Source organism: Bradyrhizobium sp. AUGA SZCCT0176, assembly GCF_018130145.1.
In the GTDB taxonomy this organism is placed as follows: domain Bacteria; phylum Pseudomonadota; class Alphaproteobacteria; order Rhizobiales; family Xanthobacteraceae; genus Bradyrhizobium.
Genome location: NZ_JAFCMB010000009.1, coordinates 57,307 through 172,649 on the forward strand (window position 1 = coordinate 57,307; position 115,343 = coordinate 172,649).

General features: G+C 62.7%; 106 protein-coding genes, 1 tRNA gene and 3 pseudogenes (2 of these 110 only partly in view). 46 read left to right on the plus strand and 64 right to left on the minus strand.

The annotated features are described in order from the left end of the window. The 5 genes from JQ600_RS21580 to JQ600_RS21600 all read right to left on the minus strand — a co-directional run. Positions 1-670, minus strand: the 5' portion of a protein-coding gene (locus tag JQ600_RS21580; RefSeq protein WP_212490087.1) for an FAD-binding oxidoreductase. Its footprint begins 470 nt before the window's first position; only the first 670 of its 1,140 coding nucleotides appear in the window; it begins with the start codon at positions 668-670; the stop codon falls past the left edge of the window. Between the two features lie 10 nt (positions 671-680). Further along, on the minus strand, positions 681-1,487 hold the full coding sequence (locus JQ600_RS21585; RefSeq protein ID WP_212268154.1) for an ABC transporter permease: 807 nt from the start codon (positions 1,485-1,487) through the stop codon (positions 681-683). After that, a complete protein-coding gene (locus JQ600_RS21590) occupies positions 1,484-2,365 on the minus strand; it encodes an ABC transporter permease (protein WP_212385937.1) in 882 nt (293 codons plus the stop codon). Before JQ600_RS21590 ends, JQ600_RS21585 begins: the two co-directional genes overlap by 4 nt. Continuing rightward, on the minus strand, positions 2,362-3,405 hold the full coding sequence (locus JQ600_RS21595) for an ABC transporter ATP-binding protein (RefSeq protein WP_212385936.1): 1,044 nt from the start codon (positions 3,403-3,405) through the stop codon (positions 2,362-2,364). The genes JQ600_RS21590 and JQ600_RS21595 overlap by 4 nt, the downstream gene beginning before the upstream one ends. A gap of 111 nt (positions 3,406-3,516) precedes the next feature. Continuing rightward, positions 3,517-4,551, minus strand: a complete 1,035-nt coding sequence (locus JQ600_RS21600) for an ABC transporter substrate-binding protein (protein WP_212385935.1) — start codon at positions 4,549-4,551, stop codon at positions 3,517-3,519. Between the two features lie 254 nt (positions 4,552-4,805). Between JQ600_RS21600 and JQ600_RS21605 the strand changes: the two genes are divergently transcribed. Continuing rightward, on the plus strand, positions 4,806-5,717 hold the full coding sequence (locus JQ600_RS21605) for a LysR substrate-binding domain-containing protein (protein WP_212268160.1): 912 nt from the start codon (positions 4,806-4,808) through the stop codon (positions 5,715-5,717). A 7-nt stretch (positions 5,718-5,724) separates the two neighbouring features. Here JQ600_RS21605 and JQ600_RS21610 read toward each other — a convergent pair whose 3' ends face one another. Then, entirely contained in the window at positions 5,725-7,257 is a 1,533-nt protein-coding gene (locus JQ600_RS21610; protein ID WP_212385934.1) for a porin, read from the minus strand. 180 nt (positions 7,258-7,437) lie between these two features. Here JQ600_RS21610 and JQ600_RS21615 point away from each other — a divergent pair, with 180 nt between their 5' ends. Continuing rightward, positions 7,438-7,692 carry a hypothetical protein gene (locus JQ600_RS21615; RefSeq protein ID WP_212385933.1) on the plus strand — a complete coding sequence of 85 codons (255 nt, stop codon included), beginning with the start codon at positions 7,438-7,440 and terminating at the stop codon, positions 7,690-7,692. 202 nt (positions 7,693-7,894) lie between these two features. Then, the gene (locus JQ600_RS21620) at positions 7,895-8,206 is read left to right on the plus strand and encodes a hypothetical protein (RefSeq protein ID WP_212385932.1); all 312 of its coding nucleotides are present in this window, start codon (positions 7,895-7,897) and stop codon (positions 8,204-8,206) included. Between the two features lie 166 nt (positions 8,207-8,372). On the opposite strand, the gene JQ600_RS21625 is transcribed toward JQ600_RS21620, so the two are convergent. The 7 genes from JQ600_RS21625 to JQ600_RS21655 form a co-directional block, all read right to left on the minus strand. Beyond that, on the minus strand, positions 8,373-9,632 hold the full coding sequence (locus JQ600_RS21625; RefSeq protein WP_249136011.1) for a TRAP transporter large permease: 1,260 nt from the start codon (positions 9,630-9,632) through the stop codon (positions 8,373-8,375). 50 nt (positions 9,633-9,682) lie between these two features. Further along, positions 9,683-10,210 (minus strand): TRAP transporter small permease, encoded by a 528-nt coding sequence (locus JQ600_RS21630; protein WP_212385931.1) that lies wholly within the window; start codon positions 10,208-10,210, stop codon positions 9,683-9,685. A gap of 36 nt (positions 10,211-10,246) precedes the next feature. Further along, on the minus strand, positions 10,247-11,185 hold the full coding sequence (dctP, locus tag JQ600_RS21635; RefSeq protein WP_312010859.1) for a TRAP transporter substrate-binding protein DctP: 939 nt from the start codon (positions 11,183-11,185) through the stop codon (positions 10,247-10,249). Positions 11,186-11,246: 61 nt separating this feature from the next. Then, positions 11,247-12,278, minus strand: a complete 1,032-nt coding sequence (locus tag JQ600_RS21640; protein ID WP_212385929.1) for an L-idonate 5-dehydrogenase — start codon at positions 12,276-12,278, stop codon at positions 11,247-11,249. Positions 12,279-12,302: 24 nt separating this feature from the next. Beyond that, entirely contained in the window at positions 12,303-13,070 is a 768-nt protein-coding gene (locus JQ600_RS21645) for an SDR family oxidoreductase (RefSeq protein ID WP_212385928.1), read from the minus strand. 205 nt (positions 13,071-13,275) lie between these two features. Next, positions 13,276-13,944 carry a glutathione S-transferase family protein gene (locus JQ600_RS21650; RefSeq protein ID WP_212385927.1) on the minus strand — a complete coding sequence of 223 codons (669 nt, stop codon included), beginning with the start codon at positions 13,942-13,944 and terminating at the stop codon, positions 13,276-13,278. A 234-nt stretch (positions 13,945-14,178) separates the two neighbouring features. Continuing rightward, positions 14,179-15,567 carry a hypothetical protein gene (locus tag JQ600_RS21655; protein WP_212385926.1) on the minus strand — a complete coding sequence of 463 codons (1,389 nt, stop codon included), beginning with the start codon at positions 15,565-15,567 and terminating at the stop codon, positions 14,179-14,181. Between the two features lie 330 nt (positions 15,568-15,897). Between JQ600_RS21655 and JQ600_RS21660 the strand changes: the two genes are divergently transcribed. Further along, the gene (locus JQ600_RS21660) at positions 15,898-18,621 is read left to right on the plus strand and encodes an AMP-binding protein (RefSeq protein ID WP_312010855.1); all 2,724 of its coding nucleotides are present in this window, start codon (positions 15,898-15,900) and stop codon (positions 18,619-18,621) included. Between the two features lie 56 nt (positions 18,622-18,677). Here the strand turns inward: JQ600_RS21660 and JQ600_RS21665 are convergent, their stop codons facing one another. Beyond that, positions 18,678-19,169, minus strand: a complete 492-nt coding sequence (locus tag JQ600_RS21665; protein WP_212268180.1) for a septal ring lytic transglycosylase RlpA family protein — start codon at positions 19,167-19,169, stop codon at positions 18,678-18,680. Between the two features lie 711 nt (positions 19,170-19,880). Between JQ600_RS21665 and JQ600_RS21670 the strand changes: the two genes are divergently transcribed. Further along, a complete protein-coding gene (locus JQ600_RS21670) occupies positions 19,881-20,153 on the plus strand; it encodes a hypothetical protein (protein ID WP_212268182.1) in 273 nt (90 codons plus the stop codon). Between the two features lie 143 nt (positions 20,154-20,296). Here the strand turns inward: JQ600_RS21670 and JQ600_RS21675 are convergent, their stop codons facing one another. From JQ600_RS21675 to JQ600_RS21770, 21 genes and pseudogenes are all read right to left on the minus strand, one after another. Then, on the minus strand, positions 20,297-21,169 hold the full coding sequence (locus JQ600_RS21675) for a DUF2066 domain-containing protein (protein ID WP_212385925.1): 873 nt from the start codon (positions 21,167-21,169) through the stop codon (positions 20,297-20,299). Between the two features lie 1,183 nt (positions 21,170-22,352). Beyond that, a pseudogene (locus JQ600_RS36940) lies at positions 22,353-22,517 on the minus strand (aldo/keto reductase); the annotation flags it as partial. A gap of 84 nt (positions 22,518-22,601) precedes the next feature. Then, entirely contained in the window at positions 22,602-23,303 is a 702-nt protein-coding gene (locus JQ600_RS21680) for an HpcH/HpaI aldolase/citrate lyase family protein (RefSeq protein ID WP_212385924.1), read from the minus strand. A gap of 21 nt (positions 23,304-23,324) precedes the next feature. Next, positions 23,325-24,122, minus strand: a pseudogene (locus JQ600_RS21685) (SDR family oxidoreductase); the annotation flags it as partial. A gap of 8 nt (positions 24,123-24,130) precedes the next feature. Then, entirely contained in the window at positions 24,131-25,807 is a 1,677-nt protein-coding gene (locus JQ600_RS21690) for a hydantoinase B/oxoprolinase family protein (RefSeq protein ID WP_212268190.1), read from the minus strand. A 12-nt stretch (positions 25,808-25,819) separates the two neighbouring features. Beyond that, positions 25,820-27,883, minus strand: coding sequence for a hydantoinase/oxoprolinase family protein (locus tag JQ600_RS21695; RefSeq protein ID WP_212385922.1), 2,064 nt, complete (start codon positions 27,881-27,883; stop codon positions 25,820-25,822). 159 nt (positions 27,884-28,042) lie between these two features. Continuing rightward, on the minus strand, positions 28,043-28,984 hold the full coding sequence (nac, locus tag JQ600_RS21700) for a nitrogen assimilation transcriptional regulator NAC (RefSeq protein WP_212385921.1): 942 nt from the start codon (positions 28,982-28,984) through the stop codon (positions 28,043-28,045). Positions 28,985-29,087: 103 nt separating this feature from the next. Continuing rightward, the gene (locus JQ600_RS21705) at positions 29,088-30,296 is read right to left on the minus strand and encodes an aspartate transaminase (protein WP_212268196.1); all 1,209 of its coding nucleotides are present in this window, start codon (positions 30,294-30,296) and stop codon (positions 29,088-29,090) included. A gap of 22 nt (positions 30,297-30,318) precedes the next feature. Continuing rightward, positions 30,319-31,059 carry an ABC transporter ATP-binding protein gene (locus JQ600_RS21710; protein ID WP_212385920.1) on the minus strand — a complete coding sequence of 247 codons (741 nt, stop codon included), beginning with the start codon at positions 31,057-31,059 and terminating at the stop codon, positions 30,319-30,321. Further along, complete coding sequence (locus JQ600_RS21715; RefSeq protein WP_212268200.1) at positions 31,052-31,822, minus strand: ABC transporter ATP-binding protein; 771 nt, start codon at positions 31,820-31,822, stop codon at positions 31,052-31,054. Before JQ600_RS21715 ends, JQ600_RS21710 begins: the two co-directional genes overlap by 8 nt. Further along, positions 31,819-32,805 (minus strand): branched-chain amino acid ABC transporter permease, encoded by a 987-nt coding sequence (locus JQ600_RS21720; RefSeq protein WP_212385919.1) that lies wholly within the window; start codon positions 32,803-32,805, stop codon positions 31,819-31,821. Before JQ600_RS21720 ends, JQ600_RS21715 begins: the two co-directional genes overlap by 4 nt. A 17-nt stretch (positions 32,806-32,822) precedes the next feature. Further along, positions 32,823-33,695 (minus strand): branched-chain amino acid ABC transporter permease, encoded by an 873-nt coding sequence (locus JQ600_RS21725; RefSeq protein ID WP_212268204.1) that lies wholly within the window; start codon positions 33,693-33,695, stop codon positions 32,823-32,825. A 22-nt stretch (positions 33,696-33,717) separates the two neighbouring features. Beyond that, a complete protein-coding gene (locus JQ600_RS21730) occupies positions 33,718-34,860 on the minus strand; it encodes an ABC transporter substrate-binding protein (protein ID WP_409363253.1) in 1,143 nt (380 codons plus the stop codon). 517 nt (positions 34,861-35,377) lie between these two features. Then, positions 35,378-35,599 carry a hypothetical protein gene (locus tag JQ600_RS21735; protein ID WP_212385918.1) on the minus strand — a complete coding sequence of 74 codons (222 nt, stop codon included), beginning with the start codon at positions 35,597-35,599 and terminating at the stop codon, positions 35,378-35,380. A 95-nt stretch (positions 35,600-35,694) separates the two neighbouring features. Further along, a complete protein-coding gene (locus JQ600_RS21740; RefSeq protein WP_212385917.1) occupies positions 35,695-36,576 on the minus strand; it encodes an alpha/beta fold hydrolase in 882 nt (293 codons plus the stop codon). A gap of 6 nt (positions 36,577-36,582) precedes the next feature. Further along, the gene (locus JQ600_RS21745; RefSeq protein ID WP_212268212.1) at positions 36,583-37,350 is read right to left on the minus strand and encodes an enoyl-CoA hydratase/isomerase family protein; all 768 of its coding nucleotides are present in this window, start codon (positions 37,348-37,350) and stop codon (positions 36,583-36,585) included. A gap of 12 nt (positions 37,351-37,362) precedes the next feature. Continuing rightward, complete coding sequence (locus JQ600_RS21750; protein ID WP_212385916.1) at positions 37,363-38,268, minus strand: amidohydrolase family protein; 906 nt, start codon at positions 38,266-38,268, stop codon at positions 37,363-37,365. Further along, complete coding sequence (locus JQ600_RS21755) at positions 38,265-38,873, minus strand: carboxymuconolactone decarboxylase family protein (protein WP_212385915.1); 609 nt, start codon at positions 38,871-38,873, stop codon at positions 38,265-38,267. Before JQ600_RS21755 ends, JQ600_RS21750 begins: the two co-directional genes overlap by 4 nt. A 24-nt stretch (positions 38,874-38,897) precedes the next feature. Then, positions 38,898-40,142, minus strand: a complete 1,245-nt coding sequence (locus JQ600_RS21760) for a CaiB/BaiF CoA-transferase family protein (RefSeq protein WP_212385914.1) — start codon at positions 40,140-40,142, stop codon at positions 38,898-38,900. Next, entirely contained in the window at positions 40,135-40,749 is a 615-nt protein-coding gene (locus JQ600_RS21765; RefSeq protein ID WP_212268219.1) for a glutathione S-transferase family protein, read from the minus strand. The genes JQ600_RS21760 and JQ600_RS21765 overlap by 8 nt, the downstream gene beginning before the upstream one ends. A 101-nt stretch (positions 40,750-40,850) precedes the next feature. Continuing rightward, positions 40,851-41,573: a GntR family transcriptional regulator gene (locus JQ600_RS21770; protein ID WP_212385913.1), complete on the minus strand. Its 723-nt coding sequence runs from the start codon at positions 41,571-41,573 to the stop codon at positions 40,851-40,853. Positions 41,574-41,706: 133 nt separating this feature from the next. On the opposite strand from JQ600_RS21770, the gene JQ600_RS21775 reads away from it, so the two are divergent. Next, positions 41,707-42,714, plus strand: coding sequence for a tripartite tricarboxylate transporter substrate binding protein (locus JQ600_RS21775; RefSeq protein WP_212490088.1), 1,008 nt, complete (start codon positions 41,707-41,709; stop codon positions 42,712-42,714). 582 nt (positions 42,715-43,296) lie between these two features. Here the strand turns inward: JQ600_RS21775 and JQ600_RS21780 are convergent. From JQ600_RS21780 to JQ600_RS21815, 8 genes are all read right to left on the minus strand, one after another. Next, positions 43,297-44,244 (minus strand): ribokinase, encoded by a 948-nt coding sequence (locus tag JQ600_RS21780; RefSeq protein ID WP_212385911.1) that lies wholly within the window; start codon positions 44,242-44,244, stop codon positions 43,297-43,299. A gap of 22 nt (positions 44,245-44,266) precedes the next feature. Next, positions 44,267-44,713 (minus strand): ribose 5-phosphate isomerase B, encoded by a 447-nt coding sequence (gene rpiB, locus JQ600_RS21785; protein ID WP_212385910.1) that lies wholly within the window; start codon positions 44,711-44,713, stop codon positions 44,267-44,269. A gap of 66 nt (positions 44,714-44,779) precedes the next feature. Further along, a complete protein-coding gene (locus JQ600_RS21790; RefSeq protein WP_212268228.1) occupies positions 44,780-45,574 on the minus strand; it encodes a transporter substrate-binding domain-containing protein in 795 nt (264 codons plus the stop codon). Between the two features lie 17 nt (positions 45,575-45,591). Next, positions 45,592-46,347 (minus strand): amino acid ABC transporter ATP-binding protein, encoded by a 756-nt coding sequence (locus tag JQ600_RS21795; protein WP_212490100.1) that lies wholly within the window; start codon positions 46,345-46,347, stop codon positions 45,592-45,594. Position 46,348: 1 nt separating this feature from the next. Then, on the minus strand, positions 46,349-47,017 hold the full coding sequence (locus tag JQ600_RS21800; protein ID WP_212268230.1) for an amino acid ABC transporter permease: 669 nt from the start codon (positions 47,015-47,017) through the stop codon (positions 46,349-46,351). Positions 47,018-47,024: 7 nt separating this feature from the next. Then, positions 47,025-47,708: an amino acid ABC transporter permease gene (locus tag JQ600_RS21805; protein ID WP_212268232.1), complete on the minus strand. Its 684-nt coding sequence runs from the start codon at positions 47,706-47,708 to the stop codon at positions 47,025-47,027. 10 nt (positions 47,709-47,718) lie between these two features. Next, on the minus strand, positions 47,719-48,657 hold the full coding sequence (locus tag JQ600_RS21810; protein WP_249133588.1) for an NAD(P)-dependent oxidoreductase: 939 nt from the start codon (positions 48,655-48,657) through the stop codon (positions 47,719-47,721). Next, on the minus strand, positions 48,654-49,394 hold the full coding sequence (locus JQ600_RS21815; RefSeq protein WP_212268236.1) for a FadR/GntR family transcriptional regulator: 741 nt from the start codon (positions 49,392-49,394) through the stop codon (positions 48,654-48,656). The genes JQ600_RS21810 and JQ600_RS21815 overlap by 4 nt, the downstream gene beginning before the upstream one ends. Positions 49,395-49,625: 231 nt before the next feature. On the opposite strand from JQ600_RS21815, the gene JQ600_RS37610 reads away from it, so the two are divergent. Beyond that, the gene (locus JQ600_RS37610) at positions 49,626-50,219 is read left to right on the plus strand and encodes an enoyl-CoA hydratase-related protein (protein ID WP_249146561.1); all 594 of its coding nucleotides are present in this window, start codon (positions 49,626-49,628) and stop codon (positions 50,217-50,219) included. 175 nt (positions 50,220-50,394) lie between these two features. Here JQ600_RS37610 and JQ600_RS21825 read toward each other — a convergent pair whose 3' ends face one another. Next, positions 50,395-50,772 carry a carboxymuconolactone decarboxylase family protein gene (locus tag JQ600_RS21825; RefSeq protein ID WP_192734580.1) on the minus strand — a complete coding sequence of 126 codons (378 nt, stop codon included), beginning with the start codon at positions 50,770-50,772 and terminating at the stop codon, positions 50,395-50,397. Between the two features lie 48 nt (positions 50,773-50,820). Continuing rightward, the gene (locus JQ600_RS37425; RefSeq protein WP_212385908.1) at positions 50,821-52,164 is read right to left on the minus strand and encodes an MmgE/PrpD family protein; all 1,344 of its coding nucleotides are present in this window, start codon (positions 52,162-52,164) and stop codon (positions 50,821-50,823) included. A 182-nt stretch (positions 52,165-52,346) separates the two neighbouring features. Here JQ600_RS37425 and JQ600_RS21835 point away from each other — a divergent pair, with 182 nt between their 5' ends. The 12 genes from JQ600_RS21835 to JQ600_RS21890 all read left to right on the plus strand — a co-directional run bounded on the left by JQ600_RS21835 (position 52,347) and on the right by JQ600_RS21890 (position 64,517). After that, complete coding sequence (locus tag JQ600_RS21835) at positions 52,347-53,240, plus strand: NAD(P)-dependent oxidoreductase (RefSeq protein ID WP_212268240.1); 894 nt, start codon at positions 52,347-52,349, stop codon at positions 53,238-53,240. A 31-nt stretch (positions 53,241-53,271) separates the two neighbouring features. After that, a complete protein-coding gene (locus JQ600_RS21840; protein WP_212490089.1) occupies positions 53,272-54,669 on the plus strand; it encodes an MmgE/PrpD family protein in 1,398 nt (465 codons plus the stop codon). A 127-nt stretch (positions 54,670-54,796) separates the two neighbouring features. Next, positions 54,797-55,735 (plus strand): branched-chain amino acid ABC transporter permease, encoded by a 939-nt coding sequence (locus tag JQ600_RS21845; RefSeq protein WP_212386004.1) that lies wholly within the window; start codon positions 54,797-54,799, stop codon positions 55,733-55,735. Continuing rightward, positions 55,732-57,516, plus strand: coding sequence for an ABC transporter permease subunit (locus tag JQ600_RS21850; protein WP_212490090.1), 1,785 nt, complete (start codon positions 55,732-55,734; stop codon positions 57,514-57,516). The genes JQ600_RS21845 and JQ600_RS21850 overlap by 4 nt, the downstream gene beginning before the upstream one ends. Continuing rightward, on the plus strand, positions 57,503-58,210 hold the full coding sequence (locus tag JQ600_RS21855) for an ABC transporter ATP-binding protein (RefSeq protein ID WP_212268244.1): 708 nt from the start codon (positions 57,503-57,505) through the stop codon (positions 58,208-58,210). Before JQ600_RS21850 ends, JQ600_RS21855 begins: the two co-directional genes overlap by 14 nt. Positions 58,211-58,239: 29 nt before the next feature. Then, positions 58,240-59,508, plus strand: a complete 1,269-nt coding sequence (locus JQ600_RS21860; RefSeq protein ID WP_212268246.1) for an ABC transporter substrate-binding protein — start codon at positions 58,240-58,242, stop codon at positions 59,506-59,508. A 37-nt stretch (positions 59,509-59,545) separates the two neighbouring features. Further along, positions 59,546-60,781 (plus strand): ABC transporter substrate-binding protein, encoded by a 1,236-nt coding sequence (locus JQ600_RS21865; protein ID WP_212385906.1) that lies wholly within the window; start codon positions 59,546-59,548, stop codon positions 60,779-60,781. An 18-nt stretch (positions 60,782-60,799) separates the two neighbouring features. Further along, the gene (locus JQ600_RS21870) at positions 60,800-61,180 is read left to right on the plus strand and encodes a carboxymuconolactone decarboxylase family protein (protein ID WP_212385905.1); all 381 of its coding nucleotides are present in this window, start codon (positions 60,800-60,802) and stop codon (positions 61,178-61,180) included. Between the two features lie 14 nt (positions 61,181-61,194). Continuing rightward, positions 61,195-61,968, plus strand: a complete 774-nt coding sequence (locus tag JQ600_RS21875; protein WP_249136012.1) for a 3-hydroxybutyrate dehydrogenase — start codon at positions 61,195-61,197, stop codon at positions 61,966-61,968. Positions 61,969-62,001: 33 nt separating this feature from the next. After that, positions 62,002-62,742, plus strand: coding sequence for an SDR family oxidoreductase (locus JQ600_RS21880; protein ID WP_212268250.1), 741 nt, complete (start codon positions 62,002-62,004; stop codon positions 62,740-62,742). A gap of 28 nt (positions 62,743-62,770) precedes the next feature. Next, a complete protein-coding gene (locus JQ600_RS21885; protein ID WP_212268252.1) occupies positions 62,771-63,487 on the plus strand; it encodes a GntR family transcriptional regulator in 717 nt (238 codons plus the stop codon). 58 nt (positions 63,488-63,545) lie between these two features. Then, positions 63,546-64,517: a tripartite tricarboxylate transporter substrate-binding protein gene (locus tag JQ600_RS21890; RefSeq protein WP_212268254.1), complete on the plus strand. Its 972-nt coding sequence runs from the start codon at positions 63,546-63,548 to the stop codon at positions 64,515-64,517. A 382-nt stretch (positions 64,518-64,899) separates the two neighbouring features. Here JQ600_RS21890 and JQ600_RS21895 read toward each other — a convergent pair whose 3' ends face one another. The 3 genes from JQ600_RS21895 to JQ600_RS21905 are packed head-to-tail and all read right to left on the minus strand — an operon-like array spanning position 64,900 to position 68,278. Continuing rightward, positions 64,900-65,772 carry an ABC transporter permease gene (locus JQ600_RS21895; protein ID WP_249136013.1) on the minus strand — a complete coding sequence of 291 codons (873 nt, stop codon included), beginning with the start codon at positions 65,770-65,772 and terminating at the stop codon, positions 64,900-64,902. Beyond that, positions 65,769-66,710, minus strand: a complete 942-nt coding sequence (locus tag JQ600_RS21900) for an ABC transporter permease (RefSeq protein WP_212268256.1) — start codon at positions 66,708-66,710, stop codon at positions 65,769-65,771. The genes JQ600_RS21895 and JQ600_RS21900 overlap by 4 nt, the downstream gene beginning before the upstream one ends. A gap of 56 nt (positions 66,711-66,766) precedes the next feature. Then, a complete protein-coding gene (locus tag JQ600_RS21905; protein WP_212385904.1) occupies positions 66,767-68,278 on the minus strand; it encodes an ABC transporter substrate-binding protein in 1,512 nt (503 codons plus the stop codon). Between the two features lie 193 nt (positions 68,279-68,471). On the opposite strand from JQ600_RS21905, the gene JQ600_RS21910 reads away from it, so the two are divergent. Genes JQ600_RS21910 through JQ600_RS21930 form a run of 5 tightly spaced genes read left to right on the plus strand, consistent with a single transcriptional unit; the run spans position 68,472 to position 74,983 of the window. Next, positions 68,472-69,680 carry an ROK family transcriptional regulator gene (locus JQ600_RS21910; protein WP_212385903.1) on the plus strand — a complete coding sequence of 403 codons (1,209 nt, stop codon included), beginning with the start codon at positions 68,472-68,474 and terminating at the stop codon, positions 69,678-69,680. Beyond that, entirely contained in the window at positions 69,677-70,453 is a 777-nt protein-coding gene (nagB, locus tag JQ600_RS21915; protein WP_212385902.1) for a glucosamine-6-phosphate deaminase, read from the plus strand. The genes JQ600_RS21910 and nagB overlap by 4 nt, the downstream gene beginning before the upstream one ends. Beyond that, positions 70,450-72,045, plus strand: coding sequence for a gamma-glutamyltransferase (gene ggt / locus JQ600_RS21920; RefSeq protein WP_212385901.1), 1,596 nt, complete (start codon positions 70,450-70,452; stop codon positions 72,043-72,045). The genes nagB and ggt overlap by 4 nt, the downstream gene beginning before the upstream one ends. 34 nt (positions 72,046-72,079) lie before the next feature. Further along, positions 72,080-73,738 carry an ABC transporter ATP-binding protein gene (locus tag JQ600_RS21925; RefSeq protein WP_212490091.1) on the plus strand — a complete coding sequence of 553 codons (1,659 nt, stop codon included), beginning with the start codon at positions 72,080-72,082 and terminating at the stop codon, positions 73,736-73,738. A 15-nt stretch (positions 73,739-73,753) separates the two neighbouring features. Beyond that, complete coding sequence (locus JQ600_RS21930; protein WP_212385899.1) at positions 73,754-74,983, plus strand: Gfo/Idh/MocA family protein; 1,230 nt, start codon at positions 73,754-73,756, stop codon at positions 74,981-74,983. Positions 74,984-75,416: 433 nt separating this feature from the next. On the opposite strand, the gene JQ600_RS21935 is transcribed toward JQ600_RS21930, so the two are convergent. Beyond that, positions 75,417-75,491 (minus strand) — tRNA-Gln (locus JQ600_RS21935). Positions 75,492-75,872: 381 nt separating this feature from the next. Between JQ600_RS21935 and JQ600_RS21940 the strand changes: the two genes are divergently transcribed. Both JQ600_RS21940 and JQ600_RS21945 read left to right on the plus strand, forming a co-directional pair. After that, positions 75,873-77,654, plus strand: a complete 1,782-nt coding sequence (locus tag JQ600_RS21940) for an acyl-CoA dehydrogenase (protein WP_212385898.1) — start codon at positions 75,873-75,875, stop codon at positions 77,652-77,654. Between the two features lie 95 nt (positions 77,655-77,749). Then, positions 77,750-78,931: a MalY/PatB family protein gene (locus tag JQ600_RS21945; RefSeq protein ID WP_212385897.1), complete on the plus strand. Its 1,182-nt coding sequence runs from the start codon at positions 77,750-77,752 to the stop codon at positions 78,929-78,931. 16 nt (positions 78,932-78,947) lie between these two features. On the opposite strand, the gene JQ600_RS21950 is transcribed toward JQ600_RS21945, so the two are convergent. The 6 genes from JQ600_RS21950 to paoA all read right to left on the minus strand — a co-directional run bounded on the left by JQ600_RS21950 (position 78,948) and on the right by paoA (position 85,802). Continuing rightward, positions 78,948-80,012: a hypothetical protein gene (locus JQ600_RS21950; RefSeq protein WP_212385896.1), complete on the minus strand. Its 1,065-nt coding sequence runs from the start codon at positions 80,010-80,012 to the stop codon at positions 78,948-78,950. A 423-nt stretch (positions 80,013-80,435) separates the two neighbouring features. Further along, complete coding sequence (locus JQ600_RS21955) at positions 80,436-81,428, minus strand: aldo/keto reductase (protein ID WP_212385895.1); 993 nt, start codon at positions 81,426-81,428, stop codon at positions 80,436-80,438. 27 nt (positions 81,429-81,455) lie between these two features. After that, positions 81,456-81,851, minus strand: a complete 396-nt coding sequence (locus tag JQ600_RS21960) for a cupin domain-containing protein (RefSeq protein WP_212385894.1) — start codon at positions 81,849-81,851, stop codon at positions 81,456-81,458. 133 nt (positions 81,852-81,984) lie between these two features. Next, a complete protein-coding gene (gene paoC, locus JQ600_RS21965) occupies positions 81,985-84,189 on the minus strand; it encodes an aldehyde oxidoreductase molybdenum-binding subunit PaoC (protein ID WP_212385893.1) in 2,205 nt (734 codons plus the stop codon). Between the two features lie 3 nt (positions 84,190-84,192). Continuing rightward, positions 84,193-85,143, minus strand: coding sequence for a xanthine dehydrogenase family protein subunit M (locus JQ600_RS21970; RefSeq protein WP_212490092.1), 951 nt, complete (start codon positions 85,141-85,143; stop codon positions 84,193-84,195). Then, positions 85,140-85,802, minus strand: coding sequence for an aldehyde dehydrogenase iron-sulfur subunit PaoA (paoA, locus tag JQ600_RS21975; protein ID WP_212263179.1), 663 nt, complete (start codon positions 85,800-85,802; stop codon positions 85,140-85,142). Before paoA ends, JQ600_RS21970 begins: the two co-directional genes overlap by 4 nt. Positions 85,803-85,992: 190 nt before the next feature. On the opposite strand from paoA, the gene JQ600_RS21980 reads away from it, so the two are divergent. The 3 genes from JQ600_RS21980 to JQ600_RS21990 all read left to right on the plus strand — a co-directional run bounded on the left by JQ600_RS21980 (position 85,993) and on the right by JQ600_RS21990 (position 89,945). Next, entirely contained in the window at positions 85,993-86,886 is an 894-nt protein-coding gene (locus JQ600_RS21980) for a LysR family transcriptional regulator (RefSeq protein WP_212263180.1), read from the plus strand. Positions 86,887-87,000: 114 nt separating this feature from the next. Further along, complete coding sequence (locus tag JQ600_RS21985; protein WP_212385891.1) at positions 87,001-89,358, plus strand: Orn/Lys/Arg decarboxylase N-terminal domain-containing protein; 2,358 nt, start codon at positions 87,001-87,003, stop codon at positions 89,356-89,358. Positions 89,359-89,387: 29 nt separating this feature from the next. Then, the gene (locus JQ600_RS21990) at positions 89,388-89,945 is read left to right on the plus strand and encodes a GNAT family N-acetyltransferase (protein WP_212385890.1); all 558 of its coding nucleotides are present in this window, start codon (positions 89,388-89,390) and stop codon (positions 89,943-89,945) included. 113 nt (positions 89,946-90,058) lie between these two features. Here JQ600_RS21990 and JQ600_RS21995 read toward each other — a convergent pair whose 3' ends face one another. Both JQ600_RS21995 and JQ600_RS22000 read right to left on the minus strand, forming a co-directional pair. Further along, positions 90,059-90,457, minus strand: coding sequence for a TfoX/Sxy family protein (locus JQ600_RS21995; RefSeq protein ID WP_212263183.1), 399 nt, complete (start codon positions 90,455-90,457; stop codon positions 90,059-90,061). Between the two features lie 9 nt (positions 90,458-90,466). Then, a complete protein-coding gene (locus JQ600_RS22000; RefSeq protein WP_212263184.1) occupies positions 90,467-91,465 on the minus strand; it encodes an aldo/keto reductase in 999 nt (332 codons plus the stop codon). Between the two features lie 168 nt (positions 91,466-91,633). Between JQ600_RS22000 and JQ600_RS22005 the strand changes: the two genes are divergently transcribed. Together JQ600_RS22005 and JQ600_RS22010 are read left to right on the plus strand one after the other, a co-directional pair. Next, positions 91,634-91,948 (plus strand): EthD family reductase, encoded by a 315-nt coding sequence (locus JQ600_RS22005; protein WP_212263185.1) that lies wholly within the window; start codon positions 91,634-91,636, stop codon positions 91,946-91,948. Positions 91,949-92,376: 428 nt separating this feature from the next. Then, the gene (locus JQ600_RS22010) at positions 92,377-93,093 is read left to right on the plus strand and encodes a type 1 glutamine amidotransferase (RefSeq protein ID WP_212385889.1); all 717 of its coding nucleotides are present in this window, start codon (positions 92,377-92,379) and stop codon (positions 93,091-93,093) included. A gap of 288 nt (positions 93,094-93,381) precedes the next feature. Here JQ600_RS22010 and JQ600_RS22015 read toward each other — a convergent pair whose 3' ends face one another. From JQ600_RS22015 to JQ600_RS22025, 3 genes are all read right to left on the minus strand, one after another. Next, the gene (locus tag JQ600_RS22015) at positions 93,382-93,570 is read right to left on the minus strand and encodes a hypothetical protein (protein ID WP_212385888.1); all 189 of its coding nucleotides are present in this window, start codon (positions 93,568-93,570) and stop codon (positions 93,382-93,384) included. Between the two features lie 19 nt (positions 93,571-93,589). Continuing rightward, on the minus strand, positions 93,590-94,288 hold the full coding sequence (locus JQ600_RS22020; RefSeq protein WP_212490093.1) for a hypothetical protein: 699 nt from the start codon (positions 94,286-94,288) through the stop codon (positions 93,590-93,592). 797 nt (positions 94,289-95,085) lie between these two features. Beyond that, positions 95,086-96,039, minus strand: a complete 954-nt coding sequence (locus JQ600_RS22025) for a ring-cleaving dioxygenase (protein ID WP_212385886.1) — start codon at positions 96,037-96,039, stop codon at positions 95,086-95,088. Positions 96,040-96,160: 121 nt separating this feature from the next. On the opposite strand from JQ600_RS22025, the gene JQ600_RS22030 reads away from it, so the two are divergent. From JQ600_RS22030 to JQ600_RS22070, 9 genes are all read left to right on the plus strand, one after another. Further along, entirely contained in the window at positions 96,161-96,922 is a 762-nt protein-coding gene (locus tag JQ600_RS22030) for a crotonase/enoyl-CoA hydratase family protein (protein ID WP_212385885.1), read from the plus strand. A 175-nt stretch (positions 96,923-97,097) separates the two neighbouring features. Continuing rightward, positions 97,098-98,762, plus strand: a complete 1,665-nt coding sequence (locus tag JQ600_RS22035; RefSeq protein ID WP_212385884.1) for a bifunctional UDP-sugar hydrolase/5'-nucleotidase — start codon at positions 97,098-97,100, stop codon at positions 98,760-98,762. A gap of 102 nt (positions 98,763-98,864) precedes the next feature. Then, on the plus strand, positions 98,865-99,791 hold the full coding sequence (locus tag JQ600_RS22040) for a histone deacetylase family protein (RefSeq protein WP_212263191.1): 927 nt from the start codon (positions 98,865-98,867) through the stop codon (positions 99,789-99,791). 78 nt (positions 99,792-99,869) lie between these two features. After that, positions 99,870-100,121 (plus strand): exodeoxyribonuclease VII small subunit, encoded by a 252-nt coding sequence (locus JQ600_RS22045; RefSeq protein WP_065730974.1) that lies wholly within the window; start codon positions 99,870-99,872, stop codon positions 100,119-100,121. A gap of 143 nt (positions 100,122-100,264) precedes the next feature. Beyond that, the gene (locus JQ600_RS22050) at positions 100,265-101,563 is read left to right on the plus strand and encodes a hypothetical protein (protein ID WP_212385883.1); all 1,299 of its coding nucleotides are present in this window, start codon (positions 100,265-100,267) and stop codon (positions 101,561-101,563) included. 331 nt (positions 101,564-101,894) lie between these two features. Continuing rightward, complete coding sequence (gene dxs, locus JQ600_RS22055) at positions 101,895-103,841, plus strand: 1-deoxy-D-xylulose-5-phosphate synthase (RefSeq protein ID WP_212385882.1); 1,947 nt, start codon at positions 101,895-101,897, stop codon at positions 103,839-103,841. A gap of 99 nt (positions 103,842-103,940) precedes the next feature. Beyond that, positions 103,941-104,504 carry a nucleoside 2-deoxyribosyltransferase gene (locus JQ600_RS22060; protein ID WP_212386001.1) on the plus strand — a complete coding sequence of 188 codons (564 nt, stop codon included), beginning with the start codon at positions 103,941-103,943 and terminating at the stop codon, positions 104,502-104,504. 26 nt (positions 104,505-104,530) lie between these two features. Beyond that, positions 104,531-105,262: a TlyA family RNA methyltransferase gene (locus JQ600_RS22065; protein WP_212386000.1), complete on the plus strand. Its 732-nt coding sequence runs from the start codon at positions 104,531-104,533 to the stop codon at positions 105,260-105,262. Further along, positions 105,255-106,505, plus strand: a complete 1,251-nt coding sequence (locus tag JQ600_RS22070) for a methyltransferase (RefSeq protein ID WP_212385881.1) — start codon at positions 105,255-105,257, stop codon at positions 106,503-106,505. Before JQ600_RS22065 ends, JQ600_RS22070 begins: the two co-directional genes overlap by 8 nt. A 16-nt stretch (positions 106,506-106,521) precedes the next feature. Here the strand turns inward: JQ600_RS22070 and JQ600_RS22075 are convergent, their stop codons facing one another. Then, entirely contained in the window at positions 106,522-107,403 is an 882-nt protein-coding gene (locus JQ600_RS22075; protein WP_212263196.1) for a DUF1194 domain-containing protein, read from the minus strand. Positions 107,404-107,661: 258 nt separating this feature from the next. Here JQ600_RS22075 and JQ600_RS22080 point away from each other — a divergent pair, with 258 nt between their 5' ends. Both JQ600_RS22080 and clpS read left to right on the plus strand, forming a co-directional pair. Further along, the gene (locus JQ600_RS22080) at positions 107,662-108,978 is read left to right on the plus strand and encodes an SEL1-like repeat protein (protein ID WP_212385880.1); all 1,317 of its coding nucleotides are present in this window, start codon (positions 107,662-107,664) and stop codon (positions 108,976-108,978) included. Between the two features lie 106 nt (positions 108,979-109,084). Continuing rightward, complete coding sequence (gene clpS / locus JQ600_RS22085) at positions 109,085-109,390, plus strand: ATP-dependent Clp protease adapter ClpS (protein ID WP_211999152.1); 306 nt, start codon at positions 109,085-109,087, stop codon at positions 109,388-109,390. A gap of 19 nt (positions 109,391-109,409) precedes the next feature. Here the strand turns inward: clpS and JQ600_RS22090 are convergent, their stop codons facing one another. Continuing rightward, positions 109,410-110,594: an adenylate/guanylate cyclase domain-containing protein gene (locus JQ600_RS22090; RefSeq protein WP_212385879.1), complete on the minus strand. Its 1,185-nt coding sequence runs from the start codon at positions 110,592-110,594 to the stop codon at positions 109,410-109,412. A 911-nt stretch (positions 110,595-111,505) separates the two neighbouring features. Between JQ600_RS22090 and JQ600_RS22095 the strand changes: the two genes are divergently transcribed. The 4 genes and pseudogenes from JQ600_RS22095 to JQ600_RS22110 all read left to right on the plus strand — a co-directional run bounded on the left by JQ600_RS22095 (position 111,506) and on the right by JQ600_RS22110 (position 113,935). Next, entirely contained in the window at positions 111,506-111,748 is a 243-nt protein-coding gene (locus JQ600_RS22095) for a transposase (RefSeq protein WP_212385878.1), read from the plus strand. Between the two features lie 5 nt (positions 111,749-111,753). Beyond that, positions 111,754-111,882 (plus strand): annotated as a pseudogene (locus tag JQ600_RS37615) (IS5/IS1182 family transposase); the annotation flags it as partial. Between the two features lie 85 nt (positions 111,883-111,967). Beyond that, on the plus strand, positions 111,968-112,501 hold the full coding sequence (locus tag JQ600_RS22105; protein WP_212385877.1) for an isoprenylcysteine carboxylmethyltransferase family protein: 534 nt from the start codon (positions 111,968-111,970) through the stop codon (positions 112,499-112,501). A gap of 435 nt (positions 112,502-112,936) precedes the next feature. After that, the gene (locus JQ600_RS22110) at positions 112,937-113,935 is read left to right on the plus strand and encodes an ABC transporter substrate-binding protein (RefSeq protein ID WP_212269674.1); all 999 of its coding nucleotides are present in this window, start codon (positions 112,937-112,939) and stop codon (positions 113,933-113,935) included. A 99-nt stretch (positions 113,936-114,034) separates the two neighbouring features. On the opposite strand, the gene aroC is transcribed toward JQ600_RS22110, so the two are convergent. Next, a complete protein-coding gene (gene aroC, locus JQ600_RS22115) occupies positions 114,035-115,123 on the minus strand; it encodes a chorismate synthase (RefSeq protein WP_212385876.1) in 1,089 nt (362 codons plus the stop codon). Positions 115,124-115,312: 189 nt separating this feature from the next. Next, positions 115,313-115,343, minus strand: partial view of a histidine phosphatase family protein gene (locus tag JQ600_RS22120; RefSeq protein WP_212385875.1) — the 3' end only. It continues 569 nt past the right edge of the window; the window shows 31 of its 600 coding nt (coding positions 570-600); its start codon lies off the right edge, out of view; the stop codon is at positions 115,313-115,315.

Here is a 115,343-nt window from a genome sequence, read left to right on the forward strand (position 1 = left end):
GGCCGACCATCGGCGCCAGCGACTGGTTGGCGTTGCCGGCGGAGAGCACGACCTTGCCGGCGCGGATCTCGCCCTGCTGCGTCGAGAGCCGGAATTCGCCGCCGCGCCGCGCGATCGCCGAGACCGGCCGCTCGGGAAAATAGTCGATGCCGAACAATTTCAGCCCAGTGTGGAAGGCGCGGAAGGTGCGCAGCGAATTGACGTGCCCGTCCCAGGGGCAGAAGCTGCCGCCGGAGACCTCCGGCCCGATCAGCGGCAGCATCTTCTTGACCTCGGAGGCCGACAGCATCTCCATCCTGTAGTCAGCCGCGCCGACCTGGTTGTGCATGCGCGTCACAAGCTGCGCGCGCTGCGCAAACTCATTCTCGCCAAGCGTCAGGTGGAAACCGCCATTCTGCTGCAGGGCGACGTCGAGCCCGGTCTGGTTCTTCAATTCGGCGGCGAGCTTGCCCCAGGTTTCGGAGGCCCGCATGGTCCAGCCGGTATAGGCCGGCATGCCGAGGCCCTTGCTCTGCACCCAGACCAGCGCGAAGTTTGCCCGCGAGGCGCGCTTGGCGATGTCGCCCTCGTCGAGGACAACGACCCGCTTTCCGAGCCGGCCAAGACCCCAGGCGATAGCGGAGCCGAGCAGTCCGCCGCCCACGACCGCGACGTCATAGTCTTTTGACATATGGGTTCTCCTAGCGCCCCGGGTCGTTCTTGCCGGCCAGCACGCGGTCGAGCCCGTAGAAGCGGTCGAGCAGGATCAGGGCGGTCATGGTGATCGCGATCACGCTGGCCGAGACTGACGTCACCAGCGGATCGATGTTGTCCTGGATGTAAAGGAACATGCGAACCGGCAGCGTCTCGGTGCCGGGTGTGGCCAGGAAGACGGTCATGGTCAGATCGTCAAAGGACTGAATAAAGGCGAGCGCCCAGCCGCTGATGACGCCCGGCAGGATCAGCGGCAGCGTCACGCGGCGGAACAGCGTCCAATCGCCGGCGCCGAGCGAGACCGCGGCCATCTCGATCGAGCGATCCATGCCGGTCGCCGCGGCCAGCGTCAGCCGCAATGCGAACGGAAACACCACCACCACATGCGCGACCAGCAATCCTGCGAAACTGCCGCCAATGCCGATCGCCGTGAAGAAGCGCAGGAAGGCGATGCCGAGCACGACATGCGGGATCATCAGCGGCGACAGGAACAACGCTGCGAGCGTGTCGCGGCCACGAAAACTGTAACGCGCGATGGCAAGCGCCGCCGGCACCGCGAACAGCACCGCCACCAGCGAGGACAGCGCACCCAACCCGAGGCTCACCCAGAACGCATGGACGAACTCGGGATAGTTCGCGATCGCCCTGAACCAGCGCAGCGAGAAACTGGTGGTCGGCAGCGACAAATAGCCCTCGGGCGTGAAAGCGACGAGGCAGACCACCAGGATCGGCGCCAGCATGACGACAACGAAGATCGTATGGAAGATCAGCGCGAGCGGGCCGTTGGTCCTCATCGGAACACCTCGGCATAGCGCCGCTCGATCAGCGCGTTGCTGCCGACGACGATCAGCACCAGCGCCACCAGCAGCAGGACCGCCACCGCCGCACCGAGCGGCCAGTTCAGCGTGTTGAGAAACTCGTCATAGGCGAGCGTCGCCGCGACCTTGAGCCGGCGGCCACCGATGATGGCGGGCGTCGCGAAAGCGCTGGCCGACAGCGAGAACACGATGATCGCGCCCGACAACACGCCCGGCATGATCTGCGGCAGCACGATGCGGCGGATGATCGTGAACGGGCCGGCGCCGAGCGACAGAGCGGCGTTCTCGATCTGCGGGTCGACGCGCTGCAGCGCGGCCCAGACCGACAGCACCATGAACGGCATCATCACATGCGCGAGTGCGATGACGATGCCGGTCTCGGTGAACATGAAGGGCAGCGGCGAGCCGATCAGTCCGAGCGACATCAGGAGCTTGTTGACCAGCCCGTTATTGCCGCCGAACAGCAGCGCCCAGCCCAGCGTGCGCGCCACCACGGAGATCAGCAACGGGCCAAGGATCACCAGCAGGAAGAAGCTCTTCCAGCGTCCGCTCATGCGGTTGAGGATGTAGGCCTCCGGCGCGCCGAGCACGGCGGTGATCAGCGTCGTCAGCAGCGCGATGCGGAACGTCCGCCAGAACATCTCGGCAAAATAGGGATCGGTGGCGACCTCGTGCCAGTTCTTCAGGATGAAGACCGGCTCGATGCCCTTGTACTGGCCCCAGTCGTGGAACGAGAGCATCACCGTCATGGCAAGCGGAATCACCAGAACGCCGACGAACAGCATCAGCGCGGGCGCGGTCAGCAGCCACGCCGTGCGCGCATCGCGCCCGTCCGTCGCAGGTGCTGCGCTCATGCGGCGCCTCCGGCGCGGCGCAGGCTCATGTCCTCCGGCCGCCAGGCGAGCCGGACGGCCTCGCCCTCCGCGGGTTGCGGCTGGCCGTCGTTCTGGCGGATCACGATCACCGCGCCGCATTCGCTCTCGCACTGGAACAGCCAGTGATTGCCCTGGAAGATGCGGGTGACGATCTTCGCCGCGAGCCCGGCGTCGCCGAAGCCGATCCTTTCCGGGCGGATGCTGACCGTCACCGGACCCGCAAGGCCGGCCGGCGCCGGCGCGCTCCAAGAGCCCGCGATCAGCTGTCCCGGCGTGGCGGTCCGGTCGATGGTCGCGGCGAAATCATTGGTCTTGCCGAGGAACTGGGACACGAAGGCGGAAGCCGGCCGCTCATAGGTTTCCTGCGGCGTTCCGATCTGCTCGATGCGGCCCTGGCTCATCACCACAATCCGGTCGGACAGCGACATCGCCTCGTTCTGGTCGTGGGTGACGAGAATCGTGGTGGTGCCGAGATTTCGCTGGATCTGGCGCAGCTCGATCTGCATCTCCTCGCGCAGCTTGGCGTCGAGGTTCGACAGCGGCTCGTCGAGCAGCAGCACGCTCGGCCGGATCACGAGCGCGCGGGCAAGCGCGACGCGTTGCTGCTGACCGCCGGACATCCGGCGCGGATAACGCTCCTCGTAGCCGGCGAGCCCGACCATGGCCAGCGTGGCGCGGACGCGCTCGCTGCACTCGGACCGCGGCACGCGCCGCATCTCGAGGCCAAAGGCGACGTTCTCGGCCGCCGTCATATGCGGGAACAGCGCATAACTCTGAAATACGATGCCGAGCCCGCGCTTCGCCGGCTGCACCACGGTCAGGTCGTGTCCCTCGAGCCGAATCGCGCCGCGCGTGGGATCGAGGAAGCCCGCGATCATCTGCAGTGTCGTGGTCTTGCCACAGCCCGACGGACCGAGGAAGGAGACGAACTCGCCCTTGCCGACGGTCAGACTGAAGTCATCGACCACAGTCTGCGCGCCGAACTGTTTTGCGACACGGTCGAGCTCAAGAAAGGACATGGATGCTTCCGGGTGCTGCTGTGGCAAAGCGCGACGATGGGCCTGCGGCGTCGCGCGGAGCCATCGCCGAAATCGTGTCCGCCGGCGCCGAGCTGTGGCTCAGCTCTTGGCTCAGCGCTCGACCTCGCGATTCCAGCGCTTGGTCCATTCCTCGCGCTTGTCGTTGATGACGGTCCAGTCGGGCGTATAGAGTTTTGCGGCGCGCTCGCCGATCGGCGCCATCTTGCCGAGCTCCGGCGGGACCACGACCGACTTCAATACCGGGCCGTAGCCGTAGTCCTTCAGCAGCACGAGCTGTATTTTCGGCTCGAGCAGCGTCTTGACGAATGCCGAGGCAAGCGGCGATGCGTTTGGCTTGGTGATCGGACAGGCGGTCGTCAGCAGCGTGGCCGCACCTTCCTTCGGATAGACGAAGTCGACGGGGAAGCCGGTGTTGGCGAAGCTCTGGACCCGGGCCGTGCCCCACACGGCCAACACGGCCTGGCCGGACTGGAACAGCTCGGTCATCTTGCCCGGCGAAGGCTCATAGGCCAGCACGTTCGGATTGACGTCAGCCTTGATGATCTTGAAGCCGGCGTCGACGTTGGCCTCGCTGCCACCGTTCATCCGGGCGAGCATCAGCAATGTGTGCAGACCATAGGTGTTGTTGATGGGCGGAATGACCAGTTGCTTCTGATATTTTGGATCCTTGAGATCGTTCCAGGAGGTCGGCGGTGCCCAGCCTTTCTCCGCGAAGATCTTGGTGTTGTACATCAGGCCGGTTGCGACCAGACCAATGCCAACCGCGCGGTCGTCCTTGAAGCGTGCGGCCTCGTAGATATCAGCGGGAAGGCCTTCGAGCTTGCCGCAGAAGCCGAGCTGGATGGCCTGGTACATCGGACCGTCATCGACGATCGCCACATCGATCTGCTGGTTGCCCTTCTGCGCCTGCAGCTTGGCGAGCGTGTCGGTCGAGTTGCCGGCGACATATTCGACCTTGACGCCGTTCGCCTTTTCGAAGGCCGGGATGACCTCGTCGCGGATCGTCTTCTCAAACGAGCCGCCGTAACCGGCGACATAGAGCGTCTTCTGCTGCGCCAGACCCGCCGTCGGGGCTAAGGCGATCGCGGCAATGCTGACGGCTCCGACAAGGGCGAGATGCTTCATATCGATTGATCTCCAATAGTCCGTTTGTGGGTAACATCCAGAGCGCATCCTTGTTCTGACCGGCTCTCGGTATCGCGGTACGACGCAACTTCGGATCCGCGTGGAAATTTGGCCTTCACCGGTCCGCTCCCGACCGGCGTCGCCCAAAAAATCAGCTACCTCCACCCTTGATGAAAAAGATCGCAATCCACGCTTTCGTCGTCCAATTAATAATGGCACCCTCTTCATGCCAGAATGTTATGGATGGAGTGAAGATGGCGCGGATCAATTCGCGGCAGGTCGAGGCCTTCCGCGCGATGATGCTGACAGGCAGCGTGACGGAAGCGGCAAAGCTGATGGCTGTGACGCAGCCGGCCGTCAGCCGGTTGCTGCGCGACTTCCAGGCGCTGCTGAAAATGGAGCTGTTCGACAAGCGCGGCACCGGACTGGTGCCGAGGGCTGCCGCGACGGCGCTCTACATGGAGGTCGAACGGTCCTTCGTCGGTCTGGAGCGGATCGCGGCGGCAGCCGAGGAAATCCGCAGCCGCCGGACCGGCACGCTGCGGATCGCGGCCCTGCCGGCGCTGTCCAACGGCTATCTGCCGAGGCTGTCCGGGCGATTCCTGATGGAGCGGCCAAACCTCAATCTGTCGTTCTTCGGCGTGATCTCACCGATCGTGGTCGACTGGGTGTTGAACAACCAGTGTGACATCGGCTTCGCCGAAGTGCCGATCGCCCATGCAGGCCTGTCGAGCGTGCGGTTGCCGGCGCCGGCCCGCGTCGCGGTTCTGCCAGCCGGACACCGGCTCGCGGCCAAGGCGACGCTGCAGCCGCGCGATTTCGAAGGTGAGACCTTCGTGTCGCTGACGGCGGGATCGACCGGCCGGCATCTGATCGACCAGGCCTTCAATCGCGACGATGTCCGCCGGGTTCTTCGGGTCGAGACCAGCCTGTCCGAGATCATGTGCGGGCTGGTGTCATCCGGGCTCGGGGTTGCGATCTGCGATCCCTTTACGGCGCAGGAGTTCGAGAGCCGCGGCGTCGTGGCGCGCCCTTTCCTGCCGCGGATCGATTTCGAATTCGCTGCGGTGTTTCCGCCACAGCGCAGTCCCTCGCCAGTGGCTTTGGACCTGGTGGAAGCCATGCGGCAGTCGCTCAGCGAGATGAGCAACCCGCCGCAAGCGTAGGCCCGTCTTACCAGTTACGCTGGGCGCGGAAGGCGAGAGACAATGTGCCCTGATCCTTGAGTTCGTACAGGGCTGCCGGCTTGACACTGACGGCCGGCAAGGCGGCGACGCCGGAATATTGCTGATCCACCAGCGTGTACATCAGCTCACCGGTGAAAGTGAGGTTCTTCACCGGGGACCAGCGCGTGTTGGCGCCGATCTGCGCGACGTTGAAGTTCGGGTTGCAGGTCGAGCCGGGCGTCAGGAAGGTGGCGACGGTGGCGCAGATATAACCTCTTGCCGTGGCATTGTAGCTGACCGACGTGTAGGAGCCGAAGAGCGCAGAATTCCACTGGTCGTTCCAGTTGTGCGTGTAGCCCGTACGAAAGCCCCACAGCTTGGTCGTCTCGATCCCATTGCCGGTCGTGAAAATGCCGTCAGAAACGCCCCCAATACTCAGCCCTTGGTAAACGCCAGCCAGGCCGCTGCTGCCATACATGGCGACGGTGGGCGCGACCAGACTCTGCCAGACGTAACGGCTGGCACCGTCCGAATAGCCAAATGAAATATCGATGTCGTCGCCCGGGCCGGTCGGCAGGTTCTTGATCGTCATGGCCAGTTGACCAGCCCAGCCCCACTTGTCGCTGGGATGACCTGAAGTTTCTGTCCCGCCGTAATAGGCCGCGTGGATGTTGTGCGCGGCTACCGAGGCCTGGAACATGCCCCAAGCCTGGTCGACGCGAAGCATGCCGACGATGTCCGGAGACCGCGTGCCGCCGAAGGCATTGGCGCCATACACGCCGCCCGCGAAGTTGGCCGCGGTGAGGGTGGACGCGTTCCACAAATTGGTCTGGTAGTAGGTGACTTGATCCTGCAACGAGATCGCACCGGTGATGCCCTGACCAAAATCCGCCGTATAGGAGAACTGGTTCACGCCTGTCGTGTCGGAGTGGCCGCCGAGCAGCGCGTCAGTGATGTTGGCGGGATAGCCGGCGAATGGTGTGTCGAACTGGGATATTGCCCTGCCGATCGTGAAGCCGGCGAACTGGATGAACGCGAGGTTGAGGGCGAACGAACCACCGGATAGACCGCCGTCAGAGGGGTTACCAACACCACCAAAGCCACCAGCCTGGGCGGCCGCAGAGTAAACGGTGCCGCCAGCGCCGGTGGAGGCATAGGTACCCGAGGTCCAGGAGAAATTCGCATCGAAGTATGTACGGAGCACACCATATTCGGTCGCGGTACGCGTATCGATGTTGAGGTTTTCGCGGGCGCGCGCGAAATAGTAGTTGCTCAGCCGGCTTTTTTGACCCGCGGCGCCACTCCAGGCCGGGGTGCCCTGAATGCCACCGCCGTTGAAGGTGACATCGGCGCGCAGGTATCCGCCGAGCTTGAAGCAGGTGTCGGTACCCGGGATGAAGTAGAAGCCATTTCCATAGAGGGAGCATATCCTGACATATTCGACCGCCTTGGCCTTGACTGGAAGATCCGCGGCCTGGGCTCCGCCCGTGGCGACGAGACATGCTACCGAGGCAAGCACTGCGCTGTTGATTGACTTCATGGTCCGCTTCCCTGCTGTTTCGGAGGGACCTCGTTCAGGCCTCGCTCCGAAACGATTCGATTATCTTAGGTCACAGATTTAGGTAACGATCCAAGCACCGGACAGTCAGCACATGTGTCTTCAGACTTCTTTCCTGGAGAGTGTTACGCGAAAGGCACAGGGACCGGCTTCCCTCATAAAATGGAAGCACTGCTCTGCGTCGTTTGGAGTGCTGCGCGCCTTGCGCTGGCGATGATCGCGGAAACCGAGCGGGCGCTGCTGGAGGCACAGATTGCAACGATGCCGGCCTCCGCTGAGACGGCCATCGAAAAAGATCAGGCCGTCGACACTACCGCTCATCGCGATGAGTGGTTGTCGTCACCGGGACTTCAGCAACCGGGATCGTTTTGGCACCTCAGGCTCTGGAAACGCTCAGGGCGGCACCACTGTTCGTAGAAGGAAAAAGCCCCAGCTCGGAGGCTTGCGAGCTGAGGCCAAGGCTTGCTGGACCAGATGCGCTGAAAGCCCAGCGGCGTGAGCATAGGCTCCGATCGCGCCCTGATCTATCATCCGTTTGATTTACCTCGGATTTTCCAAACACAGAGGATTGGAACAGAGTAAGGTTCCATACGCCGTTCTCACGCGGGAGTTATTCCGTATGCCTCGCTCCCCGTCCATCGTGCCGCATCGCGGCGATCACGACATCTATCTGGTGCTAAACGATTTTGGCAGGCTCGGACGCGCCTGGTGCGAGGCAGACGAGGAAGGCACCGACCGCGAGGCGCTGATCCGCCGTCTCCTGGAAGACCAGTTTAGCCATCCGGTGCGGATCGTCGCCTTCAATACTGCCGAGGGCTGGTCGCGCGACGTCACGGTCGATATTGCCGACGAGTTGCGTCGGCGCTTTCCTGAATTCGATGAGGTGCCGCTCTCGGTGCAGGAGTTCCTGGAAACCGCTGTCCGACGCTGAGCTGTAGCGGGACCATTGTCGTCCTCAACACTCACACCGCCGAGATCGAGGGAGCTCAGTAATCCTTCCTGAGTACCCAATCGGTCATGTCGCGTTTCGCTTAAACCGGGAGCCTGGCTATGCGACCAAAACGATCCCTTGCCGGCATCGTGCCAGGTCTCATGCGCTACAACGCCTTCGTCATCCAGGTCGCCACTCCAGGCACGAGATAGACCAGCGCGAGAACTGCTATGCTGATGACGAGGTATGGCACGACCGCCTGGAAGATATGCCCCATCGATACTTGAGGCGGCGTCACCCCCTTCATCGTCATCAGCAACAGGCCGTGGGGCGGCAGCAGCATTCCCAGTTGCATGCAGATCAGGAACAGCACCCCAAACCACACCGGGTCGATCGCAAGTGAGTTCACCAGAGGCATGAAGATGGGAAGCGTGATCAGCATCATGCTGACCTGATCGATGAAGACGCCGAGCGCGATCAGGATCAACAACATGACGATGACCAGGGCGTTGGCCGAAAGCCCGCTTTGCGTGATGATGTTGACGATTCCATTCGTGGCGCCGGAAAACGACAATATTTGAGAAAAGGTCGTTGCTCCGATGATGATGAAGAGAATCATCCCGGAAATAAGCACCGTGCCATGCAGGGATTGCCACAGAACTTTCGGCGTCAACGCTCGGTAGACGCCTGCGAGGACGATCGTCGCGAAAGCGCCGATCGCAGCAGACTCCGTCGGCGTTGCCCAGCCGGCCACCATCGCACCGACGACGAGCCCGAAGATCGAAACCAGCGGCACCACGTAAAGTACGAGGGGACTGAACCTCGCCCATCCGCTGTATTCCCTGAAATCGCTATCGGGCGCCAATTCCGGCTTGGACAATGTGCGCAGGATAATCCACCCGACGAAGAGAACCGAAAGAATGATGCCCGGCATAACTCCCCCGATGAGGAGTTTGGAGATCGAAATGCCGGAGAGACTCCCCAACAGAACGGCAAGGGCGCTCGGCGGAATCAGCATATCAACCGCGCCGATGGCCATGATGGGCCCCGTTGCCATCGTGGGATGATAGCCCCTCGACAGCATGATCGGCACCATCAGGCTGCCGAGCATCGCCGTCGTTGCGATTGTCGATCCCGAAATCGCGCTGAACACGGTTCCCGCCACCACCGCGACCACCGCAAGTCTGCCCGGGACATGCTTGATAACCCTCTCGATGCCGTCGATGACCTTGACCGCCAAACCGGTGTGAAAAAGCACTTCGCCCATCAGAACAAAGAGCGGAATCGGCGTCAGGGAGAACGTGGTGATCGAGGAGACCGAGCTGCGCACGAGCTGGGACAGGCCGGCTTCACCGGCCATAAAAAGGTAAGCTCCGATCAGATTGATGAGGAGAAACGCAAAACCGACCGGCAATCCGGCGAACATCAGGACGGTTGATCCACCAAGCAGCAACCAGGCGGCAGCTTCCCAACTCATCATGACACCGACACCTGCTCGCTGCGCGGCTGCCGAGGTCCGCCAAGGAGGCTTCGCAGCCGGAAGATTGCCTCGAGCGACAACAGCACAAACACAAACGGCAGTGGCGCCAGGCTCCACCACTCCGGATAAACCACCGTTTTGATGAGCATTGCGCTGCTGCCCGCACTTCGCCCGGTAACAACGAGGCCGTACCAGACCATCGCCACGCAACAAGCCAGCATCGCGCTGGCTGCAACCAACTCCATCAGCCAGCCGATCCGGGCCGGCACCATGTGGAGCAGGAGATCAATCCGGATATGGCGACCGCTTCGCAGCAGATACGGCGCCGACAGCAAGGTCATCAGGTAGATCGCAGACTCGGACAAGTCGCTGGCCAAAGCGAAGCCGCGCGGCATCCCTGGCACGGCCACATTGCGCAAGAACACGTCAACGCAAATGACCGACATCATCCCGAACAGTAACGCACATGCCAGGGATACCAACGCGAGGCAAAGCTTGCCAATCGACCGATCCAGCACATCCATTGACCACACTCTCGACACTGGCGGACGTCGCAAATATCAGCGATTCCCGAACAACGCTTTCAGCTTTTCAGCATGCACCGGGCTCGCCTTGCTCGCAGCCGCCCAGGCGACGCTATAGGCGGTATCGACGAAGACCTTCGCTTTGTCGCCATCCAGCTTGATCGTCTGGATGCCGGCATCCGCCTGCCGCTTTTCCTCATCGACGGCGTACTGCTTCCAGAAGCCGTTGCCGGCCTCCAGCTCCAACGCCATGCCGTTCAGGAAGTCACGCTGCTTCTCGGTAAGGCCCTTCCATTTGTCCAGATTGACGATGATGGAAACCTCCGCATCGTAAAAGCCCGGATCGACGCGAAATTTGGTGTGCTGCTGCCAGTTCAGGTCGAACAACCCGCCGATCGGCCAGCCATAGCCATCAACAACCCCTCGCTCCAGCGCCGTATAGACTTCACCTGGAGCCGTCGTGACGACATTCGCGTTAAGCGCCTGAAAGAACTCGCGATAAACTGGTGTGATCCGGATCTTGAGGCCGGTAAGGTCCGCCTTGTCGATCTTCTTGTTGAGATAGAGATGGAACGGCTGGTTCTCGACCATCCGTGCCAGGTACTGCATGTTGGCTTTCTCGTTCCACACCTTGTTGATGTAGTCGAAGGCTCCGTTCTTTCGTTGCTCAGCGACCGGCCTTTCAGCGAGCTTCAACATGTCGGCTTCGGGCATGACATTGGTGTAAAAAGCCCCCGTCGACAGGGCTATGTCGACGACACCCGTCTTCACCGCGTTGCCGACTTCAAATGTGGGAATGGCGCGCGGGCCGCCAATGAAGTTTATCTGCAGGACCCCTTTGCCGCGCTCGTTTACCGATTTCACCCACTTCAAAAGATGAGAAACGTAAAAACTGTTTTCCGGAAAGGCCGTAACGAGACGCAGCGACACTTCCTGCGCCATTGCAGAGGCCTGAAACAGGATCAGGCACGCCACCGCACCCAACAGACGTACGAGCTTCATTTTGTACTCCCCCTATTATCTTTGTCCGGTATCTTCAGAAGCTTAGCTGAACCTTCATGGATCGGCTGCGATCTCCCGCAACCTCGAAGGCGTGTATCGCCTCTTCCAGTCCAAAAACGCCGGTCAGCAGCGGCGCCAGATCCACCCGTTTCTGGTTGATGAGGTCGACGGCGAGACCGAATTCTTCATGGAAGCGGAAGGTGCCGCGCATCTCGATCTCCTTGGCCACCACCATGTTTTGCGGGATCGAAACGTCGCCGCCGAGGCCGAGCTGAACCAGGATGCCGCGCGGCTTGAGCACCTCCAGCCCCGAGCGGACCGCCCGTTCGTTGCCGGACGCCTCGAACTGGACATCGAAATAGCCCTTGTTGGCCGAATAGGCGCCGAGCTGATCGGGCGCGTCAGCGACATTGATCACCCGGTCCGCACCGAGCCCCAGCGCTTTCTGGAGCACCGCGGCCATGACGTCGGTCGCAACGATCTCCCGCGCACCGTGCAGACGCGCCGCCACGATCGCCAGGGCGCCGATCGGGCCGCATCCCGTCACCAGCACCCGCTTGCCGAGCAGCGATCCGGCACGGTTGACCGCATGCAGGACGACAGCAAACGGCTCCGCAAAAGCCGCCTCGTTGATCGAGATGCCGTCGGCGACCTTGTGGCATTGCCAGGCTTCCGCGACGAGGCGCTGGCGAAACGCACCCTGGATATGCGGCATCGGCATCGCGCTGCCGTAGAAGCGCATGTTGAGGCAATGGTTCTGCTGGCCCTTCAGGCAATAGTCGCAGGCATTGCAGGGCCGGCTCGGCGAGACCGCGACGCGGTCGCCGATCGCAAGCCCGGATACCGACGCCCCCAGCGCCTTGATGGTCCCGGCCACTTCGTGACCGAGGATCATCGGCTCGCGCACCCGCACGGTGCCGAAGCCGCCATGGTTGAAATAATGCAGATCCGATCCGCAGATGCCGCCGGCCTCGACGGCGATCTCGACCTGTCCCGCGCCGGCGGCCTCAGGTTCGCGTTCCTCGACCCGCAGATCGCGGGCGGCATGGATGACGACGGCTTTCATGGTGGAACTCCCGCAGCACGAACCTTACAGACTGGTGGTGATCCCGCCATCGACATAGAGCGTGTGCCCGTTGACAAAGGACGACGCCTTGCCGGACAGGAACACGGCGGCGCCGACCAACTCCTCGACATTGCCCCAGCGTCCGGCGGGGGTTCGCTTTTCGAGCCAGCCCGAGAATTCCGGATTGTCCACCAGCGCCTGGTTGAGCGGGGTCTTGAAGTAACCCGGCGCGAGCGCGTTGATCTGCAGGCCGTATTTGGCCCAGTCGGTGCACATGCCGCGGGTCAGGTTCTTGATCGCCCCCTTGGTTGCGGTGTAGGGCGCAATGCCCGGGCGCGCGAGCTCGCTCTGCACCGAGGCGATGTTGATGATCTTGCCCCGGCCGCGTGGGATCATGTGACGGGCGACGGCCTGGCCGACATAGAACGCGCTCGAAATGTTGGTGGCGAGCAATTGATCCCATCTCTCGACGGGAAAGTCTTCCAGCGGCGAGCGGAACTGCATGCCGGCGTTGTTGATCAGGATATCGATCGGCCCGGTATTCTGCTCGATCGCCCCGACGCCGTCCTTGGCGGCCTGCGCGTTCGTGACGTCGAATCCGGCGACCGATACCTTGTGTCCGGCGGACTTGAGTTTCGCCGCGGCCGCCTCCAGCTTGCCTGCGTCCCGACCGTTGAGGACGATCTCGGCGCCGTGTTCGGCAAGGCCCTGCGCCAGCGCAAAGCCGATGCCCTGCGACGAGCCGGTAATGAGCGCCCTTTGGCCGGTCAGTTGGAAAAGTTCAAATGCCATGTAACGACCCCTGCTGGCGTCGGGGGCAACAGCTTACCGCCCGAGCGACTCCTTGATACCGCTCAATCCAGGCCGCAGGAAGGGGGCGGAATGGTGTTGCGGGCTGGCTCGAACGCGACGAGTTCGGCTTTGTCGACGACCAAAAGCGCCTGGACCGTATCGCGGCTCATGATGCGCGTTGGCGCCTGGGGTGAACGCCGCTCGGCTATCTCACGGCTGCATCGAGCCACCCCGGCACCGGTCGCCCCTGACTCGACAGGTAACGCGCCAGCGCGGTGACAACCGGCATCACGGCGGGCCGCAAGGTCATGCGGTCGCGCCATGCAAGCAGCCTCGGTGTCTCCTGCCCCAGCACCGCTCCCATGCGTTCGCCGAACAGGGCAGCCATGTAGAACGCAATATCGGCGAAGGTGTAGTCGCCGGCGAGCCATTCGCGATCAGCCAGCAGCGCATCCATCTCCAGGTAATAGCGTGACGCATTGTCACGTGCTGCGATCGCGGCCGGGTCGTCGGGCCTGTCCTGCAATCCCATCAACCTAACGACGTGCGGGAAGTAGATTTCATCAGACCTCATCTCGAGCAGGCGTGCGGCGGCCCGCGCTGCCGGCTTGCGGGGCCACAGCGGCGGCGCCGGTTGCACGTCCTCCAGGTACTCGAAGATCTGTGTCGAGTCGAAAATCTCCACGTCACCGTCGATCAGCACCGGCACCTGCCGCTTCGGATTGACCCGCAGCACCTCGGGATGTTTCGGCTCGTAGCCGCGGTCGCGATCGTACGGCACCATGACCAGCTGGAAATCGATTGCCTTCTCGATCAGGGCAATCTGGACCTTGGCACCAAACATGCTAAGCGCTGCGGAATAGAGGATCATCATTTCCAACTTCTTGTCATTCCGGGTTTGCGACCGGGTGGGATGAACGCTTGCGCCATGGTCCAATGCATCACAGTTTGATGTCAACGCAAAACCGCAGGAGACCCGCGAAGTGACCGAAGCCTGGCCGGATCCGCGCGACAATCCCGTCGAGCATCCTTGCGGGCGATTGCCTCTCCCCTGCTTTGGTGAGAAGCCGCCGGCGCCACCGCAGATTGGCACATTTCCATCGCCGATTTACGTTCCCATTTTGAAGGCGTGAGAGCTCTTTTCCCATAAGGATCTGCTTAGCGAATACAGACACTCCGCAAAAAGCAAAGCGCCTACTCCATAGACAAACACATAGGCGACGATGAACGTGTCGATGCTCCAATGAAACAGAAACATAAGAGCGCTGATCAGCACCATCCCCGCAAGGGTAATGTTGGCGCGACGGGCGAGCGCCTCAAATTTTCCCGCGCCGACCAGCACATATGCGCACGTGTTTTGTATCAGCATGAACACGAGCATTGCACAAATTGCCATGCGCATAATAGGCGAGACTATTCCGCTATGGTTCAAAATCGTACCAAATATCCTTTCGCCGAACATGGAGACCGCGACAATGCCCACGGTCATCGGCAATAAACCCAACACGAATCCGGCCGCGGTTGCTCTTCCTAATCCGGACGCATTTTCGTTATGTAGCGCGCGCGTTTGGTGAGGGAGGACCGTCTCTGCGCCAATCAGGTAGGTCATCATCGCGAAGCGCGTCACCTTATAGAACATATCGAACGCGACAATTGCCGATCCATCCCCTGTGGCAGACAGCAAATAATACGGAAAAATGCTGATCACAAACTCAGCCGATAACAACACGACTGCCGCGCGCGCGTCCCGTAATTTGCGCCTCAGAAAAAGCAGCCCCTCGAGAAACACCCCGCTCTGCAATGCAAAGCCGTGTGGTCGGGCGAGCCAGACCAGAGCTGCTATTGACGTCACCCATATGAATAAGCTCAGCGCGCCATATGCGACAAACGAAAGGCCAAAAAGCATCGCGATCGTCACCACCAGGATCGCTACACGTCTAACCAGATCAACGCCCTCAGTCCAAACAAAGCCATCCCTGGCGTTGATGGCCATGCGAAGGGGCATACGCGGCAAAGGACAGACGGCTCCGGCGAAAATCAGGAGGTATGCGATGCCATGATGTTCGACATGAACAATGCCGGCAATGAACACCACACCCAGAATAGCGACGGCGATGGCAGCGATCGCGGTGTAGATCGTCACGCTTGCTAGCACCAGGTCGTGGTCGCCTTGATTCGCCTTACGTTTGTGAGCCTCACTCAGGTAGTGAGACCGCAGTTCAGAAAATGTCAGAACGGCAAGTCCGAGATCGCATTGCACCACAAGAGTAGCGACCGCCAGCAAGCCCGCAATAAATGCATACGACTCAAGGCCTATCGTTCGAATCAGCACATACGCCAGGACAAAACTCGATATCGCCGCAAGTGCGGTATTGAGCCCCTTCAGCACAAGAAGAGCTGGCCAGTTATGCGCGCCGCGGCCCAAGCCCGCTAGTATTGCGCTTCCCAGGCCTCGTTTGCGAATTGCTAGTGGTGGGTGAAACCAGAATAGAGACATAGCAATCATCCGCGCCCATCGGAGCCTGGCCGGCCGCACGTGGGCGAACCAGGCGAGCTATGCCTGTTTCGCCCGTATGTAAGCAACGACCGTCTGCGACCTTTTTGTAGGCGATGCCGTGCGCCTTGCAGAGCTCTATCGCCTGCCCGATACGATGCCAACGGATACAGCGCTCCAAGGCTAGAATTCACCTAGCCCTCCCGAGGTACCCACCATTGCCAATTGTCCAGTCAGCGGGGAAGTAGCTGTAATCTTTGCCACTGGCGATTGCAGTGGCTTGGTGTAGCGGCGGCACACCGCGGTCACATTCTTGTGGTCACGGAGGCTTGTGTGACGAATTTGCTCCTGGAGAACGCGAAGTCGGCTCGCGTGATCTGGTCCGAGGGAGCCTCGTCCGTCCGCGACGGCGCAGAGCCCGAGGTCCAATGCACGCTGGGCCAAGTCATCGGTCGGACTGCCAGCCGGTTCCCGGACCAGCCTGCGATCGTCTCCACCAGGTTTGCGCCGCTGACGTACCGCGATCTTCAGGACCAGTTGGACGGCATCCGCCGGCAGCTGCGTTTGGCTGGATTCGATTGCAAGGCCCGGATCGGGGTACTCATGCCGAACGGCGCGGAGGCGGTTCTCGCCATTGTGGCGGTGGCCTGCTGCAGCATCGCGGTTCCTCTTGACCCGCGACTGTCCGAGGCGGAATTCGATCAACGTCTCGACATGCTGCGCCTGGACGCGCTTCTCGCGCCGCAAGGCAGAGCCTTTGAAGCGCGTCAGGCGGCCGAGCGGAGAAGGATTGCCGTGATCGAAGCCGCTCCGATCGGACGCGGTGCACTTGGACTAAATATCGCCGTGCAGGTCTCCAGCTCCCCTGCGATCGACGCCGAGCCTGATCCGGGCTCGCCTGCCTTCATCCTGCAGACGTCGGGCACGACCGCGCAGCCAAAGCTCATTCCGTTCAGTCATAGCAATATGCTGGCGGCGGCCGCACGGCTTCAGGCCTGGTTCGGCCTCACGCCTTGGGACCGCTGCCTGAGCGTGTCGTCCCCTTACTATTCCCATGGGCTCAAAGTAACGGTCTTCACACCATTGCTGACGGGCGGCAGCATTGCTGTGCCGGCAAACAGCGCCATCCTGGCGCTCGATGAATGGCTCGATATCCTGCGGCCGACCTGGTACTCGGCGGGCCCCACGCTCCACACTGCCGTGCTGGACAAGGCAAAGAGCCTCGAGGATGCGCCGGCGGCGCACACTCTGCGGCTCGTTGTTTCGGGCGGCGCGCCACTCGCGAAGGAGGTGCAGAACGACTTGCAGCGCGTTTTGGGCGTGCCGGTGCTGGAACATTACGGCTCCAGTGAAGCTGCGCAAATCGCCGCCAATCTGCCGCCGCCCGGTCCAAACCGGCCAGGGACTTGCGGGCAACCTTGGCCTGATACGGTGGCCATTGTCGGTGAGGATGGACATCCCTTACGGGCTGGCGAGCGGGGCGAGGTCTGGGTTCGTGGCCCCACCGTGATCTCTGGCTATCTCGATGCGCCGGAACTCAATCAAGCTGCTTTCAAAGAGGGGTGGCTTCGCACCGGCGACATCGGCAGCCTCGACAAAGACGGCTTCCTGTCCCTGCACGGGCGCCTGAGCGAACTGATCAACCGCGGCGGTGAGAAGATCTCCCCCGCTGAGGTCGACTCCGCGCTGCTGCGCCATCCCGCCGTAGCCGAGGCCGCTGCTTTCGCAATCCCCCATCCACGCCTCGGCGAGGACGTCGCAGCCGCCATCGTTCGCCATCCTGGCGCGCAGGCGACACCTGCGGAGCTTCGCCAGTTCCTGCAACACGCCTTGGCCTCTTTCAAGATTCCGCGGCGCATTCTGATCCTCGACCAACTGCCAAAGGGGGCGACGGGAAAGGTTCAGCGGCGACGGCTGCGCGCGTCGCTCGACGGGCTGTCGGGCGATCAGGAGGCGATGCCCGCGCCTGCTGTGAACAAAGAGCCGTTGGATCTGGAAGCTGAATTGCTGACCCTGTGGCGGAGGCTGCTCAAGTCCGAGGCTGTGACGGTCGACGATGATTTTTTCGCCAGCGGTGGTGACTCGCTCCTGGCGATGGAAATGCTCCTCGAAGTCGAGCGGCTCATCGGGCACCCCGTACCGGAAACGATTTTGTACGGGGCAGAAACGATCCGGCAACTTGCCCCGAAAATGGCCATGCAGGCAGGCACGCCGGCGACGCCGTTCTTCCAGTTCGGTGCCGGCGGCAATCGGCCTCCCCTGTACTTCTTCAATGGGGACTTCGTCAGCGGCCACTCGTGCGTGCGGCGGGTGGTGGAACTCTTCGGGGCCGATTACCCGCTCATTTCTATCGATCCCCATGGTCTACGCGGGGAGTCGATTCCGCCGTCGATCGAGGAGATGGCCGCCGACCGCCTGCCGCTTATTTTGGAGAAGCAGAACAGCGGTCCTTTCCTCCTGGGCGGCAAATGCAACGGCGCCATGGTGGCGTTTGAAACAGCCCGCCTGCTGATGGCGGCCGGCCACAAGGTTGATAGGGTTGTGATGGTCGATCCGCCGACCGTCAGTGCCCGTCCGGCACCGCGGGCGATCCTTGGGCTGCTGAGGCCGATAGTCTCGCCTTACTGTCTGCGCTGGACCTATGAACAAATGGGGCGGCTGGAGCGGTTCTTCAAGGCGCCGACGAGCAAGCCAATGACGATCGCCAGGCTCTATGGCACTTTTTACAATAATGAGATTCCGCCGGCGTTATGGGACGCTTATTCGATCGCGATGGCGCAGTATCTTCCGGCACCGCTCCAGGTCCCTGTGACCTTTTACGCGGCCGACCACGACGGCCGGGCGTGGCGGCATCTCAGTTCTCAACTCGAAGTGATCGAGGTGCCTGGGGGACACAGTGGTTGCCTGACGATCGGCGCTGAATATCTGGTTGATCATCTGCGGCAAAGAATTGACGTTCTGGTTGACGGCGCGCCCTCTGCCGTTGAACCGCACTTTTCGCCGATCGGCTGTCACGGCGCGCAAATCGGTGGCCCCGCACTGGTCATCGAAACTTGAGGATCGGACCAGGGCGGCAGCAACGCAAATTGCGCCGTGCCAGTGCCTTGCGATGTTCAGCCAACCGGTCCGGGGATCCAATAGTCGCCGGAAAGCGGCCTGACGCTTACGCCGTAAATTACCCCGAGCTGCAGGCTTGGATCGAAATGGCGCATCGTCCGCTCATTGAGGTCAATGATGCGGCCAGGCGTCAGCGGCCCCACGTCATTTATCTTGACGATGACCTTCTTGCCTACAGCCTCAACCAGGGCATATTTCGGCCTCGCGCCATATCGGACCCCACCAAATTTCTGGCGCAGACTCGTCTTGATGGCAGCCGCCCAGACAGTGGGCTCATAGCGCTCGCCGGAGGCTGTGTTCGGGCCGCCCTCCCGCCATCCGGGCCGGAACGGATTGTACGTGGATGCTGCGCCAACGATCGCATCCCCAGAAGCGGCAATGACGACGGCGCTTGAATGAACTGCAGCCATTTCACTTCGAGCAACGGTAACAGAAATGGCAAGCAGCACTACGACGCCGCAAATTGCGGCGCTCGAGCGAAACAACATCGTAACTCCTCGATTGATTTTCTGGATCGTTCGGTTCCCGATCCCGCAAAAAATGGTCAAGCGAACGCGGATGCGTTAACGAGCTTGCACCGATTTTGCGGATTCGTGCCGACACTGGCGACGGAACCGTTGTGGGAACCAGGATGGTCCTCCCACAGGTGTCTTTCCCACCGACTAAGAAAGAAATTGCGTCAGCAGCATGACTGAATAGAGGCGCTTGGTGAGGGCGTGAGCAGGAGCACGCGTCTGGCCGATGTCGGCTCGGGTCACAAGCAGACGTTCCAGCTGATCCATGAGCAAGTCTGCTTCGGCCTCACCAGCGGACATGAGAGGCGACGGCGACACGTGATCAGGTAAGCGTCTCATCCGGATGTGAGCAAGAGAAGTCTGCCTCGGTCCGTCGAGAAGCGGTCGAGGACGAATTGAGAGGCGTCAAACAATCGGGGAATTCGTCGGCCGGATTCCACTGCCGGCCCACAGCTCAGCGGGATCGAAATTTGTCTCCGTTGAAAATCTCCTCACAACGGGCGTTTCAGCGGTTAGCTGAGTGGAGCACTCCTGTGGTCCCTGGCTGCCCTCGGGTGCCAACGTCTGCCCTGCATCGTGGGCAGGCAAGCCAATTATCAGTCGCATTGGTCTCACTTCCAGAAGCGTACAGGTTGCTGCAAACTGCATATGTAATCTCGCGATTCGTAGATGTCTTGAGGACCCATGAACGAGACCTTGATATCCGCCTGCACGATGTTTCTCATTCCAGCGACGCTCTTGTTTGGCGCTTTAGGTGTCGCGAACTCGTCCTTTCTCAAGATGCTGGTCTGCTTGCTTGGCATCGCCACGACAGGGTTATGGCTTTACCGGATATGGTGGTGGGCAAACCTGTCTTTGATTGATCGCAGAACGGCGCTCGGTCTCGCGGGCATGTTTGCGTGCGCATGGCTGGTGACATTCCTGGTGCAGTTGAAGAATGTGTTCTCGTCGCGCTGACTGGCTTCGTTCCGTGGGGTGCATCGGCTGACAGCACCTTGGCTCACGACGTCGTCGGCGAGGGTGGTGTAATCGTCTCGGTCGACAACATCCGTTATCGCGCATCGATCCGGGTCACCGCTGCCTTCCCGAATTGCGGCTCGCTATTGGTGCCCGGCAAGGATTTGCGCGGCAGCGCCGATGCCTTGCCGGAAGGCCTCGTCGAACGTGACAGCCGCAAGCTGCCATTGCTGCGACCTGCCCTGCCAATCGAGCTGCCAGTCCGAGTTCCACCGCAGCTCCTGATCGTCCCAGACGAGGCGCACGATCAGCACGACCTCTCCGCCCCGCCCGGCCACGGCTTCAGCGATCTTCGCGGGCGCGATGCCCGCAAGCGCAAGCTCATTGGCGCCGACGCCGGCGAGCGCTGCGGCATCGGGCAGCACGATGGGCATTCCCCGCTTGGCCGCGGCCGCCAGGAGGGCAGCCCGCTGCAGATCCGTCTCTTTCGAGTCGCCTGCAACCACGTATCGTCGCGCGCCCGGCTGCATCTCCACGAAGACGCCAAGCACCGGGCGGCGGGTAAGCCATGGCTTGACGCCCAGCTTGGCAAGCATGCCGTTGATGGCGGCCTCGTCGAACTCGGCCGTCAGAATGAAGGAGCGGTCGCGGGTGCCCTGCTCGTCGTTCTTCGGCTTGCCGCCCTTTTCATCGCGGTAGGAAAAGTCCCGAACCAGTTTCGCAGCATCGGCCTTGTATGGGTCGAGACGCGGGTCGCCCGCGAGCCGCAGCGTGCCGCTTACTTTGATGAGAACGTCTTCCAGGCACGATGCGAAGCCGAGGATACGGTTTACCTCGCCCTGCCCCGTCACGATGGTCTGCGCGCGATAGAGTTCTGCCGGCGGAATAGCGTTCGTCGCGTTGGCGAGCCCCGGTTGCTGTGGCGTGTCGGCGGCGACGGCGGGGAGCGCGAGCAGCACTACCGCCGCGATTGCCGCCAGAAAGCAGGGAATGGAGCGTGTCGTCGCTGGATGCATCCTCAAGGCCGAAAGCCCTCACTTGATGTTGGCGACGCAATGCTGATCGCACCCGTCTCCAGGCAAATCCTCTCCTGACTGGGTATTCTACAGGGAAACTGACGATATTGGGGGCCAGCGAGCGCTGCCTTGCAGTTTCCGATTAGAGCACGAACGTGACCAGTTGATACAGCGCATAGGCCAGTTGCACGCCCAACACGGCCAAGGCTACGATCATCAAAAAGGAGCTGAAATGCATGAGGGTTGAAACCAATATGCCCTCTTGAACTGATTGTTCTCGCAAGAAGACTTCGAACTGATCAGTACGTCATGCTGCCCTACAAACGTTTGGCAGTTCGAGAAGGAGGCTTCCGCCGCCGCGGAAGTAATGTCATTGCCGCGAACCTCTTCTTGGCCGGAGGTCGCTTGTTGGACGGAAGTTCACGCCTACGTGCCGTAGAAAATCTTCATCCCCCACACCACGACGACGACGGCCGACACCAGCGTGGCCGCCGTCAAGATACTTTCTAAGGAAGCGACTCTCATACTACTACTCCGCTTCCCAGCCCCGTTTGCGGTCTAGTTGATTCGTTCGGTCCGCCGCAATCGCGCGGGCGACTGTGTTGAGCGCTCGCATGGCAATTGTGGTTTGCGGGCCACATCATTCCCGTAGAATTACTGGCGCAGCGAGTGGGATTCGAACTCCCGGTACGGCCGGGCGGCAGTCGTGATCAAACCAGTCTCCACCGATAGTCTCCGCAAAACGGGAACATCCGACATCGGCGACTTCCACCCCAGGAGCGGCGAACAGGGAGTCTGGAGACGAAATCGAATGCGCGAAAAGCCGGGATGCCCGGCCCTATCTCGCGTTTCTTGGGAAGCCTCGCCGAACGCCGGAATCGCTGGCTGGGGCGGGAGGGTACTCAGCCCGATGGGCTCCACCATCAACCAATTGAAAACGCTACAAAAATTGGTGCGATTCTGGGGTAGTAACGGGGGGCGTCCGACAGAAATCCGCCTACGCTGTTCCTACGACGTCCTTCTTGTGGAACAGCTTTCGAGGCCTCGATAGGGTACCCCATTATAGGCGGAGCAATGAAGCCGGCAGCGGCGCCCAACCCCGTTCAAGTCGCGGGACTGCCCGCATTCTGAAACCTCCGGAGTGCAGAGCATCGGCGATGAGCGGTGCGCTGCCGCGGGAGCCCTACAATGAGAGGCCCGTCATCTTGAGCACAGCCTCGGGCCGTTCACCCTGGACTGCGATCTTCGAAAGCGCTCTTGCGATCTCCTCCAGATCTGTTGCCGTGAGCGTCACGTCGACCGTGCCGCGCTTCTCCTCCAGACGATGTAGCTTGGTGGTGTCGGGGATCGACGAAGAACCGGTAATGAGCCCCCTCTTGCACTTTGAGGGTCATATGACGGTCGTCCCATACCGACTACGAGCGTAAAAATCTCATCGCCCGAGCGATTTCTTGATACCGTTCAGTCCAAGGCGCAGGAAGGGGTCGGAATGAATATAATAGAATTGGACGCCTTTTTCGCGCCAATGCGGCAATTCGTCGGCCGTCACCAGCGTACCAGCAATCTTGCCGGCGGCGCGTATCTTGTCGACGGTGAAACCGACCTTGTCGATAACGGCCTGTGGGCGGGGTTGACCGAAGGCTGGCGCCGGCGGGTATCCCATGTTTTGCGACAGGTCGCCGGGGCCGATGAAGAACACGTCGATCCCTTCCACCGCGAGGAGTTCGTCGATATTGCCGATCGCCTCCAGCGTCTCGACCATCGAGACGACTAGCCGCTTTTCGTGATCGGCCGGACAGGCGTAGCGAACCGCATCGACGATAGCGCGGGCCTGATCCGCGGTATCGACCATAGGCACCATCAGGCCATCAGCCCCGGCATTCAGATAGCGGATTAGCAGCGAGCGCTGGTGGGAATCCGGCCGTACGATCGCGGCCCCGCCGGCACCACGTATGACCTGCGCGGCATTCCGCACATCCTCGAAACCCCACGCACCATGCTCGCAGTCGACGAAGATCGAGTCCGCGCCAAGCTCCACCAGCCGCGCCGAGAGGCTGGCCGATACATGATGGGGATTGAACATGGTGATCGCCTCACCCTTCGACAGGCGTTCGCGCAGCTTGGCTCCATTCATGGCCGTTCCTTCCGGTCTATCTCTTGGCTTGTCGGGGGTGTCGTCCGGCGCGCCGACCCAGCGCGCGGTCTCGATATCGGCTGACGTATCGCGCATGAAGGTCGGGCAGATCTGCAATTCGGGAATCATCGCGCCCTTCTGCAGGCTGGCGCAGAGCAGCACCGCCCGGGCCACGTCATACGGATCGAGCATCACGGCACGTTCGCTCTCCAGCGGCGGTCGCGCGCGATTGTCCATGATCGGCGTGTTGGTCTCGCCGGGCAGGATCGTGGTCGCGCGGATCCCCTGGTTGCGGTAGGTGTTGTGCAGGAAGGTCATGAAGTTCTTCACGCCCGCCTTCGCCGCGCCATACGCAGCACCGCCCAGCAGGTTCGGATTGAGCGCCGCGAGCGACGACACGGTGATGATCGTACCCTCGCCTTTTGCGATCATGCCCGGCAGCACCGCCTGGGTGAGGTTGAATACCGCGGTGAGGTTGACGTTGACCGTGGAATTCCATTCCTCCTCGCCGATGAAGCGGGCGTTCAACACTTTGCTGGCACTGCCGGCATTGTTCACGAGAATGTCGACAGCGCCGACAATGGCGCCGACCCACGCAACCGCTTCAAGGATCGCCGCGCGAGACTCGATATCGAGGGACCGGCTGATCGCTCGGCCGCCCTGCTTCTTGATCTCCGCTGCGACTTCCTCAAGCGGTTCGATCCGGCGGCCGGTGAGCACGACGGTCGCGCCTTCCCGCGCCAGCAGGATAGAAGCCTCCCGACCGATGCCGGTGCCGGCGCCGGTGACGAGGGCTATCTTCCCATCGATCAGACCCATGATGTCTCCTATTCGGCGGCCGCAGGCGTCGCGCGCGTGTGGCGGTAGATTTCCCGGGCCGCCTCAGGGGTAATCAGTCCCTCCGCGAGATCAAGTTCGATCAGTTCGCCGACGCGCTCGGACGTCCGGCCCCATCCGCCGCCGCCGGGCGTTTCGACCTCGAGCCGATCGCCGGTCTTCAGCACGACCTTACCTTTCGGAAATTGCGGCTGGCCATTTTTTTGCACCTTCCCGGCGCTCCCGGACTGGCCATCCACCACACCGAAGCAGGGATGCCGCACGCGCTCAGAGGCCAAATAGATGCTCATGGGGCCCTTGCCGAGATTGCGCAGGATCACGCGCTGGCCGAGCCCTCCGCGATATTTGCCGGCGCCACCCGAGTCCGCAATCAGTTCCTTGCACTCGGTCAGAACGGGCACGGCGATCTCAAACATCTCGATCGCCGTTACCTTGCAGTTCGACGGAAAACTCAGGGTGTCGAGACCGTCAATCTCCGATCGCGCGCCCTGCCCGCCATGGAAGTTCTGGACCGAGCCGTACTGCGTGCCATCGTCGCGCTGGCCGACGCAATTGGCGGCCCATATCGGCGCACCGCCGCTGTCGCCCATCACCTTGTCCGGAACCACGTTCTCCAGCGCCTTGAAAATCAGCGAGGGGATGACGTGCCCGATCAGATTGCGCGAATTGCCCGCCGTCCATGCGTTCGGATTGAGGATGGAGCCTTCCGGCGCTTCGTCGGTGATCGGGGTGATACAGCCTTCATTGTTAGGCGTGTCGGGGTCCAGCAGGCATTTCAGGGCATAGACCGAATGGGCGTAACGGTAGTTGGTCCGGCAATTGATCGAGTGCAACACCTGGTCCGACGAGCCGGCATAGTCGACGTGAATGGAATCGTCCCGCACGATCACGGCCGCCTTCAGCTTGACGTCGACATCGTAGCCGTCGAGCAGCACTTCTGCCGTGTACGTGCCGTTGGGCCATTGGCGGATCGCCTTGCGGGTCTGCGCTTCCGAACGCGAATGGATGGCGTCGGCGAGATCGTCGATCTCGTCGAGCTCGTATTCATCCAGGAATTTCAGCAGCTCGCGTCCCATGACATTATTCGCCGCCACCATCGACTCGAGATCGCCCAGCACTTCCGTCGGCAGGCGCACGGACGCGGCGATGATGTCGAGCACGTCTTGGTTCGGAACGCCGGCCTTGTGCAGCTTGACGATCGGGAAGCGAATGCCTTCCTCAAAGATGTCGCTGGCCTCCGAATGCAGCGGCCTTCCGCCGACATCAGGCAAATGCGCGATCGAGCCGGCATAGGCGACGACCTTGCCGTTCTTGAAGATCGGCGTAATCATGGTGACGTCGGGCAGATGGCCGGTGCCGATCTCGGGGTCGTTGGTGGCGAGCACGTCGCCTTCGCTGAGCGTCTCGGCTGGAAACTTCGGCAGAAAATACTTTTGTGCGGCGACCGGCAGTGACGTGATGAACACCGGGATCGACCACGTGCATTGGGCAAGCGCCCGGCCGCGGCTGTCCAGCAACACGGTCACATAATCGTGGTTCTCGCGTACGATCGGTGAGAAGGCGGTACGTCCCAAAACATTGTCGGCCTGATCGGCGATGAAGATCAGGCGATTCCACATCACCTGGAGATTGATCGGATCGTTGAAATCGGGGGTATTTTTCGACATCGCGCGCCGTCCTCAGAGAATGTTGATCACGAGATTGCCGTGCCCGTCGACATGAGCGATGCCGCTTGGACCAACGACAGCCGTGGACTCGCGCTGCTCGATGATGGCCGGGCCCTTCACCGGCTGATCGAGCGGGAGCTTGTAATGATCGTAGACGGGCGTCTCGACGTAGGCGCCCAGCTCGTTGAAGTACACCGATCGCTTGCCCTTGAGGGCGTCTGCGACCTCCGCTTGATGTGGACGGGTGACCTGATCCTTGCCGCCGCTGGAACGAAGCCGCCAGGTGATGACCTCGAGCGACGCCGCTACGGTTCGGCCAAACAGCTCGCGATAGAGCTTGGTGAAGTTGTCCATCAACTGCCGGAGAAATTCGTCCTTCGGCAAATTACGGTCAGGCAACGCAACCGTAATCTCGTGGCCCTGCCCGACATAGCGCATGTCGACGGTGTAACGGTTGGTGATCGCCGCTTTCGCGACGCCGGCAGCGCTCACGACTTCGGCTCCTTGTGCGGCCAGATCGTCAAGCAGCAGCCGCATTCCGTCAAAATCCCAATTGTCTACGCCCATCGGGAAACTGGCGGACAGATCCACGGCAACAGGCGCGATGAGGAGCCCGATTGCTGATGTGACCCCGGCACCCGTCGGGCAGATGATGCGCTTGATGCCGAGCTTGCGCGCGATCCCGTAGGCATGCACCGGACCGGCGCCGCCGAAAGCCACCATCGGCAGCGAGCGTGGATCGACGCCAAGGTCGGTCGCATGCATGGCCGCCGCCTTGCTCATGGATTCATTGACGAGGTCGTGGATACCCCAGGCGCAGCGGTCGACGCTGACGTCGAGCGCGGTTGCAAGCTTTTTCATCGCCTCCTGGGCTGCATCTTTCGAGACCTTGAACGAGCCGCCGACGAAGGATTCGACGCCCATATAACCGAGCAGGATGTCGGCGTCGGTGACGGTCGGCTCGGTGCCGCCGCGCTGGTAGGCCGCCGGACCCGGAAGCGCGCCGGCCGAGCGCGGACCGACATCGAGAAGACCAAGCGGATTCTTTGCAGCGATGGATCCGCCGCCCGCGCCGATCTCGATCATCTGGATCGACTGGATCTTGAGCGGAAAACCGGACCCTTTGCGGAAGCGCTGATAATGCGCCACTTCGAGGTCGGCGCCGACGGTGGGCTCGCCATTCGGGATCAGACAGAGCTTGGCCGTGGTGCCGCCCATGTCGAACGAAAGCACGCTCGCCTCGCCCGCTGTTCTGCCGAATTCGGCGGCAGCGACCGCACCGGCGGCGGGCCCCGACTCAATCAGACGCACCGGCAATTCGGCGGCGCGCAGGCTGGGAACCAGGCCGCCGGACGACGTCATCCACAACACCTGCCGGTCGATACCCTTGTTGGCGAATTCGCGCTGCAAATGGGCGACGTGGCCGGCCATCTGCGGCCGGGTATAGGCATTGACGACCGTCGTCGAGGCGCGATCGAACTCGCGCACTTCCGGACAAACTTCCGAGGAAAGTGATACGAAGATGTCGGGGCTCTCTTCCCGCAGCAGCGCGGCAATGCGCTGTTCGTGCTTCGGGTATTTGTAGGCGTGCAGCAGGCAGACCGCGACGGATTTGATGCCCTTGCTACGCAGCCGCCCGGCGATCTCCCGGATGGCGTCTTCCTTCAATTCGGTGACCACGGCGCCATCGGCAGTCATGCGCTCCTCGGCACCGAAACTGTTGGCGCGCGTGACCAGCGGATCGGGATATCGGAGGTTCAGGTCATAGAGATCGTAGCGGCCCTCGTTGCGGATGCGCAGCATGTCCTGGAAGCCGGCGGTCGAGATGAAACCGGTTTCCACACCCTTGCGTTCGAGAACGGCGTTGGTGACGACGGTGGTGGCGCCGAGCACCTGGAGTTTGGCCAGATCGATCACGCTGGCAAAGCGGTCGAGCAATTCCGTCGCACCCTGCACCACGGCCTCCGCCGGATTTTTCGGCGTGCTCAAAACCTTGTGCAGATGCAATTCGCCGTCGTCGTCGAGCAGGGCGAAATCGGTGAAGGTGCCCCCGGTATCAAATGCGAGCTTGGCCATTGTTTCCTCGGCGCGACGGTTCTGCAGGCAGCGCGGGAACGGTCCCGAACGACCCGATGAATCATCGAGCCCGGATCACTGGAATCCCGTTATGGTTGAGGCTACGGGATGCAACTGGCGCCAGCCAACACAAGTGCGGTCTGCCGCCATAGACTTTGGTTATGGCGCCGCCCGGATCCCCTGCGGGTGCTTGCGCATCAGTTTCTCCACCACATCGAGGAGCACCGATCGGACCGCCACTGCGGGTTCCGACAGCGGTAGATGATCGGAGGTGCAAAGCGAGACCGTGGCCTCGATCACCGGACGCACCAGGCGCCTTATATCAGCGCCGGCAAAGCTCGAGGCGCCGGCGGCGACAGAGGCAGGCAATATCGTCGAACCGAGACCGTCCATGACCGCCGCCCCCAGCGACGAGACCGACTCGATTTCGGAGGCCACGTTAGGGACGACCCGCGCCCGGGCAAGGGATTCGTCGATCAGGCGGCGCAGAAAGTGGCCCCTGCTCGGCAACAGCAGCGCAACATCGGTGAGGGACGAAAGCGGCAGCGCCTCGGTCGCCGGCTTGTCGAATGCAGTTCCCGGGGGCGATACCAAAAACAGTTCCTCCCGAAACAAGGGCCGCAACACGACCCCCTTGATCGGCTCCGAACCATAGATGATCGCCATGTCCATCTTGCCGGTCATGATCAACTCGCTCAGCACATGACCGAAGCTGTCATTGATATGGACGATGATCTGGGGATGAAGCACCCTCATCTCCTTCAGGATCGGCAAGGACAGCGCACTCGACGTCGAATAGGTCGCAAGGCCGATCGAGACCCGCCCGGCCAAGGATTTCGAGGAGTTATCGATGTCGATCTTCGCCTGCTCGATCTGCTTGAGTAGCAATTGTGCATGCCGATACAATACGAGGCCGGCCTCGGTCGGCGTGATGCCAGTGTTGCTGCGTGTCAGCAGCTTGTGTTTGAAATGGCTCTCAAGGGCTGCGACCTGCTGGGACAGCGCGGGCTGAGCGGTACGCAGGATGCTGGCGGCGCGGGATACGCTGCCGGCGTCGACGATCTTCACGAAGCTCTTCAGTTTGGTGAAATCAACGCTCATGGCCCCGCCGCTTCGATCCTGCAAGATGCAGGATAGGTCGATGACGACAGGAGAACAAGGCGCTGCCGGCCCGGGCACTGTCGGCCCGGGTACTCCCGCCGCCTCAGCGCAGGTCGGCGCACGCCTTCTCGATGCGGTCGCACGCCTCCTTGATCATCTCCATCGATGTCGCGGTCGAAAGCCGGAAATACGGCGAAAGCCCATAGGCCGCGCCGTGGACCGACGCGACCCCGCCCTTGTCGAGGAGGTAGAGGACGAAGTCGAGGTCGCTGCCGATCGCCTTGCCCTCCGGCGTGACCTTGCCGATGGCACCGGCACAGCTCGGATAGAGATAGAACGCGCCGTCCGGCACGAGGCAGCGCAGATGAGGCACAGCATTCAGGCGGGCGCAGGCATAATCGCGGCGCTCCCGGTAGAGCTTGACGCTTTCGCCGACGAAGCTCTGCTCGGCGACAAGCGCGTGTGCCGCGGCGGCCTGGCTGATCGAGGACGGACAGGACGACATCTGCGACTGCAGCTTGTTGATCGCCGCGATCAGGCCGGCGGGACCTGCGGCGTAGCCGATGCGCCAGCCGGTCATCGCGTATGATTTCGAAACACCGTTGGTAAGAAGGATGCGATCCCTGAGCGCCGGCACCACTGCCGCGATCGTCGTCATCGGCTCGTCGCGGAACCAGATCTGATCGTAGATGTCGTCGGACAGCACCATGACATGTGGATGGCGGAGCAGCACCTCGCCCAGTGCCTGGAGTTCGGCCTGATCATAGGCGGCGCCCGTCGGGTTCGAGGGCGTATTGAGGATCAACCATCGCGTTCGCGGCGTGATCGCCGCCTCCAGCGCGGCCGGGGTCAATTTGAAGCCGACGTTCTCGGAGCACGCAACGATAACAGGCTTGCCGTCGTTGGCAATCACCATGTCCGGATATGACACCCAGTACGGTGCGGGGATGATGACTTCCGCGCCCTCCTCCACGCTTGCCATCAATGCCAGGAAAAGGATCTGCTTGGCGCCGCCGCCGACACAGATTTCGCTTTCCACATAGTCAAGTCCAAGGCGGCGCTTGTAGTCGGACATGATCGCAGCGCGCAGCCCCGGTGTCCCATTGACGGCGGTATATTTGGTCTCGCCGGCGTCGATCGCCGCGTGCGCAGCGGCCTTGACGTGGTTCGGGGTGTCGAAATCCGGCTCGCCGATCGTCATATCGACGATGTCGTGCCCGGCGGCCTTCAACTCGCGCACGCGAGCCGCGGCGGCCGTGGTCGGGGAAATCTTGATGCGCGACACACGCGCGGCAGGTACGAAGATGGTCACGGTAGCTTCCTCTGAACGATGATCAGTGTTCGGCTTTGGCCTCGCCCCGCATCCGGCCCGTCAGGAAGAGCTCGCCGAGCTCATCGTGGGTGATGTCCGCAGGCCTGCCGTCCCAGATTACCTTGCCGAGACGCAGGATGACCGCGCGGTGCGCGACTTCCATTGCCTTCTTGGTATTCTGCTCGACGAGCAGGATGGTTTGCCCGCCGGCGTTGATGCGCAGCAATTCGTTGAAGACGATGGCAATGGCCGCCGGGGAAAGACCGACCGACGGTTCGTCGACGAGCAGTATCTTCGGCCGTTGCAGGACGGCCATCGCCACCTCAAGCAATTGCTGCTCGCCGCCCGACATGTTGCCGGCCAGTGTGTTGCGTCGCGCTTTCAGGATCGGAAACAGGTCATAGACATAGTCGCGGTCGGCCCTGACCCTGGCGTCGCGAAGCGTATAGGCGGCCATTTGGAGATTCTCGTCGATCGTCATGACCGGAAAATTGCAGCGGCCCTGCGGCACGAAGGCGATGCCTTCGGCGAGGATCGCCCGCGACTTGTAGCCGGCGATATTCTTGCCCTGCCATTCGATGCTGCCGTCCTTGATCGTCGTCATGCCATAGAGCGACTTCAGGAGCGTCGACTTGCCCGCGCCGTTCGGCCCCATCAGCGCGACAAATTGCCCCTGCGGCACGTCGAGGTCGACGCCGTTGAGGATATCGAGCGAACCGTAGCCGGCGCGCAGACCCTTGATCGAGAGACTGGGATCAACCACCGAGATAGGCCTCCCGCACCGCCGGGTTGCGAACGATTTCGTCGGGTGTCCCTTCGGCCAGCTTGCGCCCCTGATCGAGCACGACGATTCGTTCGCAGATGTCGGTGACGACATCGATGTTGTGCTCGATCACCAGGAAGCTGACGCCAAATTTCTCGTTGGCGAAGCGGATGCTCTCGACGACGCGCTCGATCAGCTTGGGATTGATGCCGGCCATCGGCTCGTCGAGCAGGATCAGTTTGGGCTCCGGCATCAGCATCGACGCGAACTGGATCAGCTTCTGCTGGCCTCCCGACAGTTTTCCGGCGGGCTGATGACGGACATCCCAGAGCCCGGCGATCTTGATAAATTCGCGCGCGCGTTCCCGCAACGCCTCGACACGGGCGCGCGCCATGGCACCGATTCCGAAAGTGGACCAGAGGTCCGGAAAGGTGAACATCTGGCCCGCAATGACGAGGTTTTCCTCAACGTCGAGGGCGCTGAACACCACGGTCTTTTGGAACGAGCGCAGCATGCGGCCCTCGCGGGCGATGCGGTTGAGCGACCATCCCGTGATGTCCTGACCGTCGAGTTTCACCGCACCGGCGTTCGGCTTGGAGAGACCGGTCGCACAGTCGAAAAAGGTCGACTTGCCCGAGCCGTTCGGGCCGATAAGCCCGCAGATCTCGCCGCGATTGACATGCAGACTGACGTCATCGACCGCGCGCACCGCGCCGTAGGACTTGTGCAGTCCGGAGATTTCAAGGATGGGCAGACCGGTCATTTGCGCTCCCTGAGAAAGGACCAGAAGCGATCAATCAGCGGCGCAAAGCCCTTCGGGAACCAGAACACCAGCGCCAGCAGGCAGAACCCGTAGGCGATCATCCTGACTTCAGGCGCGACGCGAAGGGCTTCGGAGAGGCCGACGAACAACAGGCTGCCGAACACGACACCCGAGATCGTTCCCGCACCGCCGCCCAGGACGATGATGAGCATCGTCGTCGAATAGTACATCTGAAACGTGAGCGGACTGACCACCGTCAGGTAATGCGCATAGACGCTCCCGCCGAGACCTGCGAAAGCCGCGCTGATCATGAACACCACCAGCTTGTAGCGCCAGGTCGGAATGCCGACGGATTCGGCCAGCGTCTCGTTCTCGCGAATGGCGACCATGTTGCGCCCGGCCGCCGACCGCACGATCAGATACGCCGCGAGCGTGGCCATCACTGCGATGACCAGCACCAGATAGTAGAAGCTCGTGGTTCCCGAGATCGTGAATGATGCCGGCCCAAGCGCGAAATAGGGTTTCGGAATGCCCGACAGCCCCATGTCACCGCGGGTGAGGCTGATCCAGTTCTTGGCGATCGCCTGCCCGATGATGACGAAGCCAAGCGTACACATCACAAAGGACGTGGCGCGCAGCCTTAGCGCCGGAATGCCAAGAGGCAGGGCGATGGCCGCGGCAAGCAACCCCGCCGCTAGGAAGTTCAGATAGAACGGCGTGCCGAAACGGACCGCCATCAGGCCGGACGTATAGGCGCCGATGCCGAAGAACGCGGCCTGCGCCAGCGATAGCAGGCCGGTATAGCCGACCAGCAAATTGAGGCCGTGGGCCGGCAACAGGAAGATCAGCGCGATGATGATCGCGTGCAGGGCATAGTTGCCGAGAAACAATGGGGCCAAACAGGCGGCTACCGCCAGCGCCGCGCCGAACGGCAACCGCAGATCGCGTCGGGGCGCCGGGAGTGAGAGATCGTTGGGCGACATCGTCTGTCCTCGAACAATCAGAAGCGGGCTTGCGCGGAGAACAGCCCGTGGGGACGCCACATCAATACGAGCATCAAGGTTGCAAAACCGACGGTGTCGCGGAACTGGAGGCCGACATAGGTTGCCACCAGGCTTTCCGCGATGCCGAGGATCATCGCCGCGAAGAACGTGCCGCGAACGTTACCCAGCCCGCCCATGATGATGACCGGCAAGGTCTTGAACGTGATGATCTCGCCCATCCCGCCATAGACGCTGACATTCACCGGCGCCGTCAGCACGCCGGACAACGCCGCCAGGCAAGCTCCGAGAATGAACGTCCGAAGCGCCACTTGGGGTACGTCGATGCCGACCACCGCGCAGCACTCGATATTCTGGGACACCGCGCGCATGGCTTTTCCCATGCGGCTGTAGGTAACCATCAATTCCAGTCCGACGAAGACCAGAATGCAGACGATGATGATCAGGACACGTTGCTCTGCCAGCGTGAAGCCAAAGATCGAGACCGGCTCGATGTAGCCGCCGGAGAAGAATTTATAGCCGCCGCCGAAGACGAGGATCACGGTGTTCTGCAGGACCAGCGCGATGCCGAGCGTCGCCAGCACTCCGGTTTCCGGCGGGGCGCCCACGATGCGCTGCATCACGAACTGGCCGACGACCACAGCTATGACCGCGGTCGCCACCACGCCAATCACGATCGCAACGGGATAAGGCAGATCGAAATATTCGATCGCGAACCAGGCACCAAAGGTGCCCAGCATGTAGTATTCGCCATGCGCGAAATTGATGGCGCGCAGCACACCGAAGATCATCGTCATTCCAACGGCGACGATGGCGTAGACGGAGCCGGAAACGATGCCGTTGACGATCTGCTCGAAGATCGCGGACACCATTTTGGTTACTCCTCTTTCGCGTTCACTTGGCGGGATACTTGATTTCGGCTGCGTAGGCTCCCTTGATGGCCGGCTTGCCGTTCTCGATCTGAAGCAGGATCATCGGCAGGCGTGCCTGGTTATGATCGTCGAAGGTCACCTCGCCCATCGCGCTATCGTACTTGATCTTCGATAGGGCGTCGCGGACCTTGGCACGGTCGGCACTGCCGGCCGCTTCGATGGCCTTGGCCAGAAGATGCACGGTTTCCCAATGCACATAAGCGTGATTGTTGGGAGTCTCGCGATATTTGGCTTTGAACTTCTCCACGAAAGCGAGGCTCTTCGGAGCGTCCCACGCCGGCAGCCACGCAGCGGCCTCTACGGCGCCTTCGAGCGCCTTCGGCGCCGCCTTGATGGTGCTTTCGGTATTGAATTCCGCATTTCCGATCAGCGGTACCTTGCCGGCCAGGCCGACTTCGATCATCTGGCGCCCGATGATCGGCGTCGTGTCCGCATTGCCGTACATGATAATCGCCTGAGCACCGGAGTCGCGGATCTTGGCGAGCACACTGCGAAAATCGACCTCGCCTTCCTTGTAATAGTCCTCCGTCAGGATCGTGCCCTTGAGCCCGGGAAGATATTTCTTCGTGAAGTCGACTGCCGCGCGCCCATAGTCGGTATCGACGGAGAGCACGGCAAACTTCGTGAAGCCTCTTTTCTCGGCAGCATATTGGATGACGATGAGGGCGCGGTTTTCATCGGTCGGATAGTTACGGAACGTCCATTTGAAACCGCCGACGCCCGCAGCATAGGTGATCTTCGGGTTGGACGAGGCGGCATTGAGCAGCAATACGCCCGCGTCCTCGGCGACGGGCTGCATGGCGAGCGTCACCGAACTCGACACGTCGCCGATGATGAAGTCGACTTTGTCCAGGTCGATCAGGCGGCGCGTGGCCGAAACGCCTTCGACCGGCGTGCCCTGGCTGTCGCCCGAATTGATCGCGATCTTGCGGCCAACAACGCCGCCGGCATTATTGATTTCCTCTATGGCCAGTTGGGCTCCGCGCAGCGAGAAGGAACCGTAGCGGGCGTTCGGCCCGCTCATGGGAGCGACGATGCCAAGGCGGATCGTTGCATCCTGGGCCCAGACATCGACCGATCCAACCCCCAGCCCGATCAAGCCCATAGCGAAGCAGAATGCCCTGCGATCAAGTTTGTGCATCATGACCTCCTCCATCCAAAACACTGGCGGCTTGCCTCACCGTAGCTCACCGTCTCGCGAACGGGCGCATCCGGTTTGTGACAATGAGACTATGGTCGCGGGCCAGACCGGGGGAACCACAACTGCAATCTGCCGCCATAGCGTTTAGTTATGGCGACCTGCATGGACGCGTGCGCATATCAATTGCATCCATCCTCGGGTTACTGAGCAACAGGTCTTGCGGACTAAAAACGCCCATGCTGCGCGCGGATCTCCGCGTTCGAGGCACTCCTGGTGGGGTGGAAGGCGATCGAACGCCCCTAGGCGCTTAGCTCATTTCGAAGGCCAAAGTAATTGGATTGCCCCCGCTTTCCATACTCCGTCCGAACCTGCGATACCCTCCCCAAATACCCTAGTTCTCGGCGATCTGCGCAAGACATCGACGCTGGTACGGTCAAGCGCTATTGCGCAGGCGCTTCCGGAAAAACGCGCGCACTTCACCTCAGCACCCCGCCGCCAGCTTCCGGAACAGGCCGTCCCTGTAGAGCAACGCATGCTGATCGAGCGAGGCTGCCGCCACGACACGGCCGATATAGATGTGATGCGTCCCGGAGACGATCGAGATTACCGATCTCGCTTTGCTGCCGGCTACAACCAATGGAATCCGCGAGAGACCACGCGAGACGACTTCCGTCGAATGCTCGATGAACTCTACTGATCGCAACCCTGCACGCCGCTATTGTCGAGACCCAGCCTCGACGCAAAGTGCGAGTTAGCGCGGGCGATGACTGCGATGTCGGTATGACGTGCCGAACAACGTCATGGCAGTTTGCGGACCCAGTCGACGATGACCTTAACGACGGCCTGCGGCTGCTCGGGGATCAATGCGTGGCTCGCGCGCGGGATGATCATGACAGTGGCGCGCCCGCCGAACTCGTCGCGGCTCTCGTACCATTTTTCTCTGGGCTTGAATGGGTCGCTATCAGGCACCAGGTCCAGTATCGGCACGGCGCCCGCCTGCCAGTATTCCGCCTGGCTGGTGGCGGCGGCAGCGACGCCCTGGCCGCGGTGGGCGGCCGGCGCCCAGCCGTTCAACCAGACCGATGCATCGTGGCCTTCCAGGAAAAAACCACGGCGCAAGGCGGCGAGACGCACGTCATCCGGTAAACGCGAGTCCGCGGCCTGCTGCACATCGTCGCGCAGGTAGTCCGGAAACGTCTTCGCGGCTGCCGCGACAAGCACGATGCCGCGCACGAGTTCGGGATGATCGGTCGCCGTCATGCGGGCTACCCAGTTTCCGTAAGCATGCCCCGCGATGACCGCGGGCCCGGCCTTTTCGCGACTGATCACGAACGCAACGTCGCGCGCGAGGTCCTGCAGACGGACGCCTTCCAACGGCCCGGTGCTGCGGCCGGCGCCACGCGGTTGCGGCCTCAGCACGCGGAACCCGGCGCCAGCGATGCCGGCGGCGACCTCGTCGAAGTCCTCGGAACCGCGTCCACGCGACGGCAACATGACGACGAGCGGACCGCTGCCCTCAGCGATCAGGTCGATGGCAACGTCGTCATAGGTGACGACCTCGCGCGTTCGCGGCGCCTGCGCCGCAGTTGACGCCGCATCGCAGACGACGAACACGAAAAAGATCGCCACAGCAAGCCGGCGCATCGGAGCATCGTCGGTTTCACGCACGGAAGCGATCATGGTCGGTCAGAACGTCGGCTTACGCTTCTCGCGGAAGGCGGCCTGCGCTTCCTTGAAATCCGCCGTGGTGGCGAGCATCGCTGTCTGCGACTGCTCGAATTTGTAACCCTCCTGCAACGGCTGGTTTTCCGTGACCAGGAACGATTTCTTGGCGGCGCGCACGGCGAGCGGGCTCTTCGACGCAATCTGGCGGGCGATTCCTTGCGCCGTCTCCATGAGTTCATCGCGCGGCACCGACATTGACGCTACGCGCATGCGCAGCAATTCCTGCCCGGTGACGCGACGCGCCGTGTAGATCATCAGGCGAGCATCCGACTCGCCGAAATGGCGGCGCACATGGGCGACGCCGCCCGCGAGCACATAATCGACCTCGGTCATCGACAGATAGGCATCGTCCGCGGCGACGATGATGTCGCAACAGAGCGCCAGCACGCAGCCGGCGCCGATGGCCCCGCCGTTGAGCGCCGCGATCACCGGCTTTTCGCACTCCATGACGCAGTTGAAGCCTTCACGCACTTTACGTCCGTGGGTCGTGTAGGCGCCCGGCACGCTCGGGTCGGGGCGGTCTTTGAGGTCGGCGCCGGCCGAAAACAGCTTGCCCTGCCCGGTGAGCACGATGGCGCGAACGTCCGGTCGCTGTCCCAAACTGTCAAAAATCCGCGTGATCTCTTCCCGGAATTTTCCATTCTGGGCATTCACCGGCGGCAGGTTGATCGTGACCGTCGCGACGTAGTCGGCGACGTCAACGAGGCAGGTTTCATAGGTCTCGGTCATCGTGGTTTCCTCTCAGTCAAGCGGGGCTGCGGCGTCGAACCCGTAGAGCCGTGCGGGATTATCGACGAGAATGCGGGTGCGAAGCGCGGCGTCGCCCGTCCAGGCGTCGAACAGATCAAGCAAATGCCCGGCATCCGGCGCGGGTGACAGGCGCACATAGGGCCAATCGGAGCCCCACAACACGCGGTCGGGATTGGCTTGGACAAGCGCGTCATGAAGCGGACGCACGTCGGCGTATTCGGGCGCAGCCGACGACACCCGGCAGATTGACAATTTGACCCAGATCCGCGCCTCGCGCAGCGCCGCGAGCAGCAGCTGAAAGCCCGGGTCGGCAACGCCGCGGGCGGGATCCGGCTTGCCCATGTGGTCGAGCACGAGAGGCACGCCGAGCGGCAGCAGGCGCGGCAACCACTCGAGATATTGGACGGTGCCGGCCCAGAGCTGGGCGTGCAGTCCGTGCTCGCGAATTCTCGGCGCCAACGCGACGAACTGATCGAAGCCGACGCTGCCGGGGTAGCGCACGCCGCCAGGAGCGTGTGCCTCGACAAAGCGCAGGCCGACGATGTCTCCGAGCTTCCAGGCAGCGAGCGTCGCGTCGCTCACCGTTGTATCGGCTGCGGCTACGGCCTTGAGCGCGCCCGCGGAGGCGGCAAGGGCATTCAGCATCGCCGACGGATCGAAGCCGTAGGGCGCCGCCTGGGTCAGGACGCCGCGCGCAAAGCCGAGTTTCGTGCGAATCTTCGCGTGCACATCGGGCGTGGCTTCGGGAAGCGCATAGACAGACGGCGCAGACGAAACGAAGCGGTCAAATGGGCCGAACACGTGGCTGTGCACATCGCACGCGCCCGGTGGAAGCGGCCGTCGCGGCGGGCTGGCGTCCGGAGCGATGATCGTTGGCGGCTGCGATGCTCCGGTCATGACTTTTCCGATCTGGAAACAAGCGCCGGCGGCAATAGCGTCAACCCGTTGCCGAGTTGTTTCAGCGGCGGCTCGACGCCGTCGGGAAGCGGGATCTCATGCGAGTTGAGCGTCATCGAGACCATCGTGTAGTAGCCCACGAGTGCGGTCAGTTCGACGACACCGCGCACGCCCCAGCGCTGCTCGACCTCGCGATAGGTGGTGACATCCGGCTCGCCCTGCTGCTGGAGCTGGCGGGCAAATTCGTAGACGATGGTTTCGTCGCGGGTTTCAAACTGCGGCGCCTTGCCTACGCGGATCGCTTCGATGGCGGCCGCGGCCAACCCAGCTTCGCCTGCCGCTCTGGCGTGCACCCACCACTCGATCTGGCTGGTCCAGCGCCGGCCAGTCACCAGAATCGCAAGCTCTTTCAGCAATGGCGGCAGGCACGTCTGGTAGCGCAGATATTCCCCGAGGCTCGACCAGCGCGCCGCAAGTTCCGGAGAGTGGATGACGGCACGCAGCGGCCCGATCAACTGTCCGCGCGGCCCAGACACGGCCGCATCGTAGACGCGACGCTGATCCGCGCTCATCTCATCGGGGGTTGGCAGAGGAATGCGCGCCATGACTTTCCTTCGCATCGCTTGATTTCAGATGATGCCGCGCGCCGCGAGCGCATGGATGGCCGCTGCGTCGAAGCCGATCTCGGCCAGGACTTCGTGCGTATGTTGGCCGAGCAATGGCGGCGCGGCGTCGAAGCTCAACGCGGCATCCTTAAAGCGCATCGGATTGACGACTTGCGGCACAGTGCCGGCACTTTGGTGAGGCAAGTGCCGCAGCATCTGCCGGTGCTTGATCTGCGGGTCGTCGAACACCTGCGGAATGGAGTTGATCGGCGCGCACGGCACGCCGGCGGCATCGAGCCGTGCGGCAAGATCGTCGCGCGAAAAATCGCGGAAACGCTCCGTCAGCAGGCCGGTCAGCATGGCGTTGTTGCGAACGCGATCGGCATTTCTGGCGAAACATGCGTCGGTCGACCACGTAGACCGCCCGATAGCTTCGCACAGCTTGGAGAACTGCCCATCGTTGCCGACCGCGAGCACGAGATGCCCGTCGGCGCAGGCAAATACGTCCTGCGGCTGGATGTTCGGATGACGGTTGCCGCCGCGTTGCGGCGTCTTTCCGCCAACCAGAAAATTCATCGCCTGATTGGCGAGGAACGCGGCCTGCACATCGAGCATCGCAAGGTCGATCGTTTCGCCTTGGCCGGTCTCGTTGCGCCGGGCGACCGCGGCAAGGATGGCGACCGCTGCGTACATGCCGGTCATGATGTCGACGACCGGCACGCCAACCTTCTGCGGGCCGCCGCCGGGCTGGCCGTCGCGTTCGCCCGTGATGCTCATCAGGCCACCCATGGCCTGAATGGCGAAATCATAGGCGGCCTGGTTGCTACGCGGCCCGTCCTGGCCGAAGCCGGTGATGGAGCAATAGATCAGCTTCGGGTGCTTCGCGCGCAGCGTCGCCGCGTCGAGGCCGTAGCGAGCAAGCGCGCCAGCCTTGAAATTCTCGATCACAATGTCGACGTCAGCAGCCAGCCGGCGCACCAACTCCTGACCCTCGGGCGCGGCCAGATCGATGGCGACCGAGCGCTTGGCCCGATTGACCGACAGGTAGTAGCCCGACTCCTTCGTGGGCTTGCCGTCACGATCTTCCAGAAACGGCGGCCCCCATGAACGCGTGTCGTCGCCGCTGCCGGGACGCTCGATCTTGATGACGTCGGCGCCGAGATCGGCAAGCATTTGCGTTGCCCACGGCGCCGCCATGATGCGACCAAGGTCCAGCACCTTGAGATGCGACAGCGGACCAGTGCGCTGCCGTTTGTCCGTTTCAGCCATCGACGATCTCCGTGGCCTTGGCGGACGGGCGCTCGCTGAACGATTGATACCATGCCGTGAGTGCCGGGTGACCGGCCCGCCAGTTGAGATCGGCAAAGCGGAAGTCGAGATACGACAGGGCACAGCCGATTGCGATGTGGCCGATGTCGAACGGCGCATCGCCAAGACGCGGCGCGAGCTGCTCGAAACGCTCGAGCGCCGCGCGCGTCTTCAGCGCAAAGCCTGCGATCCATTCCGGCGTCTGCCGGGCTTGCGGCTTGTCGCGCTCGTTCCGCCAGAGGATCAGCACGTCGAGCAAGCCGTTGGCCAAGGCGTGCCGGGTAAGGGTATTCCAGCGCTCCGGCTTTGACGCGGGAAACAACCGGCCGCCGCCCGCGAGCGCGTCGAAATATTCGCAGATCGTCAGGCTGTCGAAGATCGCCGTTCCATCGTCCAGGACCAGCGTCGGAATTTTGCCGACGGGGTTGTCCGACAGCAGCGCCTCGTTCGGCTTCGACATGGCGACGACGGTGCGCAGCAGCGTCAGCCGTTGCTCAAGCCCGAGCTCATGCGCCGCGATCATCACTTTGCGGACGAACGGGGACCGTGGGGACCAGTGCAGCTTCACGATGGGAACTCTTTTCGGTACCTAAAGCGCTAAAAGCTAGCTTTATAGCCTTTTTGATGCGCTGTCTACTGCAGACCGCACACGCGCTGCCGCGGCACGGCTCAGCGCAACTTGATATCGACCCGCACCAGGTCACCGCGATAGATGCCGTCTGCGATGAGCACGATGTAGCCTTCCTCATCGACGGCGGTACGCTGGACGAAAGCGACGGGTGCATTAAGCGGCACGCCGAGCAGTTCGGCTGTCTCGAGATCGGCACCGCCGATCGTCAATGTCTGTTGCGCATCCTTGATGACGAGGCCTGGAACGTCAGCCACCAGCTTCAGCGCCGTCTTCGACGTGAACGCGTCGGGCGGAATGCGCGGCACGAGCCGCTCGTCGATGAACACGTCCGCGAGCAGAAAGGCTTCACCGTCGCGCGAGTGCCTGCGCTGCAGCCGTTTGTAGCTCGGAGCCAACTCACCGATGCCGTGCGGCACGATCATCGGGAGCTGACCGTCGGCGGCCGACAGCACTTCGATCGTGGCGCCCTCGCGTGCACGGAGCAACCCCGCGAAATTGGTCTCCATCGTACACCACAGATGATCCTTGGGCTGGCGGCGCACGAACGTGCCCTTGGCGCGGAACCGCTCGATCAATTGCTCACTCTCGAGGATGCCGAGCGCCTGCCGGAGCGTTGCCCGTGCGACGCCCACCTCGGAAGCGAGTTCATCGACCGTCGGGATCTGCTCGCCGACTTTCCACCGTCCCGTCTCGATATGTCGGCGGAACAGGGTTGCCAGCTGGATGTAACGCGGCACGGCGCTTTGGCTGAGGGTGCTCATGACAACGTCTGCATATATGGGATTCCGGCCTGACTTGCAGTAAATAGGATAATAACCTAGCCTAACGACCTGTTACATTCAAGATCGCATTCCGCGTCATGGCGCTTGCCTGCGCAAAAAAGGAGGGGAGGCCATGGCTTCTGTAATCCGTCTCATGCTGCCAACACGTCTTGCCTGCGCCGCATCGGCCCTGGCGTTTGTTGCTGCCATGGCAGGCCCACTTCCGACGGCCGAGGCCCAGGACTTCCCGGCGAAACCGATCACGCTGATTATCCCGTTCCCGGCGGGCGGCGCGACCGACATCGCGGGGCGTGTACTCGCCGAGAGGATGGCGATCTCGCTCAAGCAGCCGATCGTTGTCGACAACCGCGCCGGCGCCGCGGGCGCCATCGGCATCAAGGCGGTCGCGACGGCGGCGCCCGACGGCTATACGCTCGGCGTCAGCGGCGTCGGCACCACGGCATTGCTTGAACCGCTCGGACGTAATCTTGGCTTCAGCCCCGGCAATGATCTCAACTATGTCGGCCATATGGGCTCGTCGGCGATGCTGATCGCCGCCAAGTCCGATCTTGGCGCGAAGTCGATGTCAGAATTGATCGCGCTGGCCAGATCGAAGCCGGAGCAGTTGACCTATGGCACATCGGGGATCGGCTCGCCCGGCCATCTCGCGATGGAATGGCTGTTGTTCGACGCCGGCGTCAAAATCATGCACTTGCCCTACAGGGGTAACGCGCCGCTGTTGAATGACCTTGTCGGCAAGCACGCCGACCTCGGTGTACTGACCATCCCCGGCACGTCGGATCAAGTGAAGGCCGGCAATATCGTTCCGATTGCCGTGACGAGTACCGTGCGCTCCGATGAACTTCCCGACGTCCCGACCACGCGTGAGGCCGGGATCAGGGATTTTGCGGCCGAGTTGTGGAATGTGCTGGTCGCACCGAAAGGCACACCTCAGCCGATCGTGGACAAGATCAGCGCCGCCCTCGCCGAGGCGATGAAGGATCCACGCGTGCACGCCCGGTTCAAAGCCAACGGCCTTGTGCCTGTGACCATGACGCCAGCCGAAACCCGCGCCTTCGTCGATACCGAACGTGCCAAGTGGGCCGATGTTGTCAGGAAATCCGGAGTGAAAGCCGATTGAGCGGGACGTCAGCTGCATTTGTGGGGACTCTCGAAAATACCCATTGCGAGGTCGGCATACTCACAAAGGATGTTGCCGATGCCGGCGACGTCTCCACTCACGGGCGAATCCACCAGCGCGATGTTCTTTGCCGCGAGAACCCCTTCAGAGGCCCGTCATCTTGAGCACAGCCTCGGGCAGGCGTTCGCCCTGGACTGCGATCTTCAAAAGCGCTGTTGCGATCGCCTACAGATCTTTTGCCGAAAGATCGCGATCAATTGATGCCGCGGCAGGTTGGGCGTGATCGTGATATCGCCGATCTCGGACGATGCGTTGCATTCGAGCTTCGTAGTCGCCTTACTCGTCGCGAACGCCTCCAGCTATCCCTCGGGCCGGGTGGAGTACGACTGACACGCTGACCGGCGACGTTCACTGCCGCTGTGCCGCGGCGAATCAACCGTGGCGCTTCACCGAGCGGCGACCAGACACCGCCTTCATCATTTGATCGACAGCCCAGATCGGGCGTTCGTTCGGCCAAAAGAAAAAAGTGGAACGTTAGCCATCGGCGCACCGGCGTCAAATCCCACGCATTGAGTGCGGGTGCTATGTCGGAGGAACTGTCGTTGGCCCCCTGGGCGGCACCTCGCGTAATGCGTCTCTCATCGGCATGCCCTGCTGCGCGCCGGCCTTGAGGCAACTCAAGCCGGCGGCCTCGCATCCGACTTCCAACGCCTTTTTGAGCGACGATTTTTCGCCAATCATGGAAGCAAAGGCGCCAACAAACGTATCGCCGGCACCGATGGTGTCGACCGGTTGGATGCTCGGCGCCGGCGCGCGAAAACGGGTATCGTCGGCCGTCACGGCTATGGCTCCCTGTGCTCCAGCTGTCACCACGCAAGTCAACCCGCCGGATCTGGCCAGCCAGCCGCAGGCGGCCTCGAAATCCGTCACGCCTGCGTCGAGCGCGGCAGCAAGGTCGAGCGCCTCGTGCTCGTTGACGATGAGGTAATCCGTCGCGTCGAGCAGACCGCGGATCGTCGCGCCTATCATCTGATCCGGGACCGGCGCCAGGTTCCAGATGACTTTGCCATTGGCCGACTTGACTTTGCACGCCAGGTGGAGGGACTCGGCGTACGGCACCTCCATCTGCAGCACCAGAACGGTGTCGGCGTTCAAGAGTGTCTCCGAGACGTCGGCGGCGCATGCCGTATTGTTAGCGCCGCTTGCCACCGTGATCGCGTTTTCTCCGTTCGGATCTACGGTGATGAACGCGCAGCCCGTCGGCTCATGGACCCTGACGATACGGCTCGTGTCGATGCCGTTGCCGGTCAGGTTCTTGAGAGCCTCATCACCAAACACGTCCTGCCCCAGCCGGCCCGCCATACGGACCTTTCCAGGACCGGCGATCCGTGCGGCGGCGACTGCCTGGTTGGCTCCCTTTCCACCGAAGTGGATTTCATAGGATGGAGCGAGCACCGTCCGGCCGGGGCCGGGAATGACCGGCACTCTGGCGACCAGATCGACATTGAGTGAGCCGAACACAAGGATCATCGCCCGCCCCCAAGCAAAAACCTCAGCCTTCCGCATCCATTTCGTGAAGCTTCTGGACGCGTCGCCGGAAATCCTCTTCCGTCGAAAACTCGGCGGCAAGAAACGAGGAGATCAGATCGTTGGCGAGCCACGGTCCGACGATCTGGGCGCCAATGCACATGACATTCACATCATCATGCTCGACGCTCTGATGGGCCGAATGGACGTCGTGACAGACCGCGGCGCGGATGCCCTTCATTTTGTTGGCCGCAATCGAGGCACCGACACCGGTACCGCACACCATGATGCCGCGCGCGACTTCGCCAGAAGTGACCTTCTTGGCCACGGCCCGCGCGATATCGGGAAAATCCACCGGCTTCTCGTCATAGGAGCCGACATCGACGACCTCGTGGCCGAGGCTGCGGATATGGTCGATGACGGCTTGCTTGAGCGGCCAGCCGGCGTGGTCGGATCCTATGACGAGGCGCATGTGATTTCCATTTCGTTGTTCTTGGGACCGTGACAGCCGCACCCGGCTGTCACGGTTGGGCTTCGTTCAACCACGCATGTCGGGCGGCAGCTCGACCCCGTGGAATTTCTTGTAGATGGCGTTGAGCTTGCCGTTTTTGACGTTTTCGGTGATCCACGCGTTGAGCTTCTCCAGGAGGCGCGGCTCACCCTTCTTCAGCCCGATGGCGAGTTCGAAGCTGGCGAGCGGGATCTTGGATTCGAAAATGCGCGCCGGATTCTTGACGCCAATCTGGTTGATGATCGTGGCCGACGAGCCGACGCAATCGACCTGGCCGGAGACGGCCGCCGTCACGCCGGTGGCATCGTCATCATAGCGCGCGATCTTCAGCTCCTTGTCCTTCATATTCGACAGCATCGTATCCTGCGTGGTGCCGCGCGAGACGCCCACGGTCTTGTCCTTAAGGTCCGGCCAGTCCTTGACGTTCAGTGACTTCAGACAACCGATATCCGATTGCAGCGTGGCGTACTTCTTCGAGAAATCGATAACCTTGGCCCGCTCAGGCGTGACCGACAGGGTGGATATGATGATATCGGCCTTGCCGGTCTGCACATTCGGGATCCGCGTCGCGCCAGTCGTCTGGATGAATTCCAGCTCGAGGCCCCAATCCTTGGCCAGCATCTCGGCAACTTCGACATCGGAGCCGGTCGGCTTCATGCTGCTGTCCATCATGCCGGACGGCGGGATCGCAAGGTCGGTCGAGATGCGGATCTTCTTGGCCTTGGTGATGTCGTCGAGCAGGTCGGCAAAAGCCGGCTGCGCTGCCAGTGCGAGAAGGCAACATGCCGAAATGGCCGCGCCCAAAAGTTTCCTGTTTTTCATCATTTGTTTTCCTCCGGTTATGATTTCAAATTGCCCGTGCCGACGAACTGCGCGAGTTCGAGGGTAGTTGGCGACGTCAGGATCGAGGCCGGCCCGGTTTCGTGAACCTTGCCGCGATGCATGAAGACGATCCGATCGGCGATGCCTTTGGCAAAACCCATTTCGTGCGTGACCATCATCATGGTCATGCCATCGGCAGCGAGCTGTTCGATTACCTTCAGGACTTCGCCTGTCAGTTCGGGATCGAGCGCCGAAGTCACCTCGTCGAACAGCATGACCTTGGGCTGCATTGCGAGTGAACGCGCGATGGCGGCACGCTGCTGCTGACCACCGGATAGCTGCTCGGGATAGGCATGAATCTTCTCTTCGAGGCCGACCTGCGCCAGCACCTTGTGCGCCAGCGCTTTCGCTTCGGACAGGCACATTCGTTTCACCGAGCAGGGCGCCAGCGTGATGTTCTGCTCGATCGTGAGGTGCGGAAACAGGTTGTAGCTCTGGAATACGATACCGACATCCTGTCGCAGAGCCCGCAGATCGACGTCTGGAAGATCAACCCTGCGCCCGCAGACGGTGATCTCGCCTCCGTCGACCTTCTCGAACCGGTCGATGCAGCGTAGCGCGGTGCTCTTGCCGGAACCCGACCGGCCGATGACGGCAAGGACCTCGCCGCGCTCGACGGTAAAGCTCACGCCATCGAGCACCTTCAGCGAGCCAAAGCTCTTCTGCACGTCGCGGAGCGACACGATGGGAGTGGAAGATGCGGGTTGCTGCATGTCAGGCCAGACTGAAGTTGGCACTGCCACGTCCCATCCGCCGCTCCAGCTTCTGGCTGAACAGGGACAGCGGGTAGCACATGGCGAAGTACACGGCGGCGATGATCGCGTAGACGATGAACGGCTCGAACAGCGAGTTGTTGACGATCTGACCCGAGCGCATCAGTTCGACGAAACCGACCACCGAGGCGAGCGAGGTGTTCTTGATGATCTGCACCATGAAGCCGACGGTGGGCGGCGTCGCAATGCGGATCGCCTGCGGCAGGATCACCTTCATCATGCGCTGGGTGCGGCTCAGCGCCAGGCCTTCCGCCGCTTCCCATTGCGGCTTTGGCACCGATTGTATCGAGCCGCGCCAGATCTCGCCGAGATAGGCGGCGACATAGAGGGTGAGCGAAGCGCTGGCGGCTGCAAGCGGGGACATCTTGAGGCCAATGGCTGCCAGTCCAAAATAGCCGAGGAACAGGATAACGAGGAGCGGCGTACCCTGAACCAGTTGCACATAGGCGGCACTGAGAAGCCGCACGGACCTCAAGGGAGAAATGCGCGCGAGTGCGATCACGAAGCCGACGATACCGCCGCCAATGAGAGCGATCAGGGAAAGCCCGATCGTCCATAGCGCGCCGTGGCCGAGGAAAAGCAGGTGGTTAGCGTTGAGATGTCCGCCCATGCTTACCTCACAACGCCGTGCCGAGCCGTCGCCGGCGCGGAAACAGGACGAGGCCGAGGCCCCAGAATCCCGCGCGCATGACCAGCGACAGCAGAATGTAAAGCACGGCGACGATGATGTAGGTCTCGAAGGCTCGATAGGTATCCGACTGGATGTAGTTGGCTACGGCCGTCAATTCCTCGGCGGATATCTGCGAGCAGACCGACGAGGCGAGCATCAGCAGAACGAACTGACTGGTCAGCGCCGGATAGACCCTTTCGACGGCGGGCAGCAGGATGATGTGCCAGTAGATCTGGAAGCGCGAGAGCGCGAGCCCTTCGGCCGCCTCGATCTGACCCCGCGGGATCGCCTCGAAACCTGCACGCATGATCTCGGCCGTGTAGGCCCCGACATTGATCGTCAGAGCAACCACCGCAACGGTGAAGGCGGACAGTTTCAGTCCGATGCTGGCAAGTCCGAAATAGACCAGGAATATCTGGACCAGCAGCGGTGTATTGCGGATGGCTTCCACATAGACTTTGCAAATGCGGGCAATCAGCCGGCTATGGTTTCCGCGGCCTACGGCCGCAAGTGTACCGATAAGAGCTCCGGAAACTGTTGCGAGGAACGCGAGTTCGAGCGTCAGAATGGCGCCGCCGAGAAAGTTCGGCCACCGTTCCAGTACCGCGGGAAAGTCGAGTTCGATATTCATTGCAACAGGATCATCCAGCGCTCTGATTGGTCATGCGGTCGTAGACACGGAACAGAGCCTGATTACCGTTCGCGCCTTCGCCGTGCGCCCGCGCGTCGACATATTGGCTGGTGACGAGCGCGGTTCCGGGCAGTGGTACGTTCAACGCCTGGGCATGCTCCTGCACCAGCCTGAGGTCCTTGAGCATCAAGTCGATCCGAAAGCCGGCGCCGACGTCGCCTCCGATCATCGCCGGACCGAGCTTGTCCAGCATCCAGGATGCGGCCGAGCCGCCCAACAGGACGCGGCGAAGCAGGTCCAGGTCGACGCCGGAGGCGCGACCCAGAGCGAGCGCTTCGCAAATCGCTTGGATGTTGATGCCGCAAATCAGCTGATTGCAGAGCTTGACCGTTTGTCCAGCGCCGGACGCGCCGACATGGGTGATGGTGGTGCCCATGGCCCCAAAGAACGGTTCAGCCTTGCCGAAGGCTTCCGCTTCGCCGCCGGCCATGATCGACAGCGCTGCATCTCTCGCGCCGAGCGGTCCGCCGGAGACGGGCGCGTCCATGAAGCTCACGCCGGCCTGCTGCAGATCCGCATGGATGCGGCGGACGGCAACCGGCGAGATCGTGCTCATGTCCACGATCAGCTTGCCGGGAGGCGGCGACTTCAGGAGCCCGTGCTCGCCATAGATCACCGCTTCGACATGCGGCGTGTCGGGCAGCATGGTGATGACGATGTCGGCGTCCCGCGCGGCGTCTGCCGGGTTCTGCGCGCGGACCGCGCCATCCTTTGCGACGTCTGCGACGGCCGCCTCGTTGAGGTCGAAGGCACGGACCGCGTGACCGGCCTTCAGAAGGTTGCGGACCATTTCCCGGCCCATCGTGCCAATGCCGATGAAGCCGACGCTTCCCTTGCCATCCCGTCCCATACGCTTACTCGTCTTCTTGTTGGTTGGAGTTGCAGTCAGCGCGATGCTTTGCGGCCTTCCTTCTCGCCGACGACGGCGCGCCTTCTGTATTCGTCGCCGATCTCAAAATGCTTGCGCAGCGTGGCATCCGCCCGCTCCGGATCGCGTGCGATGACCGCCTCGAAGATGCGCCGGTGATCGTCGATCAGGTACGTCTTCATCGAGGGGAACGACTGCACGAGTTCGCGGCGGCTTCGATGCGAGCGCGTCAAAAGGCCCGCCACCGAATTATGCAGAACCGTCAGCGTTTCCGAGCGCGATGCCAACACGATGGCGCGATGGAATTCGAAGTCGGCCATGCCGCCCGCATCGGCCTCATCGATCGTTTCCTCGATATTCGCGAGGGCGCGTTGCAAGCGTTCGAAATCGGCGATGCCGGCGCGTTCGCAGGCCAGCCTGATAGCCTGACATTCGATTGCGACGCGGGCCTGCATTACGTCATCCAGCATGTCCGCCTGCTGGGCCAGCGCAAAGGTGAAGAAGTCGTTCAGGACCGAGACGTCAGGACGCGTCACCACGGTGCCGATGCGGTCGCGTATTTCGACGATGCCGAGCATGGTTAGCGCGCGCAGGGCTTCCCGGACAAGCGGCCGGCTGACGCCGAGCTGTGTCGCGAGTTCGCGCTCGGAATCCAGGCGGTCGCCCGGCTTGAGTGATCCGACGATCAACCGGTCGCGTAGGAAGGCAAAGACCTTCTGGAAGCCCTTTTCACCCTCGGCCGCTCGCTTGAGTTCCATTCCCGCAATCTTTTGGATGTTATCTTGGTAAGACCAGTAGGATGACCAGGGTGTAGACGTCAAGCCCCTAATGGCGCGGCGGTCAGCATGAGTGGCAGTCAAATGCGGGGGAAACCGATCAACAGGTTCAGCCTTTGACCGCGGTGACCACAGCTTCAATCAAAGCCCTCGCCACCGAGATCGGCCACACCAACCATTGCTCGCGCCGTCTATCATCTCGCGATCGAGCGGCTGACCAGCATCGACGCACCTGTTGTCGCCGCGGTGCGCGGTGGCGCAGGCGGCGGGTTGGGCCTGATGTATGTCGCGGACATCGTCGTTGCGGCGCGGTTCGCACTGGGTTACGGCGCGCTCGGCCTCACCGCCGACGGCGGCAACACCTGGTTCCTACCGCGTATGGTCGGGATGCGGCGCGCGCAGGAGGCGCTCGCCTTCGGATTGGTATCGCGTCTGAGACCAAGCGACGCAGTTGAGAGCGAAGCGGCTGCCATCGTCGCCACGCTTGCCGCGGGGCCGACCCGCGCTTACGGCGCCGTCCGCCGCATGCTGCGGCAGTCATTCGAGACGGGGTTGTCAGATCTGCTCGACGCAGAGAGAATCGATCGTGGAAGCCAGCGACACCGGCGACGCGCAGGAGGGAGTCGCCGCCTTTGTCGCCAAGCGCCGCCCGCAGTTCCGAGGCGAATGAGTGGAGCGATCGGACGACAACACACATCACCACTGACCGCAGCGCCGTTCCGTTCAGCCTGCTCATATTGGATGCTGCTAGATTTCTTTGATCTCTCGGTGCACACATCGTGCACACGCCGCCGTCTAACTGATTGAAAAACCTGAACTCTCGTTCCAATCCATCATGGGCAAGTTTGAGCTATGTCCAGCATCCGTGGTCCAGTGAAATCATATTCACTCGGCGCTGAGAATGTCGCGGTATCTGAACGGCAAACCGCGACATGATCTCTTGCCCGTTATGATTGCAGATGAAACCGCCCCGAAGGCCGCGTCATTGCTCTTCTACTTCCTTGAAGGCCTCCCGCGCGTTTCGGAAGGCATCGATCCCTGACGGGATGCCACAATAGACGGCGACTTGAAGCAGGATCTCCTTGATCTCGTCCTTCGTGAGCCCGTTCACGAGGGCCCCCTTTACGTGCAGCTTCAGTTCATGGGGACGGCCCAGTGCGCCTAACATAGCTAGGTTGACGATGCTGCGGGTACGACGGTCCAGACCCGGCCGCGTCCACAGAGCACCCCAGCAAAACTCAGTCGACCATTCCGCCATCGTCCGGGTGAATTCGTCGGCGCCTGCGATGGATTTGTTGACGTAGTCCTCGCCGAGCACTTCCTTGCGAACCTTCAGGCCCTTGTCGAACAACTCAGTCATCGTTGGTTCCTTCCATTGTTTGAGAACTGTTTTTCAAGGCGGCGCGGCTCAGCCGTGCGCCCTCATCAGGCCGGAAACGTCGGCAAGCTCGTCGAGACGCCAAACACCATCGATGATGCGATCTTTATCCCAATCGGTCTCACCCAGCCGCGCACAATCGCGCAGTTTCGCTTCGATATCCCGATCCGATAACGGGTCGGCAAGACTGCCCTTCGCTGCCATCACGATCTCGCTGAGCGTCTCTCCCGACGTCAGGCGGATAATGACACGCGCAGCACCATCCGGAAGCGAGGCGTCAAGCTCCGCCCCCACCTTCTGGCGCAGCGAGACGATGTCCGGCCGAAATACCGTCGCATCCGCGAACTCGGTAACGCCGGCCGTTCCCAGCAGCAGCGCACAGGCGGCGCAGTGATGAATGCTGACCCGTGCGTCGCGCTCGTTGCGAACCGGGCGGTCGCCGCGCGCCACCAGCAGCGCCGAGCCCTGCACTGTAATGGAAGCGATATCATCGATGCGGCGGTCGAGCTTCGCCCGCAAATTGAAACAGGCGTCGATCACGGCATGAAACACGATGCCCGCCGGATAGGGCTTGTAGGTATTCTTCGCGATCTCCCAGGTCTTGCCGAGGCTGCCCGTCAATCGCCCAAGATCAGGTTCGTCTCCCATAGCGCGCGCCCAACCGAGCGGTCCCTCAATGGCCCGGGGCGATGCGGAATAGCCCTCGGCCGCAAGCAATGCTGAGAACAGGCCGTTGCGTGCCGCGTTGCCGACGCTGACATTCTTGGCGGCACTGGGGAGGTTCTCGATGATCCCGGCCGACTGGCTGGCGGCGATTCCGATCGCATTAGAAATCTGGTCCGCCGGAAGCCCAAGCAGCTTCGCGCAGGCCGTGGCCGCGCCGAACACCCCGCACGTCGAGGTGATGTGCCAGCCGCGCGCGTAATGTCCGGGAGACACCGCGTTGCCGATGCGGCATTCGACCTCCACGCCGAGAATGAATGCCGTGAGCACAGCCTGCCCCGAATATCCCCGCGCTTGCGCCAATGCCAGCACCGGCGCTGCGACGGGCGCCGCAGGATGAATGATGGTGTCCAGATGGGTATCGTCAAAATCGAGCAGATTGGCCGAAATCGCGTTGACGAACGACGCAGCCAGCGCATCGAGCCGTTCCAGACGACCGATGACCGCGGATGTCGCGGCGCCGCTGAACGGCAACAACGTGCGCAACGCGGCAGTGACGGCAGGATCATTCGCCGACCCCAGCGCGGTCGCGAAGAAGTTCAGGATCGAGCGTTTAGCCTCGTGATTTTGCGCGGCGACATCCGCCCACACCGTGCCGGCAACGAAATCGGCGAATGTCGTGCCGGCGCCTTGCGCTTCATCTTGCCGCACTGAGCGAATTCCTCGGACCTTGTTTTTCCGACCCTATTCCGGCGCGACATCCCCTGTCGACAAAAATCTTATGCTTGACAGATTGACTGACAATCTGGAAATTTGGCGAAACGCGACCGGAGAACCCTGGCGCGACAAGAACAAGAATGCGCCCGTGCTTGCGGCGCGACAGGGAGCGAACCATGGCAGCAGAAACAATCGGCTTTGTCGGAACGGGCCGCATGGGCGGACCGATGGCCGGCCGCCTGCTCGACGCCGGCCATTCGCTGTGCGTTTACGATTCGCAGGTTGAGGCGACCAATGCGCTGGTTGCGCGCGGCGCACGGCTTGCGAAATCACCTGCCGAAGTCGCATCGAGCGCCGATATCGTGCTATGCAGTCTGCCCACCCCCGATATCGTCAAGGCGGTTGCGCTGGGGCCCGATGGAATCGTTGCCGGAAACCGCGCCACGGTGCTGATCGACCTGTCCACCACGGGACCCGGCGCTGCCAAATTGATTGCCAAGGGATTCGAGCCGAGGAACCTGACCCTGGTCGATGCGCCGGTCAGCGGCGGCATCAAGGGCGCGGTGAACGGCACGCTCGCGGTAATGGTGTCCTGCCCGAAGGCGACCTACGACCGGGTTGAGCCGATCCTGAAGCATTTCGGAAAGCTGTTTTACACCGGCGACAAGCCGGGCACGGCACAGACGGCAAAACTCGCCAACAATCTGATGGCCGCGGCAGCACTGGTGATCACCTCCGAAGCGGTGGCGATGGGCGTCAAGGGCGGTGTCAATGCCAAGGTGCTGATCGATATCATCAACGCCAGCAGCGGTCGCAACAGCGCCTCCGAGGACAAATTCCCCCGCGCCGTGCTTCCCGGCACCTTCGATTTCGGATTTACCACCGGCCTCTCCTACAAGGACGTGCGACTCTGCGTCGATGAAGCCGAAGCCATGGGGGTCCCGATGGTCTGCGGCTCGGTGGTCCGGCAGATGCTCGCGATTACCAACGCCAAATATGGCGCGTCATCCGACTTCACCTCGATCGCCAAAGTGCTTGAGGAATGGGCCGGCGTCGAAATGCGCGGCTAGACCGAAGCCACCGGCGCGAGAGGCGATTGCCATGACGATCGGATCGACCGGACCAAACGAGGTTTCGTTGGCGCGAGCGCTGACGCGCACCGCGCTTGCCGTCGACCGCGGCCGTTTCGACGCTGAAGTCATCGCCAAGGCAAAAATCTGCCTGCTGGATTTTCTCTCCTGCGCCTTCGAGGCGCGCAATCACCCGTGGAGCCGCCAGGCGATCGCCATAACGCGCGAGGTCGGAGACGGCGCAACCGTCATCGGCACCCGAACCCTCGCCTCGCCCGGCGACGCGGCCTTCGCCAACGCCACTATGGGTCACGGCCTGGTGCGCGAAGACATGCACGCCGCCAGCATCTGCCATCATGGCGTGGTGATCTGGCCGATCCTGCTCGCATTGTCGGAACGAACGCCGCTATCAGGCGCGACATTCCTTACCGCGGCAATCATCGGCTATGAGACCGGCGCGCAGATCGGCCGCGCGCTCTTTACCGCCGACCTCGCCCGCCTCCACCGGCCGACCGGTCTCGTTGCGCCGCTCGGCGCAGCGTTGGCGGGAAGCTATGCCCTTGGACTTACCGAAGATGCCGCAACCAGCGCAATTGCCATTGCCGCCAACACATCGTCCGGCTTGAACGAATGGCCGCGCGCGGGCGGTTCCGAAATGTATTTCCACCCAGGCTTTGCAGCGCGTAACGCGATTGCGGCGATCGAATTGGCGGAGGCCGGCGCCCTCGCTTCGGAAACGATCCTTGAGGGCGAAGCCGGATTGTTCGCTGCCTTCCGCCGCCAGCCTGCCCCCGACGATATCCGTTTGTTCACCGGCGCCGAGCCGGAAATTATGGCCGTCTACAACAAGCCGGCTCCCGCCTGCAATTTCGCGCAAACCGCAGCCCAGGCGGCTCTGCGCGCCGCGCGCGAACTCGGATCATCGGACGACGTCGCGACCGTTGCCATTCGAGTCCCCGAAGCGGCGGCCCGCTACCCCGGCTGCGATTCGAAGGGACCCTTTCACAACGCGCTGCAGGCCAAGATGAGCATTTCCTTCAGCGTCGCCGCGGTGCTGGCGCGCGCCGCGCTCGAAGAAGAAAACTACGCTGACATCAACGATCGCAGGATACTGCGCCTGGTCGAACGGACCGAGCTGCAAAGCGCGCCTGATCTCACCGCTGCATTCCCCGCGAACCAGGGCGCTGAGGTCCTTGTTGGCCTGCGCAATGGAAAGACCATCCATCACCGCCTCGAGAATGTGATTGCCGCGACGCCGGAGCAAATCCGCGCCCGCTTTCGGCGGGCTGCTTCCGACGTCATCGGCGACAAGCGCGCGCTGTATCTGGAAGAGCTGGTGGACAGTTGCACATCGCTTCCTGTCAGCCACGTGATAGCCGCTCAGTGCCGGCTTGAACCATCCGAGCAACGGCTGCGGCCAGCTTCATGATCGATCACGACAAACGGAAAATGAGGGGCACCATGTTCAAACCGGAAATGGCCGAAACAGCCACACCGATAGCCGGCACGAAACACGGATACTCCCCTGCCGCGCGAGGTCTCCGGTGACCCAGGCGCTGGAAGGCTTCCTGCAAGCGCTGTCCGCCGGACTTTTGATCGGCGCGGTCTACGGCCTGATGTGCGTCGGGCTCGGGCTGATTTTCGGCGTCATGCGGGTGATCAATTTCGCCCAGGGCGATTTCATGATGCTCGGCATGTATGCCGCGTTCTATTTCTTCACCGCGTTCGGCGTGCAAGCCGCGTTCGGCAACACCTTCGGACCGTTCGTCGCGATCCTGCTGGCCGGCCCGGTGCTGGCCGTGTTCGGCTACTTCGTCCATCTTACGCTGATCTCGCGCGTATCAGGCATGCGCACTTCCTCGCTCGAGGGCGAGGGTCACTATGCCCAGCTCATCCTGACGCTGGGGATCGCGCTGATCCTGCAGAATGGCGGCCTGCTCGTGTTCGGCTCGGTGCTGGCCTCGATCCGGACGCCGCTGTCGAGTTCGGCGTGGGAGCTTGGACCGATGTTCTATGACGTCAGCGTCTTCATCAACAAAGCGCGCGGCATAGACGCTGTTGTCTCGCTGGTGACGATGCTGCTGCTGACGCTGATGATCACGCGGTCGCGGATCGGAAAATCGCTGCGCGCCGCCGCCGATAACCCCACCGCGGCAACCTATATGGGGATCGACGTCGACCGCGCGCACCGCATCGCCTTCGCAATCGGCACCGGCATCACCGCGATCGCGGGCGGCCTGCTCGCCACCAACTATCCCTTTCACCCGTTTGTCGGCGTCGAATACGTCATCGTGATGTATGCCGGCGTCGTGCTTGGCGGCATGGGCAGCATCATCGGCGCCTTCTGGGGCGGCATGACGATCGGCCTGGTCCAGCAGATGTCGACGCTGATCCTGCCGACGCAATTGCAGAACGCTGCGATCTTCGTCGTGTTCCTGCTGATCATCTTCTTCCGTCCGCAAGGCTTCTTCGGGCGTATGGTCGAGAGGACATGACCATGCGCGGATGGCGATCGCTGTTGCCTATCCTTGTCTTCACCGCGCTCTATGCCGCGGTGTCGCTGAGCGTGACCAATTCCTATTACCAGCTGGTGATGACGCTGGTTCCGGTCTGGGCGATCTTCGGGCTGTCGTGGAACCTGCTTAGCGGATACACCGGGCTAATCTCGTTCGGTCATGCCGCCTTCTTCGGCGTCGGCGCCTATACCGTCGTGCTCTGCCAGATCCATTTCGATCTGTCGCCGTGGGTGACGATCCCCATCGCGGCCGTTCTCGGCGGTATCGCCGGATTGCTGATCGGCTTTCCGACCTTCCGCCTGCAGGGGCACTACTTCGCATTGGCGATGCTGGCCTACCCGCTCGCCATTCTCTACGTGTTCGAATGGCTCGGCCTGCAGGAAGTCACGCTGCCAATCAAGCGCGACAATCCGATCGCCTATATGCAGTTCGCCGATCACCGTCTCTACACGTTGCTGGCGCTGGCGATGATGCTCGGCACCATCCTGCTGACACGCGCCATCGAGCGGTCGCGCTTCGGCATGGCGCTGCTTGCGATCAAACAAAACGAAGCCGCCGCGGAAGCCGCGGGGATCAACACGCTGGCCTGGAAGCTCCGTGCCGTCACGCTCAGCGGCGCCATCGCCGGAGCGGTTGGCGGGTTCTACGCTGTCGTGTTGCTGGTGGTGACCCCGCAATCTGTGTTCGGCATGCTGGTGTCGGCACAGGCGCTGACGGTCGCCATGTTCGGCGGTGTTGGAACAGTCTGGGGTCCAGTGATCGGATCGGTGATCCTGATCCCATTGGCTGAAACGCTCAATGCCGAAGCGGGTTCGCGCTTTCCCGGCATTCAAGGGGTCATTTACGGCCTTGCTATCATATGCGTCATTCTTCTCGCGCCTGAGGGCCTGTACTGGAAAGCGCGTGACTTCCTGCGAAAACGCTCGGCACTACCGGCTGCGGCGACGCAGAGCGCGCCGAATGTCCCGGTTGCGGCGCCCGTCCCCGCCGCGCCAGCGCGTGTCAAACGATCCGTCGGAACGGGCGACGTCGTCCTCGAAGTCCGCAACCTGTCGCGTTCCTTTGGCGGGCTGAAGGCCGTGCAGGATGTCACCTTCAAGCTGCGGCAAAACGAGATCCTTGGAATCATCGGTCCCAACGGCGCCGGCAAGACTACGCTGTTCAACCTGCTGAACGGATTCCTGCGGCCGGGTACCGGCGAGATTCTGCTCGGCGGACGCGAGATGTCCGGCCGCAAGCCGCACGAACTCTGCGAGGCCGGCATCGGCCGCACCTTCCAGATCATGCGTCCGTTCCTGCGCATGTCGATCTCGGACAATGTCGTGGTCGGAGCCTATGTCCGCGCCAAGACCGATGTCGAGGCAAGGAAGCTGGCAGCCGATGCGATTGCCCGCGTCGGACTGTCGGAGATCGCCGAGCGCATCGCGGGCGAACTCACGACCAAGGAATTGCGGCTGATGGAACTCGCCCGCGCGCTGGCCGGACAGCCACGTATCTTGCTGCTCGACGAGACGCTCGCGGGCCTCGGACACGACGAGGCTGACGAGGTCGTCGCGGTAATCCAGCGGCTTGCCCGCGACGGCATGACGATTGCGATCATCGAACACACGATGCAGGCGATGGTCCGCCTGGTCGACAGTTTCCTGGTGCTTGACCATGGCGCCGTAATCGTTGAGGGCGAGCCTGAAGCGGTCACCCGCGACAGCCGCGTCATCGAGGCCTATCTCGGCAAAAAATGGGTGGCCCATGCTCCGCATTGAAGGGCTTACCGCCGGCTATTCCGCGATCCCCGTGCTGAACGACGTCTCGATCAAGGTCGACGAAGGCCAGTTCGTCGCGATCGTCGGACCGAACGGCGCCGGCAAGACCACGTTGTTCAAGACGATTTCCGGCATCGTGCAGCCGAGCGCAGGAACTATCACATTCGAAGGTCATGACCTGCTGGCGATCCGGCCCGCGCAACGCGCGCATCTTGGCATCGCCCACGTACCGGAAGGCCGTCAGGTCTTTCCTTCGCTCACGGTGATGGAAAACCTCGAAATGGGCGCGATGACCGAGGCCGGCCAGCGCGACTGGAAACACAACATCGAGCGCATCTTCGAATGGCTGCCCATCCTGGCCGAGCGCCGCGGCCAATTCGCGGGCACGCTCTCGGGCGGTCAGCAGCAGATGCTGGCGATCGGCCGCGGGCTTGCAGGCTCGCCCAAACTCCTGATGCTGGATGAACCCTCGATGGGTCTTGCGCCCACCATCGCCGATTTCATCTTCGAACGGCTGATCGAAATCCGCCGGCAATCCAACCTGACGATCCTGCTGGTCGAACAGCGCGTGGCGGAGGCCCTCGAATCCGCCGACCACGGCTACGTGCTCGAAGCCGGCCGCGTCGCGCTCGAAGGCAACAACCAAACCTTGCGAGCGGACGACCGCATCCGCAAGGCCTATCTCGGCATGTAACCAACAGCAACACCATTGGGAGGACGAAAATGGGCCAGGACAAGATTGAGGACAATCTATCCGACAAGATTTCGAAGACGTCGCTGACGCGGCGAACCGTGCTCTCGGGAGCGGCCGCGATCGGCCTGTCGACTGTGGCGCGAGCGCAGCAACCTGCCGAAGTCAAGGTCGGCCTGATCGTGCCGTTGTCCGGCATCTATACCCGTCCGGGCCAGGTGATGCGCATGGGCGCCGAGATGGGCATCGAGCACATCAACGCGCAAGGCGGCATCAAATCGCTCGGCGGCGCAAAGATGAAGCTCGTCGTGATCGATTGCGGCGACACCACCGAAAAGGCCAAGAACGCAGCGCAGCGCATGGTGGCGCAGGAGCCCGATCTGGTTGCTGCGACCGGCTCCTATCTGAGCTCCTTCACGCTGGCGGTGACTGAAGTCACCGAACGCGCCGAACTACCTGTCCTGACGCTGTCTTATTCGGACCTGCTGACCGATCGCGGGTTCAAGTTCATTTTCCAGACCGCAGCGCCCGCCAGTGTGCAGTCCCAACTCGGCTTGCCCGAACTGATGAAGCTGGCCGAGACCGCTTCCGGCAAGCGACCGAAGACCGTCGCCATGCTGATGGACAACACGGCGACCTCGGTCGCAACCGCCAAGGCGCTGAAGGAGAAACTCCTCGCGCAGGAAGGCCTTCAGCTCGCGGTCGAGGAAGTGTGGACACCCCCACTTTCCGACGCCACGCCGCTGATCCAGAAGGTCAGGTCAGCCAGGCCGGACCTGTTGCTATTCATGCCGAACGCGGTCTCCGACGCAAAGCTCGGCCTGGAGAAGATCAACGAGTTCGGCCTCGGACAGGGCAAGATTCCGACTGTGTCCTTCAGCATCACCATTGCCGAGCCGGACATGCTGCAAAGCGTCACCCCGGAAGTCGTCCAGGGCATTATGACGATCGTCGCCAACTGGGGCTGCAAAGGACACGAGGACATCATCGCCGAACTCAAGGCCAAGTACAAAGAGCCCTGGGCGACGCAAAATGTCATCTCGACCTATGGCGACATGTGGCTGATGAAGGCTGCGCTTGAAAAGGCCGGGAAGGCCAACCGCCTCGCCGTCGCCGATGCGTTCCGCACTCTGGATGGCGGGCCCGCAAAATACTATCCCGGCGGTCAATTGAAGTTCGATGAAAAGGGCCGCCGTGTCGGCGCAGGCGTCGTCATCGTGCAGTGGCAGAACGGCGTACCTGTCACCGTGTTCCCGTCCGACCTCGCTCAGTCGTCTCCGTTCTGGCCAAAGAAATCCTGACTGCAACGCATCTCAAAAATTTCAGGGAGGAATAGCCATGACAAAAATTGCACAGACCGCTCTAACGCGGCGCAGCCTGCTCGCCGGTGCATCCGCCGGCCTGATCTCGACTCGCGTATGGGCGCAGCAACCGGCCGAAGTAAAGGTCGGATTGCTGGTGCCGATCTCGGGCCTCTATGCGCGCCCAGGAGCTGTGATGCGCCACGGCGCCGAGATGGGCGTGGAGCACATTAATGCGCAAGGCGGCATCAAGTCACTCGGCGGCGCCAAGCTCAAGCTGGTCGTGCTCGATTCCGGTGACACCACCGAGAAAGCCAAGAACGCCGCACAGCGCATGGTCGCCCAGGAAACCGACTTGGTGGCCGCGAGCGGCTCCTATCTGAGTTCATTCACGCTGGCGGTCACGGAGGTCACCGAGCGGGCCAATCTTCCGGTCCTCACCCTCTCCTACTCCGACCTGATTACCGATCGCGGCTTCAAATATGTGTTCCAGACCTCGGCCACCGCGGGATCGCAGGCGAAACAGGCCCTGCCCCAGATCGTGAAGCTGGCGGAAACCGCTTCCAGCAAGAAGCCCAAGACGGTCGCGATCATCACCGACAACACCGCGGCATCGGTTTCGTCGGCAAAGGCGATGCGCGACGGCCTGCTCGCCGAAAACGGGCTGCAACTGATCGTCGATGAAACCTTTACGCCGCCGCTCGCCGACGCCACCTCGCTGGTTCAAAAAATCCGGTCGACCAAACCTGACCTGCTGTTCTTCCTGCCGACGGTGATTTCCGACGCCAAGCTGCTGCTCGAGAAGATGAACGAGTTTGGCCTCGGACAAGGCAAGATTCCGACTATCTCGTTCGGCATCGCCATCGCCGAACCCGACATGCTGCAGACCGTAAGCCCGGAACTGCTGCAGGGCCTGCTGACCTGCGTCGCAAGCTGGGGCGCCAAGGGTCACGAGACGCTGATCGCCGAATTGAAGACCCGCTACAAGGAGCCCTGGATGACGCAGAACGCGATCTCCACCTATGGCGACATGTGGGTCATCAAGGACGCGCTCGAGAAAGCCGGCAAGGCAGACCGCGTTGCGGTCGCCGACGCGCTGCGCACCATGGATGCCGGTCCTTCGAAATATTACCCGCTCGGCGAAATCAAGTTCGACGAAAAGGGTCGCCGCGTCGGCGCCGGCATGACCATCGTGCAGTGGCAATCGGGCATCCCGGTCACGGTATTCCCGCCGCAGCTGGCGCTGTCCCAGCCGTTCTGGCCCAAAAACTAGCAAGGATTGGATACCGATATGGACAAGGCGACATACGATCGAGGCCTCCAGATCCGAAAGGACGTGCTGGGCAACGAATTCGTCGACAAGGCGATCGCATCGGCCGATGACTTCAATCGGCCGATGCAGGACCTCACGACGGAGTATTGCTGGGGCTATGTCTGGGGCCGCGACGGCCTCACGCACAAGACCCGCAGTTTCCTCAACCTTGCGATGCTGTGCGCGCTCAACCGGCCGCAGGAACTCAAGACCCATGTGCGGGGCGCCCTGACCAACGGCGCGACGCGCGAGGAGATGCGCGAGGTGTTCATGCAGGTTGCGATCTATTGCGGCGTGCCGGCCGGCGTGGACGCTTTCCGTAATGCCGAGGAAGTGTTTGCCGAACTGGACAAGAAGTAACGGAGCCCGAGACGATGTTGCAGGGCAAATGGGCTCTCGTGACCGGGGCGACGGCAGGCCTGGGCTTGGCCGTGGCTGAAAGCCTGGCCGGCGCGGGAGCCAACATTGTCCTGCACGACCTCAAGGAACCGGCGCAGACGCGGGACCGTCTGCGCGCGCAATTCGGCGTCGAGGTGGTCAGTGTCGCAGCCGACCTGTCGCAGCGCGCCGCCATCGAAGCTGTCATGGACGCCCTGCTCGGCCGCATCGGTGCGGTCGATATTCTGGTGAACAATGCGGTGGTACGGCACTTTTCTCCGGTCGAGAACTTTCCGCCAGAACGATGGGACGAAGCTCTCGCCGTCAATCTGTCGGCCCCGTTCCACCTGATCCGCCTCGCATTGCCCGGCATGAAGCAACGGAAATGGGGCCGCATCATCAACATGGCGTCGATCTATTCGACTCGCGCGGTCGCGGACCGCATCGACTACGTGACCACCAAGACTGCCATTGTCGGCATGACCCGCGCCGTCGCAATCGAGACCACGAAGAGCGGAATTACCTGCAACGCACTGTGTCCGGGCACGCTGCCGACGCCGGCCATTCAGGGAAAAATCGCGGGGATCGCGGCCAGCGAAGGCCGCAGCATCGACGAATCCACCAGTGACTACCTTGCGAGCCGGCAGCCGAGTGGGCGGTTTGTCGCCATGGAAGCCGTCGGCGCGATGGCGGCCTTCCTGTGCAGTCCGGCCGCACAGGACATCACGGGGGCAATGCTGCCGATCGATGGAGGCTGGTCCGTCGCATGAGCGTCACCGTCCGTCTCACCCAGGAGATCTACAGTGGCTGAAGCATCGAGCCGAAATGCCGTGGTAACCGGCGCCGCCGGTGGCATGGGTCGTGCCATTACGAAGGCGCTGCTCGAAAGCGGGCGGCGGGTCGTGCTCGCCGACCGCGATCCGGCCTCGCTTCGCGAGTTCGCCACTGAGATGGGCGACAACACATTCCCGATCGAACTCGATATTACCGACACCAAGGCCGTGGACCGCCTGCCCGACCTCATCCCGGACGCCTTCAAGCCGATCGACATCCTCGTCAATAATGCCGGCCACGACATCGGCGGCCGGACCCGGTTCGATGCCGGCGCGGCGGACGATTGGTCCGGGATCATCCAGACCAATTTGATCGGCCTGATGCGGGTGACCCGCAGCCTGCTGCCCGACATGATCAGGCGCAATTCGGGCCACATCGTCAACATCAGCTCGATCAACGCCCTACGCATCATTCCCGACATGGCCGCCTACAGCGCCAGCAAGGCGGGCGTGCACATGTTTACCGAAACGCTCCGCGGCGAGCTCGCAGAAACGGCGATTCGGGTGACCGAGATGCAGCCCGGCTTGACCCGGACCAATATCATCCTCACCCGCTATCGCGGCGACCGGGAGAAGGAAAAGGACTATTTCGACCAGTTCAAGATGGCGCTCGATCCGGCCGATATTGCCCGGTCGATCGTGTTTGCGCTGGACCAGCCGCCGCATGTTCAGATTGCGGAGATGATGATTCTGCCCGTAAATCGCTATTGAACCAATGCCGGTGCGAAGGCGGTAGACAATGGACAAACGCGGTGAATTGCAATCCACGCTCCGGATCGAGGACGTTCCGACCGTCCGGTCGATGGTCGCCCAGAAGCTGCGTGAGGCGATCATGTCCGGAAAGCTGAAGCCGGGCCAGCGCCTAGTCGAACGGGAGCTTTGCGAGATGACCGGCGTGAGCCGGCCGTCCATTCGCGAAGCGCTCCGGTTGCTGGAAGCCGATGGTCTCGTCAATACCGTCCCTCACCGCGGCCCTGTCGTCAGCACCATCAGTCTTGAGGAGGCAAAGCAGCTCTACGCGGCCCGCGCCGTGCTCGAGGGATTTGCCGGACGAGAATGCGCGCGCCTGCACGATCCTGCCGTTGTCCGCAGGATCGGGGACGCTCTCACCAAGCTGAAGGCGGCGTTCGCCGATTCCGACTTGATAACGGCCCTCGAAGCCAAGACGGAGTTTTATGCGGCGTTGATCGGCGGCTGTCAGAACGCCTTCATCGAACGGATGCTCAGGCCGCTGCACGACCGGATCACGCTGCTGCGGATTACCTCGATGTCGCAGCCCAAACGCATCAACAAGAGCCTGCGCGAGGTCACCGCGATCTGGCGCGCCATCCAGAGCGCCGATCCCGATCTCGCCGAGAAATGCTGCGTCGATCACATCAACGCGGCGGCCGTGGCCGCGCTCAGCATGATCGAGCAATCATCCGCGTCGAACGAGAAGGCGACCGCGGATGAATGACCCAACGTTATTTCGACCAAGCCGTTTCAAAGGGCCACAAGGCCGATAGGAAGCTGCCATGAAGTTTGTAAAATGCGTTCTTCTGATGCTGTTGCTGTCGCCAGTACTGCCGGCATTCGCCCAGGAATTTCCGAGCCGGCCGATCACGCTGGTCGTTCCCTTCTCGGCCGGCGGGCCCGGCGACGTCATTGCACGCCTGCTCGGGACATCGATGAGCGCGACGCTGAAGCAGTCGCTCGTCATCGAAAACGTCGTCGGCGCCGGCGGTACCCTTGGCACCAATCGCGTCGCCAAAGCCTCGCCTGACGGTTACACCCTGCTGCTGATGCATGTCGGTCAGGCCACCGCGCCGGCGCTCTACGCCAAGCTGCCGTTCGACCCCGTTGGTGACTTTGCGCCGATCGGTCTCGTCACCGACGTACCGATGATCCTGGTGGCGCGTGCGAATTTTCCCGCCAAGGACCTGAAGGAACTCGTCGCCCATGTGCGAGCCCAAGGCGACAAGGTCACCTACGGCAATGTCGGCCTCGGCTCCGCGTCACATCTGTGCGGGCTGATGTTCATGAGCGCCATCGAGGCCAAGCTCACACCGATCTACTACAAGGGTGGAGGCCCCGCGCTGAACGATATCATCGCCGGTCACATCGACGTCTATTGCGATCCGGCAACAGGGCCTACGCCGTATATTCAGGCCGGCACCATCCCGGGTTACGCCATCACCAGCAAAAAACGCGTGCCGACCCTGCCGAATGTGCCGACGTCGGCGGAAGCGGGGGTACCGAAGTTCGACGTCACGACCTGGTACGGGCTGTATGCACCACGCAATACGCCGAAACCGATCGTTGACGCTCTCGTCGACGCCCTGCAAAAGGCGCTCAAGGACCCGCCTCTGGTCACCCGCTTCGCTGAACTCAGCATGGCGCCGGTCGAGCCGGAACGCGCGACGCCAGGGGCGCTCGAAGCCCTCCTGAAGAGCGAAATCGACAGATGGGGCCGTATCATCAAGGATGCCGGCATTACGCCGCAGTAAGCTGACTCAGCTCGTAGCACGGTATTTTTCCGGATCGGAACCCGACTTGTTCAATGGTCGCATGAAGCAGAGATCAGAACACCACTGGAATATTGTTGTGCCAAACAGGAAGACGCGGTGGCGTGACAGGCCATGGCCACAACTGACGCGCGACGGCCCCAGTATGAGCGCTCGCACGCCAACTGATAAGGTTTTCTGCGAAACCTTACGAGTCTGCAAACTGCCTCCATTTTCGGTATTTCCTTATCGATCGCCAACTGCCCTATTTCTTACTCATGCTTATCGACCACGAGATGCTGTTGGGCATGAACGGCCGCTTTGCGGGGCGGGTTCAACTGATCGCTGTCCCCGCGGATTGAGGAGACAAGATCGAAACCCGCATCTAGTGCCTGGGATTGAGAGCATCATTCAGGCCGTCACCCATCAGGTTGAAGCCGATCACGAGGGCGATGATCGCGAGCCCGGGCCAGAACGCCATCCATGGCGCCTCGCTGAGAAACTGCCTGGCGACATCAAGCATGGCGCCCCATGACGGGGCCGGCGGCATCTGACCAAGCCCCAGGAAGGCAAGGCTCGCCTCGGCCAGGACCGCAATCGCCATGGTGAGCGTCGCCTGCACGATCGTCGGCGCAAGCACATTCGGCAGTACCTGTCCGGTGAGGATGGCGAGATCGCCGAGGCCTTGGGCACGGGCCGCCGCGATGTAATCCTCGGTGCCGACGACCAGTGTTTCAGCACGCGCGACACGAACGAATACCGGTACGGCGGAAATGCCGATGGCGATCATCGCATTCTGGAGACTGGGGCCCAGGAAAGCGGCCAGCGCAATCGCCAGCACCAGGAAGGGGCAAGCCAGCAGCGCATCGGCGAGACGCGAGATCACCATGTCGGCGAGGCCGCCAAAATAGCCGGCGACGAGACCAAACGGGAGGCCGATGAGCACAGCGACGGTCACGGAGACCATGCCGGCTCCAAGCGAAGCCTGCGTGCCAAAGATGACGCGGGACAGTACATCACGGCCGAGATCGTCGGTGCCGAACCAGTGAGCTGCACTGGGGGCCGCGCGTATAGCCATCCAGTCCGGCGCATTTGGATCGTAGGGCGCGATCCACGAGGCAAACACCGCAAGCACGGCAAAGAACAGAATGATCGTAGCCCCGATCACGGCGGACGGCTCGCGCAACAGGCGGCGAATCTCCGGAGAACCGCCTGCGCGCACCCGACCTGCAACCGGCGTCGTCTCAATCGAACTCATGACCTGAGCCTCGGATTGAGCAGCACATAGGCGACGTCGGCAATCAGGCTCATCAACAGGAACACGGCCGCCGTGCACAGCACCACGGCCTGGACCACGGCATAATCGCGGCTGAACACGCCATCGACGATCATCTTGCCAAAACCGGGTATGGAAAACACCTGCTCGGTCAGCACCGCGCCAGCCAGCAATTCGCCGAATTGCAACGTGCCCAGCGTCACCACCGGAATCAGCGCGTTCGGCAGCGCATGGCGCAGCACGATTGTGCGATCGCGGACACCCTTCGCGCGGGCGGTACGCACATAATCCTGCTTCATCGCCAGGATCATCGCACTGCGGACATGGCGCATCATGATGGCGGCGGTGCCGGTGCCGAGAACCAGGGCAGGCATCAGCATTGAAAGCAGGTTGCGCCCCACGCTTTCGAAAGGCGAAACAAACCCTCCGGCCGGCAGCCAGCCGAGATTCACCGAGAACACCAGGATCATCATGATCCCCAGCCAGAAATGCGGAATCGACAGGCCAGCCAGTCCGAACAGACTGGCACCGTAATCGAACGGCGTTCCGCGCCGCAGCGCCGCGAAGATTCCGATCGGCAGCCCGAGCAGGAGCGCAACCAGCATCGACAGGATCGCGAGTTCGATGGTCACCGGCAGCTTTTCAACCAGCATGGTGCCGATCGGCAGCCGGGTGCGCACCGAGGTACCGAAGTCACCCTGCACCACGCCTTTCAGCCAGACGACGTATTGCACCGGAACCGGATCATTGAAGCGATATTTCTGCCGAAGATACTCGACGACCTCCGGGTTGCGCTCTTCGCCGGCCAGCGCCAACGCCGGATCGCCGGGCAGCAGCTTCTGAAGGCCGAACACCATCATCGACACCAGCAACAATGTCGGCAGTGAGACGCCGAGCCGGCGCAGAAGCAGTGTCTTCATCTTGGCAGTCAGTTCCTCACTTGGCCGGCGCGCCGACGCGCGCCAGGCGTTGCGCGTCAGTTCGCAGGCTTGACGCCCGTAAAGCGCAGCAGCCCGTCGGGTACCATGACGATGCCGCCAACCGATTTGCGTGCCGCAAAGAACCAGTTTGGATGGTAGAGGGGAATCGACGATAGCGCCGTTAAGTAGATGTCCGTAGCCTTGACGTAGAGCGCCTTGCGTTTGGCTTCGTCGGCCTCACCGCGGGCCTCGCTCAAGATCACATCGAGATCCTTGTTGCAATATTTGTTGACGTTCTGCGAGCCGGCGCAACTGAAAAAAGCAATCAGTGTCGGATCCGGGTCGGCACGGCCACTCCAGTTGCCGATATAGGCTTCGAAATTACCATTCATATAGCGCTCGATCGCCGTAGCCGACTCCATCGGCAACAGCTTGACATCGAAGCCCGCCTCACCCGCCATCGACTGCATGATTTGCGCGACACGGGTATCGCCGGCCGTGTTCTCGTACTGGAGTTCGACGGGCACTCGGGTCATGCCGGCAGCAGCGATCATCGCCTTGGCCTTCGCCACATCGCGCGCCGGGATCTTGTGGGCGCGGTCGTAGAACGGAGACGACGGCGGGATCATCTGATTATCGGCCAGAAACTCGCCGTTGAAGGCGACGCGGTTGATGACGTTGCGATCGATCGCCAGCTCAAAAGCCTGGCGGAGCGTCGCGTTCTTGCCGAGCGGCGTGTCGGCCTTCGCTCCCGCGCCGACATTGAACATCAGATGCGCGACGGCAAGTCCCTGGCCGGAATGCAGGGCGAGGTTGGCGTCTTCACGCACGATTTTGAGGTCGGTCGGCGCGACGCGTTCGGCGAGGTCGAGATCGCCGGCCCGCACCCGCGACAGCCGCACGGTTGAGTCAGGCACATAGTGATAGACGACCTCGTCGTAGCCGATCTGTCCGGCATTCCAGTAGCCAGGATATTTCTTGACACGAATGAGGTCACGCGACTTGCGCTCGACGAACTGATACGGACCGGTGCAGACCGGCGCCGCCGCGAATTCGCCGACCTTCTCGCCGGCGGCCTTGGGCGACACCATCATGCCGGCACGGTCGCTGAGATTGGCGAGTAGCGGCACGAAGGGCTCCGACAGGTTGAACCTGACCTTGTCCGCCGCAAGCGCCTCGACGCTCGCGATCGGCGCCAGCTCGGCCTTGCGCTTGGAATCCGGCATGGTCTTCATGCGCTCTATATTGAACTTGACCGCCGCCGCATCGAACGCGGTACCATCATGAAAGGTGACGTTCTTGCGCAGGGCGAAGGTGATCGACTTGCCGTCCGGAGCCCACTCCCAGGCCTCGGCGAGCTGCGGCACGATCTTGAGCTCGGGCGAGATGTCGACAAGCTTGTCGCACAGCGCCGCGAACACAAAACGGCCGGCATAGGTGCCGCTGAGCGCCGGGTCGAGTGCATCGGGATCGTCCTGAAGGCCAACCCGCAGCGTCGCGGCCTGGGCCGAGACCAGAGCCAACGCGGTCATCGAAATTGCCGTCAACACCGTAGCTACACGCCTCATGTCGGACTCCCATGGCCTTGCCGTCGGAAGACAAAGCAAGCACGTTCGACTCTATTTGTAAATATTGCGAACAAACTACCCGGTATTTCGTAACATTCGAGAGAGAAATAGCACCTAAGCGACTTCAAAAGCCCCTTGACGCCATTCAACCAAGGATATTAGTTCGGCATCTTGACCAATTGGATTGGCCCCCATGCAAGATTTTCCATCCTCGCCCGTTGCGCGACAGCAATCCGTCCGCCTCGTGGTCGAGCGGCTGCTGCGGGATCGATCGGTGTCCCGCGCCGAAATCGCCCGCAGCACAGGCCTGTCCAAGCAGACCATCTCGGAGGTGATGCGCGAGCTTGAACGCGACGGCTGGGTGTACGAGGACGGGCAGACCCAGGGCACCGTGGGGCGAAGCGCCGTAACTTACGCGCTGCGACCAGACGCGGCCTTCGTGCTGGGCATCGACCTCGGCGGCACCAAGCTGCACGTCGCTCTTGCCGACTTGCAGGGCGTGACCGTCGCCGAGAGCATTGAAGCGACCGCGGGCGATGGCGGCGCCGCTGTTGTCGCCCAGATCGGGCGCATGACCGATGCCCTGCTTCAGCGCGCCGGCGTATCCGCGCAACGTCTGCGCGGCGGCGTGATGGGAAGTCCCGGCATCATTGAGCCGGCGTCGGGCGGCATTGTGATCGCGCCCAATATCGCCGGACTGGACAGCCTGGACGTGCGCGCCGCGCTGCACGCCCGGCTCGGCATCGACATCGCCATCGAGAACGACGTCAATCTTGCCGCAATCGGGGAGCATTGGCGTGGCAATAGCCGCAAAGCCCGCACCTTCGCCTTTATCGCTCTCGGCACCGGCATCGGCATGGGCATCTTCGCGAATGGCCATCTTATCCGCGGCGCACGTGGCGCGGCCGGCGAAATCGCCTACCTGCCGCTCGGCGGAGACCCCTATGATGCGCGTGGCCAGCGGCTCGGCACCCTGGAAACCGCCGTCGGCAGCGCCGGCATCATCGAGCGCTACACCGGACTCGGCGGCGCATCCGGCAGCACTGTGCGCGACGTCTTCGATCGGCTCGATACCGACGAGGCTGCGCGGATCACGATCGACGAGGTCGGCCGGGTCATCACGACCGCAATTCTTGCCGTGCATAGCATGCTCGATCCCGAGATCATCATCATGGGCGGCAGCATCGGCGCGCGTCCTGAATTGAAGCTCCGAATCGACGCGCATCTCGGACGCTGCACGCGCGAGCCGGTTCGGATCGAACTCAGCGCACTCGGCAATCGCGCTACCTTGATCGGCGCGATCGGCAGTGCGATCGACCACCTGCACCGCGCGCTGTTTGGCATCGGCAAGGATGCGAGTCCGCTGGCCCTGCCCTTCACAGCTTCGGATGTCGCGGCATGAGACAGCACGCGCCGCAAATCGAGATTGCGGGCAATGCCACCGCCGTCGCGGAACGCGCGGCTGCGCACATCGTTGCCCGGCTGCGCAACGAGCATGCGGTCACACTTGGTTTTGCGACCGGCGCAACGATGAGACCGGTCTATGCCCGCCTCGTCGCCGCTACACGCGCCGGAGATGTCTCATTCAGGGCGGTGACCAGCTTCAACCTCGATGAATTTGTCGGCGTTGCGCCGCAATCGCCGGGAAGCTTCCATGGCTATATGCAAGAGCATTTGTTCGGGCATGTCGACATGGAAGCCGGACGGGCGAGAATTCCCGACGGCCTGGCCGGCGACATCGCCGCCGAGGCGGCCCGCTATGAGGCAATGATTGCGGCTGCCGGTGGCATCGACCTGCTGCTGCTCGGCATCGGGGCCAACGGCCACATCGGCTTCAACGAACCGGGTTCGGATTTTGCGTCACGCACCCGCGAGATCAAGCTCGACGAAGCCACCCGCATCGCGAATGCCGGCAATTTTCCTCATCTCGCATCGGTTCCCGAGCGTGCGATCACGATGGGGATTGCGACAATCCTGGAAGCGCGCAGCATCCTGCTGATCGCCACCGGACCTGACAAGGCGGCCGCCCTCGCAGCCGCCATTGACGGCCCAATCGGGCCGGATTGTCCCGCCTCCGCGCTCCGCCTGCACGACAACGTCCATATCCTTTGCGACGAAGCGGCCGCCGCAGCGCTCGCCAACCGGCCTCACAACAACAATCGGAGAACGGCATGAGCTGGCGGCAGCGCGATTTCATGGTGCCGGGACGCTCGCTGGCGGTGGGTGACCGTGGCATGGCCGCGGCCTCTCACCCCGCTGTCACGCTCGCCGCCATCGACATCCTGCGCAGCGGCGGCAACGCGGTCGACGCCGCCATCGCCGCGATCGCGCTCCAGGGCGTCATCGATCCGCACATGACCGGCATCGGCGGCGACTGTTTTGCAATTTATGCTCCCGCCTCAGGCCAGCCTGTCGCAATCAACGGCTCAGGCAGAGCACCAGCGAAGGCCGAGCTCGGCTGGTTCCGGCAACAGGGGCTGATGTCGATCGCTGACGATTCACCTCATGCCGTTACCGTTCCGGGTGCGGTCGACGCCTGGTGCCGGCTTGCCGCCGATTACGGCTCGAAAGGACTGGACGAGATTCTGGCGCCGGCGATCCACGCGGCCGAGAACGGATTCGTGGTCCCGCCCCGCTCCGCGCTGGATTGGGCGCGCTATGCCGACCGCATCGAAAGACACCAGGCTGGCGTCCCGGTCTATCTGCCCGGCGGCGTTGCGCCTGGTATCGGCGGCAAACTCAGCCATCCGGCACTTGGCGCGACGCTGCGGCGAATCGCGCGCGAGGGTCGCGCCGCGTTCTACGAGGGCGCCGTCGCCGAAGAGATCGTGGCAACGTTGAGGGCGCTCGGCGGACTGATGCAGCTTGAAGATCTTGCAAACGCCAGATCGGAGTACGTTGCGCCGATCAGCGCCGACTATCGCGGTCATCTGGTCTGGCAATGTCCACCCAACGGACAGGGCGTCGCGGCGCTGCTGATCGCCCGCATCCTCGCCGGCTTCGACATGGCCGACCCGGCGCTCGGCGAAGCGGACCGCATTCATCTCCTTGCCGAGGCGACCAAAGCGGCCTACCGGCAACGCGACGCACTGGTCGCCGATCCGGCCTTCCATCCGCTCGATGTCGAGGCGCTGCTGTCGGACGCCTCGATCACCGCGTTGCGCGCCACCATCAGCACGAAGCGCGCCAGCGCCCCGGCGGACTTTGAGATGCCCGTCCATCGTGACACCGCCTATGTCGCGGTCGCCGATCGCGACGGCAACATGGTGTCCTTCATCAACTCGCTGTTCTTCGCCTTCGGCAGCGGCATCTACGCTCCCCGTTCGGGCGTGCTGCTGCACAATCGCGGCTCGGGCTTCCGTCTCGTGGAAGGCCATCCCAACGCCATCGCGCCGGGAAAGCGTCCCTTTCACACCATTATTCCGGGCTTGCTCGCGAAGGACAGTAAACCCGTCATGGCATTTGGCGTGATGGGCGGACAATATCAGGCCACGGGACACATGCAGATTCTGAGCGGGGTGCTCGACCGCGGCCTCGACATCCAGCAATCTTCGGACGCGCCGCGCAGCTTCGCCTTTGACGGCACGCTGTCGCTCGAACCGACGGTGTCCGGCTCGGTCGCCGACGATCTGATCGGACGCGGCCATCGTGTGACGTGGGCAGACGAGCCACTCGGCGGTTTCCAGGCGGTGCAGGTCGATGCCATCAGCGGCGTCATGTATGGCGCGTCGGACCATCGCAAGGACGGCATCGCGTTGGCGGCATGACCAGGATGGATCAAATGATGTCAGGTCGGACACCATGAGCGAGACGACGGCGGAGGCGATTCTATCGATCGAGCAGCTGACGCTGGCGCTGCCCGCCGACGCCGATCGCGCCTTTGCCGTCGAGGCGGTCTCGCTCGCGCTGTACCCGCGGCAGATCCTTTGCGTTGTCGGTGAATCCGGCTCCGGCAAGACGGTCTGCGCTTCCGCTGTGATGGGCCTGTTACCCACGGACATTCGACCGGTCGCAGGGGCGATTCGCTTCGAGGGACGCGATTTGCTGAAATTGCCGGCAGCCGAGTGGCGGACATTGCGCGGGCGGCGCATCGCCATGATCTTCCAGGAACCGATGACGGCGCTCAATCCGGTGATCAGGATCGGCGACCAGATCATGGAGGCATTCGAGGCGCATGGGCACCTCGCGCTGGCCGAACGGCGCGCCCGCACGCGCGCGCTCGCCGAGGAAGTGGGATTGCGCGATCTGGACCGGATCATCAACAGCTACCCGCATCAGCTGTCAGGCGGGCAGCGTCAGCGCGCCATGATCGCGATGGCGCTGGCGCTCGAACCATCGATCCTGGTGGCGGACGAGCCGACCACCGCACTCGACGTCACCACCCAGGCGCAGATTCTGCGGTTGATCCGTGACATCCAGCAGCGGCGGGGCATGGCCGTGCTGTTCATCACCCATGATTTCGGCGTCGTCGCCGATATTGCCGACCGCGTCGCCGTGATGGAGAAGGGGCGCGTCGTCGAGCAGGGTTCGGTCGCGGATGTGCTCGAACGTCCGCAGCATCCCTACACGCGCCGGCTGCTCGCCGCGGTGCCCGGCTTGACCCCGCCGGTGCGCCCTGTGGTCGAGGACGCGCCAGTCGCCTGCGCGGCAATCGGGCTTGCGAAGACCTATCGCAGCAACAATTGGTTCAACTCGCAGCGCGAGGTCGCGGCTGCGAAGAGCGTGAACTTCGAAATCCGGCGCGGCGAAACACTCGGCCTTGTCGGGGAATCAGGCTCGGGCAAGAGCACGATCGGCCGGCTCGTGATGCGGCTCACCGATGCCGATGCGGGCGTCGTGCGCGTCGGCGAACTGGATTTCACGCAAGCGCGCGGGGCTGGTCTGCGGGCCGCCCGCAAGCACATCCAGATGGTATTCCAGGATCCATTCACCTCGCTCAATCCGCGTCGCCGCGTCGGGCGGATCATCGCCGACGGCCCGATCGCTCATGGCGTCCCGGCGGCACAGGCCTTTGCGCGTGCCGCGGAGCTGCTGACGCTGGTTGGCCTCGACCCGAGCGCGGTGCAGCGTTTCCCGCATGAATTCTCGGGCGGGCAACGGCAGCGGATCGGCATTGCGCGCGCGCTGGCGCTCGACCCCGACGTGCTGGTGGCCGACGAGCCGGTGTCGGCGCTCGACGTCTCGGTCCAGGCCCAGGTGCTCGCGCTGCTCGAGACCTTGAAAACGCGGCTGCGGCTGGCGATGCTGTTCATCACCCATGACCTCAATGTCGCGGCCCAGGTTTGCGACCGGGTCGCGGTGATGCGGCTTGGCGAAATCGTCGAGATCAGGCCCACCGCAGATCTGCTGAGCCGGCCGGAGCATCCCTATACTCAGGCGCTGCTGGCCGCCATCCCCGGCCGGCAGCGCAAGGCACCACCCATATCACCTGACGCGCTGGGCGACGACGTACGCCATTGAAGGAGAGGTCTTGATATGCCGAAGCTCACGGAACTCCCAATGCTGCGCGTCGGCCTCATCGGCAGCGGCTTCATCGCCGCCTTCCATCTGCAATCCATGGTCGGCGTGCGCAACGTCAGCATCGGCGGCGTCTACAGCCGCTCGGTCGAGCGGCGCACGCGCATCGCCGATAAGGCGCGCAGTCTCGGCCTTGGGCAGGCGCATGTGTTCGACAGCATCGAAGCGATGGCGATGTCGGGCGAGGTCGATGCGCTCTGGCTGCTGACGCCGAACGACACCCGTCTCGACATTATGCGCGAAATCCATCGTGTGACGAAAGTCGGCGCGCCGCTGCGCGCCGTCGCCTGCGAAAAGCCGCTCGCCCGCACACTCGCCGAGGCGCGCGAAATGCTCGCGCTCGTCGAGGATGCAGGCCTGCTGCACGGTTATCTGGAGAACCAGTTGTTCTCGACAGCGGTGATGCGCGGCAAGGACATCATTTGGCGTCGCGCCGTACCGCAGGGCGGACGGCCCTATCTGGCCCGTGCGGCGGAAGAACATTCAGGCCCGCACGAGCCCTGGTTCTGGCAAGGCGAAAGGCAGGGCGGCGGCGTGCTCTCCGACATGATGTGCCATTCAGTTGAGGTTGCGCGCTTCATGCTGACCGCGCCGGGCGCGACCCGCGACAGCCTGCGGCTGGTAAGCGCAAGTGCGACGACGGCCAACCTGAAATGGACGCGGCCACGCTATGCGGCCGACCTGAAGACGCGGATGGGCATCGATTTCGCCAAACGCCCGGTCGAGGACTTCGCGCGCGGCATCCTTGCGATGGAGGATGCCGACGGCCATCAGTTGATGATCGAAGCGACGACGTCATGGGCCTATGTCGGCGCCGGCTTGCGTATCCAGCTCGAGCTGCTCGGCCCCGAATATTCGATGGAATTCTCGTCGCTCTCGACCGGTCTCAAGGTGTTTCTCTCACGCGCGGTCACCGGATCGGAGGGCGAGGATCTCGTCGAGAAGCAGAATGCCGAGCAGGGCCTGATGCCGGTGGTCGAGGACGAAGCCGGCATCTACGGCTATACCGATGAGAACCGACATATGGTGGAAGCGTTCAGGCGCGGGCTGAGCCCCGCGGAAACCTTTCATGACGGCGTCGGCGTGATGGAAATGCTGATGGGGCTCTATCGATCCGCGGAGCTCGGCCAGACGGTGCATTTCCCCGACCCCGAACTCGAACACTACGTACCGTTGGTGGCCCGCTGACGGCAGGCCAGAGGGCGAATGCGATTTCGAGAGCGCCAGCGATTCCAAGTAATGCCCAGGCCATGTAACAGATCCGTTCGGCGCCATTGGCCGCGTCGTATGCCAGCTGCTTTGACCAAGTGGGACGGACGCTTGCTGCACTGTCTATGCCGGTAATGTCTGGCCGTACGACTTCGTAAGGCAGCGCCGCCGTTCGAGATCGCTCCGCAACGAGCTAGCGTTCCACAAGTCCCGCGCAGCCCTCAGCGCACTACGTAACGTTGGTTCAGCTTGAGCGCCGCGTAGCAACTCTGCGTTCAACAAGCTGCTGGGCTTCCGATGAAAACGAAAGCAGCACATGATTTCCAAATGGCGGGCGAAAGCCATTTCCAAATGCATTCAGAGCATGCGCGAGAACAAAGCCATTTCGGTAGATAATTCAGAGTGTTGGGGCTGGCTGGGGCGGGAGGGATCGAACCTCCGAATGGCGGAATCAAAATCCGCTGCCTTACCGCTTGGCTACGCCCCAACAGGCCGGGAACACGGCAGGAAACCCGCTGCGGATTCCCTCCGGCAACGTGGGTCTATAGGGAGAGGTGAGCCATTTCAACCGGCTAGAGCATGATCCGAAAGGGCATGCCCCGCACGGGATGCGCCGTGGGCACCCGTTTTCCGGAAAGATCACGCTCAAACAAATGGATAGGCTTCGGATTCGGGCCTAAATCGGCTCCGGAAACACGACCCTCTATAATAGGCTTGACGGTTCGTCCGATGTGGACGCCCCGGGCTCGCGATGGCCTCAAACCGCCCGCCTCGCCATGCCGGCCCTCCAGTCCATCGGAGAGTTGAGAGAAGGCCGGTTTCGTGGGAAGACGGCCCCCCGCTTTCCCGACTGAGGCGAGTAACCGACATGACCTACCGCGCGCCGATCAACGACATCCTGCTCGCCCTCAACCATGGCGCCGGCCTCAAGGCCGCCGTGCAGGCCGGTCATTACGGCGATTTCGACGGCGATATTACCGCAGCCGTGCTGGAGGAAGCCGGCAAATTCGCTTCCGACGTGCTGGCGCCCTTGAACGCGGTGGGCGACGAACACGGTATCAAGCTCGCCGACAACAAGGTGACGACCGCGCCCGGCTGGCCGGATGCGTACCAGCGCTGGATCGCGGGCGGATGGAACGCGGTGTCGGGCCCGGAAGATTTCGGCGGACAGGGCCTACCGATGGCGATCAACGCCGCCTGCACCGAAATCTGGAGCGCGTCGAACATCGCGTTCGGCCTCTGCCCGCTCTTGACGCTGTCGGCGATCGAGGCGCTCGACGCCCATGGCAGCGAGGAGCTGAGAAAGATCTATCTGGAAAAACTGGTGTCGGGTGAATGGACCGGCACCATGCAGCTGACTGAACCCCAAGCGGGCTCCGACGTCGGCGCGCTGCGCACCCGCGCCGAACGCACACCTGACGGCAGCTATCGCATCAAAGGCACAAAGATCTTCATCACCTATGGCGACCACGACATGACCGATAACATCGTGCATTTCGTGCTGGCACGTTTGCCCGATGCGCCCGCGGGCACCAAAGGTATCTCGCTCTTTCTTATTCCAAAATTCCTCGTCAATGCCGACGGCTCGCTCGGCGCGCAGAACGACATCTATCCGAGCGGCGTCGAGCACAAGCTCGGCATGCATGCTTCGCCAACCTGCACCATGACGATGGGCGATAAGGGCGGCGCGATCGGTTATTTGATCGGCGAAGAAAACCGCGGCATGCTCTGCATGTTCACGATGATGAACCAGGCCCGCCTCGGCGTCGGCCTCGAGGGTGTCGGCATCGCCGACCGCGCCTATCAGCAGGCGCTGGCCTATGCGCAGGAGCGCCGCCAGGGCCGCGCCGTCGGCGCCAAGGGCGACGGGATGGACGCGATTATCGTGCATCCGGACGTCAAGCGCATGTTGCTGCAGATGCGCGCCATGACGGCAGCCGCGCGTACGATTTGCTACGCCACCGCGGTGGCGCTCGATGTCTCGGTGCGCGCCAAGGATGCCAAGGTGCGCGCCGACGCTGCTGCCCGCGGCGCGCTGCTGACGCCGATCGCAAAAGCCTTCTCCACCGATATCGGCAATGAGGTGGCCTATCTCGGCGTGCAGGTTCACGGCGGCATGGGCTTCATCGAGGAAACCGGCGCCGCCCAGCATTATCGCGACGCCCGCATCACCTCGATTTACGAGGGCACCAACGGCATCCAGTCGATCGATCTCGTCACGCGAAAACTCGCGGCCAATGGCGGAGCGTCGGTCTGGGCCCTGATCGACGAGCTGTCCGGCATCGTCAAGCAGGTGGAAGCTTCCAACGATCCGGCCTTCGGCACCACGGGGGCAAAACTGCGCGACGCGCTCGGCTCGCTCGAGCGCTCCAGCAAATGGTTGCTGGAGAAGGTCGCCTCCGCGCCGAACGACGCGCTCGCGGGTGCGACACCCTACTTGCGGCTGTTCGGCTCGACGCTCGGCGGCTGCAAGCTGGCCGGCGAGGCGCTCGCCGCCAAGAGCAATGGCGAGGCCGGCGATCCGCAGCGATACGTCACGCTGGCGAGGTTCTTTGCCGAAAACATTTCGGTGCAGGCCACCTCGCTGGAAAAGACCGTCATCGACAGCGCCGACGCCGTCAACGGCGCGGATGCCGTGTTGCTGGCATAGGGATAACCCAACACCAAACCCGACTAGAGCAGCACGTTTTTCAATCCAGGCGCATCCAGCGCCGCAAAGCTGCCAACGCAGGAGCCACTGTCCCGATGTTTGATTTCGATCGCGTTATTAATCGCCGCGGCACGCACGCGTCGAAATGGGACATGATGGCCAAGAATTCGGGGATCACCGCAGCGGACGGAATTCCGATGTGGGTCGCCGACATGGATTTTGCGGCGCCTCCCGGCGTCACGGAAGCACTATCCACGCTCGTTACCCGCGGCGTCCACGGCTATTATGCCGACACCGGCAGCTGGGCGGCAGCGCTCGCCGAATGGATGGCGCGCCGGCATGATCTCGCGATCGACCCGGCCTGGGTCAGCCCGACGCCCGGTGTCGTCTCGGGCCTCGGTCTGATCCTGCAAGCTGTCACTGAAGTGGGTGATGAGGTCGTGGTGTTTCCACCGGCCTATCATGCGTTCCGCAAGATCATTCTCGCCAATGAGCGGCGCATCGTCGACGCGCAGCTGGTCCAGCGTCAGGGCCGCTACGAGATGGACCTCGATGCGCTGGGAAAACAACTCACGCCGCGAACCAAAATCGTCTTCTTCTGCAGCCCGCACAATCCGGGCGGCACCGTGTGGTCGATCGAGGAGATCCGTGAGCTCGCCGCCTTCTGTGCCGAACGCAATCTGATTCTGGTTTCCGACGAGATCCATTGCGACCTATTGCTGGGCGACGTCAAACACACGCCGACGCTGTCAGCCGCACCCGAGATCGCCGATCGCCTGATCACCTGCCTTGCCGCGACCAAGACCTTCAATCTCGCCGGCGCCCATGTCGGCGCCTGCGTCACGTCGAACCCGGTGTTGAAGCAGCGGATCGACGCGCGGATCGCGGCAAGCGGGCTCGCCTCCTACAACGCCTTCGGCATGATCGCGACCGAGGCGGCCTGGCGAACCGGCGAGGCCTGGCTCGATGCGCTGCTGCCCTATCTCGCCGGCAACCGCGATACACTCGCCGCACGAATGGAAAAAGCCGCGCCCGGCGCACGCTCGATGCGGCTCGAAGCAACCTATCTCGCCTGGGTCGACTTCTCCGGAACCGGATTGGCGGCCGCGGACGTGGCCGCACGGGTAAAGGATCGGGCACGCATCTTCGCCAGCCCCGGCGAGCAGTTTGGGCCCGGCGGCGAAACCTGGCTGCGTTTCAACTTCGCCACGCCGCGTCCGATTCTAACCGAGGCGCTTGATCGCCTGGATGACGCCTTTCGAGACCTCCGAGCTTAGGCTGCGGACGAGGGTCCTACCGCAGCGGCATCGGCGGCCTCGGCACCGACGCCAGTTCCGGATCGCTCAGTGTTTCAGCGGTGGTTGGTGATTGCGCCTCAAGCTGTCGCGGCACGTAGGGTGCCGAAGTCGCTGACAACGGCGCGGCCGACGGCATGGCTTGCTGCCGGACCGGCCGCGGCGGCACCGGCGTCCGCGCCGGCGCTATCGCGGCGACTGGCCGCGGCGGCGGCGCCGGTTTTTTGGCTTGCGCGTTTTGCGCGGCAGATTTCTCCGAAACCATCGCCACGAGCTGCTGCTGGCTGGCCTTGAGCTGCTCGATGCTGGCCTTGAGCTGTTCGATCTCCCGGCTTGCGCTGGCAAGATCGCGCGCCATCGTCTCGAGCGATTGCGACTGATCGGGCGCGGCGGCGGCCGGCGGGGCGGCGGCGACCGGCGCGGCAGTAGTAGCCTCCGCTGCAGCAGCCTGCGCTGCGGCCGGCGCCTGGGGCGCCGGTTGAGCCGGTGAAGTATTCGACGCGTCGACATCCGCGGCAGCCAGAACCGGCTGCGCGGTGAGCCCGGTTTTTTCCGGGGCCAGCGATGATTTCCGGGCAAACAGCGGCGCCCATTCTGCGATTACCTGTTGAGCCGCCTCGGCATGGTAATGCCAGGCCATGGCGGCCCCGCCGATACAGCCCGCCAGCAGCAGCGCCGTGACGGCACGCATGGCGCGCCTCGCCATCGACGACCTCGGCCGGCGGCGGCTGTTGATCAGGGCATCTTCGACGGCGGCTGCGCGAAACGTGATTTCATCGACGGCGATTGCGCGAAACGTGGCGTCGACCGGCGGCACCGCTGCGCCGTCCCGGAAGACCGGCTCGATGTGAGGCTGCGGACCCACCGTAGGAGCGCGCACGGGATCCGGCGCCGGGCCGAAAAATTCTTCTTCCGCGGGCGCTACCTTGACGGGATCGGGCGCGACCCTGACGGGATCTGATGCGACCCTGACGGCATCGGGTACGACCCTGACGGCATCGGGTGCGACCACGAGGATATCGTGCGGATCATCGGTTGGCTTCGGTTTCTGCATCGATTGCATCGGCGCTCCGTACTCCATCCAATGTCGCCTGCGCCCCAAGAGCCTGTCCCAAGCTTTTGCCTAAGACCCTGCCCAAGATTTACCCCAAGAGCGACCGGCGGATTTGCGTGAGATCGACGACTTCCAGCCCCCAGAATTCCCCCACACGTCGTTCCCCTTACCCCATTCCGGTTTGACCAAAGCAAGGCAGTACCATGGAGAGGTTGCGGCCGAGGGAACTTGTCAGGTGACAAAGGTGCGCCAGCCTGTGCCACACCCGACTGCGCTCTCCGTCGTCATTGCGAGCCAACGGGTCGCGCGAATGCGCGCCCGATGACAGGCTCCGCGAAGCAATCCATCTCGCCGCGCGAAGGACAGATGGATTGCTGCGTCGCTGGCGCTCCTCGCAATGACGTGGATACGGACGTCGCTGAAGCCCGATTCTCAGCGGCCTACCAGCTGCTGCAGATGTTCCGGGTACCGCGCGCCCTGTACCGCCACGGCAGAGATCGCACGCTCGATCTCGCCGAGATCGCCTGATGTGAGCGTCACCGCCGCCGCGCCGATGTTCTCATCCAGCCGATGCAGCTTGGTGGTGCCGGGGATCGGAACGATCCACGGCTTCTGCGCCAGCAGCCAGGCGAGTGCGATCTGCGCCGAGGTCGCCTTTTTGCCTGCGGCGATTTTGCCGAGCAGGTCGACCAAGGCCTGGTTCGCTTTTCGCGCTTCCGGCGAGAACCGCGGCACCACGTTGCGGAAGTCTGATTTGTCGAACGTCGTGGTCTCGCTGATCGCGCCGGTGAGGAACCCCTTGCCGAGCGGGCTGAAGGGAACGAAGCCGATACCGAGTTCTTCGAGCGTCGGCACGATCACCTCTTCAGGTTCGCGCCACCACAGCGAATACTCGCTCTGAAGTGCGGCGACCGGTTGCACGGCATGGGCACGCCGGATCGTCGGCGCGGCGGCCTCGGAGAGTCCAAAGTGCCTGACCTTGCCTTCGCGGATGAGATCCTTGACCGCACCCGCCACATCCTCGATCGGCACGTTGGGATCGACGCGGTGCTGATAGAACAGATCGATGACGTTGGTCCTGAGCCGCTTCAGCGAAGCCTCCGCCACTTGCTTGATGTGCTCCGGCCGGCTGCTAAGACCGCTCTGCGCGCCCGTCTTCGGATCGATGTCGAAACCGAATTTGGTGGCGATCACGACCTGGTCGCGGACCGGCGCCAGCGCCTCGCCGACCAGTTCCTCCGACGTGAACGGTCCATACACTTCGGCGGTGTCGAAAAACGTCACACCGCGCTCGACGGCGGCGCGGATCAGCGCGATTCCCGCCTGCTTTTCGACCGCCGGGCCATAGCCGAAGCTGAGTCCCATGCAGCCGAGCCCGATCGCCGAGACTTCGAGGCCGCTCTTGCCAAGTTTACGCTTCTGCACTCTCTTCTTCTCCAATTGTTCGACAAATCATCGCGCGTACTGTTCGTCGCTGACCTTTTCCATCCAGTCGACGGTCTTGCCGTCGAGCGCTTCCTGAATCGCCAGATGCGTCATCGCCGTCGTGGGTCCCGCGCCGTGCCAGTGCTTCTCGCCGGGCGGAAACCAGACCACGTCGCCGGGCCGGATCTCCTCGATCCGCCCGCCCCAATGCTGCACCAGGCCAAAGCCGGACGTGACAATCAATGTCTGTCCGAGCGGATGGGTGTGCCAGGCGGTGCGCGCGCAGGGCTCGAAGGTGACGCTGGCGCCCACCACGCGTGCCGGTTCGGTCGCCTTGAACAGCGGATCGACGCGGACGGTACCGGTGAAATAATCTGAAGGTCCCTTGCCGGACGGCTGCGAGCCGCTTCGTTTGATGTCCATGGTACTGATCCTTCGTGGTGGTGTTACCGGCGCGTTTGCGCCAGCAACTCCCGCTCCCAGCACGGCAAGGCCGCCACCGGCTGCAAGCATGCGTCTGCGCGTGATCATCGCGGTCGGTGCGCGGGCTCGGCGCTCATGCCACTTCCGGCAGCCGGGCAAGCAGCTTGTCGAGCGTGATCGGATAATCGCGCACCCGCACACCGGTCGCGTTGTAGATCGCGTTGGCGATGGCGGCACCGACGCCGCAGATGCCGAGTTCGCCGACGCCCTTGGCCTTCATCGGCGACGACATCGGGTCGGTCTCGTCGAGGAAGATCACGTCCTGATGCGGAATGTCGGCATGCACGGGCACTTCGTAGCCGGCGAGGTCATGGTTGACGAAGAAACCGGCGCGCTTGTCGACCGCCAGTTCTTCCATCAGCGCGGCACCGGCGCCCATCGTCATCGCGCCGATCACCTGGCTGCGCGCCGATTTGGGGTTGAGGATGCGACCCGCGGCACACACCGCCAGCATTCGGCGCACCCGAATTTCGGCGGTCGCGGCATCGACGCCAACCTCGACGAAATGCGCGCCGAAGGTCGATTGCTGATACTTCTTGCCGAGGTCGCCGAATTCCATCACATCCTCGGCCACGATGCCGCTCTCGCCCGCGGCCTGCGCCAGCGGCACGCTGCGATTGCCCGAACGCACCTGCCCGTCGGCGAAATCTGCCTCGGTGGAATTGAACCCGAGCTTCTGCGCCACGGCCTCGCGCAGCTTGACGCACGCGGCATAGACGCCGGACGTCGAGCTGTTGGCGCCCCATTGCCCGCCCGATCCGGCCGAAACCGGAAAGGCCGAGTCGCCGAGGCGTACGATGATCTTGTCGAGCGGCAGGCCCATCATCTCGGCTGCGGTCTGCGCGATGATGGTGTAAGTGCCGGTGCCGATATCGGTCATGTCGGTCTCGACAACAACGACGCCGCGGTTGTCGAGCCGCACGCGCGCCGCCGATTTCATCACCGGATTGTTGCGGAAGGCAGCCGCCATGCCGATGCCGACCAGCCATCGCCCGGCGCGAACCTGCCCCGGCTGGGGATTGCGCTTGCTCCAGTCGAAGCGGTTGGCGCCGAGCCCCATGCACGCGATCAGCGGCCGGTGCGAATACGCCCGCTCCGGCTTTTCGGGATCGACCTGGGTGTCATTGAGGATGCGGAACTCGATCGGATCGAGCCCGAGCTTTTCCGCCATCTCGTCCATCGCGATCTCCAGCGCCATCATGCCGGGCGCCTCGCCTGGCGCACGCATCGCATTGCCTTCCGGCAGGTCGAGCACCGCAAGCCGCGTCGCCGTCATGCGGTTGGCGCCGGCATAGAGCAGCCGTGTCGCCTGCACCGCAGCCTCCGGCTTGCCGCCGGGCAGGTTGCCGGACCAGCCCTCATGGCCGATGGCCGTGATCTTGCCATCCCTGGTCGCGCCGATACGGATGCGCTGGATCGTGGCCGGCCGATGCACGGTGTTGTTGAACATCATCGGACGCGTCAGCGCCACCTTGACCGGCCGTCCGGCCGCGCGGGCGCCCAATGCCGCGAGCAGCGCATCGGCGCGCACGAACAGTTTGCCGCCGAACCCGCCGCCGATGAAGGGCGATATCAGGCGGACCTTGTCCTTGGGCATGCCGAGCGTCTTGGCCAGTTCGCCAACGCTCCAGTCGATCATCTGGTTTGAGGTCCACACGATCAGCTTGTCGCCATCCCAGGCGGCCATCGAGGCGTGCGGTTCCATCATCGCATGGGCGTGATCGGGCGTGGTGTAGGTCGCGTCGAGCTGAACCGGTGCCGCGGCGAATGCGCCGGCGAAATCGCCGACCGCGGTATCGGCCGGACCGCCGGTGATGCGCGCGGGCTTGCCGGAATCCTTGACCGCTGCGAGATCGTAGACGCCATCAGTCCTGACATAATCGACGCGGACCAGTTGCGCGGCGGCGCGGGCCTGCTCGAAGGTTTCCGCCACCACGAGCGCGATCGCCTGGTGATAATGCTCGATCTCGGGGCCGCCGAGCAGCGTGGCGAAGTTCAGGTTGCCCTTGGCGAGCTTGCCGGCATTGTCAGCCGTGACGATGGCAAGCACGCCGGATGCTGTCTTGGCGGCCGTCAGATCCATCGAGGCGATCCGGCCCTTGGCAATCGCTGAACCGACCACATAGCCGCAGGCCGGGTTCGCGATGTTGTCGTGCCGCTCATAGGCATAGGGCGCAGTGCCCGTGGTCTTGAACGGACCATCGATGCGGTCCGCGGGCTTGCCGATGATCTTCAACTGGTCGATCGGGTTGGTGGTCGCCGGGGTTTCGAATTTCATGGTCTATCCCCTCGCCTCTGCCAGCACCGCGCCGAGCGTCCGCTCGGCCAGCAGCAGCTTGAAGGCGTTCTCATGGGTAGGTTTGGCGTCGGCGAACAGTTTTGCCGTCACTGCTTTCGCGCCGCGCGGCAGTTCGGCCTCGGCGGCTTCGACGCGCCAGGGCTTGTGGGCGACGCCGCCGAGCGCGACGCGTCCGGAGCCGTCGCGCTGCACGATGGCCGCGACCGCGACCAGAGCGAACGCATAAGACGCGCGGTCACGCACCTTGCGATAGATCTGCTTGCCGCCAACGGGTTTCGGCAACGTCACGGCGGTGATCAGTTCGCCCGGCGCCAGTGAGGTCTCAACCTCAGGCGTATTGCCGGGCAACCGGTGGAAGTCAGCGATCGGAATGCTGCGCGCGGCGCCGTCAGGTCGAATTGTTTCCACGGTGGCGTCGAGCGCGCGCATGGCCACCGCCATGTCGCTCGGATGGGTCGCGATGCACGCTTCGCTGGCGCCGATCACGGCGTGCTGACGGCTGAGGCCGCCGATCGCCGAACAGCCGCTGCCGGGCTGACGTTTGTTGCAGGGCTGGTTGGTGTCGTAGAAATACGGGCAGCGGGTCCGCTGCAGCAGATTGCCCGCGGTCGTCGCCTTGTTGCGCAACTGGCCCGAAGCGCCGGCGAGCAACGCGCGCGACAGCACGCCGTAATCGCGCCGCACCCGTTCGTCCGCAGCAAGATCGGTGTTGCGCACCAGCGCGCCAACCCGCAGTCCGCCATCGGCGGTCGGCTCGATCTTGTCGAGCCCGAGACGGTTGACGTCGATCAGATGCGCCGGCGTCTCGATTTCGAGCTTCATCAGGTCGAGCAGGTTGGTACCACCAGCGATGAATTTGGCGCCCTGCTGGCGCGCAGCCGCGGCGGCGGCCTCGGCCGGCGAATTGGCGCGCTCATAGGTAAAGGATCTCATGCCTGCCTCCCGGCGACTTCGCTGATGGCTTCGGCGATGTTGGAATAGGCGCCGCAGCGGCAGATGTTGCCGCTCATGCGCTCGCGCAATTCGGCATTGGTGAGTTGCGGGACTGCGTTCAGATCGGCGCTGACATGGCTCGGTATGCCGGCCTTGATCTCGTCGAGCACGGCGACCGCCGAGCAGATCTGCCCGGGCGTGCAGTAGCCGCATTGATAGCCGTCATGCTTGACGAACGCCGCCTGCATCGGGTGCATATTCTCCGGCGTGCCAAGGCCCTCGATGGTGGTGACGCTCTCACCCTCGTGCATGACAGCCAGCGTCAGGCATGAATTGATCCTGCGACCGCCGACGATCACCGTGCATGCGCCGCACTGGCCGTGATCGCAGCCCTTCTTGGTGCCGGTGAAATGCAAATTCTCGCGCAAGGCATCGAGCAGCGTGGTCCTTGTATCGACCTCGAGTTCGCGCGCCTTGCCGTTCACGTTGAAGGAAACTTTCGACATCACCGGGGCTCCGGAAACCGCAGGCTTCAGGGCGATCTCGGCCTTGGCCACGAAGGTCGACGTCGTCACCCCGAGGGCCGGCGCCGTGAGAGAAGCGGCGCCGACGACCAACAGGTCGCGCCGAGAGAATCTGAAATCACCGGGGCTTCGCATGCCATCAATCCCTTTTTGCCGCTTGTCGCTCGTTTTGCGCCCGCCTCGGCCACTAACGCCGATCATGACCCGGGGTTGCGCGCAGCCGACATCGCGCAGGTCACGACCGCGTGCCTTCAGGCATTTAACGGGTGCAACGCCGCCGGATTAGGCCTAATAATCGGCATGGACTTATGAAACTGGCTCATGAATGCTCGGCAAAAACACCAACGACCTCATGGCGTTCCTGGCCGTGGCGCGAGAACGCAGTTTTACGCGGGCGGCAGCGCAGCTCGGGGTTTCGCAATCGGCGCTCAGTCACACCATTCGAGGACTGGAAGAGCGGCTCGGCTTGCGGTTGTTGACCCGCACCACCCGCAGCGTGGCAACGACCGAGGCCGGAGAGCGGCTGGTTCGGACGGTGGGCCCCAAGTTCGAGCAAATCGACTCCGAACTATCAGCGCTGACCGAGCTTCGGGAAAAACCCGCCGGTACCATCCGGATCACGGCCGGCGAGCATGCGGCCCTGGCCGTGCTCTGGCCTGCCTTGACGACGCTGCTGCCGCGTTACCCCGACATCAAGGTCGAGCTGACCATCGATTACGGCCTGACCGACATCGTCGCGGAGCGATACGACGCCGGCGTTCGCCTCGGTGAACAAGTGGCCAAGGACATGATCGCCGTGCGCATTGGACCGGACTTCTGCATGACCGTGGTCGGCTCGCCCTCGTATTTCGAACGAAAGCCGAAGCCGAAGAAGCCGCAGGATCTTACGGCGCACGACTGCATCACTGTCCGCCTGCCGACATCAGGTGGAATCTACGCCTGGGAATTCGAGAAACGCGGTCGCGAAGTCAAGGTGCGCGTCGATGGGCAGCTGGTGTTCAACAGCATCCCGCTCCGGCTGAACGCGGTGCTGGCGGGGCACGGCCTCGCCTATCTGCCCGAGGACCAGGTCAAGAAGCATCTCGCCGACGGCCGTCTGATCCGCGTGCTCGACGACTGGTGCGCGCCGTTTTCCGGCTATCACCTCTATTACCCGAGCCGCCGGCAACCCACGCCGGCGTTTGCCGTGCTGGTGGAAGCGCTGCGATACCGGGGGTGATGGCCAGCCCCTGATCGCGCGGCAGGGTTTTGCGCGGCCGGGCCGGAACCCATCTGTCATCCAGATGTCATCGAATGCACCAACAGCTTGTTGGACACACATTCGAGGGCACCGATGGACTATTTCCGACGCTTCACCTTTCTGTTCGCCGCACCGGTCTTTGATACCGACGACCTCGAAGGCCTCCGTTTCAACCAGATCATCACCGAGATCGAGCGGTCCGGCTTTGAAGTGGTCCGGGCGCGCAAGCTCGAGGATGCGGAGATCCAGGTGCAGACCGACGCCGCGATCGGCTGCATGGTGGTCGACTGGGGCAAAAAGGGCCTCGAGGGCAAGACCATGGCCCTGATCAATCTGATGCGCCGGCGCGGCCTCGATTTCCCGATCATCCTTTTGATCCGCCGCAAGCGGTTCGAGGACCTGCCGGTCGAGGTGCTGGATTTCATCGACGGCTACGTGTTCCTGTCCGAGGAAACGCCGCCCTTCATCGCCAAGAACCTGATCAGCCGCCTGAAGCAATATGCCGAAACCCTGAAGACGCCGTTCTTCGGTGCCCTCGTCGACTATGCCGAAGAGGGCAACCAGCTATGGACCTGCCCGGGCCACAATGGCGGCGTGTTCTACAGCCGCAGCCCGATCGGCCGGGTGTTCGTCGAACATCTCGGCGAAGCTGTCTTTCGCGACGACCTCGACAATTCCGTGCTCGACCTCGGCGATCTCCTCACCCATGAGGGCCCGGCGCTGAAGGCGCAAAAGGAAGCGGCGCAAATCTTCGGCGCCGAAAAGACCTATTTCGTGCTCAACGGCACCTCGACCTCCAACAAGGTGGTGCTCGGCGCGCTGGTCACCGACGGCGACCTCGTGCTGTTCGACCGCAACAACCACAAGGCGGCCCATCACGGCGCGCTGATGATGGCCGGCGGCATTCCGGTTTATATCCCGACCGTCCGCAACGCCTGGGGCTTGATCGGCCCGATGCGCTGGGACGCGATCGACGAGACGAGTTTGCGCGAACGCATCCGCAGCCATCCGCTGGTCAAGGACCCCGAGGCCTGGCGCAAGCCGCGTCCTTTCCGGGTCGCCGTGGTCGAGCAGTGCACCTATGACGGCACGATCCACAGTGCCGAGATGATCCTGAAAGCGATCGGCCGTCTCTGCGACTACATCCTGTTCGATGAGGCCTGGGCCGGCTTCATGAAGTTTCATCCGCTCTATGCCGGACGTTTCGCGATGGGACTGTCCGGTCTCGGCCCCGACGCGCCCGGCATCATCGCGACCCAGTCGACCCACAAGCAGCTGGCGAGCTTCTCGCAGGCCTCGCAGATCCACATCAAGGACCGCCACATCACCGGCCAGAAGCGCCGCATCGAACACCGGCGCTTCAACGAAAGCTTCATGCAGCACGCCTCGACCTCGCCGTTCTATCCGATCTTCGCCTCGCTCGATGTCGGCGCGCAGATGATGAAGGGCCGCTCCGGCGAGGTGCTGTGGGACGACACGATCCGGCTCGGCATCGAACTGCGCAAGAAGATGCGTGCGGTCCGCCGCGAATTCGAGGAGAAGGAAGCGCGGCCCGAACGCCGCTGGTTCTTCGAGCCGTTCGTGCCCGACCGCGTCGCGATACCAGACGTTTCCCGCGCGGGCGCCGTGCACAATGTGGCCTGGGAGACCATCTCCACCGACATGCTGGTCACCGACCCCGTTTATTGGCAGCTTTCGCCGGACGCGCGCTGGCACGGTTTTCCCGATCTGACCGCGGGCTTCGCCATGACCGACCCGAACAAGCTGACGGTGCTGACCCCCGGCTTCGACCATGCCACCGGCCGCTATGCCGACCACGGCATTCCCGCCCCCGTTGTCGCGCAGTATCTGCGCGAAAATCGCATCGTGGCGGAAAAGAACGATCTCAACTCGCTGCTGTTCCTGCTCACCCCCGGCGTCGAGGCCAGCAAGGCCGGCACGCTGATCTCGGGCCTCGTCGCGTTCAAGAAACTGCACGACGACAACGCGCTGCTGGAAGAGGTGATCCCGGAATTCCATCAGCGCCGGCCGAAGCGTTATGCCGGCGTGCGCTTACGTGATCTCTGCGCCGAGATGCACGGCTTCTTCCGCAACGCCGGCGTCAGCGCGCTGCAGGCCAAGCAATTCCTCGCCGAGCATCTGCCTGACATCGCGATGTCGCCGCGCGACGCCGCGCGCTATCTGGTTCGCAACGACGTCGACTATCTGCCGATCGACGCCATCCCCGGCCGCATTGCCACGACGCCCTTTGTGGTCTATCCGCCCGGCATCGCCACCATCGTACCGGGCGAACGGTTGACCGAGCGTGCGCAGCCGATGATCGACTATCTCAAGATGTTCGAAACCTGCTTCAACACATTCCCCGGCTTCGACGTCGAAATCCAGGGCGTCTACAAGGAAGTCGATCCGTCCGGCCGCATCCGGCTCTATACCTACGTGGTCGCCGAATGAACCGGCCAAACGAAACCGCAGGTCCGGCCATGACGAGCGACCAACCGGTGCTGGTCCGGGCCTCGCGCGATGGCGATGTCGAGGCGATGCTGGCGATCTACCGCCATCATATCCGCCGCGGCATCGAGGAAGGCGTCGACGACAGCGGCACGCCGGAGCCGGAGGATTTGCGCGACCGGCGCAAGAACCTGCGCAGCCAGCGCCTGCCGCATCTGGTGGCGACCTGCGGCGGCGAGGTGGTGGGCTACGCTTATGTCGTGCTGTTTCGCAAGCGGCCGGCCTATCGCTACGCGGTCAAGCATTCGATCTATGTGCATCGCGAGCGTCAGGGACGCGGCGTCGGACGGCTGTTGTTGCAGGAGCTGATCGATGTCTGCGCCGCGGCCGGGTTCCGGCAGATGATCGGCTATATCGATTCCGACAACACGGCCTCGCTCGCGCTGCATGAAAGGTTCGGCTTTGCCCGCGCCGGCCTGCTGCCGGGCGTCGCCTACCGCTACGGCCGCTGGGCCGACACCGTCATGGTGCAACGTTCGCTTGCCGCCGGTTCAACCGCACCGCCGCTGATTTCCAGCCCGGGGCGGTGAGCGGGCGTGCAACAAATTCCATGTCGTCCCGGCGAATGCCGGGACCCATAGCCGCCGAAGGTCATCGTGCACGAGGCTGGAGCGACATCGGCTCGGACAATAAGCATTTGTGGTTATGGGTCCCGGCGTTCGCCGGGACGACGACGGTTGGGTTTGCTTGGTACCGCCCGCCCCCGCTTCGCCGCAACCCGGTGCGCCGCCGCGAGCGCGGCTCGCGCCCAGACGATCAGCTCATCGGGTTCGTCGAACAGCCGCTCCGGCACGCGCCAGAAGGAGAGGTCGATCATGGCGCCCTTCTTCGCATAGTTGAGCGGCGGAAACGCCTCGGCTTCCTTGAATATCTCACGGTTCTGGTCATCGACCCGGAAATAGAGCGTATTCTCCGTCACCACGGCAAGCATCACGCCGTCGCAGAACACGCCGGTCTTGCCGAACATGCGCCGCATGGTGACGCGGCCCAGCGGCGCCAGCTGCTCGCTCAGGAATTCGGCATAGGTGGCGCTGGCGACCATGCTCGCCGATCACCGCGGTTCGCCGGAGAACGCCTGCCGCAATGTCGACAGCCGTTCGAGCGCCGCTTGCGGCAATGGACCTTTTTCGACCGCGGCGAATGCGCCCTCGAACTCCTGCGGCGTCGCCATGCCGACCAGGATGGTGCCCATCGCCGGGTGCGACAGCGCAAACCGCGTCGCGGCCTCGGTCAGGCTGGAAGCAAACCCCTCCTCCACCAGCGGCATCAGGCGGCGGGCGCGCTCGATATCGGCATCGTAGCTCATGCTCGATCCGATCGGCTCGGGCGCCGGGCTTGCAATCGGATGCCGCGCGGCCGAGCCCGACAAGGCGCCGCCCGCCAGCACGCGGATGCCGACGACGCCGACGCCGGCCGCCCTCGTGCGATCGAACAACCCTGCATAATCCTGCGCCGGATAATTTTTCGGCAGTTCTTCGGCGGCGGATGGATTGAGCATGTTGTAGACGATTTGCGCGCTGTCGAAGACGCCGGCATCGATCACCTGATGCAGCGCCGCGGTGTCGCCGACCGCCGAAATCCCGAGGAAACGAATCTTGCCGTGCTGACGCAGCCGCTCGAACGCCGGCACCACCTCGCCCAGCACCTGCCGCGCGCTCAGCGCCGATCCGCCGCCGGAAACGGTAATCGGATTGTGCAGGTGAAAGATGTCGACGTGCTCAAGACCCAGCCGCGTCAGGCTGCCTTCGAGCGACGTCGTGACGGCATCGGCAATGCGGCCGAACGCGTCGGGCGGTATTCGGACCTTGGTGCCGACGATCGCGTTGGCCGGCTTCAGCTTTTGCAAGACACGGCCAAGGTTCTTTTCCGATTCACCGTCGCCGTACAGCACCGCGGTGTCGAAATAATTCACGCCGACTTCGAGCGCCCGCGCCACGGCGCGCTCCTGGTCCGCAGGATCGCCGCGCACCATCACGCCGCCGACAGCGCCGCACCCAAAGCCCAGCACCGAGAGCTGCATTCCCGTGCGCCCAAAAATTCGCAATTGCATCGCTGTTCCTCCGGCTGCTCGCACAATACTCGAAATCTTCGTCCCGGGGTAATTTGCGGCTGACACAATTGTAAGTTTGCGTTTCGGAGTTGCGGGATCGGCAAAACTGACGCACAGTTTGGGCCTGTGCCGGAAATCAACCGGCGAGTATCAAACGAGGAGCACGCCATGATCAAGGTAAGCGTTATGTATCCAAACACGCCGGGGGCGCGCTTCGACCACGATTATTACCGCGACAAACACATGCCGCTCCTGAAGGCGCGCATGGGCGATGCCTGCAAGTCCTACACGGTGGACAAGGGCCTTGCGGGTGGCGCGCCCGGTGCGCCCGCGACCTATGTCGGGATGTGTCACATCTTCGCCGACTCGGTCGAGGCCTTCCAGGCCGGCTTTGGGCCTCACGCCAAGGAGATCATGGGCGACATCAAGAACTACACCGACATCGCCCCGGTCATGCAGATCAGCGAAGTCGTCGTCGGCTGACGGCGGCTGCGCAGCTTGCGTAGGGTGGGTCAGGTGACTTGTCCGCCGCAGCTCGCAGAGAGAAGGCGTAAGCCGTAACCCACCGCCGACGCGAATACGAACAGCGGTGGGTTACGCGGAGTTTGTCTCCGGGCCGCGCTTTGCACGGACCCGCCGGCAACCCACCCTAAGCATTAACCTGAATTTCGCCTGGTCAAGTCTTGAAGCGCGCGATGGTAAAGCCAATTCGGACTACCCCCAAAGAAGCGGTATCGTTCCACGATGTTTGTTGCGGAACCCCCGAAATCTCGACATCATTTTCAAACGCTGCCGGACATCGCCCCCCCTGTAAAAAACCTGGCCGCGAACCCCAAGAAGCCGCGTCGGGCCTCAGCTCTTTCCCCAAGGAGCTGAGGTCCTTTTATGTTGTGGTGCCCTGGAAAACTTTCATGCCGAAAATCACGATCATTGAAACCGGCGTCATTTCGCCTGCCAATCGCGCGCGGCACGGCTCCTTTCCGCAGATGTTCGAACGGCTGCTTGGCGAGGCGGATGCCTCGGCGAGCTTTGCGACGGTCCGGCTTGCTGACGGCGAAGCGCTGCCCGATCCCGCCAGCCTCGAAGCCATTCTGCTCACGGGATCGCCAGCCGGTGTCTACGACGATCTCGACTGGATCGCACCGCTCGAGCGCTTTGTACGCGCGGCATATGAGGCGAGAGTTCCAATGGCCGGAATCTGCTTCGGCCATCAATTGATCGCGCAGGCGCTCGGCGGAACGGTGCGCAAATCGGAAAAGGGCTGGGGCATCGGGCGCCACGTCTATGACGTCGTGCCCGGCAACGGCGTGATCGAAGGCGATAGGCTAGCCATTCCCGCCTCGCATCAGGACCAGGTCATCGCGCCGCCCACGGGGGCAACAACCATATTTCATTCGCCGTTTACGCCGCACGCGGGCCTTCTCTATGCGAACGGCGTAACGCTATCGGTGCAGCCGCATCCCGAATTCACCACGGCCTTTGCGCATGTCTGTTGCGAAAAAGCCGGTCAGAACAACGCTCCCGAACCGCTGGTCACGGCGGCCAAGGCTTCGCTCGAGCAGCCGCTCGACAGCCCCGACCTCGGCCGCGCCATCGCGCGTTTTCTGGCGAGGCCGCGCACAGCGTGATCGATTGTGGTGCTATGTATCCCCACCAGGACCGCCCACCGAGTTGTCGGGATTGCCGTCTGCATTCGGCTTCACCTTCGTCCCCTGACGAACGGCGAAGGCGATAAATCCCACCAGCGCGCACAACGCCAGCAGGGGTCCCAACCAGTTCGGCATCATCGTCCTCCGCCTCGTTTTGCACCAGGCACTCACACGACGCATATTTCGTGCCCGTAGAGCGCCGCGAAACCCACCAGACCCAAGACCTATGGGCTTCGCTTGGTGAGGATTACCGCATCGTTGGACGCGCTATTGGGCATATGGGTTCAACTTAGGAAGCCCCTGTTTCCAATTGACCCATTCCTCAGCGTCCCGCAGCGACACAAAATCCGCGATCGGAATGTCCGCAATGTCGGCGCGACGCTCCGTCACACGCCAGCCGCCCTCCGCCAGACGCTCCAGGATGAGGGATTCAACTGGTAACCCAACCTTGCTCATACTTGACCTCGCTATCGCATCACCCATCCTGCGCCAGCCGCCGAACTCGTCCAACGACGTGGTAAGCCCAAAGACGCACTGCCCGCAGCTTCATCGCGAACCCGAAGACCCAGTCGGGCGCTCCCAGATAGCGCAACATTTCCATCTGCCCCTCGGCCTCGCGTTGCGCAAAGCTCGCATCGGAATAGTGGTCATGGTCGACTGCACACCATTCCAATCTGCGTGCAACTTCCTCCTGCAACGCCTCGCCTTGCGGCAGTTTGGCAATGAAGTTGCGTTCTCTGCGAATGCAAATCGCTTCAATCCGGACGCGCTTCTTCTCCTCGTACATGACGCCCCACTGCTCCAGCCTTGCATGGGTTGCCTCATGGACAATCGTCGATGCGATCCATTCGATCGTCGTTGCTTCCTGGAGGAGATAGCGCTCGTCAAACACGCACGCCTTCAGCGACCGCTCGTAGTGTGCAATATCACCTGGCAGTAACCGCACCCATATTCGCTGCAAATTATTGATGACGCGGGCGTGGTGTAGAGGAGCATGGTTCTTGATCAGCTGGAGCGCTTCCTCGATACGGCGCAAGCCGGAGTGAGGCCTGCCTTCCATCGTTCCCACCCAAAGCCCGTCAATGTTTCGGCTTGTCGAGGACCATAGTTCCAGCCTGTCGATGACAGCAGGCTTTCTGTCCTGCAAATCCCGCCGCTTCTTCCGTTGCTCCAAGCGTCGACCTTCTTCGGGGCTCCACCGCATTGGCCGATTCATAGGCGAAGCTCTCTTTCCGACTAATGAGAGGCTTGATTCAAATCGTATCGAATATCGGTTCCTGTCGGTAGACTTTCGACTACCCACTTTGCCCGACGGGCAAATCACTTCCGATTTACGGAAATTATGTCAAGCCCCGAAATAAAAAATATTTCGCTTTTCCAAAAGGACAAATCAGGTGCATATCCTTGCCCATCCCGTCCCACTCAGAGGGGCGTCGGCCGTCGTCATGACGAGGGGCGGGTCGCGGTGGACGCTGACGTTGCGATTGACGGTCGCAGCTGAAGCGTACGGCGAAAGCGTGTGGTCCTGGCGCCCGTAACGGCGTCAAGTCTTTCGGGAGCTGACGCTTCCGAGGGGCGACGGTGGCAATAGAGGCCGTCTCACCGGGGAGAGCGCGTTATAAGCCGTAAAGCCATTGCGCAGGGAATGTCGGATGTTCTCCGCTGCCCTGTATGCTCATGTGCAGCATTCTTATGCACAATCGCACATGAGACCGCGGGTGCAGCGCGCATCCGGCATTCCCTGCGCCCTCTGAATTGAGAGGGTGAAGAATTTTCAATAGCTCGGGCGCAATGCGTCGCGGGAACGCGAAACTATATCCGCGTCGTCCCGGCGAAGGCCGGGACCCATAGCCACAGGAAGAAGTTTTGCGAATGGTCTCTGTTACCGTAACTTCACCGAGAGATCACGCGGTATGGGTCCCGGCCTTCGCCGGGACGACGATGGTTGAAACACCGTCCCCGAAAACCACCCTACCCGATCGGCTTCAGCCCCGCCTCGATCGCCGCGCGGCGCGGTTCGAGGAACGGCGGCAGCGCCAGCCTCTCGCCGAGCGTCTCCATCGGCTCGTCGGTCGCAAAGCCGGGGCCGTCGGTTGCGATCTCGAACAGGATGCCGTTGGGCTCGCGAAAATAAAGGCTGCGAAAATAAAACCGGTCGACCTCACCGCTGTTGGGCACCCGCAAATCCGTCAGCCGCTGCGTCCAGGCGTGATACTGCGTCTCGTCGGGCGTGCGGAACGCGACGTGGTGCACGCCGCCCGCGCCTTGGCGCGCCATCGGCGACGCCTTGTCCTCGAGTACATGCAGTTCGGCGGCGGGATTGCGCTCGTCCTTTGCCTCGCCCATCGCGAACACGTGAATTTGCGCGCCGTGCGCGGCGTAGTCGCGCACGCGGCGCATGTTCATGACCTCGGTCAGCACGAACGCGGTGCGGGGCAGATCGTGCACGGTGAGCACGATCGGGCCGAGGCCGCGGATCTGATGCTCCGCCGGAACCGTACTGCGCTCCCAGGGCGAGGAAGCGCCCGCCCCGCCGTCATCGATCAATACCAGGCGCTGCCCTTCGCCATCCTCGAACGGCAGCGTCAGCCGGCCGTCTACTTCGATCACATCCCCGGTCACGCCGCCCGCCGCCTTCAGGCGGTCGCGCCAGAACCCGAGCGTCTTTTCACCGGCGACCCGCAGGCCGGTGCGCGAGATCGAATTGGTGCCGCGCCGCTCCGGCGCCGCCGGAAAATCGAAGAAGGTAAGGTCCGTGCCGGGATTGGCTTTGCCGTCGGCATAGAACAGATGGTAGGCGCTGACGTCGTCCTGGTTGACCGTCTTCTTGACCAGCCGCATGCCGAGCAGGCCGGTGTAGAAGGCCAGATTGTCGCGCGGCTTCGCCGAGATCGCGGTCAAATGGTGAATTCCGGTAAGCTGCATGGCATCATCCTTATCGCGAGAAAAACAGGTGCGGCGATTTGGGTCTTCTGCGGGATCATGTAGGATATAGTGTGATTATTCGCCAGCGGCCCTGTCGCCGGCCTGTTCAGGGACAATTTCCATGACCGAACACCTCATAGTGTCTGACGAAGACGCGACGCGCGTGATCACGATGCGGCGGCCCGAAAAGAAGAACGCGATCACCCAGGACATGTATCGCGCGATGAGCGATGCGATCGACAAGGCGCAGGACAATCCGGCCATCCGCTGCATCATCATCACCGGCGGCTCCGGCGTGTTCACCGCCGGCAACGACCTGGAGGATTTCCTGAAAGACGGCACCTCCAATGCCGATGTGCCGCGCGCCTCCAACGCCGCAAAGTTTCTGTATTCGCTGGCGCACAACACCAAGCCGATCATCGCCGCCGTCGACGGCATCGCGATCGGCATCGGCACCACCATGCTGTTCCATTGCGACCACGTGCTCGCCAGCAATACCGCAACGTTCTCGACGCCGTTCATCAATCTCGGGCTGGTGCCGGAGGGCGCCTCCAGCCTGTTGTTGCCGCGCGCCATGGGCCACCAGCGCGCATTCGCGATGCTGGTGATGGGACGCAAATTCACCGCCGACGATGCGCACGCCGCCGGCTTCGTCAACGTGGTGGTGGCGCCGGGGCATACCGAGGCCGAAGCGCGCAAGGTGGCGCGCGAAATCTGCGCGCTGCCGGCCGAAGCGGTGGCGATCTCGCGCAAGCTGCTAAAACTGCCGCCGGAAGACCTGACCCGCCGGATCGACCAGGAAGGCCATCTGTTCGGCGAACGGATGCGCTCCAAGGAAGCGATATCAGCGTTCAAGGCCTTCATGGAACGCAAGAAGGGGTAGCCGGCAAGGCGTGATACTCACCCGCCGTCATTGCGAGCGCAGCGACTTGTCCGCCGTAGCTCAACGAGCGAAGGCGGAAGCAATCCATCGCGCCGCATGAAGAAAGAATGGATTGCTTCGTCGCTACGCTCCCTTGTACAAACGCATCGCGTTTGTTGCAGGCAATGACGGTGCCATGAGAATTCTCTTCAATCCTATTCTTGCCTTGGCGATCACGGCCGCGCTTGCCACATCATCGCACGCCCAGACCCCCGCCCCCATCGATCTGCGCATCCTCGCGATCAATGATTTTCACGGCTATCTCCGGCCGCCGCAGCTCGGGATCCGGATCGCCGATCCCGAGGACAAGACCAAAAAGACCTTCGTCGCCGCCGGCGGCGCCGAACACATGGCAACATTGGTCAAGGAATTGCGCGACGGCCACAAGAACTCGATTTTCGTCGCGGCCGGCGATCTGATCGGCGCCAGTCCGTTCCTGTCGGCGATGTTCCATGACGAGCCCACCATCGAGGCGCTGTCGATGATGGGGCTGGATATTTCCTCGGTCGGCAATCACGAGTTCGACGAGGGCAAGGCCGAATTGCTGCGCATGCAGAACGGCGGCTGCCATCCCATCGACAAGTGCCAGGGACCGCATCCCTTCCTCGGCGCGAAATTCCGCTATCTCGCCGCCAGCACCTTCGAGAAGGCGACCGGAAAAACCGTGCTTCCCGCCTATGAAATCAAAACGTTCGAGGGCATTCCGGTGGCCTTCATCGGCCTGACCCTGAAGGGCACGCCCAACGTCATCTCGCCGGAGAGCGCCGCCGGCCTCGAATTCCGCGACGAGGCCGAGACGGTGAATGCGCTGATCCCCGAACTGAAGGCGCGCGGCGTCGAGGCCATCGTGGTGCTGATCCATGAAGGCGGCCTGCCGACCGGCGACTACAATGAGTGCCCGGGCATATCAGGCCCGATCGTCGATATCGTCAGGAAGTTCGACCGAGCGGTCGACATCGTCGTCTCCGGCCACACCCATCAGGCTTATGTCTGCGAGATCGACGGCAGGCTGGTCACGTCAGGCGACAAATACGGCACCATCGTTACCGCCATCGACGTCAAGCTCGATCCCGTCAGCCGCGACATCGTCAGTGCCAGGGCCAACAACACCATCGTCCGCACCGAGACCTACGCCAGGAATCCTGAGCAGACCGCACTGATCGAAGCCTATGACCGGGTGGCAGCGCCGATAGCCAACCGTCCGGCGGGCTCGATCACGGAAACGCTGTCGCGCGTGCCCAACAATGCCGGCGAGAGCCCGCTCGGCGATGTCATCGCCGACGCGCAGCTGGCGGCGACCAGCGCGCCTGCGAACGGCGGCGCGGTGATGGCGTTCACTAATCCCGGCGGCGTGCGCATCGACATCACGCGCAAGGAAGATGGCGCGGTGACCTATGCCGATCTGTTCGCGAGCCAGCCGTTCCGCAATCAACTGGTGACGCTGACGCTGACCGGAAAGCAGATCAAGGACATGCTGGAGCAGCAATGGTTCGATCCAAAACGGCCGCGGATCCTGCAGGTCTCGAAGGGCTTCAGCTACGCCTGGGACAACACCAGGCCGGACGGCGAGCGCATTCTCCCTGAGCGGATGGCGCTGAACGGCGCGCCGATCGAACCCGCCGGGAACTATCGCGTGACCGTCAACAATTTCCTCGCCGTCGGCGGCGACGGCTTTACGATCCTGACGCAAGGAACCGCCCCGCGAATCGGCGTCTACGACATCGACGCGTTGAACAGCTATTTCCTGGCCAACAGTCCGGTCGCCCCCGGTGCCGTCAATCGCATCGCCCGAATCAACTGAGCCAGCCCACCGCCGCGCGGGGTGGAACCATGGCCCCTTTCCGAGCGGCCGCCGAGCGCCTAGATTGTGCGTTCGCGGCCCGCCCGCACGCCAGGATTTCGCATGACGCTGTTACTGACGCATTCCGCCTGTCTCGACCATCTGACGCCGCCGGGACATCCCGAGCGTCCCGACCGGCTGCGCGCGGTCGCCGAGGTGCTCGGCGAGGATCGCTTCAAGGCGCTGGCGCGCGGCGAAGCGCCGGAAGGCAGTCTCGATTCCGTGACGCTGTGCCATGGCGAGCATTATGTCGGCGAGCTCCGCCACATCGCGCCCACCAGCGGCCTGATCTATATCGACGGCGACACCTCGATGTCGCCGGGCACCTGGGAAGCCGTCATGCGCGGCGTCGGCGGCGCGGTGGCCGCGACCGACGCGGTCATGTCCGGCGCCCATCACAACGCGTTCGTCGCAGTCCGCCCGCCCGGCCATCATGCTGAAGTGAGCAAGCCGATGGGCTTCTGCTTCTTCGACAATGCCGCAATCGCCGCACGCCATGCCCAGCGCAAATACGGCATCGCGCGCGCGGCGGTGGTCGATTTCGACGTCCATCACGGCAACGGCACGCAGGATATTTTCTGGTCCGATCCGACCGTGATGTATTGCTCGACGCACCAGATGCCGCTGTTTCCCGGCACCGGTGCCTCCGGCGAGCGCGGCGAGCACGACACCATCGTCAACGCGCCGCTGGCGTCGGAGGACGGCAGCGTCAAGTTCCGCATGGCGTTCGAAAACCTGATCCTGCCGCAGCTGCAGAAATTCAGCCCCGAACTCATCATCATCTCGGCCGGCTTCGACGCGCATTTCCGCGATCCCCTGGCCTCGCTCAACGTGAAGGCGGAGGATTTCGGCTGGGTCACGCGCAAGCTGATGGATGTCGCGGACAGCAGCGCCGGTGGCCGGGTGGTCTCGGTGCTGGAGGGCGGCTACGACCTGCAGGGGCTGAAAGAGTCGGTCGCATCCCATGTCACCGCATTGATGGGCACGTAAATCCCCGCCACAATACGCCCGCAAAACTTCGCTTGATTCTGCGCATCACGATTTGATCTGCGCATCCGGGAACACAATATGGCTGAAAACACCCAAGTGGACGTCAAAAAGCTGAGCTTCGAGCGCGCGATCGAGGAACTTGAATCGATCGTCAAGCGGCTCGAGGACGGCAAGGTGCCGCTTGAGGAATCGGTTGCGATCTACGAGCGCGGCGAGGCCCTGAAGCGGCGCTGCGAGGAACTGCTGCGGCAGGCCGAGGCCCGCGTCGACAAGATCACCACCGACGCCAGCGGACAGGTGACGGGCACCGAGCCGCTCGATGTTCAATAATCGAGAACATTAGGCGAATTTGACACCTGCCATCCCGCAAGGGCCCGAAATAGCGACCGAATTAGCTACCTAATTAGCCGCCGAATTAGTTCTTGGCGCGCAAAACGGCCTGATATAGTCCGGCCAGCACCCGGGGACAGTTCGTGCGCGTTCAGCACCGCCATATCATCTACATACAGGGGTACGATCCGCGCGGATTGGCGCAGTACTACCGCATGTTCCGTACCGAACTGCGGAAATTCGGCCGGCTGTACCAGCTTTCCGCCACCATCAGCCGGCCCAAGGTTGCAGCCGACGACGAGATGGCGTCCTGGACCATCGAGACCAAGGCAGACGACTGGCAGACCCGTACCAGCTACGACTTCCTGCGCTTCGAAGACTTCATCCAGCGCGACCTCGCCTCGCCGATCTGGCGCACAGTCCTCAACGCGGTCTGGATCTACTGGCGGCTGGTGTTCAACGGCACGCTCGCGCGCTTCACACGTGCGAACTGGCGTTTCGCGGCCTTCATCACCTACCCGCATTTCGTGCTGCTGCTGGAAGCCCTGGGCTCGGCCAGTATCGCCTTCGTATTCATGAAGGGCCTCGACGCGCTGGGTATCCCGGCGCCGTTCAGCATTGCCGCTTCTGTCGCGATATTCGTGGCGCTGCTCGGCACCGTGCTGAAATACACCGAAAACAGCACTTACGTGCTCTATCTGCTGTCCGACTGGATCTGGACCTGGGACTTTGCGCACCGCGCCCGCCCCGACTGGGACCAGCGCCTCGACCGCTTCGCGCAGCACCTCGTCAATGTGGCGCATTCAAGTGACGCCGAAGAGATCATCGTTGTCGGCCACAGTTCCGGATCATTCCTGGGCACCGAAATGCTGGCGCGTGCGCTTAAGCTCGATCCCGCACTGGGGCGTCACGGTCCGCGCATCGTGCTGCTGACGATCGGCGGCAATTTACCCATCATCGGCTTCCACGCGGCGGCGAAGGATTTCCGCGAGCATCTGCGCCAGCTCGCCGTCGAGCCGTCGATCGACTGGATCGACTGCCAGGCACGCAAGGACGTGATGAACTTCTACCAGTTCGATCCGATCAAGAGCCACGGCATCGAGGTCGGGAACATCAGGCGCAATCCCACCGTCGTGGCGGTGCGTTTCCGCGACATCGTCAGGGCCGACAATTACGAGACCTTCCGCTGGCAGTTCTTCAAGGTCCATTTCCAGTTCGTGATGGCCAACGAGCAGCCCGACGCCTACGATTTCTTCATGATCGTCTGCGGACCGATCCCCCTGAGCGCGCGCATGGCCGTTCCGGATGCCGCGCTGGCGGTTGCAACCGGCGACCCGGCCGCGCGCGAATGGGCCTGGAAACGGATCGAATCCGCCAAGACCGGCGCGCTGGATGCCGACGATTTAGGCGGCATGGAACCTTCCGCCCGCCGGAGCGGTTAAAAAATCGAGGTTTTTGAACCAAACGGCCGGGAACCCTGACCTAGCAGCGGGTTGGCTTTGGCCGCCGCTTTGGTGTAAAGCTTGCAATTCTATGGGCTGTGGAGAGCGGGTCTGCCGGTCATTGCCGACGGAAAGCAAGTTCTTCAAATGGCTGAAGAAAACTGACCGGTAAGGGTTAAACGGACCAGCGTGATGTAGATCACATGGCTCGATCCGGAGTGTATCTTGGCTTTCAAATCAGAAATCGGCCTGCCGAGATGGCACCCGGGGTCTGGATTTTCGCTGCGCGGTTAACGCGCAACCCATCTCGCGTCGGACCATTCGCTCCGACATGCAAAATTGGAATATCGCTGTGACCGAATTTAGTAAGACGCCTCTTCTCGATACCATCCGCACGCCCGATGACCTTCGCAAGCTCAAGATCGAGCAGGTCCAGCAGGTTGCCGACGAGCTTCGCCAGGAAACCATCGACGCGGTTTCGGTAACCGGCGGTCACTTTGGCGCCGGCCTCGGCGTCGTCGAACTGACCACCGCCATCCATTACGTCTTCGATACGCCCCGCGACCGTCTGATCTGGGACGTCGGCCACCAAGCCTATCCGCACAAGATCCTCACCGGCCGCCGTGATCGCATCCGCACGCTGCGCACCGCCGGCGGTCTGTCCGGCTTCACCAAGCGCAGCGAGAGCGACTACGATCCGTTCGGCGCCGCGCACTCCTCGACCTCGATTTCGGCCGGCCTCGGCATGGCCGTGGCGCGCGACCTCTCCGGCGGCAAGAACAACATTATCGCCGTGATCGGTGACGGCTCGATGTCTGCGGGCATGGCCTATGAGGCGATGAACAATGCGGGCGCCATGAACTCGCGCCTGATCGTCATCCTCAACGACAATGACATGTCGATTGCGCCCCCGGTTGGAGCGATGAGCGCGTATCTGTCGCGGCTCTACTCGGGCAAGACCTACCGTACGCTGCGCGAGGCGGCAAAGCAGATCAACAAGCGCCTGCCGAAGATCATCGCCAACCGCGCCAACCGCGTCGAGGAGTATTCCCGCGGCTTCATGATGGACGGCGGCACGCTGTTCGAGGAACTCGGCTTCTACTATGTCGGCCCGATTGACGGTCACAACCTCGACCATCTGCTACCGGTGCTGAAGAACGTCCGCGACATGGAGACCGGCCCGATCCTGGTTCATGTCGTGACGCAGAAAGGCAAGGGCTATGGCCCGGCCGAAGCCTCCGCCGACAAATACCACGCCGTCGTCAAGTTCGACGTTGCCACCGGCGCGCAGGCCAAGGCCAAGCCGAACGCGCCCGCCTACCAGAACGTATTCGGCCAGAGCCTCGTCAAGGAAGCCGAGAAGGACGACAAGATCGTCGCCATCACTGCGGCGATGCCGTCGGGCACCGGCGTCGATATCTTCAACAAGGCCTTCCCCAACCGCACTTTCGACGTCGGTATCGCCGAGCAGCACGCGGTGACGTTCGCGGCCGGCCTCGCCACCGAAGGTTACAAGCCGTTCTGCGCGATCTACTCGACCTTCCTGCAGCGCGGCTATGACCAGGTGGTCCACGACGTGGCGATCCAGAGCCTGCCGGTTCGTTTCGCGATCGATCGCGCCGGTCTCGTTGGCGCCGACGGCGCCACCCATGCCGGCTCGTTCGACAATGCCTATCTGGGCTGTCTGCCGAACTTCGTGATCATGGCCGCCTCCGATGAAGCCGAACTGGTTCACATGGTCGCGACGCAGGTTGCGATCAATGACCGTCCGAGCGCGGTGCGCTATCCCCGCGGCGAAGGCCGCGGCGTCGAGATGCCCGAAGTCGGCATTCCCCTCGAAATCGGCAAGGGCCGCGTCGTCCGCCAGGGCAGCAAAATCGCGTTGTTGTCGTTCGGCACGCGCATGGCCGAATGCGAAAAGGCCGCCGACGAACTCGCGGCCCACGGCCTTTCCACCACGATTGCCGACGCCCGCTTCATGAAGCCGCTGGACGTCGATCTGGTGCTGAAGCTGGCGCGCGAACACGAAGTGCTGCTCACGATCGAGGAAGGCTCGATCGGCGGCTTCGGCTCGCACGTCATGCAGACGTTGTCCGACAACGGTATGCTCGACGGCGGACTGCGGATGCGCGCGATGATCCTCCCCGACGAGTTCATTGACCATGACTCGCCGAACGCGATGTATGCCTATGCCGGCCTCGACGCCAAGGGCATCGTGGCCAAGGTGTTCGAGGCGCTCGGCAAGGATTACAAGGCCGAGACGGTCAAGCTCGCCTGAGATTGCATGGCGTTTTCGGGCGAAAGCCTGCCCCGGATTTGATCCGGGGTGGGAACCGGGTCGCGTCAAGAAAACGCGTCTGAAATGACCGGTGATCCCATGAAGATCTATCTGGCAGGCCCCGATGTATTCCTGCCAGACGCGATCGAGATCGGACGGCGCAAGGCCGAAATCTGCGCACGCCATGGCCTGACCGGGCTTTACCCGCTCGACAATATCGTCGACCTGTCGGCCAGTTCGGCGTCGCTTACGATCTTCAAGGGCAATGAAGCGATGATGGATGCGGCGGATGCCATTATTGCCAATTTGACGCCATTTCGGGGCCCAAGTGCCGACGCCGGTACGGTCTATGAACTTGGCTATGCGGCGGGCCGCGGCAAGTTCTGTCTCGCCTACAGCAACGACCCGACTGCCTATCGCGATCGCGTCGCGCGAATTTGCGACGTGACGACATCTGCCGACGGGCGGCTCGTCGACCCGGAGGGGCTTACCGTGGAAGATTTCGGCTGGCCGGATAATCTCATGATGATTCACGCGCTCGATCTGCACGGTTGCCCGCTGGTGACACCGCGTCAGCTATCTGCGGATATCTGGCACGACCTCACCGCGTTCGAGGCCTGCGTCGGCTTGGCGGTGGATCACGTCAAAGGCAAATCGAGCTGAAATTGGCTGACACGCACGACAACAAGATTGCTTCCCGCAAGCGCGCGGACGTGCTGCTGGTCGAACGCGGCCTGTTCGAAAGCCGGGCTCGCGCCCGCGCCGCGATCGAGGCCGGCGGCGTAACGGCCGACGGCAAACCAGTCGCAAAGGCGTCCGACCTGATCGCCGCTGACGCGAATCTCGCCGCGCAACCCGCGCATCCCTATGTTTCGCGCGGCGGCGTCAAGCTGGCGGGCGCGCTGGAACAATATCCGATCGAAATCGAAGACCATGTCTGCCTCGACGTCGGCGCATCGACCGGCGGCTTCACCGAGGTGTTGCTCGCGAACGGCGCCAGCCTCGTGTTCGCGATCGATGTCGGCCACGGCCAGTTGCATCCTTCACTGCAGGGCCACCCCAGGATCGTGTCGATGGAAGCGACCGACATCCGTGCCTTCGAAGGCAAGCGCCTGCCCGCACGACCCGACATCGTCGTGATCGACGTCAGCTTCATCTCGCTGAAAGCCGTGCTGCCGGTGGCGCTGTCGCTGGCGGCCGCCCCCATGCATCTGCTGGCGTTGATCAAGCCGCAGTTCGAGGCGGCACGAAAGCACTCCAAGCGCGGCATCATCCGCAATGCGATGGTGCATCAGGAAATTTGCGACGACATCGCGGCATTCGCCACCTCGCAGGGCTGCACCGACATCCAGATATTTCCATCCTCGATCACCGGCGGCGACGGCAACATCGAATTCTTCCTCGGTGCGCGCCGTGGCTGAAGCCGAACACCTTGTAATCGACCATGTTGGCCATCGCGGTGACGGCGTCGTCACGGCGGGCGGCATCAGCGTCTACGTGCCCTACGCGCTCGGCGCCGAAACGGTCGAGGTCGAGCACGTGCCGGGTCATCCCGATCGCCGGCGGCTGATCAAGGTCGAACGCGCCAGCGCGGAGCGCATAGCCCCCTTCTGTCCGCATTTCGGCGTCTGCGGCGGCTGCGCCATCCAGCATTGGGACGCCGAGCACTATCGCGCCTGGAAACGGGAAATCGTGGTCACGACGCTGGCGCAGGCCGGGATTGCTTGCGACGTCGCGCCCCTGATCGACGCCCATGGCCTTGGCCGACGCCGCATCACCCTGCACGCGCGGATGGGTACGCATGAAGTGCTCAAGGTCGGCTTTGCGGCGGCCGGCTCGCACGACATCATCCCGATCGACCGTTGCCCGATCCTCGACCCGCATCTGGACGGCGCGCTTGAGGCCGCCTGGGCGATCGCTGAACCGCTGATCTCGGTTGGAAAGCCGCTCGACATTCAGATCACGGCCACCAGCAGCGGCCTCGATGTCGACGTACGTGGCTCCGGCGCGCTCGCGACAGCGCTGATCGCAAAATTGTCTGATGTCGCCGAGCGGCACAAACTGGCGCGGCTGACGCGCCATGGTGAGCTGGTGCTGATGCGAACGCCGCCGGTCGTCAGCATCGGTGCCGCCCAGGTAGCCCTGCCGCCCGGATCGTTCCTGCAGGCGACCGTGGCCGGCGAAGAAGCGCTCGCAGCATTGGTCACCAACCACTGCAAGCGCGCCAAGCATATCGCCGACCTGTTTTGCGGTGTCGGCCCGTTCGCGCTGCGCCTCGCCACCAAATCGCGGATTGCCGCCTTCGACAGCGACGCAAATGCGGTGGCAGCCTTGCAGAAGGCCGCGACATCGACGTCGGGCCTGAAGCCGGTCAAGGCCGAGGCGCGCGATCTGTTCCGCCGGCCGCTGATGCCGCAGGAGCTGCGCGATTACGATGCGATCGTGTTCGATCCGCCGCGGCAGGGCGCGCAGGCCCAGGTGACGCAACTCGCGGCGAGCAAAATCCCGACAGTGGTAGCGGTGTCCTGCAACGTCACCACCTTCGCCCGCGACGCCAAAATCCTGATCGACGGCGGCTATACGATCGAGGGCGTGACCCCGGTCGACCAGTTTCGTCACACGCCGCATATCGAACTGGTGGCGCGCTTCGTGCGCAAGCGCTGAACCAGCAGCCGGGAACCTACCGCCCCCAGCGGTCCTGCCAGATCTTCTCACCGATCAGGCAATTGACCCGCGGCTCCTTCTCCTTGGCTGCAACCGGCACCACCGGGCGTTCCGGCGTGCGGCCCGCGATTTCGAGCAATAATTTGGTCCGGATCGCTTCCTTGAATTTCTCGCGCTCCTTGATCGTCACCACGAACGAGCCGGGACCACCGATCACGCAATCCTCGTAGTAGGCATCCAGATTGTCGATATCCATGGTCGAGTAAGACGGCTCCTTCACCATGATCGGCAGACCATTGATGACGACCCCCTTTTCCAGCGCAGCATCGCGGGCGACGACGACGGGACCGCCGTTGTTGTTCGGACCGTCGCCGGAAATATCGATCACGCGCCGCAACCCGCGATGCGGATTCTCGTCGAACAGCGGCATCGCGAAATTGATCGCACCCGATATCGAGGTGCGCGACGCCCGGCGGATCGGGGTTTTCATGATCTCGTTGGCAACGGCATCCGCCGTTTCCGGACCATCGATCAATCGCCACGGAATGATGATCTTCTGGTCTGTGGAAGCCGCCCACTCGAAATACGTCACCGAGATCTTGCCGTGCGGGCCGCTCTTCAGCGCCTGCAGGAACTCCTTCGAGACGATCGCCTGGGCGTAACCCTCGCGCTGGATCGCCAGCTCATCCATGTCCATCGAATAGGAGACGTCGACGGCAAGAACCAGTTCGACATCGACGGTCGGTGTGGCACCCTTGTCCGCCAATTGACGGCTCGGTGCAAAGCCAGGTGGATGGCCAAGTTGGCTCCTTGTGCCCGGCGCGGCGACCCCCGCGACGTCGCCACCGGCAAGTACGCCTGCCACAAGCACAGCTCCGATCGAGACATACCAGCGCATCGCTGCCCTCCCGTCGACTGGTGACAATGGTGACACGCAAATTGCGCCGCGCAAAGGGCAGATATCATCTGTCCTTCACATTTGGGTTAGCTCTCCACTGCCTCGATTCGAGGCAAGCGTTGCCGCGCCTCGATTCGCGATGGCGTTTTGACGGATCAGCCACGGAGCGGAGCAATGCTGTGATGTCCGATTTGAACAAATTCAGCATTCACCGCGACAGAAGGGGCGTGCGGCGACCAGGCCGCGGATGGCATGGACATGGGCATACCCCCGAAACGTCCCGAAATTGCGCGCCGGCGAATGTCGCCGCGCGCGGTCGTGCCGTCGGTCCTGCTGTTTTCCACGCTCGCCGTCGCGGCGGCGCTGGTGCTGCCACCGAAATTGTCGGGCGCGGCGCAGCCCGAGGCTGCGCAAGCGGAACCAGCGCTGAATTCGGCCAATGCCGGCGAACTCTGTCTGCGCCTTTCCGAGAATCCCAAGGGCTACATGAGCGACGAGGCGCTGCGCCGCCGCTGGACCTTGCGGAGCGAAAGCTGCACCCTGGCATTCGTCAATCAGCCCGAAAATACCCATTTCAAGGTCGCGGTGGCGCGATCGATGCCCTACGCAAGGAAGGTCGAGGCGCTGGCCCTGCTGCGCGAGGCCGCCGCACAAGGCAACGCCGAGGCCTATTACGAACTCTATGAGCATCACAAATCCTGGGACCGCGGCGACCTCGACAAGGTGCCGATGGTGACGCGCGCCGAGGCCGATCAGGCGCTGCACAAGGCAGCCGAACTCGGACATCCCTTTTCCACGCAGATGCTGGCGATCCTGCTCAACCGGGGTTCGACGGTGAAACGCGATCCGGTTGCCGCGCGGTATTGGGCCGAGCGCGCGGTCGCCAACCCGGCGAAGGACGCCCGCAAGGAAGACCTTCTGGCGCTGCTCGGCCGATTGCTGGTGACGTCGGACCGGCCGGACGAACGCGCCCGCGGCATCGACATCCTCGAGCGAATGGCAACGGCGGGCGTGTTCGGCGCCAAGCGGGAGTTGGCGATCGCCATCCGCAAGGACGACCCGGTTCGCGCGCGAACGCTGCTCGAAGAGTCCCTGCGGCCCGATGCCGGCGGCGCGCCGCCACCGCTGGCCGAGATGCTGATCGCCGGTGAAGGCGGCCCCGCCGACCCCAAGCGCGCCCTCGCTTTGCTCACGGCACGCACCGACACGACAGGCGTCAAGGACGTGCTGGGACGGCTCTATCTCGCAGGCAAAGTGGTGCCCCGCGACGTCCAGCAGGCGGCAAACCTGCTCGACCAGGCCGGCGTGTGGGACCTTGACGCGCGCACCGAGGTGGTACGGATCCTCGCCGGCAATCCCGAGGTCCGGATCAAGAATCCCAAGCATCTGCTCTATTACGCGACCGAAGCCGCGGAACTCGACGAACCCGGCGCGATGACCGCGCTGATCGATCTGAAACTGTCGAAAAACGCCCAGTTTCAGGACCGGCCCGGAGCCTGTAAACTGATCGAGACGGCCGTCAGCCGCGGCGATCAGAGCATGACGCAGCGCCTCGCGGATTGCCGCGCCGGCTAACAGCGCGCCCGTCGGAGCGTTCTCATTTTTTGACGCGTTTTCTTTACGCGAACCGGTATCCACTTCGCTTGAAAACGCTTTCGCCGCTTCGGAGCCCGCCACAGGAATGATCGATACCGTCGCCAAGCCAAAAACAAAGGTCAAAACCAAGACCGAACGGCCTCGCCTGCACAAGGTCATTCTCGTCAACGACGATTACACCCCGCGCGAATTCGTGGTTACGGTGCTGAAGGCCGAATTCCGCATGACCGAGGATCAGGCCCACAAGGTCATGATCACCGCGCACCGCCGCGGGGTGTGCGTGGTCGCGGTGTTCACCAAGGACGTAGCCGAGACCAAGGCGACCCGCGCTACCGACGCCGGCCGCGCCAAGGGCTATCCGCTGCTGTTCACCACCGAGCCCGAGGAATAGCGGGACAGGTTGACCGCGGCTAGGCCGCCGACGTTTCGTCGGCCAGGCCAAAGACGCGCTCCGCCTTCGAGAAGCCGGCAATCGGAAACTCGCCAAGGTCGCTCCACCCTCCCCGGCAGATGCCGGCGAAACCTTCCGATGCCACCACCGTGCGCTGCAGGCGGCTCGCGATCTTTTCCAGCCGCGCGGCGAGGTTCACAGCAGGACCGATGCAGGTGAAGTCGAGCCGGTTGCCGCCGCCGATATTGCCGTAGAGAATTCGCCCGACATGCAGGGCGACACCGAAACGAAAACGTTCGATGGCGTCGCCGATCGGATACTGCAATTCCGTGACGTTGGCTCGGGACTCACGGGCTGCTTCAAGCACGCGCGAACAAACCTGCTGTTCGTCACCGACATATTCGTCGATCGGAAACACGGCCAGCAATCCGTCGCCCATATACTTCAGGACCTCGCCGCCATGGGATCGGATCGCAGCGACCTGGCAGTCAAAATACTGGTTGAGGATGTCGACGACGGTCTCGGACGGCAGCCGGTCGGACAGTGCGGTGAAGCCGCGCAGATCGGACAGCCAGATCGCGGCATTCATCGATTCGGTATGACCACGGCGAATCTGTCCGCCCAGAATCCGTTCACCGGCGCGATTGCCGACATAGGTATCGAGCAGGCTCGACGCCGTACGGCGCAAACTGATGATCTCGATCACCCGCGCCAGCGGCGTTGTTATTTGTCGCAAAGCGGACAACTGTTCTTCGGTGAAGCCCCCCGGTTGCTTTGTGGTCCAGCTCGACGCGTGCACCGCACCGTCCGTGAACAACAGCGGCAGCGCGATATAATCCGTGACGCCTTCGGCGCGCATGTCCTCGACGATCGGAAAGCGCCTGCTCTGTGGGTCATCGACACGGGCGCGAACCTCCAGCCCCTGCTGAAACACATGGATCAGGGGACTGTTGTGAAAAACCGGCGAGTCGAGAATCTTGAAATCGACCGTTCCGAACTCGACCTCCGCGCCGAGCCGCCAGATGAAGTTGCGGCCGAAGATATCGGGATGCAGGGTTCGAACGAAGAAGCCGACGCGCCAGAGCGGCAGTCCGGCCTCCACCAGCCGCTCGCAGACTTCAGCCATCAGCCGCGGCGAGTTGACCACGGACCTTGCGCCGTCGATTAGCCAGTTGGTGATTTGGTGCAATTCGGAAGCGTTCATGGCGCGGGCATTTGTCGCGCAAGTTCGGCGCGCGTCAAGGCTGATATCGCAACCCCCGGGATCGATGAGGGCTTCGCGCGATTTCTGATTTAATCGTCAAGGGACCAAAATCCTTCAGACAAGACACTTCCAGACAAGACACTTCCAGACAAGACTTGGCATTCTCGCGGCCTGATCTGCCCGAGGCTTGCTATCGAATTCCTTACCCTCCAAAAACAGAGGGCGCAGGGAATGCCGGATGCGCGCTGCACCCGCGATCTCGTGTGCGATTGTGCTAAGAAAGCTGCACACGAGCATACAGGGCAGCGGAGAACATCCGACATTCCCTGCGCAGTGGCTTTACGGCTTATGACGCGCTCTCCCCGGTGAGACGGCCTCTATTGCCACCGTCGCCCCTCGGAAGCGTTAGCTCCCGAAAGACTTGACGCCGTTACGGGCGCCAGGACCACACGCTTTCGCCGTACGCCTTTGCTGCGACCGTCAATCGCAACATCAACGTCCACCGCATCCCCGCCCCTCGTCATGACGACGGCCGACGCCCCTCTGAGTGGGACGGGATGGCTGAGAATGTGCCGGTGATTTGGGTCCACGGGAAGCAAAATATTTTTGATTTACAGAAATTTTGGACTTGACACGATTTCCGTAAATCAGAACTGATTTGCCCGTCGGGTTGATATGTCGCACGCAGTCCTCAAGATTACGCTTGCATGCGAGGCGACGCAGCGACGTTTGCAGGGCGGATTGGAGCCGACTTGTCCGCCGTAGCTCGGAGAGCGAAGGCGGAAGGCGTAATCCGCCGCCCTGGCTACATCGCAAACTGGGTCTGTGCATCAAACGCTCTATGTCGAATGATCGTCACGCGATCGACCAGCGGAGATTCTAGCGAAGATGAGCGCCTGACGATAACCTGGATGGCGGATTACGCCTTCCGCTCAATCCGCCCTACGGTCTTGATTCTCACGCCTGGCAACACCGCCGACTGCACAGTCGGGCCGGCATGTGTCAGTCTGCTCGACGGCATCGCCGAGTTGCTCGGTGACAAGGCTTATGACAGCAACTCGTTCCGCAAGTCACTGCGCAGGGACGGCATCAAACCGGTGATCCCAGGCCGGTCAAATCGGAAGAAACGCATACGTCACGACAAGCTAGCCTAAAGGATCGCAACGTCATCGAGCGCTGCTACTGCAGGCTCAAGGACTTCAGGCGCATCGCAACGCGCTACGACAAACTCGCTCGGAACTACTTCTCAGCCCTGTGCCTCGTTGCCGCCGTGGCATTCTGGCTTTAGTCGTGCGCGGTTTCCGCTTTTGGGATAACATGGCGGGCGTGTCGGCACCCGGATGACGACGGGAAACCGCGAAGGGGAGCTTGGAATGAGCTCGCAGCGAGTGTCGGGAACCGCCGTGCAACGAACCATTGCCGTCCTGGGCTCGGCGGTTTTCTTCGTGGTCGCCCCATGTACGCTGGCGGGGCTCGTTCCATGGTCGATCACGGGTTGGCAACTCCGGCCGCCGTTCCTTGGTCTGGAGCTGACGCGCGGCATCGGCGCGATAATGATTCTCGCAGGCGTGCCTGGGCTCGTTGACGCATTTGCGCGTTTCGCGCTGCAGGGTCTCGGCACCCCCGCGCCCATCGCGCCGACCCGGAATCTCGTGGTGACCGGTCTCTACCGTTATGTGCGTAATCCAATATACGTCGCGGTCGTTGCCATCATCCTGGGTCAAGCGGTGCTGATGGGCGATTGGCGCCTCATCGTCTACGGCGCGCTGCTCTGGCTCTTCTTCCACGTCTTCGTCGTGGCGTACGAAGAACCCACGCTCGAGCGGACGTTTGGGAGTGAGTACGAGGCGTTCCGCGCCGCCGTCCCGCGCTGGATACCGCGGATGACCCCATGGCGGGCGAAATGATCGGTGGCCCGCGGTTGTGCGAGCCGCTGCTCGCGACCGATCTCGGCGGATTCTCAAAGGGACAAACGTAAACGAGTTGCCGGTTCAGATGCCGGCAAAGTTCGAACTGTGATCAATCTTCGAACCGCTAAAATGCTTGGTTTAAGCGTACCAACGACACTATTCGGCCGGGCGGACGAGGTGATCGAGTAGCGCTGCTGTTTACGGCGGCGCGCATATCCGCTTGTGGCACAAAGCGTCAGTTTGCGCGGTGCAAGGCGATGTCCGGAGTTAGGGGTAAAACCGACCTGCCGATTGAACGCCCGGACTTCTCAGAATGCCCCAAGGCGGACATTGGACCCCACCCAAATATACTTCCTTCGACCGCCGACAACACCTTCCAAGCATCGGGCTTGGACAGATACACTTCCCGCATCCTGATCCTGGGAGGCGGGCATGAGACGGCGCGCGTTCATTGGGCTAATCGGCGGCCTGGCCGTGTCTCCAATCGCTGGGCGGGCGCAGCAGCCAACAAAGATGAAGCGGCTCGCACTAGCTGACCCTGCGCTAAAGGTTGCCGACATGCGGATTGGAGGCGACTCGGGTTACACGTTGGGTCTTCAGGAACTCCAGCGCCTTGGTTATATCGAAGGTCAGAATTTGATCATCGACCGGTTTTCGGCTGGCGGGACAGGGGAATATGGCGACCTCGCAGCCAAAATCGTCAGCGCGCATCCAGACGTGATCTTTGCTCCGGGCACGTCTATCACTCTCGCATTGAAAGCGGCGACTAGCACAATTCCCATCGTTGCCATCACTGGCGATCCGATTCGATTTGGAGTGGTATCCAGCCTGTCGCATCCGGGCGGAAACGTTACGGGGGTTAGCATTGATGCTGGCGTTGAACTTTGGGGTAAGCGTCTTGAACTGCTTGCTGAAGCCATCCCAAAGGCTCGCAACGTGCTTTTCGTTTCAACGCAAGCGGGTTGGGAGGCTGCGGGCGGCAAGGCGACGCGGGAGGCAGCTCAAAGGCTCGGTATTGCGTTAGCGATTGCGCCCGTGTCCACTCCGGTCAATGAACAGGCATACAGCGACGCTTTTCAAGCCATCCAGCGGGACCAAGCCGATGGACTTGTGATTGCAAATATTATCAACGCCTACGCTCATCGCTTTCTTCTCGTTAAACTCGCCCAGCAAATCGGTCTCCCGACGATGTTTGTTTTTCGCGAGCAGGCGGAAGCCGGAGGATTGATGTCTTATTCCATGGACCTAAAGTACGCCATTCGGGTCGCTAATGCGCAGGTGGCTGAGATATTGCGCGGTAGCAAACCAAGCGAGATGCCGTATGTCCAAGGGACGCGATACGAGTTTGTGATCAACCTGAAGGCCGCAAAGGCAATAGGTCTCACGATTCCTCCGGCAGTACTCGCCCGCGCCGACGAGGTGATCGAATAAAGTCGTCTATTGGCACAAAGCAGACGTGCTGAGGGCCGGCCTGGATGTCCGCTTCTGGACGTAACGCGGACATTATCACAAGCCCTTCGCGCTCATCGGCTACCCGCCCACCTGCCCGCGATGGCGCAGCAGATGATCCGCCAGCACGCAGGCCATCATGGCTTCGCCGACCGGCACCGCGCGGATGCCGACGCAGGGATCGTGACGGCCCTTGGTCATGATGTCGGTGTCGGCGCCGGAGCGATCCACGGTCTGGCGCGGCGACAGGATCGACGAGGTCGGCTTGACCGCAAAGCGCACCACGACCGGCTGGCCGGTGGAAATGCCGCCCAGGACGCCGCCGGCATGGTTGGACAGGAAGCGCGTGCCGTTGTTGCCGGTGCGCATCTCGTCGGCGTTTTGCTCGCCCGACAATTCGGCCGCACCAAAGCCGGCGCCGATCTCGACGCCCTTCACCGCGTTGATGCTCATCATCGCCGCCGCCAGTTCGCCGTCGAGCTTGGCGTAGATCGGCGCGCCGAGGCCGGCCGGCACGCCTTCGGCGACGACTTCGATCACGGCGCCGATCGAGGAGCCGCTCTTGCGGATGCCGTCGAGATACTGCTCGAAGAACGCGGCCTTGTCCTTGTCCGGGCAGAAGAACGGATTGCGCGCGATCTCGTCCCAGTCCCACTTCTCGCGATCGATCTTGTGCGGACCCATCTGCACCAGCGCGCCGCGCACTTTGACATCGGGCAGGATTTTTCGCGCGATGGCGCCGGCCGCGACGCGCGTCGCGGTCTCGCGCGCCGACGAGCGCCCGCCGCCGCGATAGTCGCGCAGGCCGTATTTGGCCTCATAGGTGAAGTCGGCATGGCCGGGCCGGAACTTGTCCTTGATCTCGGAATAGTCCTTCGAGCGCTGGTCGGTGTTCTCGATCAGAAGCGCGATCGGCGTTCCCGTCGTCACCTGCACCCCGGTCTCGGGATGGGCCATCACGCCGGACAGGATTTTGACCGCATCCGGTTCCTGGCGCTGGGTGGTGAAGCGCGACTGGCCGGGACGGCGGCGATCGAGATCCTGCTGGATGTCCTCATTGGTCAGCGGGATCAGCGGCGGGCAGCCGTCGACCACGCAGCCGATCGCGATCCCGTGGCTCTCGCCAAAGGTCGTGACCCGGAACATGTGGCCGAAGGTGTTGAAGGACATTTTGAGCGTCTAGCCTCGAACAGTAAGTATCAATTCTGACTTAACGCGCGCGGCTCAAGGGGTCAAATACGTCATGGCCGGGCTTGTCCCGGCCATCCACGTCTTGCTTCCTCGACTTCCAGAGACAAAGACGTGGATGCCCGGCACAAGGCCGGGCATGACGGCGGATGGATACGCTGTCGGTCACCCTTAACTATACTTCTGCAGACCACCGTCCCGA

Coding starts and splice junctions, on each gene's coding strand:
- JQ600_RS21585 (WP_212268154.1), bottom strand. CDS start 1,487: ATGAGGACCAACGGCCCGCTCGCGCTGATCTTCCATACGATCTTCGTT.
- JQ600_RS21590 (WP_212385937.1), bottom strand. CDS start 2,365: ATGAGCGCAGCACCTGCGACGGACGGGCGCGATGCGCGCACGGCGTGG.
- JQ600_RS21595 (WP_212385936.1), bottom strand. CDS start 3,405: ATGTCCTTTCTTGAGCTCGACCGTGTCGCAAAACAGTTCGGCGCGCAG.
- JQ600_RS21600 (WP_212385935.1), bottom strand. CDS start 4,551: ATGAAGCATCTCGCCCTTGTCGGAGCCGTCAGCATTGCCGCGATCGCC.
- JQ600_RS21605 (WP_212268160.1), top strand. CDS start 4,806: ATGGCGCGGATCAATTCGCGGCAGGTCGAGGCCTTCCGCGCGATGATG.
- JQ600_RS21610 (WP_212385934.1), bottom strand. CDS start 7,257: ATGAAGTCAATCAACAGCGCAGTGCTTGCCTCGGTAGCATGTCTCGTC.
- JQ600_RS21615 (WP_212385933.1), top strand. CDS start 7,438: ATGGAAGCACTGCTCTGCGTCGTTTGGAGTGCTGCGCGCCTTGCGCTG.
- JQ600_RS21620 (WP_212385932.1), top strand. CDS start 7,895: ATGCCTCGCTCCCCGTCCATCGTGCCGCATCGCGGCGATCACGACATC.
- JQ600_RS21625 (WP_249136011.1), bottom strand. CDS start 9,632: ATGTTCGCCGGATTGCCGGTCGGTTTTGCGTTTCTCCTCATCAATCTG.
- JQ600_RS21630 (WP_212385931.1), bottom strand. CDS start 10,210: ATGGATGTGCTGGATCGGTCGATTGGCAAGCTTTGCCTCGCGTTGGTA.
- JQ600_RS21640 (WP_212385929.1), bottom strand. CDS start 12,278: ATGAAAGCCGTCGTCATCCATGCCGCCCGCGATCTGCGGGTCGAGGAA.
- JQ600_RS21645 (WP_212385928.1), bottom strand. CDS start 13,070: ATGGCATTTGAACTTTTCCAACTGACCGGCCAAAGGGCGCTCATTACC.
- JQ600_RS21650 (WP_212385927.1), bottom strand. CDS start 13,944: ATGATGATCCTCTATTCCGCAGCGCTTAGCATGTTTGGTGCCAAGGTC.
- JQ600_RS21655 (WP_212385926.1), bottom strand. CDS start 15,567: ATGTCTCTATTCTGGTTTCACCCACCACTAGCAATTCGCAAACGAGGC.
- JQ600_RS21665 (WP_212268180.1), bottom strand. CDS start 19,169: ATGTTGTTTCGCTCGAGCGCCGCAATTTGCGGCGTCGTAGTGCTGCTT.
- JQ600_RS21670 (WP_212268182.1), top strand. CDS start 19,881: ATGAACGAGACCTTGATATCCGCCTGCACGATGTTTCTCATTCCAGCG.
- JQ600_RS21675 (WP_212385925.1), bottom strand. CDS start 21,169: ATGCATCCAGCGACGACACGCTCCATTCCCTGCTTTCTGGCGGCAATC.
- JQ600_RS21680 (WP_212385924.1), bottom strand. CDS start 23,303: ATGAATGGAGCCAAGCTGCGCGAACGCCTGTCGAAGGGTGAGGCGATC.
- JQ600_RS21690 (WP_212268190.1), bottom strand. CDS start 25,807: ATGTCGAAAAATACCCCCGATTTCAACGATCCGATCAATCTCCAGGTG.
- JQ600_RS21695 (WP_212385922.1), bottom strand. CDS start 27,883: ATGGCCAAGCTCGCATTTGATACCGGGGGCACCTTCACCGATTTCGCC.
- nac (WP_212385921.1), bottom strand. CDS start 28,984: ATGAGCGTTGATTTCACCAAACTGAAGAGCTTCGTGAAGATCGTCGAC.
- JQ600_RS21715 (WP_212268200.1), bottom strand. CDS start 31,822: ATGACCGGTCTGCCCATCCTTGAAATCTCCGGACTGCACAAGTCCTAC.
- JQ600_RS21720 (WP_212385919.1), bottom strand. CDS start 32,805: ATGTCGCCCAACGATCTCTCACTCCCGGCGCCCCGACGCGATCTGCGG.
- JQ600_RS21725 (WP_212268204.1), bottom strand. CDS start 33,695: ATGGTGTCCGCGATCTTCGAGCAGATCGTCAACGGCATCGTTTCCGGC.
- JQ600_RS21730 (WP_409363253.1), bottom strand. CDS start 34,860: ATGGGCTTGATCGGGCTGGGGGTTGGATCGGTCGATGTCTGGGCCCAG.
- JQ600_RS21740 (WP_212385917.1), bottom strand. CDS start 36,576: ATGATCGCTTCCGTGCGTGAAACCGACGATGCTCCGATGCGCCGGCTT.
- JQ600_RS21745 (WP_212268212.1), bottom strand. CDS start 37,350: ATGACCGAGACCTATGAAACCTGCCTCGTTGACGTCGCCGACTACGTC.
- JQ600_RS21750 (WP_212385916.1), bottom strand. CDS start 38,268: ATGACCGGAGCATCGCAGCCGCCAACGATCATCGCTCCGGACGCCAGC.
- JQ600_RS21755 (WP_212385915.1), bottom strand. CDS start 38,873: ATGGCGCGCATTCCTCTGCCAACCCCCGATGAGATGAGCGCGGATCAG.
- JQ600_RS21760 (WP_212385914.1), bottom strand. CDS start 40,142: ATGGCTGAAACGGACAAACGGCAGCGCACTGGTCCGCTGTCGCATCTC.
- JQ600_RS21770 (WP_212385913.1), bottom strand. CDS start 41,573: ATGAGCACCCTCAGCCAAAGCGCCGTGCCGCGTTACATCCAGCTGGCA.
- JQ600_RS21775 (WP_212490088.1), top strand. CDS start 41,707: ATGGCTTCTGTAATCCGTCTCATGCTGCCAACACGTCTTGCCTGCGCC.
- JQ600_RS21780 (WP_212385911.1), bottom strand. CDS start 44,244: ATGATCCTTGTGTTCGGCTCACTCAATGTCGATCTGGTCGCCAGAGTG.
- rpiB (WP_212385910.1), bottom strand. CDS start 44,713: ATGCGCCTCGTCATAGGATCCGACCACGCCGGCTGGCCGCTCAAGCAA.
- JQ600_RS21790 (WP_212268228.1), bottom strand. CDS start 45,574: ATGAAAAACAGGAAACTTTTGGGCGCGGCCATTTCGGCATGTTGCCTT.
- JQ600_RS21795 (WP_212490100.1), bottom strand. CDS start 46,347: ATGCAGCAACCCGCATCTTCCACTCCCATCGTGTCGCTCCGCGACGTG.
- JQ600_RS21800 (WP_212268230.1), bottom strand. CDS start 47,017: ATGGGCGGACATCTCAACGCTAACCACCTGCTTTTCCTCGGCCACGGC.
- JQ600_RS21805 (WP_212268232.1), bottom strand. CDS start 47,708: ATGAATATCGAACTCGACTTTCCCGCGGTACTGGAACGGTGGCCGAAC.
- JQ600_RS21815 (WP_212268236.1), bottom strand. CDS start 49,394: ATGGAACTCAAGCGAGCGGCCGAGGGTGAAAAGGGCTTCCAGAAGGTC.
- JQ600_RS21825 (WP_192734580.1), bottom strand. CDS start 50,772: ATGACTGAGTTGTTCGACAAGGGCCTGAAGGTTCGCAAGGAAGTGCTC.
- JQ600_RS21835 (WP_212268240.1), top strand. CDS start 52,347: ATGGCAGCAGAAACAATCGGCTTTGTCGGAACGGGCCGCATGGGCGGA.
- JQ600_RS21840 (WP_212490089.1), top strand. CDS start 53,272: ATGACGATCGGATCGACCGGACCAAACGAGGTTTCGTTGGCGCGAGCG.
- JQ600_RS21850 (WP_212490090.1), top strand. CDS start 55,732: ATGACCATGCGCGGATGGCGATCGCTGTTGCCTATCCTTGTCTTCACC.
- JQ600_RS21855 (WP_212268244.1), top strand. CDS start 57,503: ATGCTCCGCATTGAAGGGCTTACCGCCGGCTATTCCGCGATCCCCGTG.
- JQ600_RS21860 (WP_212268246.1), top strand. CDS start 58,240: ATGGGCCAGGACAAGATTGAGGACAATCTATCCGACAAGATTTCGAAG.
- JQ600_RS21865 (WP_212385906.1), top strand. CDS start 59,546: ATGACAAAAATTGCACAGACCGCTCTAACGCGGCGCAGCCTGCTCGCC.
- JQ600_RS21870 (WP_212385905.1), top strand. CDS start 60,800: ATGGACAAGGCGACATACGATCGAGGCCTCCAGATCCGAAAGGACGTG.
- JQ600_RS21875 (WP_249136012.1), top strand. CDS start 61,195: ATGTTGCAGGGCAAATGGGCTCTCGTGACCGGGGCGACGGCAGGCCTG.
- JQ600_RS21885 (WP_212268252.1), top strand. CDS start 62,771: ATGGACAAACGCGGTGAATTGCAATCCACGCTCCGGATCGAGGACGTT.
- JQ600_RS21890 (WP_212268254.1), top strand. CDS start 63,546: ATGAAGTTTGTAAAATGCGTTCTTCTGATGCTGTTGCTGTCGCCAGTA.
- JQ600_RS21895 (WP_249136013.1), bottom strand. CDS start 65,772: ATGAGTTCGATTGAGACGACGCCGGTTGCAGGTCGGGTGCGCGCAGGC.
- JQ600_RS21900 (WP_212268256.1), bottom strand. CDS start 66,710: ATGAAGACACTGCTTCTGCGCCGGCTCGGCGTCTCACTGCCGACATTG.
- JQ600_RS21905 (WP_212385904.1), bottom strand. CDS start 68,278: ATGAGGCGTGTAGCTACGGTGTTGACGGCAATTTCGATGACCGCGTTG.
- JQ600_RS21910 (WP_212385903.1), top strand. CDS start 68,472: ATGCAAGATTTTCCATCCTCGCCCGTTGCGCGACAGCAATCCGTCCGC.
- nagB (WP_212385902.1), top strand. CDS start 69,677: ATGAGACAGCACGCGCCGCAAATCGAGATTGCGGGCAATGCCACCGCC.
- ggt (WP_212385901.1), top strand. CDS start 70,450: ATGAGCTGGCGGCAGCGCGATTTCATGGTGCCGGGACGCTCGCTGGCG.
- JQ600_RS21925 (WP_212490091.1), top strand. CDS start 72,080: ATGAGCGAGACGACGGCGGAGGCGATTCTATCGATCGAGCAGCTGACG.
- JQ600_RS21930 (WP_212385899.1), top strand. CDS start 73,754: ATGCCGAAGCTCACGGAACTCCCAATGCTGCGCGTCGGCCTCATCGGC.
- JQ600_RS21940 (WP_212385898.1), top strand. CDS start 75,873: ATGACCTACCGCGCGCCGATCAACGACATCCTGCTCGCCCTCAACCAT.
- JQ600_RS21945 (WP_212385897.1), top strand. CDS start 77,750: ATGTTTGATTTCGATCGCGTTATTAATCGCCGCGGCACGCACGCGTCG.
- JQ600_RS21950 (WP_212385896.1), bottom strand. CDS start 80,012: ATGCAATCGATGCAGAAACCGAAGCCAACCGATGATCCGCACGATATC.
- JQ600_RS21960 (WP_212385894.1), bottom strand. CDS start 81,851: ATGGACATCAAACGAAGCGGCTCGCAGCCGTCCGGCAAGGGACCTTCA.
- paoC (WP_212385893.1), bottom strand. CDS start 84,189: ATGAAATTCGAAACCCCGGCGACCACCAACCCGATCGACCAGTTGAAG.
- JQ600_RS21970 (WP_212490092.1), bottom strand. CDS start 85,143: ATGAGATCCTTTACCTATGAGCGCGCCAATTCGCCGGCCGAGGCCGCC.
- paoA (WP_212263179.1), bottom strand. CDS start 85,802: ATGCGAAGCCCCGGTGATTTCAGATTCTCTCGGCGCGACCTGTTGGTC.
- JQ600_RS21980 (WP_212263180.1), top strand. CDS start 85,993: ATGCTCGGCAAAAACACCAACGACCTCATGGCGTTCCTGGCCGTGGCG.
- JQ600_RS21985 (WP_212385891.1), top strand. CDS start 87,001: ATGGACTATTTCCGACGCTTCACCTTTCTGTTCGCCGCACCGGTCTTT.
- JQ600_RS21990 (WP_212385890.1), top strand. CDS start 89,388: ATGACGAGCGACCAACCGGTGCTGGTCCGGGCCTCGCGCGATGGCGAT.
- JQ600_RS21995 (WP_212263183.1), bottom strand. CDS start 90,457: ATGGTCGCCAGCGCCACCTATGCCGAATTCCTGAGCGAGCAGCTGGCG.
- JQ600_RS22000 (WP_212263184.1), bottom strand. CDS start 91,465: ATGCAATTGCGAATTTTTGGGCGCACGGGAATGCAGCTCTCGGTGCTG.
- JQ600_RS22005 (WP_212263185.1), top strand. CDS start 91,634: ATGATCAAGGTAAGCGTTATGTATCCAAACACGCCGGGGGCGCGCTTC.
- JQ600_RS22010 (WP_212385889.1), top strand. CDS start 92,377: ATGCCGAAAATCACGATCATTGAAACCGGCGTCATTTCGCCTGCCAAT.
- JQ600_RS22015 (WP_212385888.1), bottom strand. CDS start 93,570: ATGAGCAAGGTTGGGTTACCAGTTGAATCCCTCATCCTGGAGCGTCTG.
- JQ600_RS22025 (WP_212385886.1), bottom strand. CDS start 96,039: ATGCAGCTTACCGGAATTCACCATTTGACCGCGATCTCGGCGAAGCCG.
- JQ600_RS22030 (WP_212385885.1), top strand. CDS start 96,161: ATGACCGAACACCTCATAGTGTCTGACGAAGACGCGACGCGCGTGATC.
- JQ600_RS22035 (WP_212385884.1), top strand. CDS start 97,098: ATGAGAATTCTCTTCAATCCTATTCTTGCCTTGGCGATCACGGCCGCG.
- JQ600_RS22040 (WP_212263191.1), top strand. CDS start 98,865: ATGACGCTGTTACTGACGCATTCCGCCTGTCTCGACCATCTGACGCCG.
- JQ600_RS22045 (WP_065730974.1), top strand. CDS start 99,870: ATGGCTGAAAACACCCAAGTGGACGTCAAAAAGCTGAGCTTCGAGCGC.
- dxs (WP_212385882.1), top strand. CDS start 101,895: ATGCAAAATTGGAATATCGCTGTGACCGAATTTAGTAAGACGCCTCTT.
- JQ600_RS22060 (WP_212386001.1), top strand. CDS start 103,941: ATGAAGATCTATCTGGCAGGCCCCGATGTATTCCTGCCAGACGCGATC.
- JQ600_RS22075 (WP_212263196.1), bottom strand. CDS start 107,403: ATGCGCTGGTATGTCTCGATCGGAGCTGTGCTTGTGGCAGGCGTACTT.
- JQ600_RS22080 (WP_212385880.1), top strand. CDS start 107,662: ATGGGCATACCCCCGAAACGTCCCGAAATTGCGCGCCGGCGAATGTCG.
- clpS (WP_211999152.1), top strand. CDS start 109,085: ATGATCGATACCGTCGCCAAGCCAAAAACAAAGGTCAAAACCAAGACC.
- JQ600_RS22090 (WP_212385879.1), bottom strand. CDS start 110,594: ATGAACGCTTCCGAATTGCACCAAATCACCAACTGGCTAATCGACGGC.
- JQ600_RS22095 (WP_212385878.1), top strand. CDS start 111,506: ATGGCGGATTACGCCTTCCGCTCAATCCGCCCTACGGTCTTGATTCTC.
- JQ600_RS22105 (WP_212385877.1), top strand. CDS start 111,968: ATGAGCTCGCAGCGAGTGTCGGGAACCGCCGTGCAACGAACCATTGCC.
- JQ600_RS22110 (WP_212269674.1), top strand. CDS start 112,937: ATGAGACGGCGCGCGTTCATTGGGCTAATCGGCGGCCTGGCCGTGTCT.
- aroC (WP_212385876.1), bottom strand. CDS start 115,123: ATGTCCTTCAACACCTTCGGCCACATGTTCCGGGTCACGACCTTTGGC.